The organism is Chryseobacterium sp. X308 (assembly GCF_020733145.1).
GTDB classification, from domain to species: Bacteria; Bacteroidota; Bacteroidia; order Flavobacteriales; family Weeksellaceae; genus Chryseobacterium; species Chryseobacterium cupriresistens.
This window is the reverse complement of sequence record NZ_JAJFZH010000004.1, coordinates 55,853-154,425: the sequence shown is the minus strand read 5'-3', so window position 1 is coordinate 154,425 and position 98,573 is coordinate 55,853. Positions and strand designations below refer to the sequence as shown.

At 35.6% G+C, this 98,573-nt stretch carries 112 protein-coding genes (1 of these 112 cut by a window edge); 78 read left to right on the top strand and 34 right to left on the bottom strand.

What is annotated here, in order from left to right:
- Positions 1 to 192 precede the first annotated feature (192 nt).
- The 4 genes from LIV57_RS07020 to LIV57_RS07005 form a co-directional block, all read right to left on the bottom strand.
- Positions 193 to 1,005 (bottom strand): hypothetical protein, encoded by an 813-nt coding sequence (locus tag LIV57_RS07020; protein WP_227942039.1) that lies wholly within the window; start codon positions 1,003 to 1,005, stop codon positions 193 to 195.
- Positions 1,006 to 1,238: 233 nt separating this feature from the next.
- Positions 1,239 to 3,362, bottom strand: coding sequence for a cation:proton antiporter (locus LIV57_RS07015; RefSeq protein ID WP_227942038.1), 2,124 nt, complete (start codon positions 3,360 to 3,362; stop codon positions 1,239 to 1,241).
- 6 nt (positions 3,363 to 3,368) lie between these two features.
- Positions 3,369 to 3,935 (bottom strand): hypothetical protein, encoded by a 567-nt coding sequence (locus LIV57_RS07010; protein WP_227942037.1) that lies wholly within the window; start codon positions 3,933 to 3,935, stop codon positions 3,369 to 3,371.
- A gap of 142 nt (positions 3,936 to 4,077) precedes the next feature.
- Positions 4,078 to 4,986, bottom strand: coding sequence for a DMT family transporter (locus tag LIV57_RS07005; protein ID WP_227942036.1), 909 nt, complete (start codon positions 4,984 to 4,986; stop codon positions 4,078 to 4,080).
- 255 nt (positions 4,987 to 5,241) lie between these two features.
- On the opposite strand from LIV57_RS07005, the gene purE reads away from it, so the two are divergent.
- A complete protein-coding gene (purE, locus tag LIV57_RS07000) occupies positions 5,242 to 5,745 on the top strand; it encodes a 5-(carboxyamino)imidazole ribonucleotide mutase (protein WP_110011782.1) in 504 nt (167 codons plus the stop codon).
- Between the two features lie 51 nt (positions 5,746 to 5,796).
- Here the strand turns inward: purE and LIV57_RS06995 are convergent, their stop codons facing one another.
- The 5 genes from LIV57_RS06995 to ahcY all read right to left on the bottom strand — a co-directional run bounded on the left by LIV57_RS06995 (position 5,797) and on the right by ahcY (position 12,233).
- Positions 5,797 to 7,356: a BspA family leucine-rich repeat surface protein gene (locus LIV57_RS06995; protein WP_227942035.1), complete on the bottom strand. Its 1,560-nt coding sequence runs from the start codon at positions 7,354 to 7,356 to the stop codon at positions 5,797 to 5,799.
- Positions 7,357 to 7,372: 16 nt separating this feature from the next.
- Positions 7,373 to 8,932: a BspA family leucine-rich repeat surface protein gene (locus LIV57_RS06990; protein ID WP_227942034.1), complete on the bottom strand. Its 1,560-nt coding sequence runs from the start codon at positions 8,930 to 8,932 to the stop codon at positions 7,373 to 7,375.
- A 338-nt stretch (positions 8,933 to 9,270) separates the two neighbouring features.
- Entirely contained in the window at positions 9,271 to 9,663 is a 393-nt protein-coding gene (gene yiaA / locus LIV57_RS06985) for an inner membrane protein YiaA (protein ID WP_089790546.1), read from the bottom strand.
- Between the two features lie 356 nt (positions 9,664 to 10,019).
- On the bottom strand, positions 10,020 to 10,817 hold the full coding sequence (locus LIV57_RS06980; RefSeq protein WP_227942033.1) for a hypothetical protein: 798 nt from the start codon (positions 10,815 to 10,817) through the stop codon (positions 10,020 to 10,022).
- A gap of 102 nt (positions 10,818 to 10,919) precedes the next feature.
- Positions 10,920 to 12,233: an adenosylhomocysteinase gene (gene ahcY / locus LIV57_RS06975; protein ID WP_227942032.1), complete on the bottom strand. Its 1,314-nt coding sequence runs from the start codon at positions 12,231 to 12,233 to the stop codon at positions 10,920 to 10,922.
- Between the two features lie 167 nt (positions 12,234 to 12,400).
- Here ahcY and LIV57_RS06970 point away from each other — a divergent pair, with 167 nt between their 5' ends.
- The 3 genes from LIV57_RS06970 (at position 12,401) to LIV57_RS06960 (ending at position 14,175) form a co-directional block, all read left to right on the top strand.
- Complete coding sequence (locus tag LIV57_RS06970; RefSeq protein WP_227942031.1) at positions 12,401 to 12,919, top strand: pyridoxamine 5'-phosphate oxidase family protein; 519 nt, start codon at positions 12,401 to 12,403, stop codon at positions 12,917 to 12,919.
- Positions 12,920 to 13,008: 89 nt separating this feature from the next.
- The gene (locus LIV57_RS06965; RefSeq protein ID WP_227942030.1) at positions 13,009 to 13,194 is read left to right on the top strand and encodes a hypothetical protein; all 186 of its coding nucleotides are present in this window, start codon (positions 13,009 to 13,011) and stop codon (positions 13,192 to 13,194) included.
- A gap of 366 nt (positions 13,195 to 13,560) precedes the next feature.
- Positions 13,561 to 14,175, top strand: coding sequence for a 4'-phosphopantetheinyl transferase family protein (locus LIV57_RS06960; RefSeq protein WP_227942029.1), 615 nt, complete (start codon positions 13,561 to 13,563; stop codon positions 14,173 to 14,175).
- Here LIV57_RS06960 and LIV57_RS06955 read toward each other — a convergent pair.
- The gene (locus LIV57_RS06955; protein WP_227942028.1) at positions 14,156 to 16,420 is read right to left on the bottom strand and encodes an FUSC family membrane protein; all 2,265 of its coding nucleotides are present in this window, start codon (positions 16,418 to 16,420) and stop codon (positions 14,156 to 14,158) included. The genes LIV57_RS06960 and LIV57_RS06955 overlap by 20 nt on opposite strands.
- Positions 16,421 to 16,650: 230 nt before the next feature.
- Here LIV57_RS06955 and blaCHM point away from each other — a divergent pair, with 230 nt between their 5' ends.
- On the top strand, positions 16,651 to 17,409 hold the full coding sequence (blaCHM, locus tag LIV57_RS06950) for a CHM family subclass B1 metallo-beta-lactamase (protein ID WP_227942027.1): 759 nt from the start codon (positions 16,651 to 16,653) through the stop codon (positions 17,407 to 17,409).
- Between the two features lie 436 nt (positions 17,410 to 17,845).
- Here blaCHM and porV read toward each other — a convergent pair whose 3' ends face one another.
- Together porV and porU are read right to left on the bottom strand one after the other, a co-directional pair.
- The gene (porV, locus tag LIV57_RS06945) at positions 17,846 to 19,009 is read right to left on the bottom strand and encodes a type IX secretion system outer membrane channel protein PorV (protein ID WP_062674515.1); all 1,164 of its coding nucleotides are present in this window, start codon (positions 19,007 to 19,009) and stop codon (positions 17,846 to 17,848) included.
- A 60-nt stretch (positions 19,010 to 19,069) separates the two neighbouring features.
- Entirely contained in the window at positions 19,070 to 22,972 is a 3,903-nt protein-coding gene (gene porU / locus LIV57_RS06940; RefSeq protein WP_227942026.1) for a type IX secretion system sortase PorU, read from the bottom strand.
- 164 nt (positions 22,973 to 23,136) lie between these two features.
- Between porU and gldJ the strand changes: the two genes are divergently transcribed.
- Positions 23,137 to 24,738 (top strand): gliding motility lipoprotein GldJ, encoded by a 1,602-nt coding sequence (gldJ, locus tag LIV57_RS06935; protein WP_227942025.1) that lies wholly within the window; start codon positions 23,137 to 23,139, stop codon positions 24,736 to 24,738.
- Between the two features lie 152 nt (positions 24,739 to 24,890).
- Positions 24,891 to 26,162, top strand: coding sequence for a UDP-N-acetylmuramoyl-tripeptide--D-alanyl-D-alanine ligase (locus LIV57_RS06930; RefSeq protein ID WP_227942024.1), 1,272 nt, complete (start codon positions 24,891 to 24,893; stop codon positions 26,160 to 26,162).
- Between the two features lie 160 nt (positions 26,163 to 26,322).
- Here the strand turns inward: LIV57_RS06930 and LIV57_RS06925 are convergent, their stop codons facing one another.
- The gene (locus LIV57_RS06925) at positions 26,323 to 26,931 is read right to left on the bottom strand and encodes an NUDIX hydrolase (RefSeq protein WP_227942023.1); all 609 of its coding nucleotides are present in this window, start codon (positions 26,929 to 26,931) and stop codon (positions 26,323 to 26,325) included.
- Positions 26,932 to 27,301: 370 nt separating this feature from the next.
- On the opposite strand from LIV57_RS06925, the gene LIV57_RS06920 reads away from it, so the two are divergent.
- The gene (locus tag LIV57_RS06920) at positions 27,302 to 28,084 is read left to right on the top strand and encodes a phage antirepressor KilAC domain-containing protein (RefSeq protein ID WP_227942022.1); all 783 of its coding nucleotides are present in this window, start codon (positions 27,302 to 27,304) and stop codon (positions 28,082 to 28,084) included.
- A gap of 20 nt (positions 28,085 to 28,104) precedes the next feature.
- Here LIV57_RS06920 and LIV57_RS06915 read toward each other — a convergent pair whose 3' ends face one another.
- Positions 28,105 to 28,779, bottom strand: a complete 675-nt coding sequence (locus LIV57_RS06915) for a GDSL-type esterase/lipase family protein (RefSeq protein ID WP_227942021.1) — start codon at positions 28,777 to 28,779, stop codon at positions 28,105 to 28,107.
- Positions 28,780 to 28,999: 220 nt separating this feature from the next.
- Here LIV57_RS06915 and LIV57_RS06910 point away from each other — a divergent pair, with 220 nt between their 5' ends.
- On the top strand, positions 29,000 to 29,290 hold the full coding sequence (locus LIV57_RS06910; protein WP_227942020.1) for a hypothetical protein: 291 nt from the start codon (positions 29,000 to 29,002) through the stop codon (positions 29,288 to 29,290).
- A 691-nt stretch (positions 29,291 to 29,981) separates the two neighbouring features.
- Here the strand turns inward: LIV57_RS06910 and LIV57_RS06905 are convergent.
- Complete coding sequence (locus LIV57_RS06905; RefSeq protein ID WP_227942019.1) at positions 29,982 to 30,440, bottom strand: transcriptional regulator; 459 nt, start codon at positions 30,438 to 30,440, stop codon at positions 29,982 to 29,984.
- A 181-nt stretch (positions 30,441 to 30,621) separates the two neighbouring features.
- Between LIV57_RS06905 and LIV57_RS06900 the strand changes: the two genes are divergently transcribed.
- The 15 genes from LIV57_RS06900 to LIV57_RS06830 all read left to right on the top strand — a co-directional run bounded on the left by LIV57_RS06900 (position 30,622) and on the right by LIV57_RS06830 (position 37,286).
- Positions 30,622 to 30,894, top strand: a complete 273-nt coding sequence (locus LIV57_RS06900) for a hypothetical protein (protein WP_227942018.1) — start codon at positions 30,622 to 30,624, stop codon at positions 30,892 to 30,894.
- The gene (locus LIV57_RS06895; RefSeq protein WP_137906108.1) at positions 30,891 to 31,088 is read left to right on the top strand and encodes a hypothetical protein; all 198 of its coding nucleotides are present in this window, start codon (positions 30,891 to 30,893) and stop codon (positions 31,086 to 31,088) included. The genes LIV57_RS06900 and LIV57_RS06895 overlap by 4 nt, the downstream gene beginning before the upstream one ends.
- Positions 31,089 to 31,147: 59 nt before the next feature.
- Positions 31,148 to 31,540, top strand: coding sequence for a hypothetical protein (locus LIV57_RS06890; RefSeq protein WP_227942017.1), 393 nt, complete (start codon positions 31,148 to 31,150; stop codon positions 31,538 to 31,540).
- 79 nt (positions 31,541 to 31,619) lie between these two features.
- The gene (locus tag LIV57_RS06885; protein WP_227942016.1) at positions 31,620 to 31,889 is read left to right on the top strand and encodes a hypothetical protein; all 270 of its coding nucleotides are present in this window, start codon (positions 31,620 to 31,622) and stop codon (positions 31,887 to 31,889) included.
- Positions 31,886 to 32,125: a hypothetical protein gene (locus LIV57_RS06880; RefSeq protein ID WP_227942015.1), complete on the top strand. Its 240-nt coding sequence runs from the start codon at positions 31,886 to 31,888 to the stop codon at positions 32,123 to 32,125. Before LIV57_RS06885 ends, LIV57_RS06880 begins: the two co-directional genes overlap by 4 nt.
- A 2-nt stretch (positions 32,126 to 32,127) precedes the next feature.
- On the top strand, positions 32,128 to 32,307 hold the full coding sequence (locus tag LIV57_RS06875) for a hypothetical protein (protein ID WP_137906104.1): 180 nt from the start codon (positions 32,128 to 32,130) through the stop codon (positions 32,305 to 32,307).
- Positions 32,304 to 32,444, top strand: a complete 141-nt coding sequence (locus LIV57_RS06870) for a hypothetical protein (RefSeq protein ID WP_227942014.1) — start codon at positions 32,304 to 32,306, stop codon at positions 32,442 to 32,444. The genes LIV57_RS06875 and LIV57_RS06870 overlap by 4 nt, the downstream gene beginning before the upstream one ends.
- Before the next feature lie 2 nt (positions 32,445 to 32,446).
- A complete protein-coding gene (locus LIV57_RS06865; protein ID WP_227942013.1) occupies positions 32,447 to 32,653 on the top strand; it encodes a hypothetical protein in 207 nt (68 codons plus the stop codon).
- Between the two features lie 32 nt (positions 32,654 to 32,685).
- On the top strand, positions 32,686 to 32,961 hold the full coding sequence (locus LIV57_RS06860; protein ID WP_227942012.1) for a hypothetical protein: 276 nt from the start codon (positions 32,686 to 32,688) through the stop codon (positions 32,959 to 32,961).
- A gap of 2 nt (positions 32,962 to 32,963) precedes the next feature.
- Positions 32,964 to 33,833, top strand: coding sequence for a recombinase RecT (locus tag LIV57_RS06855; RefSeq protein ID WP_227942011.1), 870 nt, complete (start codon positions 32,964 to 32,966; stop codon positions 33,831 to 33,833).
- A gap of 2 nt (positions 33,834 to 33,835) precedes the next feature.
- Positions 33,836 to 34,753 carry a hypothetical protein gene (locus tag LIV57_RS06850; protein WP_227942010.1) on the top strand — a complete coding sequence of 306 codons (918 nt, stop codon included), beginning with the start codon at positions 33,836 to 33,838 and terminating at the stop codon, positions 34,751 to 34,753.
- A gap of 102 nt (positions 34,754 to 34,855) precedes the next feature.
- On the top strand, positions 34,856 to 35,284 hold the full coding sequence (locus tag LIV57_RS06845) for a helix-turn-helix domain-containing protein (protein WP_227942008.1): 429 nt from the start codon (positions 34,856 to 34,858) through the stop codon (positions 35,282 to 35,284).
- Between the two features lie 74 nt (positions 35,285 to 35,358).
- On the top strand, positions 35,359 to 36,279 hold the full coding sequence (locus tag LIV57_RS06840) for a DUF6291 domain-containing protein (RefSeq protein ID WP_227942007.1): 921 nt from the start codon (positions 35,359 to 35,361) through the stop codon (positions 36,277 to 36,279).
- The gene (locus LIV57_RS06835; protein WP_227942006.1) at positions 36,254 to 37,030 is read left to right on the top strand and encodes a hypothetical protein; all 777 of its coding nucleotides are present in this window, start codon (positions 36,254 to 36,256) and stop codon (positions 37,028 to 37,030) included. Before LIV57_RS06840 ends, LIV57_RS06835 begins: the two co-directional genes overlap by 26 nt.
- Positions 37,014 to 37,286: a helix-turn-helix domain-containing protein gene (locus LIV57_RS06830; protein WP_227942005.1), complete on the top strand. Its 273-nt coding sequence runs from the start codon at positions 37,014 to 37,016 to the stop codon at positions 37,284 to 37,286. Before LIV57_RS06835 ends, LIV57_RS06830 begins: the two co-directional genes overlap by 17 nt.
- A gap of 71 nt (positions 37,287 to 37,357) precedes the next feature.
- Here the strand turns inward: LIV57_RS06830 and LIV57_RS06825 are convergent, their stop codons facing one another.
- Entirely contained in the window at positions 37,358 to 37,570 is a 213-nt protein-coding gene (locus LIV57_RS06825) for a hypothetical protein (RefSeq protein ID WP_227942004.1), read from the bottom strand.
- A 102-nt stretch (positions 37,571 to 37,672) separates the two neighbouring features.
- On the opposite strand from LIV57_RS06825, the gene LIV57_RS06820 reads away from it, so the two are divergent.
- The 14 genes from LIV57_RS06820 to LIV57_RS06755 all read left to right on the top strand — a co-directional run bounded on the left by LIV57_RS06820 (position 37,673) and on the right by LIV57_RS06755 (position 42,274).
- A complete protein-coding gene (locus LIV57_RS06820) occupies positions 37,673 to 38,098 on the top strand; it encodes a hypothetical protein (protein ID WP_227942003.1) in 426 nt (141 codons plus the stop codon).
- 89 nt (positions 38,099 to 38,187) lie between these two features.
- Positions 38,188 to 38,493: a DUF551 domain-containing protein gene (locus tag LIV57_RS06815; RefSeq protein ID WP_227942002.1), complete on the top strand. Its 306-nt coding sequence runs from the start codon at positions 38,188 to 38,190 to the stop codon at positions 38,491 to 38,493.
- A gap of 10 nt (positions 38,494 to 38,503) precedes the next feature.
- On the top strand, positions 38,504 to 38,893 hold the full coding sequence (locus LIV57_RS06810; protein ID WP_227942001.1) for a YopX family protein: 390 nt from the start codon (positions 38,504 to 38,506) through the stop codon (positions 38,891 to 38,893).
- Positions 38,894 to 38,901: 8 nt separating this feature from the next.
- Positions 38,902 to 39,150 (top strand): hypothetical protein, encoded by a 249-nt coding sequence (locus LIV57_RS06805; protein WP_227942000.1) that lies wholly within the window; start codon positions 38,902 to 38,904, stop codon positions 39,148 to 39,150.
- Between the two features lie 114 nt (positions 39,151 to 39,264).
- Positions 39,265 to 39,519: a hypothetical protein gene (locus LIV57_RS06800; RefSeq protein ID WP_227941999.1), complete on the top strand. Its 255-nt coding sequence runs from the start codon at positions 39,265 to 39,267 to the stop codon at positions 39,517 to 39,519.
- Positions 39,516 to 39,773 carry a hypothetical protein gene (locus LIV57_RS06795; protein ID WP_227941998.1) on the top strand — a complete coding sequence of 86 codons (258 nt, stop codon included), beginning with the start codon at positions 39,516 to 39,518 and terminating at the stop codon, positions 39,771 to 39,773. The genes LIV57_RS06800 and LIV57_RS06795 overlap by 4 nt, the downstream gene beginning before the upstream one ends.
- A complete protein-coding gene (locus tag LIV57_RS06790; protein ID WP_227941997.1) occupies positions 39,770 to 40,018 on the top strand; it encodes a hypothetical protein in 249 nt (82 codons plus the stop codon). Before LIV57_RS06795 ends, LIV57_RS06790 begins: the two co-directional genes overlap by 4 nt.
- Positions 40,015 to 40,326: a hypothetical protein gene (locus LIV57_RS06785; protein ID WP_227941996.1), complete on the top strand. Its 312-nt coding sequence runs from the start codon at positions 40,015 to 40,017 to the stop codon at positions 40,324 to 40,326. The genes LIV57_RS06790 and LIV57_RS06785 overlap by 4 nt, the downstream gene beginning before the upstream one ends.
- Positions 40,327 to 40,345: 19 nt before the next feature.
- A complete protein-coding gene (locus LIV57_RS06780; protein ID WP_227941995.1) occupies positions 40,346 to 40,609 on the top strand; it encodes a hypothetical protein in 264 nt (87 codons plus the stop codon).
- 46 nt (positions 40,610 to 40,655) lie between these two features.
- Positions 40,656 to 41,012, top strand: coding sequence for a hypothetical protein (locus LIV57_RS06775; protein ID WP_227941994.1), 357 nt, complete (start codon positions 40,656 to 40,658; stop codon positions 41,010 to 41,012).
- On the top strand, positions 41,009 to 41,236 hold the full coding sequence (locus LIV57_RS06770; RefSeq protein ID WP_227941993.1) for a hypothetical protein: 228 nt from the start codon (positions 41,009 to 41,011) through the stop codon (positions 41,234 to 41,236). The genes LIV57_RS06775 and LIV57_RS06770 overlap by 4 nt, the downstream gene beginning before the upstream one ends.
- The gene (locus tag LIV57_RS06765) at positions 41,233 to 41,646 is read left to right on the top strand and encodes a hypothetical protein (protein WP_227941992.1); all 414 of its coding nucleotides are present in this window, start codon (positions 41,233 to 41,235) and stop codon (positions 41,644 to 41,646) included. Before LIV57_RS06770 ends, LIV57_RS06765 begins: the two co-directional genes overlap by 4 nt.
- Positions 41,647 to 41,648: 2 nt before the next feature.
- Positions 41,649 to 41,879, top strand: coding sequence for a hypothetical protein (locus LIV57_RS06760; protein ID WP_227941991.1), 231 nt, complete (start codon positions 41,649 to 41,651; stop codon positions 41,877 to 41,879).
- A gap of 185 nt (positions 41,880 to 42,064) precedes the next feature.
- Positions 42,065 to 42,274 (top strand): hypothetical protein, encoded by a 210-nt coding sequence (locus LIV57_RS06755; protein WP_227941990.1) that lies wholly within the window; start codon positions 42,065 to 42,067, stop codon positions 42,272 to 42,274.
- A 231-nt stretch (positions 42,275 to 42,505) separates the two neighbouring features.
- Here LIV57_RS06755 and LIV57_RS06750 read toward each other — a convergent pair whose 3' ends face one another.
- Complete coding sequence (locus LIV57_RS06750; RefSeq protein WP_227941989.1) at positions 42,506 to 42,967, bottom strand: hypothetical protein; 462 nt, start codon at positions 42,965 to 42,967, stop codon at positions 42,506 to 42,508.
- A 202-nt stretch (positions 42,968 to 43,169) separates the two neighbouring features.
- On the opposite strand from LIV57_RS06750, the gene LIV57_RS06745 reads away from it, so the two are divergent.
- The 7 genes from LIV57_RS06745 (at position 43,170) to LIV57_RS06715 (ending at position 47,452) form a co-directional block, all read left to right on the top strand.
- The gene (locus LIV57_RS06745; RefSeq protein ID WP_227941988.1) at positions 43,170 to 43,721 is read left to right on the top strand and encodes a recombination protein NinG; all 552 of its coding nucleotides are present in this window, start codon (positions 43,170 to 43,172) and stop codon (positions 43,719 to 43,721) included.
- A 109-nt stretch (positions 43,722 to 43,830) separates the two neighbouring features.
- Positions 43,831 to 44,070 carry a hypothetical protein gene (locus LIV57_RS06740; protein ID WP_227941987.1) on the top strand — a complete coding sequence of 80 codons (240 nt, stop codon included), beginning with the start codon at positions 43,831 to 43,833 and terminating at the stop codon, positions 44,068 to 44,070.
- 602 nt (positions 44,071 to 44,672) lie between these two features.
- Positions 44,673 to 44,861 (top strand): hypothetical protein, encoded by a 189-nt coding sequence (locus LIV57_RS06735; RefSeq protein ID WP_227941986.1) that lies wholly within the window; start codon positions 44,673 to 44,675, stop codon positions 44,859 to 44,861.
- Between the two features lie 11 nt (positions 44,862 to 44,872).
- Complete coding sequence (locus tag LIV57_RS06730) at positions 44,873 to 45,451, top strand: NUMOD4 domain-containing protein (protein WP_227941985.1); 579 nt, start codon at positions 44,873 to 44,875, stop codon at positions 45,449 to 45,451.
- Position 45,452: 1 nt separating this feature from the next.
- On the top strand, positions 45,453 to 45,635 hold the full coding sequence (locus LIV57_RS06725; protein ID WP_227941984.1) for a hypothetical protein: 183 nt from the start codon (positions 45,453 to 45,455) through the stop codon (positions 45,633 to 45,635).
- Positions 45,619 to 46,188 (top strand): DNA-packaging protein, encoded by a 570-nt coding sequence (locus tag LIV57_RS06720; RefSeq protein ID WP_227941983.1) that lies wholly within the window; start codon positions 45,619 to 45,621, stop codon positions 46,186 to 46,188. Before LIV57_RS06725 ends, LIV57_RS06720 begins: the two co-directional genes overlap by 17 nt.
- Positions 46,163 to 47,452, top strand: a complete 1,290-nt coding sequence (locus LIV57_RS06715) for a hypothetical protein (RefSeq protein WP_227941982.1) — start codon at positions 46,163 to 46,165, stop codon at positions 47,450 to 47,452. The genes LIV57_RS06720 and LIV57_RS06715 overlap by 26 nt, the downstream gene beginning before the upstream one ends.
- Here LIV57_RS06715 and LIV57_RS06710 read toward each other — a convergent pair.
- Complete coding sequence (locus LIV57_RS06710; protein ID WP_227941981.1) at positions 47,449 to 47,970, bottom strand: hypothetical protein; 522 nt, start codon at positions 47,968 to 47,970, stop codon at positions 47,449 to 47,451. The two genes, LIV57_RS06715 and LIV57_RS06710, sit on opposite strands and share 4 nt — an antisense overlap.
- A gap of 119 nt (positions 47,971 to 48,089) precedes the next feature.
- Here LIV57_RS06710 and LIV57_RS06705 point away from each other — a divergent pair, with 119 nt between their 5' ends.
- The 16 genes from LIV57_RS06705 to LIV57_RS06630 all read left to right on the top strand — a co-directional run bounded on the left by LIV57_RS06705 (position 48,090) and on the right by LIV57_RS06630 (position 67,673).
- Positions 48,090 to 49,781: a hypothetical protein gene (locus tag LIV57_RS06705; RefSeq protein ID WP_227941980.1), complete on the top strand. Its 1,692-nt coding sequence runs from the start codon at positions 48,090 to 48,092 to the stop codon at positions 49,779 to 49,781.
- Entirely contained in the window at positions 49,759 to 50,202 is a 444-nt protein-coding gene (locus tag LIV57_RS06700; protein ID WP_227941979.1) for a hypothetical protein, read from the top strand. Before LIV57_RS06705 ends, LIV57_RS06700 begins: the two co-directional genes overlap by 23 nt.
- Before the next feature lie 32 nt (positions 50,203 to 50,234).
- Complete coding sequence (locus LIV57_RS06695) at positions 50,235 to 51,116, top strand: hypothetical protein (RefSeq protein ID WP_227941978.1); 882 nt, start codon at positions 50,235 to 50,237, stop codon at positions 51,114 to 51,116.
- Between the two features lie 254 nt (positions 51,117 to 51,370).
- Positions 51,371 to 52,234 carry a hypothetical protein gene (locus LIV57_RS06690; RefSeq protein ID WP_227941977.1) on the top strand — a complete coding sequence of 288 codons (864 nt, stop codon included), beginning with the start codon at positions 51,371 to 51,373 and terminating at the stop codon, positions 52,232 to 52,234.
- 10 nt (positions 52,235 to 52,244) lie between these two features.
- On the top strand, positions 52,245 to 52,670 hold the full coding sequence (locus tag LIV57_RS06685) for a hypothetical protein (RefSeq protein ID WP_227941976.1): 426 nt from the start codon (positions 52,245 to 52,247) through the stop codon (positions 52,668 to 52,670).
- Positions 52,671 to 52,683: 13 nt separating this feature from the next.
- Positions 52,684 to 53,811 (top strand): hypothetical protein, encoded by a 1,128-nt coding sequence (locus LIV57_RS06680; RefSeq protein WP_227941975.1) that lies wholly within the window; start codon positions 52,684 to 52,686, stop codon positions 53,809 to 53,811.
- A gap of 2 nt (positions 53,812 to 53,813) precedes the next feature.
- Positions 53,814 to 54,341, top strand: a complete 528-nt coding sequence (locus tag LIV57_RS06675) for a hypothetical protein (RefSeq protein ID WP_227941974.1) — start codon at positions 53,814 to 53,816, stop codon at positions 54,339 to 54,341.
- A 22-nt stretch (positions 54,342 to 54,363) separates the two neighbouring features.
- Positions 54,364 to 55,260 carry a hypothetical protein gene (locus tag LIV57_RS06670; protein ID WP_227941973.1) on the top strand — a complete coding sequence of 299 codons (897 nt, stop codon included), beginning with the start codon at positions 54,364 to 54,366 and terminating at the stop codon, positions 55,258 to 55,260.
- Positions 55,260 to 55,520, top strand: a complete 261-nt coding sequence (locus LIV57_RS06665) for a hypothetical protein (RefSeq protein ID WP_227941972.1) — start codon at positions 55,260 to 55,262, stop codon at positions 55,518 to 55,520. Before LIV57_RS06670 ends, LIV57_RS06665 begins: the two co-directional genes overlap by 1 nt.
- A 97-nt stretch (positions 55,521 to 55,617) precedes the next feature.
- Complete coding sequence (locus tag LIV57_RS06660; protein WP_227941971.1) at positions 55,618 to 55,899, top strand: hypothetical protein; 282 nt, start codon at positions 55,618 to 55,620, stop codon at positions 55,897 to 55,899.
- Between the two features lie 231 nt (positions 55,900 to 56,130).
- A complete protein-coding gene (locus LIV57_RS06655; protein WP_227941970.1) occupies positions 56,131 to 56,805 on the top strand; it encodes a hypothetical protein in 675 nt (224 codons plus the stop codon).
- Positions 56,795 to 61,042: a tape measure protein gene (locus LIV57_RS06650; RefSeq protein ID WP_227941969.1), complete on the top strand. Its 4,248-nt coding sequence runs from the start codon at positions 56,795 to 56,797 to the stop codon at positions 61,040 to 61,042. Before LIV57_RS06655 ends, LIV57_RS06650 begins: the two co-directional genes overlap by 11 nt.
- Complete coding sequence (locus LIV57_RS06645; protein WP_227941968.1) at positions 61,039 to 64,257, top strand: hypothetical protein; 3,219 nt, start codon at positions 61,039 to 61,041, stop codon at positions 64,255 to 64,257. Before LIV57_RS06650 ends, LIV57_RS06645 begins: the two co-directional genes overlap by 4 nt.
- Positions 64,258 to 64,324: 67 nt before the next feature.
- Positions 64,325 to 65,197, top strand: a complete 873-nt coding sequence (locus tag LIV57_RS06640; RefSeq protein ID WP_227941967.1) for a hypothetical protein — start codon at positions 64,325 to 64,327, stop codon at positions 65,195 to 65,197.
- Positions 65,197 to 66,603, top strand: a complete 1,407-nt coding sequence (locus LIV57_RS06635) for a hypothetical protein (RefSeq protein WP_227941966.1) — start codon at positions 65,197 to 65,199, stop codon at positions 66,601 to 66,603. Before LIV57_RS06640 ends, LIV57_RS06635 begins: the two co-directional genes overlap by 1 nt.
- Positions 66,603 to 67,673, top strand: a complete 1,071-nt coding sequence (locus tag LIV57_RS06630) for an SGNH/GDSL hydrolase family protein (RefSeq protein ID WP_227941965.1) — start codon at positions 66,603 to 66,605, stop codon at positions 67,671 to 67,673. Before LIV57_RS06635 ends, LIV57_RS06630 begins: the two co-directional genes overlap by 1 nt.
- A gap of 101 nt (positions 67,674 to 67,774) precedes the next feature.
- Here LIV57_RS06630 and LIV57_RS06625 read toward each other — a convergent pair whose 3' ends face one another.
- Positions 67,775 to 68,845, bottom strand: a complete 1,071-nt coding sequence (locus tag LIV57_RS06625) for an acyltransferase family protein (protein WP_227941964.1) — start codon at positions 68,843 to 68,845, stop codon at positions 67,775 to 67,777.
- A gap of 51 nt (positions 68,846 to 68,896) precedes the next feature.
- On the opposite strand from LIV57_RS06625, the gene LIV57_RS06620 reads away from it, so the two are divergent.
- From LIV57_RS06620 to LIV57_RS06610, 3 genes are all read left to right on the top strand, one after another.
- Positions 68,897 to 69,454 (top strand): phage holin family protein, encoded by a 558-nt coding sequence (locus LIV57_RS06620; protein ID WP_227941963.1) that lies wholly within the window; start codon positions 68,897 to 68,899, stop codon positions 69,452 to 69,454.
- On the top strand, positions 69,417 to 69,989 hold the full coding sequence (locus tag LIV57_RS06615; protein ID WP_227941962.1) for a hypothetical protein: 573 nt from the start codon (positions 69,417 to 69,419) through the stop codon (positions 69,987 to 69,989). Before LIV57_RS06620 ends, LIV57_RS06615 begins: the two co-directional genes overlap by 38 nt.
- Positions 69,990 to 70,103: 114 nt before the next feature.
- A complete protein-coding gene (locus LIV57_RS06610; protein ID WP_227941961.1) occupies positions 70,104 to 70,598 on the top strand; it encodes a lysozyme in 495 nt (164 codons plus the stop codon).
- A gap of 41 nt (positions 70,599 to 70,639) precedes the next feature.
- Here the strand turns inward: LIV57_RS06610 and LIV57_RS06605 are convergent, their stop codons facing one another.
- From LIV57_RS06605 to LIV57_RS06595, 3 genes are all read right to left on the bottom strand, one after another.
- Entirely contained in the window at positions 70,640 to 71,230 is a 591-nt protein-coding gene (locus LIV57_RS06605; protein ID WP_227941960.1) for a hypothetical protein, read from the bottom strand.
- Positions 71,231 to 71,389 (bottom strand): hypothetical protein, encoded by a 159-nt coding sequence (locus LIV57_RS06600; RefSeq protein ID WP_227941959.1) that lies wholly within the window; start codon positions 71,387 to 71,389, stop codon positions 71,231 to 71,233.
- A 693-nt stretch (positions 71,390 to 72,082) separates the two neighbouring features.
- Positions 72,083 to 72,319 (bottom strand): hypothetical protein, encoded by a 237-nt coding sequence (locus LIV57_RS06595; RefSeq protein WP_227941958.1) that lies wholly within the window; start codon positions 72,317 to 72,319, stop codon positions 72,083 to 72,085.
- A 105-nt stretch (positions 72,320 to 72,424) separates the two neighbouring features.
- Here LIV57_RS06595 and LIV57_RS06590 point away from each other — a divergent pair, with 105 nt between their 5' ends.
- The 6 genes from LIV57_RS06590 (at position 72,425) to LIV57_RS06565 (ending at position 75,114) form a co-directional block, all read left to right on the top strand.
- On the top strand, positions 72,425 to 72,913 hold the full coding sequence (locus LIV57_RS06590) for a hypothetical protein (RefSeq protein WP_227941957.1): 489 nt from the start codon (positions 72,425 to 72,427) through the stop codon (positions 72,911 to 72,913).
- A gap of 265 nt (positions 72,914 to 73,178) precedes the next feature.
- The gene (locus LIV57_RS06585) at positions 73,179 to 73,382 is read left to right on the top strand and encodes a hypothetical protein (protein WP_227941956.1); all 204 of its coding nucleotides are present in this window, start codon (positions 73,179 to 73,181) and stop codon (positions 73,380 to 73,382) included.
- 94 nt (positions 73,383 to 73,476) lie between these two features.
- Complete coding sequence (locus LIV57_RS06580; RefSeq protein WP_227941955.1) at positions 73,477 to 73,695, top strand: hypothetical protein; 219 nt, start codon at positions 73,477 to 73,479, stop codon at positions 73,693 to 73,695.
- 82 nt (positions 73,696 to 73,777) lie between these two features.
- Positions 73,778 to 74,050 (top strand): hypothetical protein, encoded by a 273-nt coding sequence (locus LIV57_RS06575; RefSeq protein WP_227941954.1) that lies wholly within the window; start codon positions 73,778 to 73,780, stop codon positions 74,048 to 74,050.
- Positions 74,051 to 74,089: 39 nt separating this feature from the next.
- Positions 74,090 to 74,743, top strand: coding sequence for an SOS response-associated peptidase family protein (locus LIV57_RS06570; RefSeq protein ID WP_227941953.1), 654 nt, complete (start codon positions 74,090 to 74,092; stop codon positions 74,741 to 74,743).
- A 2-nt stretch (positions 74,744 to 74,745) separates the two neighbouring features.
- Positions 74,746 to 75,114: a hypothetical protein gene (locus LIV57_RS06565; RefSeq protein WP_227941952.1), complete on the top strand. Its 369-nt coding sequence runs from the start codon at positions 74,746 to 74,748 to the stop codon at positions 75,112 to 75,114.
- Positions 75,115 to 75,128: 14 nt separating this feature from the next.
- On the opposite strand, the gene LIV57_RS06560 is transcribed toward LIV57_RS06565, so the two are convergent.
- Positions 75,129 to 76,271, bottom strand: a complete 1,143-nt coding sequence (locus LIV57_RS06560; RefSeq protein WP_227941951.1) for a tyrosine-type recombinase/integrase — start codon at positions 76,269 to 76,271, stop codon at positions 75,129 to 75,131.
- A gap of 144 nt (positions 76,272 to 76,415) precedes the next feature.
- Between LIV57_RS06560 and LIV57_RS06555 the strand changes: the two genes are divergently transcribed.
- Positions 76,416 to 76,805, top strand: a complete 390-nt coding sequence (locus LIV57_RS06555; protein WP_034699917.1) for a hypothetical protein — start codon at positions 76,416 to 76,418, stop codon at positions 76,803 to 76,805.
- A gap of 326 nt (positions 76,806 to 77,131) precedes the next feature.
- Here the strand turns inward: LIV57_RS06555 and LIV57_RS06550 are convergent, their stop codons facing one another.
- The 7 genes from LIV57_RS06550 to LIV57_RS06520 form a co-directional block, all read right to left on the bottom strand.
- Positions 77,132 to 77,620: a hypothetical protein gene (locus LIV57_RS06550; RefSeq protein WP_227941950.1), complete on the bottom strand. Its 489-nt coding sequence runs from the start codon at positions 77,618 to 77,620 to the stop codon at positions 77,132 to 77,134.
- A 264-nt stretch (positions 77,621 to 77,884) separates the two neighbouring features.
- Complete coding sequence (locus tag LIV57_RS06545) at positions 77,885 to 78,247, bottom strand: hypothetical protein (protein ID WP_227941949.1); 363 nt, start codon at positions 78,245 to 78,247, stop codon at positions 77,885 to 77,887.
- A gap of 1 nt (position 78,248) precedes the next feature.
- Positions 78,249 to 78,686 (bottom strand): hypothetical protein, encoded by a 438-nt coding sequence (locus LIV57_RS06540; protein ID WP_227941948.1) that lies wholly within the window; start codon positions 78,684 to 78,686, stop codon positions 78,249 to 78,251.
- 101 nt (positions 78,687 to 78,787) lie between these two features.
- Positions 78,788 to 79,330 (bottom strand): hypothetical protein, encoded by a 543-nt coding sequence (locus LIV57_RS06535; protein ID WP_227941947.1) that lies wholly within the window; start codon positions 79,328 to 79,330, stop codon positions 78,788 to 78,790.
- Between the two features lie 7 nt (positions 79,331 to 79,337).
- Positions 79,338 to 82,853, bottom strand: a complete 3,516-nt coding sequence (locus tag LIV57_RS06530; RefSeq protein ID WP_227941946.1) for an RHS repeat domain-containing protein — start codon at positions 82,851 to 82,853, stop codon at positions 79,338 to 79,340.
- A 5-nt stretch (positions 82,854 to 82,858) separates the two neighbouring features.
- Positions 82,859 to 85,234, bottom strand: coding sequence for a hypothetical protein (locus LIV57_RS06525; protein ID WP_227941945.1), 2,376 nt, complete (start codon positions 85,232 to 85,234; stop codon positions 82,859 to 82,861).
- Between the two features lie 3 nt (positions 85,235 to 85,237).
- Positions 85,238 to 86,866 (bottom strand): T9SS type A sorting domain-containing protein, encoded by a 1,629-nt coding sequence (locus LIV57_RS06520; RefSeq protein WP_227941944.1) that lies wholly within the window; start codon positions 86,864 to 86,866, stop codon positions 85,238 to 85,240.
- A gap of 218 nt (positions 86,867 to 87,084) precedes the next feature.
- Between LIV57_RS06520 and LIV57_RS06515 the strand changes: the two genes are divergently transcribed.
- Complete coding sequence (locus LIV57_RS06515; protein ID WP_317259035.1) at positions 87,085 to 87,306, top strand: helix-turn-helix transcriptional regulator; 222 nt, start codon at positions 87,085 to 87,087, stop codon at positions 87,304 to 87,306.
- Positions 87,307 to 87,312: 6 nt separating this feature from the next.
- On the opposite strand, the gene LIV57_RS06510 is transcribed toward LIV57_RS06515, so the two are convergent.
- The 3 genes from LIV57_RS06510 to LIV57_RS06500 are packed head-to-tail and all read right to left on the bottom strand — an operon-like array spanning position 87,313 to position 90,273.
- Complete coding sequence (locus LIV57_RS06510; protein WP_227941943.1) at positions 87,313 to 88,356, bottom strand: anhydro-N-acetylmuramic acid kinase; 1,044 nt, start codon at positions 88,354 to 88,356, stop codon at positions 87,313 to 87,315.
- Positions 88,357 to 88,367: 11 nt separating this feature from the next.
- Entirely contained in the window at positions 88,368 to 88,958 is a 591-nt protein-coding gene (lptC, locus tag LIV57_RS06505) for an LPS export ABC transporter periplasmic protein LptC (RefSeq protein WP_110011447.1), read from the bottom strand.
- A gap of 1 nt (position 88,959) precedes the next feature.
- A complete protein-coding gene (locus tag LIV57_RS06500) occupies positions 88,960 to 90,273 on the bottom strand; it encodes a hypothetical protein (protein ID WP_137905272.1) in 1,314 nt (437 codons plus the stop codon).
- Positions 90,274 to 90,583: 310 nt separating this feature from the next.
- On the opposite strand from LIV57_RS06500, the gene LIV57_RS06495 reads away from it, so the two are divergent.
- The 6 genes from LIV57_RS06495 to LIV57_RS06470 all read left to right on the top strand — a co-directional run bounded on the left by LIV57_RS06495 (position 90,584) and on the right by LIV57_RS06470 (position 97,776).
- Positions 90,584 to 91,702: an ATP-binding protein gene (locus tag LIV57_RS06495; protein WP_110011445.1), complete on the top strand. Its 1,119-nt coding sequence runs from the start codon at positions 90,584 to 90,586 to the stop codon at positions 91,700 to 91,702.
- A 303-nt stretch (positions 91,703 to 92,005) separates the two neighbouring features.
- A complete protein-coding gene (locus LIV57_RS06490) occupies positions 92,006 to 92,644 on the top strand; it encodes a TetR/AcrR family transcriptional regulator (protein WP_227941942.1) in 639 nt (212 codons plus the stop codon).
- The gene (locus LIV57_RS06485; RefSeq protein WP_202838981.1) at positions 92,628 to 93,944 is read left to right on the top strand and encodes a TolC family protein; all 1,317 of its coding nucleotides are present in this window, start codon (positions 92,628 to 92,630) and stop codon (positions 93,942 to 93,944) included. The genes LIV57_RS06490 and LIV57_RS06485 overlap by 17 nt, the downstream gene beginning before the upstream one ends.
- Positions 93,945 to 93,960: 16 nt before the next feature.
- On the top strand, positions 93,961 to 95,064 hold the full coding sequence (locus tag LIV57_RS06480; protein ID WP_227941941.1) for an HlyD family secretion protein: 1,104 nt from the start codon (positions 93,961 to 93,963) through the stop codon (positions 95,062 to 95,064).
- Positions 95,065 to 95,205: 141 nt separating this feature from the next.
- On the top strand, positions 95,206 to 96,783 hold the full coding sequence (locus LIV57_RS06475; protein ID WP_062674556.1) for a DHA2 family efflux MFS transporter permease subunit: 1,578 nt from the start codon (positions 95,206 to 95,208) through the stop codon (positions 96,781 to 96,783).
- A 396-nt stretch (positions 96,784 to 97,179) separates the two neighbouring features.
- The gene (locus LIV57_RS06470) at positions 97,180 to 97,776 is read left to right on the top strand and encodes a hypothetical protein (RefSeq protein WP_227941940.1); all 597 of its coding nucleotides are present in this window, start codon (positions 97,180 to 97,182) and stop codon (positions 97,774 to 97,776) included.
- Positions 97,777 to 97,907: 131 nt separating this feature from the next.
- Here the strand turns inward: LIV57_RS06470 and LIV57_RS06465 are convergent, their stop codons facing one another.
- On the bottom strand, positions 97,908 to 98,573 hold the 3' portion of the coding sequence (locus LIV57_RS06465) for a TQO small subunit DoxD (protein ID WP_227941939.1). The gene runs 348 nt beyond the window's last position; only the last 666 of its 1,014 coding nucleotides appear in the window; its start codon lies beyond the right edge, outside the window — the gene reads right to left on this strand; it ends in the stop codon at positions 97,908 to 97,910.

Below are 98,573 nucleotides of genomic sequence, written 5' to 3'. Positions count from 1 at the left end.
CAGATAGATTTTGAAGAAAGTAGGGTAAAAATCAAAGACGTTCACCCTACGCAAGCTAACTCAAGGTCGCTTTTATAAATATAAATGTATAAAAAATATTTGGAAGTTAACACAGAATCTAAAGCCAATTTTATTTCGGTTGTTCACATCGGGCTAAAGCCCGATGCTATTGATGATTTAAATCTTTTATAATCAAGGATTTTTAACCACCTCAATATTATCCTTTTTATAATTGTATTTGATATAACTTCCTAAAGCGGTTGATAAAACAGAAAATTCTTCAAGCGATGTAAGTGGAGCATACAATTTAAAAGTACAAATATCTGTTGCAGAAATAAAAGGATTGGTTACTAAATGGCTGTGGGTAGACATTGTTACCGTTCCTCCATTTTCTAAGGCTGTAGAGGTTGGAATAAGTCTTGAGTGAAATTTTTTATGGGAAATAATATTCCCTTTTTTATCCGAAACAAAAAGATAATCATTTCCGAAAGGAATTATACCGGACTGTGCAGTACCAGGTATCAAATACACCTTATAGTTTTCATTAAACGGAATAATAACCATATTAAGACTATATCCCTGCGGTACTGTTACCGCATATTTTGGATCGGATAACTGCGGAATAATGGCAGAACGGATATTTTTTAAAATACTTTCAGTTTCATTAAGTCCTCTTTCTTTAAAATTTTCTTTGACAGGCTTTGTCTGGTTATTTTTGAAAGACAGTTCTGCAATAATCATATTACCTGCTTTATTAAGAAAGGAGGTTTTGATGGTATCGTTTTTCTGGTATGTGATATAGCTTCCTGTATTTTCAGCAAGTCTTTTATTGCTGCCTACAAGATCTCCCGCATGCCATGATGCATTTTCGTAAGAATAGAGTAGGTTTCCTTCAGTTTTGATAGAATCCAGTTTTTGTTTCAGTTCTTTATCCGAAAGGGTAAGGTTTTGTGCAGAAAGAATGATGAACACAAAAAAGAAGAGAAATCCGATAATTTGTTTCATAGGTTATTTTTTTTGCCAAAATACAAAATTCAATAGGAACGGGCTTTAGCCCGTTTAAAAATAATTGTCATTCAATTGGCTTTAGCCGAAAACTTAATTTTAGGTTTCGGTAAAGCCAATTTTATTCCTATCGATCCTGACGCTATTGATGATTTAATTGTTTAATCATAACGAAGAATTAATTATTCGCAGAGAAGAAACTTCCCGCATCCTTCTTCCTTCTTCCAGCCTTTTTATTTAAAAATCTTCTGAATCACATTTCCAATCTCCACAAAATCTCCGTGATTTCCTACAGAACGTATTTCCGGGCTGTTTTTGTCATACTCCGAGAAAGGGAAAATCAGAAGGTAATTATTGTCTTTCAGATTCCTGTTCAGCAGTTCAGGGATCAGTCTCATTCTTGGAATATATGACTTCATACCGCGCTTGGCCATCAGAATAATCAAGGCTTCATCATCTTTCAGCTGTGCGGCGGTTCTTTCACCATCCTGCCATGTGCTCATGATAATAAATTCAGCTTCTATATTGGCTTTCTTTATGATTTTCTGAAGAATATCAATAATGTTTTCAGGAGCATAAAAAACAACTGTAGCTCCGGAATTTCTGGCAATGTTCCATACTCTCAGCAATGCATGGAAGAATCCCGCTTCCTGATGAGCATTCTCGGGAATCATCACCGCATATTTCTTAATGGTGGAAAGCGGTTGTGCAGCATGGTAAACCAGTACATTCACATCATCATTCTGAAGATAACCGTTATAAAGATTATATACAAAAGAAGGGGAGAATCCTTTTTCGTCTTCCAATCCGATGATAAGATCTGTAATTTTCTGTTCTTTAATCACATTATTGACCCCGTTGATGACATCATTGTCATATCTTTTTAAAGCCTGCAATTTTACATCTGCCGCTGCGGCTGCATCTGCTGCCTGGTGAAGAAGTTTCTCCGCATTCTTTACCGAAGATTCATTTTTGTCTTCGTTGATGACATTCAAAGCAAAAAGATCTTCCGTATTGGAATGTGCTTTGATCAGAATTCCCAGATTCACCATTCTCTCAACAGTGGCTTCGTGGTTGATGGCTAAGAGAATATTTTCTTCTTCGTGGGTATTTCCGGAAACAGTATCTTCGTTATCACTCTCAGCAATTTTCTGAGCGCTCGCCATGGAAATAAATGAAGAGATGGTACATGAAATCAGGATAAGGAGAATACTTCCGTTCAGTACGTGTTCGTTTAATAATCTTACAGGTTCTCCGGTTTCGGTTTCAGAAAGGATGATGTTATATCCAACCATTACGGAAGCCAGTGTTGCTGCTGCCGAAGCAGAGCTTAATCCGAAGATCAGTTTTCCTTCCTCTTTGGTCAGCCTGAATGTTTTCTGAGTGGCAACCGCGGAAAGGTATTTTCCTCCGATAGAGGCAACCAGCATAATTCCGGCAACTTCCAGGGTTTCCCAGCTTTTAAAGAAAACTTTAAAATCAATCAGCATTCCTACACTGATCAAAAAGAACGGGATAAATATGGCATTTCCTACAAACTCAACCCTGTTCATCAAAGAAGAAGTGTGAGGGATAAGTCTGTTTAACGCCAGTCCGGCAAAGAATGCTCCGATGATAGCTTCTACACCAGCCAGTTCAGCCAGCATAGCAGCCAGATAAATCATAACCAGTACAAAAATATACTGCGAAATTTTATCATCCACTCTTTTGAAAAACCATCGTCCTATAATAGGGAATACAATAAGTACAATGAGGGCAAAAACGACAAAAGAGACCGATAATTTAACCCAGAATTCTGTTCCCACATCACCTTGAGACATTCCCACAATCACAGCAAGTACCAATAAAGCAAGAATATCTGTGATCATCGTACCACCAACGGTGATGTTAACTGCTTTGTTTTTCGCAATTCCCAACTTACTCACCAATGGATAAGCGATAAGCGTGTGAGATGAAAAAAGACTGGCAAACAGAATGGAAGTCAGCATAGAGAAGTGTAAAATATAATATCCTCCCAGATATCCCAGTACAAAAGGAACTGTAAAGGTATAGATACCAAAGGTGAGACTTTTCCATTTATTCTTCTTAAAATCCCCCATGTCGATCTCAAGACCTGCCAGAAACATAATGTATAGAAGCCCGGTGGTTCCGGTTACTACAATACTGCTGTCCCTGGATAATACATTGAATCCGTTCGGACCAATAATCGCTCCGGCAATGATAAGTCCCAGGAGATGAGGGACTTTAATTTTATTAAGCAGTAATGGGGCTGCAAGGATGATGACCAGTACCAACAGGAACTTCAGTACCGGATCTTCTATAGGAAGGCTCAGGTTGTGTATACTCAGTAAAATCATAAGTGTTTATTTTGTGGAACGAACTAATTCAACAGAGAACTTGGCGGTACAGCCATCAGAGGTAATGGTTCTGGTTCCTTTGATCTTGTTGTCCGAAATATCATTAAGAAGAACACTCATTTCTACATTCTTTTTGGCTGTAGAATCGGTTTTGAAAGACAGTCTGATCTCATTGTTTTCAAACTTGCCTGTGTAAAGCCTTACCAGATTATTGTTGTTGATGATTTTGGTAATAGGCTGGGTAGAATCATTATCAAACTCCCAGATATCGGTACGCTGGTCACCTACTGCATACTCGCTGCAGTTGGATTCTGTACAGATTACTTTACCGTTCCATGGTCCGGAAATTTCCGCAGGCCATGCAGCGGTGATCACTACAGAATCTTTTTTCGCAAAAATACTGTCTCTCATTTTCAGCAGAGACTGATATTCGGATTCTTTTTTTGCGAATACTTTTTCTTTTTCTAATAATTGTTTTTCCCTGTCTGTCAGGTTCTTTTCCTTCTCTTTGTAATCACAGCTTACCAATAGAAAAGAGGCAGCCAGCAATAAAAAAAATGTGTTTTTCAGCATATTGTATCGGTTGGAGTATACAATATAAGAAAAAATGAAGGAAATAGAAAATCCCCATATAACGGATCTGCTTTTAATTCTATTTAATAAATTAAAAAGCAACGGAATAGGTGGGTTGAAATAATGAATATTATTTTCTGATTTACGACTCGATTCTCTGTTTTTTAAACATAGCCGGATTGTAATTGATCACAAAAACCCCAACAATAATAAGTATGGCAGCAATGATGAATTTGGCAGAAATTTTTTCGTCAAGAATCAGCCAGCTTAAAAAAATGGAAATTACCGTATTGATGTAAGCCAATATAGATACCTGAACCGGAGAAACTTTGGTCAATGCATAATGGAAAGCAAAAAATGCTGCTACAGAGCCGAAGCACGATAAATAAAGCATCGCAGAAATACTTTTCAGACTCCAGTTTCCGAAATTATAATCTTCTGAAAAAAGGAAGGCAAAAATAATCTGGATAATTCCCGCAAAGGCAAACTGGTAAAAGAGGTTCAGTGAGATATTCCCGCTTTGAATGTTCAGTTTTTTGGTGAAAATAGTTCCTGAAGCCCATCCTGCAATGGCAATAAATAGAAATAATATACCAAGCGCATAATCCGGGTTCTTTAAATCATTGATACCATCCCAGAAAATAAAAAGAATGCCGCTGAAACACAGAACAACTCCTGTAAAAGCCCGCCAGCTGAATTTCTGCAGACCTAAAGCCATACTTCCGAAAAACACCAGGATAGGAGAGCAGGCACTTATCAGTGAAGTAAGGCTGCTGGTGACTTCCTCTTCCGCCACTGTAGTCATTCCGTTTGCAATCACAAGCATTAATAAAGAGAAGATAAACTGGTATTTCAGGCTTGTCCAGCCTATCCATTTGAATTCTTTTCTATAGGTAAGAATAAGGAACATGATAATTGCTGCAAGAAATTGACGTATTCCTGCGACAAACCAGGCGGGTATTGTTTCTACCGCAACCCTTATCGATAAAAACGTAGTACCCCAGACAATAGCAACGGTACATACAGCCAGTGTAAGTTTATAATCTTTCAATTTAATGTGGTGTAACAACAAATATATCTATTTTCCCAGGAATTGTTATGGATACAGATGTTGTAATTTATAGGAGTACAGATGAAAAATCTGAGCCAAAAAGATCTTTATTTATTCTTTACATTTTAAATGGAAGATCTATTGAAAGATTAAATTATTTTAGGAATTATAATCATAAATCGTTTCCCGGATTTTTTGTAGTTATTCCTCTTTACATTTTTATTTTTTATCTTTGAACATCTAATAAAATTGAAGATGGTAGGAATTATTATGGGCAGTCAGAGTGATCTGCCGATTATGGAACAGGCTGCAAATTTTCTTAAAAGCCTCGATATCCCTTATGAGTTAACAGTAGTTTCAGCGCACAGAACACCGGAAAGAATGTTTGATTATGCAAAAACTGCTCAGGAAAGAGGTCTGAAGGTAATTGTAGCTGGAGCAGGAGGAGCAGCACATCTTCCGGGAATGGTGGCAAGCTGTACTACACTTCCGGTAATCGGGGTTCCTATTTTGTCCAGTAATTCTATAGACGGATGGGATTCTGTTTTATCTATCCTTCAGATGCCCGGTGGGATTCCGGTAGCTACCGTAGCTTTAAACGGAGCTTTGAATGCCGGGATTTTAGCTGCAAAAATTTTAGGAAGCGGTAATGAAGAAGTCGCTGCAAAACTTCAGAAATATCAGGATTCTTTAAAAGATAAAGTACTGGGAACGGTAGATGATATCAAAGCCCAGCACCCAAATCATTTTGACCAATAATTTATTTCAACTCAAAATAGAAGCCTCACTTTTCAGCGAGGCTTTTTTACTTTATTTTTTAATGAATTTTGAAGAGATGGTCTGATCTTTCAAAATGAGCTGTAAAATATAATTTCCTTTCGGTAATGATCCTACATTGATCATTTCTTTATTAGGATTTCCTTCCAGTACAAGTCTTCCACTTGCATCAAAAATTCTGTACTTTTTAATATCACTTAGTCCTTCAATATGAATATCCTCCACAGCGGGATTAGGATATAATGAAAGTTTTTTATTAAGCTTTACATCTGATGAAGACAGTAAACAGTTTCCTACTGTATCACCCGACATCGTCCAACCTTTACTGATGAGAATATTCCTTTTATCTACTGCATTGGAAGCATAAGTCAAAGGGGTTACAATATCTAAATCAACATTATTGGCAGTATCAGGATTATCTGCCCATGCTGCAAGTGTTTTACTGAAATTTTCACAATCTATTCCTGTCTGCATCAAAGCCTGGGCTCCATTATTAACGCTGGCAAGATTCCAGCTTGCAAGGGAATGATTAAAGTTGGGTGTTTCCTTAAGAATCTGGTCTATTCTGGTAACCTTGGTCATATCCCAGTTTTCAAGGGAATGACTATAGGCCGTGCAGCCATGAATAGCATGGGCCATATTGGTGATTTTAGAAGTGTTCCAATGGTTTAAAGATTGGTTAAAGGCAGAATCAAAATGGAACATAAAACGAATATCTTCAAGGCTTGAGGTATCCCAGTTATCCATTGGTTGATTATAGTTTGGGCAAAGAGCAAACATCCATTTCATATCCGTTACGCTCGAAACGTTCCAGTTGTTTAATGTCTGGTTAAAATGTGCTCTTCCCGCAAACATAAAACTGAGATCAGTTGCAGAGGACATGTCCCAAGTATTAAAATAAGGAGGATTGAACTGATCGGAAACTGAGCTGATAACGGTGTCAAAGATCAGGGCAAACATGAATCTGAAATGCTTAACCTTAGAAGTATCCCAGTTTTGCATGGAGCTTGCGCCTGTAAAGCTTTTTGTACCATAAAACATATAAGAAGCATCTTCAACATTACTTAGGTCGGGAATGTCTGTAGCCGTGATCTGAACAAGTTTACATTGGCTGAAGGCATTGTTCATCGATGTCCACACAATGTTTCCCCATTGTTCTATTTCCAGGATCTTATCAGCGCTTCCGTTAACCTGCCAGATCGGGAAAATCTGATCCGGAAGCTGAGTTTCCTGTACATCTCCGAATTTTATTTGTTGAAAAACGCCATTTCCGTTACTTACTTTTACTCTGTATTTGGCATCATTTTTTTCTGCGATCGACGTACCGAAGTCGATAAGAACCTGTTTTGTGGAGGTTACGTCGAGGAGGGAACCGTTGTGTTGTGGATATCCTACTTCTTCCCAATAGATATCATAGTTTTCACCAATTCCTGGAAACCATATCTGTTGGGAACTTGCCTGATAGGGAGCACTTACAGTAATTGGCTGTGTTATCGTGGAAGCGGGTTTCCAGATCGTGATAAATTCATTCTGGGCTTTTGCTATGAAAATCAGTATCAGAAAAAAGAGTGTTGAGATTTTTTTTGATAGCATATAGGGAAAATTATGGTTATTTTTTAATGAATTTTGAAGAAACCGTTTTTTCTTTCATGACAAGTTGTATCATATAATTTCCTTTTGGCAGAGTGCTTACATTGATGATATCATTATTAGGATTTCCTTCTTTTACAAGTCTTCCGCTGGCATCATAAATTTTATATGCCTTAATATCAGCTATTCCATCAATGTGAATATCATCCACTGCAGGGTTAGGATAAAGCAGAGGCTTTTTGTTCAGCTTTATATCCGATGAAGATAATAAGCAGCTTCCTGGAGTATCACCTACAAATGACCACCCTTTATTGATCAGAATATCTCTTTTGTCTGATACATTGGGGGCATATTTTAGTACTGTTAAGGAACCTAATGAGATATTGTTCGCTGTATTGGGGTTTTCTGCCCATCCCACGAGTGTTTTGCTGTAATTTTCACAATTAAGTCCTGACAGTGTTAAAGAGCCTGCACCATTAATAAGTGAAACCAAATTCCAGTTTCCTAATGGCTGATTATAATTCGTTGCACCATTCAGTATATCATCGATTCTCTTTACTTTGGTCATGTCCCAATTTTCTAAAGACTGATTAAAGGATGTACAGCCATGGAATATATGAGCCATATTGGTCACTTTTGAAGTGTTCCAGTTTAAAGGCTGATTGAAGACAGGAATCATGTGAAGCATAAAGTGCATATCTTCAAGGTTTGAGGTATCCCAGTTATCCAGACGTTGATTAAAACTTAAACACTGCCCGAACATCCAGCTCATATCGGTCACCTTGGAAACGTCCCAGCTATTAAGAGATTGGTTAAAAACTTTTCTGTTTCCAAACATATAGCTGAGGTTGGTAGCAGAAGACATATTCCAGCTGTCAAGATAAGGCGGGTTGAATTGCTCAGTCAGCCCGGCTGCTGGGGGCGTATCAAATAAAAGTGAAAACATAAAGCTGAAATTCTTAATTTTCGATGTATCCCAGTTTTGCATAGAACTGGCACCCTTAAAGCTGGTTGTGCCATAAAACATGAAAGAAGCATCCTCCACATTATTAAGATTGGGAGTATCGGTTGCCGTAAGCTCCATAAGCCTGCACAGACTAAAGGCACCGTTCATCGTAGTCCATGAAATATTACCCCATTGCTCTATTTCCAGTATCTTATCTGAACTTCCGTTGATCTGCCAGATAGGAATGATTTGCTCAGGACCAGGAAATAATTGAGCAGTTCCGAATTTTATCTGCCTGAACATTCCGTTACCATTCGTAACTTTCACCCTGTATTTGGCATCATTTTTTTCTGCGATTGATGTACCAAAGTCGATAAGAACCTGTTTTGTGGAAGTTACATCGAGGAGGGAGCCATTGTGCTGAGGATAGCCCACTTCCTCCCAATAAATATCATAATTATCGCCAATCCCGGGAAACCATATCTGTTGTGTGGTTGCCTGGTACGGAGCGTCTACATTTACCGCCGGTAATACAGTAGATGCCGGCTTCCAGATAGTGATAAATTCATTTTGTGCCTTTGCGAGAAATAGTAACAAAAGAAAAATGAGTGTTGGAATTTTCTTTAGAATCATGGTTATCGTTTTATGGGTATTAGTTGTTGTCTTGGGCTATTGTTTAATAAATAGAAAGGAGAGATCCTCTTATCCGCCAGAACTTGTTGCTGAACGGATATGGAATTTTGATCATGTTCCTATATGACTTTACCGGATGTATTTTTTGCGAAATGAAATGATAATATATGGAGAGAAAAAAGTGAAAGTTTTTGTGCATGTCATTAGTTTGTGAAATAAGCAATGCTAAAATAATAAAAACTTAATATATTTTCAACTTAAATGTAAAATTTATAGTATTTTATAAATTTTAATGAATTTATGTAAATAAAAAAACTCTCCGTTTTGGAGAGTTTGCTTTATTCCTGAATCATATTATCACGGGTGTTTTTCTGTACTGCGATGGCTCCGAAGAGAGCCAGTAAAAAGGCAAAGGCATAAAAACCTTTTTCACTTGGAAGGATGGTGGCATTCCAAAGTCCGATGGCCAGTAGTACAATCGATGATAATGTTGCAAACCAGCAGATTCCATAATAAATATCGGTTACCTGAATGTTTTCTAATCTGTCACGTACCGCTTTCTGTAACGAAACCACAGCAAATAAGCCATAAAGAAGGATGGTAAAATAATATCCTTTCTCATTCAGCAGCATTTCTGCTCTTGCAAGACCGACAATAAAGCCTATCATTCCTGCTCCCAACGCTACCCACGAAGCAGCCACAAATGCATTCGATACTCTTTGTTTTTTCATAGTTTAATGTTTTGTTTAAGAGGGCTAAGATATTCATTTTTTACAAATAGAGCTCTGACAGAGGAAAAATATAGGAAAAATACTGAGTAGAATGATGAAGTAGTTTTATCTTTCGGGCTCCCTTCGTCTAAGCTCAGGATTATAACCCGTTACTATTGAATAATATAAATCTATTCATCACTCATCATTTATCAATTATAATTCATCACCTTCTCCTAGCCCCGATAGCAGCGGTTACCCCGAAGCATGAGTGGGAGAGTTGGTGGGTAAGAGGCTGGGGCAGGTTGGAGCGAGGAGTATGAGCGGATAGCGGGAATCAGCTCATAAAAAAACTCCCCAAACCGGAGAGCTTTATTTTATTGAGTGATATATTCGTAAGTATACTGAACCGAAAGATTTCCGTCACTTCCTATTCCGGTAGCCTGAACAGGCAGTCCTGAACTATTATACTGTAGAGTATACGTAGTAGTTTCACTTGGATACCAATTTCCATCATTACCTTTATAGCTGTCTTTGTTTACGGTATAATTGTTTGCACTTAAGGTATTTGCTCCTCCCATCATGATTCTCAAGTATTTATTTGTATTGGTATGTGGGTTTAATTTACTGTCATAAGTAAATTCGCTTTTGGAAGTAAAGCTAAATGATCCTGGGGTTGTTGAGGTTTCCACTGAAACATTATTTCCATTATAAGTAAATGTTGATATTCCTGGATTTGAGCAATTTTCAGATTGGCAGAGAGTGGAAGAGGCAAGCTGGCCATTTGTATTATATGTATATTGATAAGATCTATTATACCCGGAATTGGTGTAAACAGCTTTGTTACTAAGAAGTTGATCACCTTTATAATAGAAATTTAAATAATATTCTAAAATATTTTTATCATTATAGTAATTTATTTTGGTCGGTTTTCCATCAATGTATTCAAAAGTGCTGGTTCTTCCTTTAGAATTCATTTTTACCAGTTGTCCCTGTTTGTCATATTCTAAGATTTCTACAACAGTTTCTGGTTTAGACGGATTATCATAATAAGTAGTGGTAACCTTACTCAATAATAATTTTGGCGTAGCTGTATTATCACTATCATCATTACTGCTGCAGCTGTTAAAGAAGATTACAGAGCCCGCGAGCCCCAGAAATAAGAATTTTTTCATGTTATTTTTTTAGTCGACAAAAATAAGAAATGCTTTATATGCTGTATAAAAAAATCCCACTATCTTACCAATAGCGGGATCATATCATGTTTTGTTAAGATCTTAGTATCTGTAGTATTCAGGTTTGAATGGCCCTTTTACGTCTACACCGATATACTCAGCCTGCTCAGGAGAAAGAGTTTCAAGCTCCACGCTTAATTTCTTAAGGTGTAAAGCAGCAACTTTTTCATCCAGGTGCTTAGGAAGCATGTATACTTCGTTTTTGTAAGCTGCAGCGTTATTCCATAGTTCGATCTGAGCTAACGTCTGGTTAGAGAAAGAGTTAGACATAACGAAGCTTGGGTGGCCAGTAGCACATCCTAAGTTAACCAATCTACCTTCTGCAAGGATGATTACTTCTTTTCCTTCGATTGTATAGATATCCACCTGAGGCTTCACTTCAGATTTAGTATGACCGTAGTTTTTGTTCAACCATGCCATATCGATTTCATTATCGAAGTGACCGATGTTACAAACGATCGCTTTATCTTTCATTTTAATGAAGTGTTCTCCTCTTACGATATTGAAGTTACCTGTTGTAGTGATGATGATATCAGCATTGTCTACCACAGTATCTAATCTTTTTACTTCGTAACCGTCCATAGCAGCCTGAAGTGCACAGATCGGGTCGATTTCCGTAACAGTAACGATAGAACCAGCTCCTCTGAATGAAGCAGCAGTACCTTTACCTACGTCACCGTATCCGCAAACTACCACTCTTTTTCCAGCTAACATTACGTCTGTAGCTCTTCTTACTGCATCTACAGCAGATTCTTTACATCCGTATTTGTTGTCGAATTTAGATTTAGTAACCGAATCATTTACGTTGATGGCAGGTATTACTAAAGTTCCGTTCTTCATTCTTTCGTAAAGTCTGTGAACACCTGTAGTGGTTTCTTCAGAAAGGCCTTTGATATCTTTTGTGAACTCAGGGTATTTATCAAAAACCATGTTTGTTAAATCTCCACCATCATCCAGGATCATGTTTAATGGCTTTCTGTCTTCACCGAAGAATAAAGTCTGCTCAATACACCAGTCAAATTCCTCTTCATTTAATCCTTTCCACGCATACACCGGAATTCCAGCAGCAGCAATAGCAGCAGCAGCGTGATCCTGTGTGGAGAAAATATTACAAGATGACCATGTAACTTCAGCTCCTAAAGCTACAAGAGTCTCGATAAGCACAGCCGTTTGGATAGTCATGTGAAGACATCCTGCGATTCTTGCTCCTTTCAGCGGCTGAGATGGTCCGTATTCTTCACGGATAGCCATCAAACCTGGCATTTCTGCTTCTGCAAGGGTAATTTCTTTTCTACCCCATTCTGCAAGGGATATATCCTTAACTTTATAAGGAACGTATTGTGTTGTAGTACTCATATGTAATGAATAGTTTTAAAATTCAATTGATAACGAAAGGCAAAATTACGATTTATAATTAAGATATAAAAACGGCAAACCAAGTTCAGTTTTATGAGATTAAACATGGATTAATATTATTTAGTCTTAATATAAATAACTAATTTTATCTGATAAACAAATATATTATGAAGCAAACCCATACAGAAAAGAAAATCAAACCTGTTGCTCCCAAAGTACAGGAACTGATCAATGCTTCAAAAAGTGTAATTCTTGCTACTGTTGATGCCGAAGGGAATCCAAATTCAAGCTATGCACCTTTTGTACAGGTTGATCAGACATTCTATATTCTGGTATCTTTCATGGCAAAACATACTAAAAACCTTGCTGACGGAAGAAAAACATCCATTATGTTTATTGAAGACGAATCGGCAACCAAGCAGATCTATGCCCGCGAACGTTTAACACTTGAAGCCGCTGCTTCTCAGATTGAAAGAGATTCTGAAGTATGGAATGCTGTTGTTGGGAAACTTAGAGAAACTCACGGCAAAGTAGTAGAGGTAATTTCCGAAATGGGAGATTTTATTTTAATTGCATTGCAGCCTCTAAAAGGATCTTATGTAAATGGTTTCGGAAGTGCGTATTTTGTAAATTCGAAACTTGACATTGTAGAGCACAGAAATGATGCGAATCATCAGTCTAAATAATTAAGCTGGAAGCTGGTAGAAGGATGCCGGAAGTTATAAAGATTAAGGAAACAAAGAGTTTGTTTTTTCCTCAACGTAAAATTATTTTTATGACGAATAGTAACTTCCAGCTCCCATCTTCCTTGCCTCATTCCATTTTCCTCAACGGATTCTTCGTTCTGAAAATTATTTTTACGATGAATAGTAACTTCCATCTTCCAGCTCCCATCTTCCTTGCCTCATTCCATTTTCCTCAACGGATTCTTCGTTCTGAAAATTATTTTTATGACAAATAGTAACTTCCATCCTCCAGCTCCCATCTTCCTTGCCTTATCCCTTTTTCATCAACAATTTCTTTTATCCGACCTGCAAATTCTTTTTACGATGAATAGTAACCTCCATCTTCCAGCTCCCAGCTTCCTTTCCTTATCCCTTTTCATCAACAATTTCTTTTATCCGACCTGCAAATTCTTTTTACGACGAATAGTAACTTCCATCTTCCAGCATCCATCTTCCTTTCCTTATCCCTTTTCATCAACCATTTCTTTTATCCGACCTGCAAATTATTTTTACGATGAATAGTAACTTCCATCTTCCAGCGTCCATCTTCCATTCCTTTCAACTTCCGCATCTTTTCACTACTTTTGTCCAATAAAAAAAGAATGCCCCTCTACAGAGATTTTTCAGATGACAATGCCACCATTCTGGTTTGGAAGTATGATGAAAGTGAAGAACTTGATATCAATGAACTTCTTGAACCGGAAAATGCGGAAAAAGTAAAAGATTATCATCCTAAAAAATTGCTGGAAGTTCTGATGGTGCGCAAGCTTCTGAAAGGATTAAAACCCAATTCTAAAATTTTATATAAAGAAAGAGAGCCTTTTCTTTCTCCCTACGATGCGGAAATATCCATTACGCACTCTTTTCCTTTTGCGGCGATTGCTGTTTCTAAAAATAAAATAGGAATTGATATTGAAAAATTCAATCCTAAAATTTTAAGGGTGATTGATAAATTCACTTATGAAAATGAACGTGGATTTATTCCGGAAGACAAAGCGGATACTTTCTATACCATTATTTGGAGTGTGAAGGAAAGTATGTACAAAATCCATCACTCAAAATACTGGTCTTTAAAAAAGAATTATGAAGTAAAGCCTTTTGAGCTGAAGCATCTTCATAAAATAAGCTGCCGGGTATATGATGATGAGTTTTCAGATGAATTCAAAGCCAGGGTAGAATTCTTTGATGATTACTGCTTTACGATTGTGGAGGAGTAGGCTCAGTTTCGTTTTTATATTTTTCGATCACTTTTCTCTGCTCTTTTGCGACATCATAGATCAGCTCCAGAATATCGTGGATATTTTTAAGCTCGGTTAAATGTGAAATTTTATCTGGATCTCTTCGGTCAACAATTTCATTTTCTTCAATCTCTGTTTTTCTTTTCAGGAGCATATCTTCAATGGAGGAATCTTCCGGCTCAAGGCGGCTTTCCATTTTCAACGTTTCGTTGATATCATTTCCGCTGAGAAGGGTAGAGGTCTGCTGCATTTCTGCCTCAATCTTTCTGCTCCAGCTTTCAGCATCTATTTCAGGATACTGCTCATCCCTTTTGGAATATTGAGACAGAGAAGCGGTATAGGCCGTAATCAAATGTGATGTAGCTACAAACTGGTGTACAACTTCCAGCTTTTTCTGTTGATTTTTAGGATCGGAAATCATTCTCTGGAAATTATCAGAAAGATTGGCCAGTGAAATAATGGCATTTTTTCGCTTTACCTTATAATCTTCGAGATCGAAATTTCCCTGTAGGAATTTGGAAATCACACTCTGGAAGTAGATAAGGTTGTCCGCGGCAGATTTCTTCATCAGATCCAGATTTTGGGTGTGTTCCCAAACAGGCAATACGATATAAGACACTGCAAAAGCAATGATTCCCGCAATAGCAGTATCCAGGATTCTGTCTTTAAAAATAATATTAACCTTCCCCGGATTTAAAAAATTAAAGCTGAGGAAAACATAAATCGTCATGAATAATACCGCCCAGAAATACCGTCCTTTCAAAAAGCTGAAACACATGATCATACTAATGAGCAGAATAGCAAATAAAACGCCGTTAATATGTACAAAATAAAGAATGGCATAAGCAATACTTGCTCCAGCAATGGTTCCATAGAGACGGAGAAGGTTTCTCTGTTTAGTGATGGAATAAGCGGGTTTTAAGATCGCTGTAATGGTAATTAATATCCAATACGTGTGTCCCAGTCCCAGAAAATCGAACATAGAGAAAACGTATCCCAATAGCAGAGCTGTTGTAATTCTAATAGCATGGCGGAAATGGGAAGATGATAAGGAAATATTATTTCTCAGAACCTTGGCATTAAGTTTAGGTTCATTAGGCATGAATTTTTTAAGGTCTAGCCCTGTAGATAAACTTTTCGCCAGTTTGATATCCTGTGAAAATACTTTATAGATCTCATTAATTTCTTTCGTAATTTCATAGATACGCATCAGGATCTGGCGCAGGATCATGAAATTTTCCAGATTGTCCGGCGAAAGCTGCTTATTTCTGAGTTCGAAATAATTATAATTTAAGCTTTTTAATTCCTGTTCCAGGTTAAACATTGGCTTTGCTCTGGTACCACTTTGAAGAGCAATTCCGATATTGGTGATCTCCTCAGCCAGAAGATTAAGATAATCATGGATATTCACCAGGATCATACTGTCTTCAAAGCTCTGCTGTAACTTTTGATAGTCACTTTCTGAGGTCATCAGTTTTTCATGAAGGTCCATCGAATTAAGGAACATCAGCATTAATAAACGGCTGGTGGTCGTAGATTCATTGACGATAGTTCTGGTTTTGAAAACTGTTTCTCTGGTATCTTCCTGAAGGTTTTTTATTTCAATCTGCTTGGCAATAACCTGAGTGGTCAGCTTATTAAAATCCGGATTCTTCTGATAATAATTGGCTTTGATCTTTAAAAACTCAGCCAGCTGAAGATAATTTTCGCCAATCATCTGGCTTGCCAGCTTATAAGGACGGATGGTGGTTACAATCAGGAATATTAACAGAAACCATATACAGCCGGAAGCAAATATCAGCAGACTTTTGAAAATATTGCTTCCCGTAAGATGCCCGTCAATAAAGATGGCGAGTACCACAAGGGATAACGAGCCTACAGCAGCTAATCTCTGGCCATACACGCCGATCAGGGAGAAAAACATCCCGAAGACAATGACTTCCAGAATGACCAGTACTTTGATATTCATCACAAGACTGGCGATGAGTGCTACAAAGACAAAACAGCAGATCGCAAAAGTAAGAGCGTTTCTTCTTCGGATAAAAGGACCGGGCTGGTCGGTAAGGGCTACAAAGCTGGTTCCGAGAGGGAAAAGAAAGTATTCTTTCAAAATCCCGAAGTGGGCGAGGACTAAACAAGGCAGAACAGTAGCTAATGTAATTCTGATCGCAGAATATACATACTGACTGGTTACAAATTTTTTTAGTTCCGCCGAATAGTTCATATTACAAAAATAGCTATTGAATTTAAGAAAATCGCCATAAATAAGAGACTTTTATTAACTTAAATATTATATTTTTTTTAATTAAGCTGTAGTATTATTTAAAATAAATTGACAGATGAAACATATGAATGATCCGTCAATCACAATTCGTCATTTTTTAACACAACAGCTAACAAATCCTGTTCCACGAATTCCTATCTTAGCTTATCTCAAGCGTAAATCGTCATTTTATGAAGTTCATCAGTAAAAATATAGTGGCCATTTTGTTTTCTTTGATCATGTTAAGCTGTAACTCACAGGGCAAAAACAGTTTTAAGGCAAAGAAAATATATGAATCAAAAAACCTGATCATTACTCAGATTTCGGAAAACTCTTTTATTCATACCTCCTTTAAACAGACCAATGATTTCGGGAATGTACCCTGTAATGGATTGATTGTAAAAGATCATCACGAAACTATTGTTTTTGATACACCTACCAATGATAAAAGTTCGGAAGAACTGATACAATGGATTAATGAAAAGCTTGATTCGAGAATTATGGCCATTGTTCCAACCCATTTTCATGATGATAGCTTAGGAGGATTAATGGCTTTCCATAAAAAGAATATTCCTTCTTATGCATATGCTAAAACCATCGAATTAGCAAAAGAAAATAATTTTGTTATTCCTGAAAACAGTTTTAATGATTCTGTTATTTTAAAAGTCGGGAATAAAGATGTCATTGCAAAATTTTTTGGTGAAGGGCATACAAAAGATAATGCTGTGGGATATTTTCCAGGCGAGAATATTTTATTTGGAGGCTGTTTATTAAAAGAGCTGGAGGCAGGTAAAGGATATTTGGGTGATGCCAATGTTTCTGCCTGGTCCAATACCGTTGAAAAAGTAAAAAAAGAATATCCGGATGTGAAAATTGTAGTTCCCGGACATGGAGAATATGGCGACGGAAAGCTCCTTGACTATACGATTACATTATTTAAAGGTCAATAGTGAATTTTTGCTTCGCAAAGTGAATAGTGAATGGTTGCAGTATATAAAAAAATTGACAAGCGAAGCGAATTGACGATTGACTATTCACGAATCAATAGTGAATTTTTGCTTCGCAAAGTGAATAGTGAATGGTTGCAGTATATAAAAAAATTGACAGCGAAGCGAATTGACGATTGACTATTCACCAATCAATAGTGAATTTTTGCTTCGCAAAGTGAATGGCGAATGGTTGCAGTATATAAAAAAATTGACAAGCGAAGCGAATTGACGATTGACTATTCACCAATCAATAGTGAATTTTTGCTTCGCAAAGTGAATGGTGAATGCTTGATGAAAAAAAATTGACAAGCGAAGCGAATTCACCATTGACAATTGACATAAAAAAAGCCTCCATACAATAATGTATGAGGCTTTTTTTATAGAGCTGTTGCTTTTATTAACGATCGTTGTTGGATGTTTCTTCTCCGATGTTCCAGGTAAGACCGAAACGAAGCGTATTATCCAAAGCACTGTTGATTTTAGACATGTTGATCAGGTAAGAAAGGTCAAGTCCGAAAGAACGGTATCTTAGTCCAACCCCTGCAGTTGCAAACTGTCTTGCTCCCTGCTCTTCACTTTCATGGAAGTAACCTCCTCTTACAGAAAATGCATTGTCGTAGGAATATTCCAAAGCACCACTGTACATGATACTGTTTTTATTTTTGAAAGATTTTCCGATACCAGCCATTGGCCCTACATTAGGAATCTGATAAATCGGCTGTCTTGTATTCGGGTCAATTCCTGCATACTCAGATCCCGGAACCAACAATTTTGAACCTTCCACAGAAATTCCCACTCTGTTCATATCATCCAGGTACATGTCATATCCAACCCCTAATCTTGCCATGGTAGGAAGATAAGATCTTGATTCTTCATTCCCTGTATAATCCAGTTTCGGACCTAAGTTCTGAATGGCTAAACCTGCATTGATTTTACCATCATATCCGCCAATACTGGAGAATCTTGGAGAGGTATAGTATCCTGAAACGTCTACTGCAAAACTGTTCGCAGCCTTAAGTGTTGTATCTGTGTTGAATCCTCCGGCTAAGTCTGAACGGATAAATCTACCGGTAACAGCTCCGGAGAATGAATCAGAAAGTTTCAAAGCGTAGGCAACGTCAATGGAGAATTCGTTTGGTTTTGATGTACCCATAGAAGCGATTTCCGTACCCACCAGTTGAGTCAGGTCTACCTGTCCCATATTGAAATAATAGATACTCGCAGAAATTGTAGATCTTTCTTCCTGCCCCAAAAACTTATGAAACGAAGCATATAATAAGAATACATCATTGGTAAGTTTTCCCATGTAAGGCGTATAGTTAAGACCTACGGAAGAACTTGTCCTGCTGAAAGGGTATTTAGCCGCATTCCAGAATTGTGAAAATGCATCCGGAGAGGTTACCACCCCTTGATCTCCCATACCTCCCGATCTTGCATCAGGTGCAATTCTTAAGAAAGGAGCTCCGGTAAGAACTGGGTTTACTTTACCTAAATCTTGCGAATAGCCTAAAAAACCAGCACTCAAACCAAATCCTAATAGCAGTTTAGTAGTTAAATTCATATGTTGTCTTTTATATATTATCAGTTTTTTATTAATATTATTGTCTATTGTTCTGTTTTATTATTTCAAAAGTACCATTTTTTCTACAGCTGTAGCACTTCCTTTGCATTTTTCTTGATTTTGACTTTTTGCAAATATCTTAAAAATATACGTACCTTTTGCTACAGTAGCTCCAAAATCATCTCTTCCGTCCCATTCTATGGCCTGGCGAGGGGTTCTGAAGCCCTGTAGGAACGGTTCTGCAACCACCGGCTGCGATAAAGTTCTTACCAATCTTCCGGTTATTGTATAAATTTGTACGTTCACATCCAGAATATCATCACAGTTGTGTTCAAACTGAATATAGGTTTTATTGGTAAATGGATTAGGCCAGTTCAGCGGACGGTTTATGGTCAGATGCTGGTCAGATTCATCTTTAACTTCAAAATTTAACGTAGCAGTTGTAGAATTATTGTTTATATCCCAAACTTTAAATGTTAATTGATGCTGTCCTATTGCAAGATTTCTGAAAGGGTAGGTTACATTTCCTTTCTGGTATTCGGCAAGACTAGGATTTAAACATCCGTTTCCTTCTCCCGGCGCATAAAAATCATTTAAAACAACAGTATTGATAATCTGCCCGTCAAGATATACTGTAATATCATGCCCTACACCAGATCCTGTTGAATTGATTCCTGTATCATCGGTAAGGCAGGCAAGAAGCATTGGGTTCTGATTGGTAATTCCACCATCTGCAAAGTTGGTGTTGTTCATATACAGTTTTACTTTTGGAGGCTGGTTATCATTGATTCCGTTTGGATTAATATCGCCTACCTGTACAGCCTGATTGTTGAATACATCCGTTGATTTATTATCTGCATAGGCTAGTATTCTTCCCTGGCCTACAGCATAGTTAATGTCTTTAGGTACATAGAATTCAGCAGTAAAAACCCCATTTACAGCAGTTCCTGCAGATTTTACAATAGCACTTCCTTCCTCAGTATACTCTAACACCGGAGATAAAACGCCACTGTTATTTAATGTTTTTTTATTTAATCTCTTATCAAAAATATTGATGCTGACCTTTCCGTTGAAAGTATTGTTCAGTGTTCCGTTCGGATTATTGATATGTCCTTTGATTTTTACAAAATCCAGCCCTCTGATCAGTCCCGGAACAGGAGTTTCAATATTATCGATAACCAGGAGTCTTTGTGGTCTGCTTAATTTCATGGCAGGATCACCCAGTAAGTTTACTTTTAAGTGGTTACTGTTTGGTCCTTTTTGTTTTTTGGCAATTAAGTGGGCATTCCCCAGCGTATTAAAGTCGTCATTGGTTAACTTAAAAATATTCTGAGTAAAGGTATTGGTAAAATCACGTCCATAATCAACCCCGATAGCACGGCTGGAAGTAATCATGGTAGAAACACCTCCCTGCTTCATCTTAATAAACTGTTCTCCTACAGAGTTGGTTGAAGGTTCGTCCCATAATGTAAACTCACAGGTAATGGTAGATACAAACGGGAATCTGCTGTATACATTAGAGAAATTGTTGGCATTCTGAACTTCTGTGCTGGTAAGTACTCTTTCCTGCGCCCAGCCGTTGATTCCTCCGTGTCCGAAATAAAACAGGTATAAGCTGTTTCCGATAGCATTGGAAATGGCCTGGTTTACCTGCGGATATCTTCGTCCTCCGGAAGTACTCTGGGCAGTAAAGGAATCCAGGTATAATTTTTTAACATTATATTCTTTAAGTTCCTGCTGACCCGGCTGTTCAAATATGCCGGCAAGGGAGCTGTTCATGACATTGTGGAAAGGACTTCCCCCTTCGTTGTTATCATCCACTACAAAGTCAAGCCGCATACGCCAATCTCCAAACGGGCTCGACTGTCCCTGAAGGGAATTATAGTAAGCCAGTGTTTTATTGATCATATCTCCGGCTTCACTGGCATTGGCTGCCGGAATTCTGCCAACCGGAAGATCCGGAAGGTTGTTTTCAATTAATAATGTATTCTGCGGCTTGGTCATTACGATATAATCATCCGTCACAAAAGAGGATACATAATCGGAAGACTGCTCACTCTGATAGCTGGCAACAACGTTTGAATTATTCGGAACCCTGTTTTTATAATCGTATGAAGCATCCCCAAGGATAAATACATATTGAAGCCTTCCCAGTGGGGTATTGAGTTTGCTTACGAAATCTCTTATCGCGGTAAGATCTTTACTTCCGCTGCCATATTCCTCGTAGATTTTATTGATGTCAACAATTTCTACCTTATAGTTATTCTTGGTTTGATGGTAGTTGGCAATTCTCTGTGCCTGGCCCATCATTTCAGGAACGGTAAGGATAAGATAATCTACGTTTTGTATTGCGGAAAGATTCTGATTGGAGATTCTTCCCACAAACTGTGGACTAAAAGCCGCATCAGCACGGAAAGCTACAAACTCATTATTGAAATTCTGATCAGCAGCAGTGTACGCAAAGCTGAAGGAACCGGCTCCTGCCTTATTCACTCTTCTGTTAGCATTGGTAATATCCGTTACATCCCATACCTGTTCTATCGTTGCAGCATTACTGATACTGAAACCATAGTCTGTATTGCTTCCACTTACAATTGAGTAATCCCTGAAGTTCATTTGTGAACCATTGAATGCAAGATTTTCCTTATACTGAACCTCTACATAATCAAAATAGAAAGTTCCATTCGGATTCTTGGAGATATCCGGATTATAAACTAATGTAAACTGATTTCCGGTAAGATTGGTTAATGTTCCGGTATAAGTTACCGGATAGAAGGTATACTGATAGGAAGAGGTGTCTGTAGGAATTACCTGCAGCGGGTGCGGATTTAAATTGTTGATTTTAAAATCTATCGTATTCTGCTGGGAATTGTACGCTACCACCTGGGTTCTGTATCGTATGACATCATTCGCCTGTATCGGGGAATTGGTAGTAAATGTTACTGTTTTTTCATTGGTGAAAGGAGTATCTTCTACCCATGTTCTTCCTACTTTTAACAGGTTTTTCTGATCCTTGTTGATCACCTGGTAACTGTCATACCTTGTAATCAGCTGGGCAGGAAGGTTTCCGTCTACAGTCGCAACCCTTTTTCCCGCACCTTTATCAAAGTTGATATAATAATAGGAGAAATCCTCATAGATGTTTTTGACATTATTGCTTCTTTCACTAAACCGGGTATCGTGTCTTTTAAAGCCGTTCCCGTTGGAAGTATCATAAAGGTTGTATCCGTCTGGACCCTGTGCATAGAAAAGAGCGTAGTCATTGTCATTCCATACCCCGTCATCTTCACCTACCACCTGAATGGCATTTTCCTGTAAAGCACCGTATCTTGGATCCTGGTTGTATTCGGGAAGCATGACCCCTCCGTTTCCATAAATTCTGAAATTTTTTGGATTTACAGAACCCGGATTGATTCCGTTGTCTTTTAAAAACTGGGAAGTGATTTTGAATACTCCGGACTTGTCTACCTTTATTTTATAAAAATTTCCACTTGATAAAGGATTTCCGGTGGTTCCTATTTTATTAACAGTTCCTGTGGTATTGATAAAAGAAGAAGCTTCCGAAACATTAAACGAAGATAATCTCTGAACACGGCCTTTTACATTTTTAAATAAAGCAATACTAATGCTGGCATAGCTTTCACCCTCTAAAGTATAATAGGAAACATCTGCTACATCATAATCCGGAAGTCTGCCTTTATCCAGCTCAAACAAATCCTGGTTTGAAACGTTTTCCCAGACAAGGTCTGAGATTTTTAATTGCTTTTCTCCGATTTTTTGCTTGCTTACGATAAAAACATTATTTTGGCTGTAAGAAAAACCTTCATTTTTAAAATTGGGAAGATTTAATTTTGTGTCACCAAAATCCTGGATTTTAGAACCATTCCATTCTATGGTGTTTCTTTGAGCGTAAAGTGTTGATGCAAAAGCGATTAAAGATAAAATCGTAATTTTTCGTTTCATGTTTACTATTGAAATTGCTAAATTACAAAATAAATGAAAATTTTAGAATTAAATTGTGATACAATAAAATTAATTTGTTAACGTTTTTCAAAAAAATCAAATGTTTACTTGATTTATTGAATAATTTATTTTTTCTTTGTACTTTGAAAATATTTATATCGACTATGAAAAAACTAAAGTTGTTTTCATTAATAGCATTAAGTTCTACACTTGCATTAACCAGCTGTGGCGGATCAGGAACCAGCAAAGGTGGCGGTACCAAAAAATTTGTCAGCAAAACAGGTTGGAAACCAAACGAAAAACAGGGTTGGTTTTTTGCAGGAAAGCAACAGAAGCAGAAGGGTTGGCCTGGGATGGTATATGTAGAAGGTGGAACTTTTACAATGGGATTAGTGAAAGATGATGTTATGCACGATTGGAATAACACACCTCGCAGAATGCAGGTAAGTTCATTCTTTATCGGAGAAACTGAAATTACTAACTACGAATACCGCGAATACCTTACATGGTTGAAGTATGTATTCCCACCAAGTGACCCGAGTTTTAAGGAGATCTATAACGGTGCTTTACCGGATACCTTATTATGGGACAACAAATTAGCAAGAAACGATTATAACGAAACGTATCTGCGTTCTCCGGAATTTGATTACTATCCGGTAGTAGGAGTTTCCTGGACTCAGGCAAACAGATACTGTGAATGGCTGTCTGACAGAGCCAATGAAAAAGCTTTGATGCAGGCTGGTATTATTGCCAAAGATTTGTATATCAACGAATCCAACAACCAGGGAGGAACTGCTTTCAACATGGATAAATTCAAATCGAATGATCCTGAAATGCAGGGATATATCAATGAGAAAAGAATGCAGCAGAAAACTGGTATGAAAACGACAAACCAGAGATTGCTTGCCGCTAACAGAGCTCCGAATTCTGCAATGGTACAGAAGTTCAGACTTCCTACTGAAGTAGAATGGGAATATGCAGCTCTGGGTATGGCTAAAAACAGAGAATATAACCAATATCTGGGTAAAAAACCTCAAATTGAAAGATTAAGAGGTTCCAAAGGAAGAGACAGAGGAATGTTCCTTGAAAACTTCAAAATGGGTAGAGGTGATTATTCTGGTATCGCAGGTTGGAAAAACGACGGATCAGCTCAGACTTCTGATGTAAGACAATATCCATCTAACGATTTAGGAATCTACGGTATGTACGGAAACGTTTCTGAATGGACGGCTGACGTTTACAGACCTATCATCGATGAAGATTACAACGATTTCAACTACTACAGAGGAAACATGCCTCAGGCGATCGTAAGAAACGGTGATGGAACTTATAAAATGATCGACGAAGGTACCATCAAGTATGATACGTTAGCAGATGGAAGATTAGTTTACAAAGGTCTTCCGGGACAATTCGAAAGACAAACTATTGCTGACTACAGAAACTACAGAGATGGTGACAGACAGTCTTCTTTAGAATATTACAGAGCTTCTGATTCTGCTGCCGGATTCGATATGTACAACGCTCCTAAAACAAGCTTCGTTGTAGATGGAAGCGGTAGAGTGAAACTACAAAAAGATACCAAAGACAGAACTTCTGCAATCTCTAACGAGGTTAGAGTAGTAAAAGGAGGTTCATGGCAGGATACAGCATATTGGTTGGATCCGGGACAAAGAAGATATAAAAATCAAAACAGAGCTTATGGTTGGGTAGGTTTCCGTGTTGCACAGGATGCCAGAACCAGCGATAAGGGTAGAACTAGAAGATAATATTTATCAAAAAATACTTATAAAAAACCTTCCGGACTTTCGGAAGGTTTTTTTATTTTTGAACCATGAAACCGCTTGGGCTGAAAAGCCTGAAATACTCGTGTAGATTTGGCGGTTGCATGTCACTTCTTAAAAAAAATATATATTTCCACATGAATATAGAACAGTTTTATCCTTTATTTCTGCAGGCGGCAAAAGTAACCATTGACAGCAGAAAAATAGCAGAGAATGATATTTTCTTTGCCTTTTCCGGTGAGAATTTCAATGCAGCTACGCTGGCAGAAAAAGCCATTGATGACGGAGCTCTGGCAGTGATTGTTGAACTTCCGGAATTTGAAAACAGGGATAAAAACATTTTCTATGTTCCGTCTACGCTGGAATTTTTACAGCAATTGGCAATCTATCACAGAAGCCAGCTTCATATTCCTTTTATCGGGCTTACGGGAAGTAATGGAAAGACGACTACAAAAGAGCTTATTCATGCTGTTCTTTCGGAAAAATTTAATGTTCAGTATACATCAGGAAATCTGAACAACCATATCGGAGTTCCGTTGACAATCCTTTCCATTAAACCGGAGCATGAGATGGCTGTGATTGAAATGGGAGCGAATCATCAAAAGGAGATTGAATTTCTATGTACCATTTCACAACCTGATTTCGGATATATTACCAACTTTGGGAAAGCTCACCTGGAAGGCTTCGGAGGTTTTGAAGGAGTAATTAAAGGAAAGTCTGAGCTTTATGATTATCTTAAAAATAACAACAGAACGATTGTTGTGAATGAAAACGATCCGATCCAGGCTGAAAAGACTGAAAGCTATTCGCCTAAGATTACTTTTGGGAAAGAAACATCGGATTATAATTTTGAATCTTTTTCCGCTGAACATTTTGTAGGATTGACTTATCAGGGAGTAAAAGCCGTTTCAAAACTGACAGGAGAGTATAACTTTACCAATCTTTGCGCTGCTGCCAGTCTTGGCCTTCATTTCGGAATCAGCTTTGAGAAAATAAAACATGCTCTGGAGCTGTATACACCCACCAATATGAGATCTCAGGTCGTGAAAAAAGAGAGCAGGACTTTGGTACTTGATACTTACAATGCCAATCCAAGCTCTATGACGGCTTCTTTAAATAATTTTATCAGTTTTGAAGGCAGCAAAACCATTATCATCGGAGATATGCTGGAATTGGGTGATGAAAGTGAGAAAGAGCATCAGAACATCTTAAAACTGGCTCAGGACCTTCATTTTAATGAGATCATTACTGTCGGAAAACATTTTAAAGCGGTTAATCATTCGGAACTTGCTTTTGAAAATACAGCCGAATTAACAGAATACCTGAAGCAGAATACCATTCAGTCTGACAATATATTGTTGAAAGGTTCCAGAGGAATTGCTCTGGAGAAAGTAATCGACTTTATTTAGAGTAGGGAAGCCGGAGGCTGGGCGAGGGAAGTTAAGGCAATCGAAGAGTGTTCTCTTTTTTATACCATTTTATAAATTTTCATTGTTAAAATGATCACCGGAAATGAGGGTGCTGGATCGTAACTTCCAGCTTCACTCTTCCAGCTTCCAGCCTTCTTACTTATTTCTTCAGATCCCAGAATTCTTTTACGATCAGTTTGATATTTTTAAAAGTACTCGGGAACACTTCATTTTCAATTTCTGAGGTCGTTTTCCAGGCTACTTCAGTAATACCTTCTTCTATTTGCGGTTTGGAGGTATCTTCTCCATCAAAGTTCATTTCAAACCAATGGGTGCATTTTAAGATTTTCTCCCCGTTTCTTTCTACATAGATATGATAAGTCGTGTTGATGAATTGTACAAGCTCAACATCACTCAACCCTGTTTCTTCCTCTATTTCCCGTACTGCAGACTCTTCTCTGGATTCTCCTTTTTCCATTTTACCCTTGGGAAGATCCCATTTGCCTAATCTTCTGATGAAAAGAATCTTACCTTCAGGGTTATTAACGAGACCTCCTGCCGCCTCTATAATTCTGAAAAGCTTCTGAAACTCCTGCCAGATTTCTTCCAAATTCTCTCCATACACATTAAGTTCCTGCACAGAAGTATTCTCCAGAAGATCCAGGGCGATCTCTAAAGTTGTATAATTTTCGTACCCAAGCTTTTTTTCAAGTTCTTCTGGATGCTTAGATAGTAATAATTTTTTTTCGTTGACAAAAACTTTATACATTTTACTTGAAATTAAATAGGGCTGATAATCAGTAGATTATGATTTTGAAAAACATCAAAAACAGTCGTTTTTACTATGCTTTTTACTATTTTTTTACTACAATTATATTGCAAATATAGAAAAAGAGAAATGAAAACCACATCATATTGATGTGTCAGATTGAGAAATTCCTAACAAAATTGTTGATAAAAATAAATTTTGTTGCATTGTTTTACACACGAATATTCGTAACTTTACTATAGTCGATACTTCATATAACAATAAAAAGTCACTTTTAAAACAATATAAAAAGCCACTTTAAGGGTTACACTTGCGAAATGTATGATGTATCGACACCCCTTATTGTGGCTTTTAACTTAAATAAATTAATATGGCTAATGTAACACATTTTGCTGGAACAAGCAACGAATTGATTAAAATTTCTGAACAGAATGGAAAACAGGCTGTGTCAGCTAGAGAACTGCATTTTTTCCTGGGCTCTAGAAAGGATTTTTCTTCATGGATTAAAGATCGTATTGAGAAGTATGGCTTTATTGAATATCACGACTATGAGGTTTTCACCAAATCAGGTGAAAACTCAAATGGAGGTAGGCCACTTATTGAATATGCTTTATCCCTTGACTGCGCAAAAGAAATTGCGATGGTAGAAGGTAATGAAAAAGGTAAGGAGGCTAGAAGGTATTTTATCGAATGTGAGAAAAAGCTTCGGTCAATTATCCCGACAATTGATTTTAGCAATCCTGACACAATATTATTATTAGCTCAAAATTGGAAGGAGGAACAGACTAAAAGAATTGAAGCTGAAAAAATGATGGAAGAAAATAAACCTAAGGTGCTTTTTACAAACGCTGTAGTTGGTTCTACGTCTTCTTGCTTAATTGGAGAACTGGCTAAAATAATATCCCAAAACGGTATTGAAATTGGGCAAAACAGATTGTTTGTTTGGCTGCGGGACAATGGTTATCTCGGTAAGATTGGTGAAAGAAAAAACATTCCAAATCAGCAGTATGTCGAACAGGGTTTGTTTGAATTAAAAAAGGGTGTTAGATCTGGAAGTGATGGAGTGCTGCATACTACAATTACAACAAAGGTTACAGGGAAAGGCCAAGTATACTTTGTAAATAAGTTCTTAAACCAAAAATTATCTGCATAAAAAAGGCCCCGTTTGGGGCTTTATTTTGTAATATAACAAAGTAGTAACTCTCGCCATTTGTAATATCCCTCCGCTGTTAAATGTATGCCGTCATACGTAAATTTTCTATTCATTTCACCGCCTTTTAAGAAAGGTTTATTAATATCTATAAATGTCAAGTTATTTTTAATGCAATAGACCTTTAGCAGTTTATTATAAGAATTTATTTTAGTATTTAATCCCTTCTTTTCCCCTGCAGTAGGAAGTACTGACTCGATAATCAATTGTGTTTTGGGACTTTCTTTTTTAATCTGACTGCATATTTTGGAAAAATTGTTGTAAGTTGTCATGACATCTTTGTTTTCACTTAAATCATTTAATCCAATTTCCAAAAATATCATTTTAGGATGCCCTGAAGTAATATGGTTGAGTCTCTCCAAAATATCCGAAGTCGTATTGCCTGCAATTCCTCTGTTCTTTATTTTTAAATTATTAAACATCTCTTGTACTGGGAATCCTTCGGTTTTGCTATCGCCAAGGAGAATAATATCATTTTCACTCTTAGGAAAAGAATTCATCAGATCCAGTTTTGCTTTATCTACTGCCTGTTTATCAAATGTTATAGTAACTAATGAACTGTTTACAACTTTTTTATTTGTAAAATCTTCTTTTGTGTTACAGGAAATTGCAAACAAAAGAAGAATAATTTTTTTCATGATTAAAATTTTCACAAATATAAAAATTAAAAAATATTGACATTTTACGGAAACCCGTAATGTACTATCAAGAATAATTATAATATTTGAAAATATTTATAACTCCTTGTTTGGTGTGTTAAATAAAATGTTATATTAGCTGATCATGAAAAAGTGATAAATGATAATAGCGGTCGTTTTATAATTGTTATTTTTGCAATGAATTAAAAAACAGTTATCTATGAAAACGAAACTAATTATTTTGGCTGCAGTTGCTGCAGTAATTCTTTATTCATGTTCTGACCGAGACGAAGAGGCAAGAATGGAAGCGATTGAAAAGGTCAAAAACAGTAACCAAAACTTAAAGTTAAACAAATCTGGAACTGAAAGCCGTGATGGTGATGCAGAAGCTTTGAGCGATACCCTTATCATTCGTGATGGAAACGATGTATTATCAGAAGACCCAGATTCAAATCTAGATCCAATCGATGGAGGAGATCCAAAAGACGTTCCTATCCCGCCTAGGAGGTAAACATAGACTAACGTATTTAAAATTAACAGGCTCGATAATAGTAATAATATCGGGCCTTGTTCCTTTTACTGATAACATATGGTCTTGGATAGACCCAAGTTTTAACGCAATGTTTGATGGAAGAGGGGTAAAACTTAGATCAGACGTATGGATAGAAAGTCTTTATCTGTCAATATTATTATGTAGTATTGGACGTGTTATGAGAGCATATAACTTGTGTTATTACTTCCCTATATACGCAGCCTGTTATTCCCTAGTAATGTATGAATTAATGAGGTTCGGTTATGAAATTGATCCCGATTGGTCTCATCGAATCGGATTTTTAATAATGCTAATTCCTGGGTTTTATATTATTTTCAGACTTAATAAATATATAAGAAAGTTAAAGTTCAGAGATATTGTAATAGTTGATTCAATAGAAGAGTATACAAACGACAATTCAAGCCAATATTAAGTATGATTCACAAAAAAGAAGATACATTAAAACACTTGGAATCTTTGTATGCTCATAACAAACATTTATACAAGGATAGAAAATTAATTTCCAAAAAGGAATATTTATCAAATAGTGTAAAAATAATAAATAGAATGTCTACTTTAATATGTAAAGAGGAGGATATTTCTTTAATGATTGAAGCTATAAAGCATAGCAATGATGTTTCTAAACTACGAAACGCAATATTCGCAATAACTATTGTTCCGAATTAAGCTCGCTTCTAACTTGGTTTTCTATTGCTTCAGTATCTAAAGTTTCCATATCGAAATTTTCGAACAATAGCTCAAACGCTTTAGTAGATATAGAGCTTAAAACCTTTAATTCAAATCTTAATTCTTTTAAATCTTTTGCTTGTTGTTTAATGGCATTTTCTAAAATACTTGAGTTATCTCCATTTTCGTTATTTACGACATTATAATCTTCAATAACCTTTTTGTTATTTTTTATTTTATTTCCTTTTCCAGTCAGTAGCCAATATAGTTCAATACCATATAACTCATGAAGACGAACAGCTACGCTTCCTCCTATTGCTTTCTTGCCGTTTAATATATTACTCACAAACGATTGTGATACTTCTAGATCTTTTTCAATAGTCTTAGGGGATATTCCTAATTCATCAAATCCCTTTTTAAGGTAATGTACTTCTTTTGACATAAATTTTTATTATTGATTACCAAATAGTTATATATAAAATAACAAAAAGGTTATGTTTTATTTTGAAATATAACTAAAAGGTTATATATTTGTCTCAACAAAACAACAACGCAAAGTTAAGTTATTTGACGCACGCGAAAAAACAGGGATAAAACTATTTTTTAATTAAAATAAATAAAGTATGGAAAAATTGAAATACGGTCAACCTATTAGTTTAAGACTTTCCAATTATTTGAGAGACTTTACAACTAAAGAAGATGTAGCAAATGTAAGCACTGAGACTGGTGTAAGTATTTCTACTCTGAACTATGTAAAAAGAAGGGCAAACAATGTTTCTGAAAGTAATGAAAAAGGGATCATCAGTTTAGCAAAGAAAGCTTTAGAAAATGCAGAAGCTAAAAGAAAAGAGGCTTTAAGATGTAAAAAGGAACTTAGTTTAATTCTTCAATCATGAACCTAGACTACCAGATAGCAAAAGATTATTTACTAAAACTTCCTTCTGAATCGAGAGAAGAATTATGTAAGAGTATTTTGAATGGTTTAAAGACTAGAAAGAAGACAAAAAAAGAACTTGAAGAAGAGTACACGAGTTTCTTAAGCAAGTCAAAATCATTCAAAGATTTCAAAGAAAAGTATTTAAAAAAATGAGCCACCTCGGCAAAGGTGACTCGGCAAAAACGAAATAGTAATTAAAAAATCACTACATCATGTCGGCAAATTTAGGAAAAACAATTTTAGGAAAAAAGATCAAGAGCTTTAATTTTTACAAGCAAACTGATTATAAGACTAACAAAGAGAAGATTCATGGGTTTGTGTGGTTGGAAGATGGAGAGAAGATTCATGTAATAAGAGGGCAGTATCACATTTTGAATAAGCTCGGGCAGGTATCGGGAATGGTTTTAAAGTCGAATCCAGGGTACAGACAAATAAAGAGAATGATTGCTAGATGGTTCCAGACTTACAGAAAAGGAGGTAAATCATTTTTCAGAGAAAGAGTTTCAACGCTAAGGGAAGCGTGCCAGCAGGCTCAGTACAGTTTGAACATCAAAATGATCCAGAGAGGTCGAATTTCATTTAACCATTATTTTACAGCATCATGAAAGCTTTATTTCTTATAAAATGCTGGTTTCTACAGCAGTGTGTTTACGCAATGGAATATTTACTTAAAAAACAATAATCATGGAATTTAAAGGAACAAAAGGAAAATGGTTTGTCTGCAGTTACGATAACAATCTAGTAACATTTGGACCCTATTATAACAATGACGCTATTTGTAGAGTGTTTAGTAAAAACGATTCTAAAATTGAACATGCTAATGCAAGGTTAATCTCCAAAGCTCCTGAAATGCTTGAAATGTTAAGTAATGTTTCCAAAAAATTAGAAGGCAATGGATTCCCATCACTAAAATTAGAAGTTGATAAACTAATCAAAGAAGCCACAGAGATATGAACCTAACAGAAATACTAAGTCCAGAATTTCTAATGGATAAGGACTTTACAAAAAAAGTATCTGATGAAGTTTATTACGAATTAGAGATAGCAAGTTCAGAACCTTCAGTAATAATATATGTCTACAATAATTCTGCTTCGATTTGCATCGGTACAGGTAGGGAAAAGGATATTAAAGTCGAAAGTGAGTCTCAGTTCTCACAGTTTTTAGAAACCATTCAAAACACTTTATCATAATTATGGAATTAAAATTAAGAGAAAGATATAAAGGAACCGGATACAGTGGAATGACAGATGGAGTTGAAGTTACCGGATTACTACACTACTATAAAAAAGAACATAACGACGCAGTAATCATCTGCGAAAAAACAGGACTTCATTGTGCAGTAAGTTTTAAATCTTTAAAAAAGCTATCATGAAAGTAACAGTAATAATAGAGAATGTTGGCGGTGTTTTCTACGTAAACCACAAACGCCTTGGGCATGATCCATTATCCGAAATGGAGACAACAGCTTTAAACGAGTTCATCAAAGAGTTTAAACAATCAAATCAATAATCATGACTAAAGAAACATTTGAAAAGGCAAAAAAGATTGATAATAATATTAAAGTGCTTAATGAAAGAAAAGATCTATTAAAAAAAGTGCATAATCAATTATTGATAAATGACATCGACAAAGATGATGCTCATAAATTATTGACCGACTATATGGAGCTTATAAATTTTTCTATTGACAAAGAATCAAAAGAATTTAATGAATTATGACAAATTAAAATAACCAAAGCAAAAATGAAGATATGGATATTCAAGACTACAGCCGGGGGCGGAACAACGCTAATTCAAAGCTGGCATTCCAACAAGTTAAGGTGATAATTCCTAAAATGCAGGACAGGGTTTTAAATGAAGTAGACGGGATTAAATCAACAATAGAGATCGCAACGATACTGGGAGTTCCGATACATACAATTTCCGGACGTTTCAGCGAGCTAAAAGCAAAGCAAAAAATTTATCAAACATCATCAAAAAAGATCGGCAGTAAGTCTTACGCGGTCTATTCAAAAACAATTAATTAATCATGTCATCAACAAATCAAAAATCAGCCTTAACTCTTTTCAATCAAACCAACGTACAGGAAAAGTTTGAAAAGTTATTAGGAAAAAAAGCGCAAGGATTTATTTCTTCTGTACTTCAAATCGTAAACGGAAATAAGTTACTTCAGAACGCGGATCCTATGACGGTTTATAATGCAGCGGCAACAGCAGCAGTTCTTGATCTTCCAATTGATCCGAATTTGGGCTTTGCGTGGATTGTTCCATACAAAGGAAAAGCGCAATTTCAAATGGGATGGAAGGGATTCGTTCAGTTAGCATTAAGAACCGGACAATATAAAGCAATCAATGTAACAGAGGTCTACGAAAACCAGTTCAAATCATTTAACAGGCTTACCGAGGAACTAGATGCAGATTTCAATAAAGATGGAGAAGGCGAAATAGTTGGATATGCTTCATATTTCAAACTGAATAATGGAATGGAGAAACTGACGTACTGGTCCAGAAACGAAATTGAAAAGCACGCAAAAAAATACTCTCAATCATATGGTAGAGGCGCAATGTCTCCATGGAATGATAAAGAACAATTCCACGCTATGGCAAAGAAGACAGTCCTTAAGAATATGATTTCAAAATGGGGTATTATGTCAATCGAAATGCAAACTGCTCACCTGGCAGACCAGAGCGTTCAAAAGGAAGAAGGAACTTACGATTATGTGGATAACTCAAATACGATCGACATTGAGGCTGAAAATGTAAATGAAGAAGAGAATAGGATCAAACTATTCATTGATAAAGCTGATACATTGGAAGCGTTGGAGCAACTGAAAGAAAACGTGCCTGAACAACTAATGTTCTACTACGAGGCCAGAGAAGATGAACTTCAAACCGCATAATTATGAAAGTAGTTGATTTTAATGAGCACTTATTCAGATGCTCTCAATTAGGAAAGTTGATGGTTGGCGTATCACCTGCCTTAACAGTAAATCAAGAAAAAGAACTTTCGGAACTAAGATCAAAAATGCTGACTGGCAAGATAACAGATAAGCAGGTTATTAAAATGGGTGATCTGATCCGGAAAAAGGAAGAAAAGCCTGAACTGTCTAAAAGTGTAGAAACACATCTGGCGGATATTCACAAAGGATTTTTCATGAAGCGTGACCGCCAGATCTCAAATAAGTTTACAGAAAAAGGAATCATCGTTGAAGAAAAGTCGATCACTCTTTACTCTGAAGTTAAAAACACTCTGTTTCTGAAGAATCAAAAGTATTATAAAAACAAATTCATTCACGGTACGCCGGATAATGTTCAGAAGAAAGTTCGTGATATGAAAAACAGCTGGTCTTTAGATTCTTTCCCAATGTATGAAACGGTTATCGGAAACAAGGATTATGAGTGGCAATTACAAGGTTATATGGAGCTAACCGGAATCAAAGAAGCCGAATTGGTTTATGCTCTGGTAGATACTCCAAACAAAATCATTATTGATGAATTAAGACGGTTGGATTGGAAACAGGGAATTTACGACATCAACGGGAACGTGAAAGAAGAACGAATTCCTTTAGTTGTGGAAACCGTAACCAATATGATTTACACCGAACAGGGATTAGATGAATTCTGTCAGGAATCCATGTCAATAGAAAAAAAATGGTTTACAGATTTCTTCGAAATTCCTAAAGAGTTAAGAATAAAAGTCTTTGAGCTTGAATACTCCAAAGAAGCAATTCAGGCTTTGTATGAGCAAATTAAGCTTTGCAGAGAAAGACTTAACAATTTGACCGTTGAGATGTCCTCACAACTTTTTAAAGTAGCATAATGAAAGAAAAAGACGGATACTGGTCAGGCCGTGACTCCAACGGCCTATTTAAGTGGAATGAAAAGAGATTAATCAGATTAGAAACCGACAAAAAGAAAACCAATGAAAAACCCAAAACCAAACCCCGAAATTGAGGCAATTAAATCAAGCATATGTAAAGAATTAGGCTATCTGCCAGGTGATAAAATTCCTAATAGTAGAGTTTCTATAGCATTAGGTAAAATAGACGCAACAGCTACACTTATCTACGCTAAAACACTTAACCGTAAAGCCAGATTTGCAAAACCCGGAGAATGCCAGTACACAATGGAGCTGGAAAAACAGAAAAAAGAGAAAACAGAGCCAATTAATCCACACAACGGATTGCTTTCAACCAGACAGGCTGCGCAGATTTTAGATATAAAGCTCGACAATCTTCAGCAACACCGCAGGACGGGTAAAATAGAAGCCCAGAAAATAGGCAACAGAATGTTTTTCAAACCGGAGGAGGTTGAGAGGTTTAAAATACAAAGAGCTATTGATAAGCTTTAAAAAACTACCATGCATTAGTGATGTTTTAGCATGGTAATTACCGAATTGAATTAACAAAAGTTAAATTATAAGATATGGCTGAAGATAAGAATGGTTTTTTGCTGTATAAAGATCTCATACATTCTGTTCGAAAATTACCAAAGGAAAAAGCCGGAGAATTGTTCATGCATATTTTGAGTTATGTCAATGATGAAAATCCGGAAACAGAAGATTTTATAATTGAATTAGCCTTTGAGCCAGTTAAGCAACATTTGAAAAGAGATCTAAAGAAGTATAAAACGAAATTAGATAAGAAATCAGAATCCGGAAGGATTGGGAATTTAAAAAAGTGGCATCCAGAGATTTACGAAAAATATGAGTCAGGATTGTTATCTCTAGAAGAAGCCGAAAAGATCGCAAAAGATCGCAAAGTATCGCACTGCGATAATTTTATCGCAAACATCGCTGATAATGATACTGATACTGTTAGTGATAATGTAAGTGTTACTGTTAGTGATAATGATATTCTTTTAGGAAAAGAAACAAAAGAAGAAAAATTAAAAAAAGAAAATTCCGAAGAATTGTTTTGTGATGAACCTGATCCAGTAAAATTATCTGAAGACGAAAAAAGAAAAAAAGTTGCGCAAAAAAAAGAAAAGGCAGAACCGCCCGATTTGGACGCTTTCTTAACGTCAGCCAGGGAAATATACCAAAACGAACTTAAACTCGATTTTTCGCTATACGAATTCGCTGTACGGGCAAAGTACAACAGTTGGATTGAATCAGGATGGAAAGATGGTCACAAAAAGCCAATTATTTCTTGGAAAAACAAACTACGGAATGTCATACCTCACTTAAAACCAATTTATGGAAAATCAAATAATCAAACAGGATCCACAGGAAATAATTTTTCTACCGGGCAAGCAAATAACCAAAAAGCAACCTACAATATCCAAGACGCAGCTGAAAGAATTGCCAAAGATTTTGCAAATGGAAATATCCCGGGAGTCTATTAAATATTCTTCCGCCAACACAAAGGAAAAGCTTGTAAATGATATTTTAACCCTTTTTCAGGTTAGAGACAAAAATCAGGAGAAGAAAGAAATGATGGATACATGGTTGCTGTTTGTATTGGATTTTAGATTTACAGCTACCGAAATTTACTACGCTCACAAGATGGCAATTCAACGGACGTTGCTTGATCAGAACGGAAATGAGATTGAGTGTTTGCCAATGTTGTCAACCAATACCACCGGAAAGATTTTGAAAGCTTACGAGCGATACAAACAAAACGATAAGCAACTGGAAGCCGGAAGAGAACAACTGAAGAAAATTTTAAACCCAGAACCGGAAAGATCACCAGAAGAAATCAAAGCTGAAAAGAAAAAGAATTGGGATGCATTGGTGGAAGCTGTGAAAAAAGGTGAAAAATGTGAACATGCTTTTCTGTTTTACGAATTCGCAATCAAGAAAGGAGGATTGTCAAGCTTTGTGAACGACACAGATGGTCAAAAAATCGCAATAAAAGAGAAAATGATACAAATACTCGCCAAAGAAAAATTAAAGCCGAATTCGGTCTTATTTAACGCTTTTGAATTAAAACAGCTTTCAGAGTATTTCGAAGACAAGAAAAAAGCAATGACTAACGATATAGCATTTGCTTTTGATAGACTACATGCAATGGCGATAACTCACGTGAAAAATGACAAGGTTTATGAGTGGGTTTCTGAACAAATAAAATCAAAAGGCCATGAAAACAAAAGTTAACCGAACGCCAACGGATATGCTTGATGATTTGAGAATCTACTGTTTCAGGCTCCGGAAAAAAGGATTGTCCTTACATAGAATTGCTATGAAGATCGGAAGAGATCATACAACAGTTATTTTTCACTTAAAAAAATACAATGATCTTTCCATGTTTGATCGAAAATTTAAAACCAGAATTAAGGAGTTTGAAGAAAATGAATTCATCAAAAAATATGAGGCCTTTAAAAAGAGATTCTGCAGTAATGTCATTTGTTGAATCTCAAAAGCCAAAGAAGCCTGTTAAGACTGTGGGTGAAATGTATAAGGAGTTAAAGAAAGAAGAAAGGCTTACTCAATAGTCAAAGTATTAAGTTCGATTGAAAGTTCTTTTAATACCTCCATTGCCTTAATAGCATCTTTCTTAGAAAAAGATCTTCCATCAGCATTATTTAACTTTCTGCTTAAATATGCAGCAGCGTTCTTATTCGTAGGCCACATTCTACTAGCGATGTACGAAAGGTCAACCTTACAATGATTTTTTAAATAATCTTCAACTGTCATACAGCAAAGATATAAAAAATAATGTACAAAAATATTTGTACTGTACAAAAATAATTGTACATTTGAAAAAGCAAAAACGATAACAATTAAAATTACAACGTCATGGAAGAGATACAGATCGGTAAGGAATATAAAACTAAAGGAGGTTTTAAGTTGATTATTAATCATATTGATATTAAACATAGAAGACCATATTTAGGCTACTTCTATCATGCGCGAGGTCATAGAACAGTTTCGTACTATCATAATCTTACAAATGAAGAATCGGAGCTTGAAATAGTGTCTGAATGGGATGAATCAGAACTTCCAATATACTACAACAAAGAAGTTCCATTTGATGAAGATTACAGAGAAATACCGACAAACATTGATCATATAAAAGGAGCTATTGAAGCGAATAAAGATTTATGGTTTATCGATAAAAATGGCAACAAGTATCAAGGATCTAAAACTTGGGTAGACATTTTAAATTACAGGTTAACTGGCAAATTCCCAGAAAAGAATCTTTTCAACTATGAAAAAGCCTGATTAATCTAAAATTCACATGGTTAGTTTTTCCGGGTGGCGTTTTGATCCATCATGTCGCCCGGGTTTTTCAAACGATTAATTTTTACAAAATGAAAAATAGCAAATACATTAAAGTATCAGTATCGGATCGGCTGCCGGAATCAAATACCGACGTAATAATTTTGGGAGATATGGAAGATGTGTCAAAGGGATATGTATCTGAACATAAAAATTGGTGGCAATATGGAAGCGATACAGTTGATAATATTGAATACTGGCTAGAAGAAAAGCCAGACTATGAGGATGAGATGAAGGAGATGCTTGCAAAGTGCATGTTAGAATTTGGAAGATTTAAAGCTGAATTTGGGCAAGCTAGCAAATTAGAATTGGAAATTAAATCCCTTTTAACCAACTAAAAACATAATCATGAGAGAGAATAAATTCCGCGGACAAAGATCCGACAACAAAGAATGGGTATTTGGAAATTTATTAAAAACATCTGTAGATAAAAAGCCAGATCCTGAATTTACAGATGGTATACAGGTTTTTGAAAATGGAACTTTTAAAGCGGTTCACGCTGTTATTTCCAAAACTGTTGGGCAGTTCTACATGAATCTTCAAACGTATGATAATGAAGTACAATCATTTGATGCTTACGAAGGCGATATTATCGAAGTCGGAAGATATACACCAACTAAATATTATACAGTGATCATAGAAGACATAAGAAAAAAACCTGATAATCTATTTGGCGATAGCGTTGTTTCGCGAAAGCTATTAGGCAACATTCACTCCAATCCGGAGCTACTAAAATAATCACAATCATGAGCAGATTAAAGACACATTATGATCCTTTTGGAAATCCAAATGATGAATATAGTTGGAGTGATTATGGATATTGTGGAACGTATATATCAGATGGGAATTCCTCCGGGTATAGACCTAGTGTTACATGTAAAAAATGTAAAAAGATTTTTGAAAAAGCTGATGCAGAGGTTGCAATTGCGAGACTGAACGAGCTTAAAGACATGCAGAGTTTCGTTGACTTCATGAACGATTCAAAGAAAAAATAAACGGAACCTGGACCGTATTCTTTCCGGGAAATCAAAAACAATTTTAAGTGCAAAAACAGTTCGTAAAAAACAGCGAACGCACCCGTCTTATGTCAAATTTTAAAAAATATAACAATGAAAAATATTAAAAGAGCTTTTATAAATGGTATAACCGTTCCTTATTATTTACACATCGAAGGAGGCACAGGGCATGGTAATAAACAACTAGGGGGCACATTTAATTTTACCGCTGGGTATTTTAATCCAACTGAATTAGATGGCCGTGGGCTTGTTTCACTTGAAAAATGGTGTGAGCAGAAAATCATTCCTTTTGTTCATAGAGAAACTTTTGATGAAATACTGTCTAAACTTGAAAAATTTGAAAGATGAGTCACCAAGAGAAACAAGAGATCTTTGATCAGTATGCAAAAAGTAACGGTTTTGATTGTTGGGCTGGTTTACAAAGCACCTGTGATCCAATAATATTAAAACGACATGTTTTCAGAGCCTGCGATCTCGTACAGGAGGAACAGCAGAAGAGAATAGCAGAGAATGTAAATTCAGAAACTATACAAACGACATTCGGACCATTTGAATGTTATGACAAAGACTCAATCATTAATCCCGAAAATCTTATATCATGAAACTGAAAAAAAACGAATGTAAAAATATTGCAAAGGTATTGATTGCGTATCAAGGAATTTCATTAGATCAATTTGCGTTTGAAGATTGTTATGATATGATTGATGATAAAGATGTAGATAATATTCTTAACGAAATTAGAGAAGAATGTAAAAAATCCATAGCTAGAATTGCTGACAAATTAGGTGTAGACATAGACTATAGATCTACTGAATCTGTAATTGAAACAATGTATTTTGAATCATGAAAGAACTAGAAGAACTAACCCGGGAGATACGTGAGAAGCTGCCAAGGCTGACTAATGTGCAAGAGTACACAATGAATGACGGATCTAAAATACAATGGGGAGAAAATTTTCCTGTATTACTTAACGATGTTCTAGACTGGTTACAAGTAAAAAGCCAATCAGATTTTGAACCGGGAGATAAAAGGTACTTAACCCACTTTTTAGCCTTTAAACTATCTGAGTGGGATCTTTCAAGTCCCTATTTAGGAGACCAATCCCCAGAACTAATAAAATTCCTTCACTCACTTATAAAAACAAAGCAACTTTAACCAATAAATAAATTATACAATGGAAAACAAAATAGAATTAGAAGTTGAGTTCTGGCAAAAAGTAAAATATTCCGGAACTATAAAAGTAACGCCAGAAGAGGCTGAATTATTAAAAGATGCAGATGGCGGAGATATAGAACAGTATTTGAGATCTGATGGAAATATAGACAGCAATCCTCTGTACGAGTTACTTCAGGATTTAGCTAATGATTCTAATGCGAGTGATTGGAATGATGAATTAGAAGATTTTACAATTACTGAAGATTGGGAACACGAAGTTTAACCCCGTGCCATCTTAGGGTGGCACTTTAAAACAATAAAAATAAATCATGATAGAACCGCACGAACTGAGAATAGGAAATTTTGTTGAAGTCGAGAATTATAAAATAATTCAGTTAGAAAATATACATCCTAAAGGGACGACAAAAGGAGACGAAATATATTTAAGTTCTATGTTAAAACCCATTGAACTAAGCGAACACTGGCTTTTGAAGTTTGGATTCAAACATACAGGAGGGGGATTTTACACTCATTTACCAAGTTTAATCCAAGCTTGTAATGTAAGTGATAAATTTTATAACGTTGGATTCAAAGACTCTAATATAGGCCGTTTTTATTATGTCCACCAGCTTCAAAACCTGTATTTCGCCCTTACCGGGGAAGAACTAAAAATTAAAGAATCATGAAAATAGAAATTAAATACCCCTTCATTTGTTTTAATATAATTCAAATTGATGTGGATGATGACAAGGCAGAAGAAATTCTAAATGACTGTCAAGAAAATCAAGCTCAATTCATAATTGATAATATTCCAGTAGATGATTATTTAATGGTGCCAAACGGCAAGAAAGGAATTGTTTCAGCGCTTGATACAGATATTTATGCACATATAAAAGAAGTAAAACCATGAAACAGTTAGAGATAACCACGAATAAAAGACTTCTTATTGTTGAGTTTGACGATATGGATCATTTAGAAAATGTGTTGTCCTGCAATAAGCAAGGTATTAGATTTTGTACGGATAATGATGAGCCAACAAAACTCATCTGCAAAGGTTCGGATCTTACTGAGGATATTGCGAAGGGATTCCAACATAAAAATATGGGAATAGCTCATAATGGAGAATACTTATCAGCTATTGAAGAATTTAAATTTCATATCAGCAATAATGGCTACCATTGGGGAGATAATCCGGTGAAAAAGCCAAATAAAAATGAATTTCACAAAACTGAGGATTTCCTTGAAAAAGAAGACGAATATAATGATTACGAATCCAGAACCTTAAACCCTGAGAAATGTATAATATTTGAAATACTGTAAAGATGAAAGAAAGATATTTTTTTATTTCATATTCAATAAGAACTGATAAAGTTTCAGGATATGGAAACTGGGGATACATAACAAGAGATGGTAAATTTTTTAATAAAAAAATTGTCGGAAAAGCAATAGCAAAAAAAAGTGGATTCAAGGAAGAAGACGTTGTTATTCTAAATTTTAAAGAATTCAATAACGAATCAGATTTAAATAATTTCTTTGATTTAAAAGATGATTAATTACGGAAACCCACAATACAAAACCAAATAACCAAACTAAATTAGAACTATGAAAGAATTTATTAACGAATGTATGCTGTTCAGAAATAAGGATACAGAATTGAGAATAATAGGCGCGCTTGCTTGGTTTTGGATTGGCTGCGTGATATACTTAATTTTATATCTGTTTTAGTATCTTTACTCCCATGGAAGAAATAGAAAGACAATTCTTTGAAGCTTTAGAAGTTGAATTTAAAAAATCAGGTGGTAACAATGGCATAGATCACAATATAATCGATCCTATTTTAAAAATGCCATTAGAAGAAAGAAATGAATACATATCCAAGCTTTTAAAAGAAAAGAAGATAGTCAAAATTAACCACCTTAACGGAACGAGCTACACGCTACCAAAATAAAGCCCCTGAATTAACAGGGGTGTTTTTTTAATTTATTTTAACCTTTGAAATTCTGTACTTATCAATTATAATAAACCTTTCTAATTCGTCTTTGTATTCTGTTTTTGCAGAAGACCATTTATTGCGAACAGTGCTTTCAGTAAAATCATACTTACGAACTAGTTCAGATAGCTTCATAAAGTACTCGCTTTGCAGTGTATGAATATTTAGTATTTGCCAAATCATAGTATATTAACTTAGTCTAGTTGCTGTATATTCGATGTCAGAAATTTCGCCTTCAAATTCATCATAGTAATTAAAATTAAGGCTTTGCCCAATTTTTAAATCTGTCATTTCACTTTTTCTATTAAGGGTGTATCCTTGTATTTTTTCACCAATAACACTCAAAGTATCTGTAAAAGTCTGGCTTTTATTTGTTAGATTATTCTTGATAATTAAAGAATACATTCGATTGTCTATTTCTTGTAATCCCAAGAAATATGGACTATCTTTCTTAAACCGTCCTTGATATTCAACTTTTATAAGCGAATTATCTTTTTTCCAAATATTGCAAGTCCCTATTACATAGTGAAAATCAATTGTTTCAATACTTTTTAAAAATTCAGTAGCAATTTCCGTAGCTAAATTTATATCTGTTGTATTTATCCAAATAGCTTGAAGTCTGCTGTCGTGTCTAATTACTTTAATATCCATGATTGTTATTTTATACAACAAATATACAAAATAAATCTGAATATACTAAAAATAGTATAAAAATATAACTAGTTAAATTTATACTAATTATTGTATTGTTAGATTAATTAATAAAAATTGTTAGTAAAAACTATAAAAAAAGTTAGATTTAGTGTTGTTTTGTAAGTTTAGTATTCGTAAATTTACTGTAAAGCAGTTGGAAATGAAGGAGATAAAGCCTAAGGAGTGCGTAGTGTGTGGGGAGGATTTTATGCCGTTTAAGACAACTGAAAGAGTTTGTTCTTTGACCTGCGCACTTGCTTATGCTAAATCAGATGTCGACAAGAAAAACGCTAAAGCTTGGAGAAAAGAGAAGAAGATCAGGAAGGAGAAATTAAAGACTCAAAGCGACTGGCTACAAGATCTCCAAAAGGTATTCAATGAATTTATCCGGATTTCCCAGAAAGGAAGTAAATGTATAAGCTGTACGAATGATGAGCCAACTGATGCTGGTCATTATAGAAGTGTAGGAGCTCACCCAGAGTTACGCTTTGAAGAAAAGAACGTCAACCTACAGTGCAGAAAATGTAATGGATATTGGGGCGGAAATTTAATTGAGTACCGGAAGGGTCTTGTTAAGAAGTACGGAATTGAAGTTGTGGAGTGGTTAGAAGGCCCACATGAGCCGGTTAAGCTGTCAATTCCAGAGATAAAAGAAAAGATTGAGTATTACCGCGGAAAGATTAGGGAAATGAAGAAGAAAGCGGTTGTGTGATATGATTAATTTTTGTTGTTGAATTACCAAGCACAGATGATGAGTGCAGAGGGGGAGGAGAGTTGGTTTATGAAGGAGGGTGCTTGGTGTTTTTTTAAAGGAATTTAAAATGGAAAATGTTTTCTTAATAACAAATAAAGAGCGAACTAAGTTTTTGTGCAGAAATTCAACTGGGAGGTATTTTGACATACCAAAGAAACGAAAAGACATAATCACTTACCCAAATGAAGGATCAGCTAAAATGATTGTCGGGCATCACAGAGGCGATTATAATTTAGACTCTAATGACAAAAGCGAAATGATGGTAGTTCAATATGAGCTGATTCTAAAAGAAGTTGTAGAAAAATAAACGTGATGCTAGCATATAGGTAATGCGCCAGCGTAAAAGTTGGAAATCCGGTTCGAGTCCGGAGCATCAGCAAAACGGTTCCACAATCTATAAAATAAGAATTGAAATCTAGTGAAGTAGATTCTTTTTTAGGTGATGTTAATATGATCAAGTGTACATAAGTCATATTAAGAGGTTCGATCCCTCAGGAATCACAATAAAGAACAGTGGCGGAAGATAGACGCTAAGTGTGAATGTGAAAACATGAAACCGTGGGTTAACAGATGGGGCGCCAACCATCGTGCAGGTATCGAATCCTGCCTGTTCTTTTTAGATTGATTTAATGCAGTAGGAACTATTTTTTTCATATTAATATTTTGTGATTTGGTGTCCCGCTGCTGTAATAGGTAGCGGGGTTTTTAATTATTAGAATATGATAAGATTTTTAATAGGTTTCGTAAGCGTAATTATAGTTTTCTACTTGGTTGGCGCTTTTATTTCTGGAAGTTTAAACTGTGCTTTATGGCATGTAGTGCTTAAGAGTATTTTAGCGTTTGTAGCCTTAGTACTGGGCGTAATTGCTGGAATAATAAATACAGATAGGAGGTTTTAATTTAGGGAGTATGGGATTATTTAAAAATAACTGGAGTAATTGGGAAACATTGTCTGTGGGGACTATTGATTCTCAGATGTACTTATTGCAAGCTAGAAAGCATAAGAATGGAAAGGTTAGATTTCGGGTAGAAGTTTCTGCTCATGCATATGGAACTAAAATGGATGAAATAGAAGAAAACCTTAAAGGTAAACTATAAACTAATTTTCTATGGCAGAGGGAGTGACAGGGAGTGCGGTGAAGGCGAAATACTCAATGAGTAGAATTAAGGAAGATCTACCTGGTGAGGAGTGGAGAGAGTTAAAAAACTATCCTGATAGATACTTAGTTTCTAATTACGGCAGAGTAAAGAGTACTATAAAAAAAACTCCGGTAATACTTAAAAAGTCTTTTCTAAACAATAGATTTCATGTGGTACTTACTGACAATAGAGGAAGACAAAAAATAGAATTGTGTGGAAGGTTGCTAGCTTCAGAATTCTTAAGGTATCCACAAGAGAACGAAGTTATCAAATACAAGAACGGAGATAAGAAATTAGACGTGCTTGATAATATTGAGTGGACTAGCAAAAGAGAAAGTATAATTGCTGCAGTAAATAGAGGTTGCTACCCAAAGAGTCTAAACAAGAACGAAAATAACGCAATGGCAATTCTTTCAAAAGAAGACGTTAAAAATATTAGACGAATGAGAGCTGAAGGCGTAAAATGTATTGATCTAAAAAACAACTACAATGTGTCGATAGGTTGCATTCAAAAAATAGTAAATAATAAAACCTGGAAAGATATTTAATATGGAAAATCAAACATATACGGAAAAAGACTTGGTAACATTCGGAGAATATTTGCTTTCTAAAGAAAGAGAGAAAAGAATCGAAGGAGATTTGCATGGTAAAAGAACATATCAGCCTATAGACACTAAAAGAAGAGTTTATCATGCTGATTTAGAAAACTGGAAGAATGAAAAAAGGAAATGATATAAATGAAGGTAGGACTTCTGATGGTAAATTTTCAGAGGGTAATCCTTTTGGGCGTCCGGCTAAGTATGAAGATGAAGAGTCTTTAGCGAATAAGCTAATAGAATATTTTGAATGGATTAAAGGTGATTACATCATTGAGCGTAAAATCACGAGTAGAACTACAGGAAAAGGGAAAGACGCTGTTACTACAACTGAAGATGAACCAGTAAAAATATGGGTTCGTCATCCGGAGGAACCTAGTATTACCGGATTAGCTATTTATCTAGGTTTTGAAAGCCGTCAATCTCTTTATGATTACGCAAAAAAAGATCCGTTTTCTTACATGATAAAAAAAGCACTCTTGTTTGTTGAAAATAATTATGAAAAAGGTTTATGGAGTGATAAAGTCGCGGGAGTAGTATTTGCACTTAAAAATATGGGATGGGCAGATAAGCAGGACATAACAACTAACGGCAAGGATCTGAATAATAGAATGGTAGTTGAAGTTAGGAATACCGGAGCTCCAATTGTAAATTCTGAATCAGATGTCAACACTAATAGAGAAGGTTAATTTATTTGCTGAGTCGCCAACATACGACTATAAAACAGGTAAGTTCACAGGAAATGCACAGTGTGGGGTTATTTTCACGGAACTACTAAACTCAGATGCAGATATAGATATTCTGCAAGGGGGAACAGATAGCGGTAAAACATATGGAGTTATACAGTTCTTCTGTTATATTGCTATTAATGAACCACCTCCAAAAGTAGATCCGATTATTACAGTTCTTGGGGCAACAATACCCAATTTGAAAAAGGGTGCGTATCGACATTTTAAAAATATTGTAAACAATTCTCCATCTTTACCTAGCTACATCAAAAGATGGAATGAAACAGATAGGACGGTTGAGTTTACCACAGGATGGATTGTTGAGTTTGTATCTGCAATTGATGAGCAAGATGCAAAACAAGGAAAGAGACAATATCTTTTAGCAAATGAAGCTAATGGTATTGATTGGCTTATATTCTGGCAAATGGCAAAAAGAACCAGAATTAAAACCATTATTGATTATAATCCTACTGCAGAGTTTTGGGCACATCAAAAATTAATCGGAACAGATAAGTATTCAAATGACTTAAGCGCATCGGTAAAATTAATAATTACAGACCATCGCCATAATCCTTTTCTATCTTACCAAGATCATTTCAGAACCGAAAATATACAGGATGATGATCTTTGGAAGGTTTACGCAAGGGGCATGACCGGAGCATTGAAAGATGTTCTTTTCAGAAATATAAATTACATAGATGAATTTCCATCAGACATTGGATATATCTACACCAATGACTTTGGATTTACAACGGATCCAAATGCTACAGTTAAGTATTCAGAAACATCTACAGACATCTTTGCAGAGCTATTAATTTATGAACCTATTGAAACAGCAGAGCTTTTGGACGCTGCGTTTGTTTCAATAGGAGTTGAAAGAGAAGTTGCTTTGATTTGCGATTCTTCAGATAAGTATGTATCAGAATCAAAAGGGACGATAAAGATGGTTAGGGATTTAATGATGTTGGGCTATGAGGCACATAAAGTATCTAAGACAAAGTCAGTAATGTACTGGCTTTTATCAATGAAAGGGAAGCGAATTAACGTGGTAAAGAATCACCTATATAAACATGTTAGAGAAGAAGCGCAAAACTATAGACTAATGGAGATAAATGGCGTGAAAGTTAATCAGCCTATCGACAAGTTCAACCATTTCTGGGACGCTGTAAGATATGGACATATGGCATGGAATCAATCTTATACAGTGGAATCGGAAAGAAATTAATCATTGAAAATTAACCGACCGTTTTTATCTCTTTTAGGCACAAAACCTAATGTGCAAGTGCATCCATGCTCGCATGTGCAATCTTCATGTGGAAGTAATTGGTTATTTAAAGCATACTCAAAATTATACTTTTTGTTATCATCATCTCGACATCGTTTGCAAATTTTATCGTTTTTCTTGCTTATGATAACGATTTCATAATCAATCATGTTGGTAGATTCGTAGGTGGATTTAATCAGAGAATCATAGTATAATGTTTTAATATATTTATCCCTTGTCTTTTCCTTAGGATCAGAAAACATTAACATTTCAAAATAGACCTCAGTTAGTTTTTGATTATTCCCTTGATGTTTATTTACTAGAGAATTTAATTTTCTCCATATATAATTTTTTAATCCATCGATGTTATTATTCAAATTTAGCTGATCTAACTCTTTGTTTAATTGTAGGATGTCAAATCCAATCTTTGACAATCTAAGAAATTGTTTCTCTTTTAATTTATTGAATTTAGTATTCATGTTTCAATATTGTTTAATTCTAAAATAAACAATAATCTTTAAATAAACAAAACAACACTCATCAAGTCATAATTACAGCAGGGTTAAGTTTGTAGTGTATTTAATTAAAACACATTGCATTGGGCCCGGCTGAGTTCATAAAAAAGAAAGTAAACCACGATAATCTCCTTAAGGCTAAACAGCAGCATAAGGATATTTCGTATTTGGTACAATCGGAACTACAGTCTGAAATAACAATAGAATACCTTACTACTTGGGCAAACAGACGATATGCAACTGATAATAAATTTCTAAATTGGGTTAAGTCAGTTTTCAAAACAGATAATTTCCTTTCATTTTATAAATACTTAAGACATCCGCTACCATCAGCAAAGATCGTGAACGAAGATGTGAAGCCTAAACTAAGAAGAGTATTCCATGCCGAAGACTCTATTTTCAAATATACATTACGGGGTAAGGTAGAAACATGTCATTCAGATCTCAATTCTAAAGAATTTGATGAAGAGTTATTCAATGCTATCCTTTTTAATCACAACGGCATAGTTGCCCAGGATGTTAGCACAACGGATTACGAATACCGAGAAGTGATCCCCATTACTTCAATAGTTTCAGTTGACTGTGATAAGGACAAGATCAATAAGATCGCCTATAACTCTTATTTAGATACTGAAAATGGAAAAATATATGGCTACACATATCTGGATAAAGAGCAGTATTTATTCTTTGATAGGGATTTTAACTTAGTCAGTCAGAGTGTGCATGATCTCGGCGAATGCCCGGCGGATTGGATTTCAAGTGAAAATATGTTCACTACAAATAATGTAGTTAAGAAGTCTATTTTCTCATATGTAATTGCTGATCTTGAAGAATATGTTTTTTTAAAGACGCTTCAAAGGATGACTGAGCCTAACGGGGCTATACCTGTAGCGGTACAATTAAACTCCAAAGAAACGAAAGCCGCAGGCGAACTGAAGAAAGGATTGTCAAAAGAGCCAATGTCACCAACTATACTTGGGTCAAATTCAGATAAAGATATTTACCCGGTTCCTTCGTCCGAAAGTCAGCTACAAGCTGGTACAATCATAAAAGTTACACCACCTTCAGATGCTGACGGAAACATAAATATGGATGTAGTTCAGAACTACTTCCAATTTCATTACATGCCAATCGAGGCTCTGGCTTATATAGACGACAGAATAAAGGATATTGAAAATAGAATTAATTCGTCTTTAATCGGAGACTACAAAGAGCAAAATGAAGCCGCCAAAAATGAATTACAGGTAGAAAAAGGCTACAACGGAAAAGAAGACAGGTTAAGATGGATGTCAAACGAATTAAGCAGAATTAAGCAACTTTCTGACTTTAAAACATTGGCTTTATTGCATGGTAGGGATAATATAACTGTTGAAGTTTTTTTTGGAACTGACTTTTTTATTGAAACTCTAGATGACCTTTTTAATTCATTCGATAAAGCGCCGAATGCTATTGAGCGCAGAAAGATTCTCAAAAGAATTTCTCAAAACAGAAATAAACATAATCTCCAGCAGGCTAAAAGAGATGTCATTCTCTATACATTGATTCCTTACATATCAGATAAAGACTTTGAGACAGCGCTAAAAAGGGATATTGATCCAATAACTTTCGAATTCTACACAAGGTTTGAATACTGGATTTCTCTTTTTGAGGCAGAATACGGGCAGATAGAAGAATTCTACGAAGGATTGGGAGAAATGAAGGATAGCGAAAAGATAATCCGCATAAATAATTTAATCAAAAATATAATTCAAAATGAGAGTACAATTAAAGCTTAGGCTATACTACGGTAAGCAGATGTATGACTCTAAGGGAAATGTAGTAACAAGAAACGAAGGGATTTCTATACAATATGATACATTGGAGTACATGAACTTTATGAAGCATCTAATTGCTAACGGCGTGTCTTCAGTTAAGGTTGAAAAAGCTTACAATCTGGATGAAGCAAACGACAATGAATCTGTTCAATCGCCAAATAGATATAAGGAGATTGAAGACGTATCAGAATACGAAAACGACATAAAGAAGTATTTGGAAGTACCAGAGAAAGAGTTGACGCCTGAACAAAAAAGAATTAAAGATCTGGAAGAAAAACTAGAGTCATTATTACAGAATCAGCCAGAGCCAAAAGAGTATAAGCCGGGATTATCTGTTGGAAGAAAAAAAGTTACAGAATCACCAGAACCGAAAGAGGAATAACAGAAGTAAAACATTTTAATTCATAAAAGATTATGGAAATATTATCAGAAGAAGTTATTAAAGAAACTGGGTTGACTCCTGAGCAAGTGTCAGCATTAACTCCGAAACTTACAGACTATTTTTCAGATCAGAAAAAAGAGTGGGATAAAAAAGCCAATGATAACGCAGAGGGAATTCTCTCTGGTGCCGCTAATTATCTTCAAGAAAAAACAGGCGTTAAAGTAGAACGCCAACAAGGCGAAAAGTTCGGTGATTACGTTGCGAGAATATCGTCAACTGCTTTAGAAAGTAAGGCCTCTGAAATTGAGAATTTAAAATCTGAATATCAGCAAAAGATTAAAGAGTTTAAGGGAGATGACGCAACGAAAGCTGAATTGGAAATAGCAAAGCAGAAGCTTGATGCTGCTCAGAAGCAATTAGCCAATTATGAAGAGCTAACGGAAAAGGCTTCTAAATACGAGTCGGCATCGAAAGAGTTGTCTGAATTTAAGGTTATGGCTGCTTTTGGCAATGTTAAACCTGCTTTTTCTAAAGAGGCTAATCAATATGAAGTGAAAGCAAAATGGGATGATTTCCAAAAAAGAGTTCAGGATAAATACAGTATTGAAATAGTTGATGGGGAGTATATTGCTGTAGACAAAGAAAACCATTATAAAAATGTAAAGCTTTCAGACCTGGTCAATAGTGATTCTGAATTGAAAAGTATCACGGGAGAAAGAGTTGTGCCGGGTGTGGGTTCAAAATCATTTAAGATCGAAGGACTTAATGAAGACGTACCAGAGGAAGCTAAAAAAGACACCGCTAAAAGGGCAGCCTTTATTGAGGCCCAATTAGCCAAAGAAGGGTTAACCGTTACGTCTCCGGAATATGCTAGACGATTCGGAGAACTAAATAAAAAAATAAAAGAAAGTTAGACGCGAAAGACCGCAAAACGTATTAAAAATTAATTAAAACAAAAAAAATGAATTTAGATGCTACAATGTGGCTGGATTATCAAGACGTCAATTCGACTAATGAGAAGCGTTTTGCGCAACTTGGCGTTTTAGATCTTGTTAAGGACAGCACACAATTTACAGATTACATCTCGCCAACTGCGAGACAAAGATTAAGCGAATCTTCTTCTTTAAGAAATGTTAAGATTCCAGTGATTAAAGATCAGGAAATCGAAGTGACATCGACTCCTGGGTTTGTTATTCCAGCCAACCAAGAAGTGTCAGATGAATATTCATTTGTTGCTTATGATGTTTTCTCAGGATTTAGACATCATCCAGCATTGTACGGTAATAATACCGTTGATGCTGAATTTGCTCTTAGAGAAAAAATGAAGAACATCAGTTATGAAATGGGTAAGAGAGTTGAATCTATTCTTGTAACCAATTTGGAGGCGAGAAAAACGCAAAAACTTGGTTTTACAACACAGGTAAGCCAGGGAGATGGAACATTCAACTTCAACACTACTACCGATACACTAGAGGTAAGCAAGGCTGCTCAAAAGGAGACCATGTTCTTCAATATCGATGCCCTTATGGAATCCAACGAAGTAGGAGGGGGTTACAGTTATGTAACTTCTAGAGCTGGGTTAACCGTACAAAAGTCAGAATTAGCTAAATACGGAATGGCTAACCAGAAAAACCTGCAGGCTCTTAATTTCCCTACAATGGAAAGACTGTATGAGACAGGTACTATCCTTCCAAATAGTGCTGTTTTCAACGGGTTTGCCGTAAGGGATGGAGCTATGGGTATCATTGAGAATTTCCCTTGGGATTTCAGAAATGGAACTGTCATTGACGGTAAGAAATGGTCTACATCAGGTATTGAGTTACCATTTACAAGAATGGTTGCAAATGTTTATGTAAACAATGCTGCAACGGATGCAACTGCCATGGTTAGTGCTGGTAAAGATTCAAATCTTATTATGACTCACTTCCAAGAGATGGCTATTTGGCATAGATTCTATGTTGTGTACAGATATAACAGTGATCTGGCCAATAGAGTGAATGACATTGTAAAAATCACAGGTTTAACAACTTAAAAAAGGAGAAATGGATTATAATATTTCATATTCAAATGGAGAGGTAGGAGAAAGTGAAAAGGTTTATGCGCTTGTCGTAACAGACAATACAACTCTTACAGCAAATGATTCAGGAAAAATCATTCTTGTAGGAACTGATGCAAAAACCATTACGCTTCCAGCTTCTAAAGCAGGATTAACTTTTACTTTCGTTAATATCGGCGCTGCTGGAAATAACATTCTAAAAGTTTCGCCTGTTTCGACCGAGGGAATTTCTGGAACAATTACACTGGCAAGTACAGTTGTTGTTCTTGATGGTACTGTAAACAAGGCGGCAATTAATACTAAAGCCACATCTGTAACAGGAGATAGTTTGACGATACTTGGAACCGGATTAACAGGAGCAAAAGCTTGGGTAGTACTATCATCAACTGGTATTTGGGCTAGAGAAGCATAAAAAATATAGTATCATGAAGTTAGGATTTGCAGAGGAATACACGAGCAACGTAAAATTAGATGAAGAACTAATACTGAATTCAAAAACAGGAATAGTTCTAAACAGTGGTATTCACCCATATATTACCGTAGATAATCTTCTGCATTTTCTGCCTTCAATTGATATTCAATTTAATCAATATGAATCATGGAAAACGTATAATAACTATTCCGAAAGCAGAAACAGAGCCGATGTCGTAATATTTAACGACATGATGTATCAATGTCTTGTAGATGGAACAACGGGAGTGCAACCTGATGCAAATTCAAACAAATGGTTATTGACTAATAAGGAAAGTTTAGTAATTAAATCATGGATTGAAAAAGTTAAAGATAAGGCTATTTCTGATCTGTATCTATCTAAAAGGCTTATTAATTCTCAATACATATATGAAAATGGAGAAAGTAATGTGAATTTACCAAATAACTATTCAGGGTGGGTTTTTGAATCGAAAGGAAGCGATTATATAACCATTACTCTGAATGAAATATCGGTACAGGCTACTACAACTAATCCAATAAGCTTATATGTCATAAATCAAGGAAAATTAGTTGATACACTTACTTTACATCCTAAAAATGGAGAATTATTTTTTGAGGAAATCAACTATTCTTTTTCAAAACCTGGAAGATGGATTTTTGCAATAGATAGTCGTGAGGTAAAGTCAAACTTTGGATGGGTTGATGAATTGAAGTACGACGGTTTTATCTGTTATCCGGTTACCGGAATAGGAAATAGCCCGGAAAGTTCAAATTTCACTTACAATAATGTTTCTAATGGTTTTGGATTTAATGTGTCTGTGTCATTAAACAGCGAAACTTACATTAAGTATAATTTTCAAAATCTTAATTCTTATGTGAAAGCTTGTTTCGAGTACATGACATTATTGATGTTCTCTGCAAATTCACATCAGCGAAGTAATCGCACAGAGAATGGTATCAACAAAGACATGCTTCTTGTGGAAACTAAAGATCTGGATGCTAATACTTCCGTAAAGAGGTATTTTCACGAGCTTAAAGAAGCAAAAAAGGTGATCCAGAAATCGTTTGACACGCAGATAGGGTATGAAGGAGGATTTGATGTTGAAGTAATATCTGTATAGAAATGATACACGAGAGAATTAATCCAATTGGTCTAGATCATTTAATTCATAAGGTGCAAAAAAAGATTTATGCGATCTTGAATAGCAAATGGGGTATTGATATTGAAGCGTATCCAAGATGCTATGTAATTGAACACGATCAAGAGAAAAGGACAGTCGAACATTATACATCCAACAATGAATACAGCGGTAATTTAATTGTTTCTGAAAGCGATAAGTTTTTCTTCACTGCTGAAGATGATCAGGAAAGATTAAATAACATACAGTTTGAAACAAAAGTAAAACTCTATTTCATTCTTGATCTAAAATTCATTTATCCAGATGAACCTGGCAGATGTGATTCTAAAGTTTTGGCTGATGTTGTAAATGCTGTAGATAGAAGTGGAGGCTTCACAAGTGAATTCGCGATTGTAACTGACTACCAAAGTGTTTTTGAATCGTTTGATTACAACTTCGACAATATGCAGCCTTATTACTGTTTTCGAATTGACCTTAAAACGATTCCTTATTCTATTGATTCAATATGTTAAAAAATAAAATAAAAAAAATAAAATGGCATTAACAATTAAAAAATGTAGCATATCAGATATGGTCGCCAGATTAGGGGGGCTATATTGTGATGAAGAGCAAGTTTCCGGAATTATTTTAGCAGACCGTTCAGTCGCTTTTGATCCGGCAACTTTTACAAAGACAATTCTGGATGGATTTATCCAGCAAGATAAAATCATAGGTACACTTAAATACTTTTCTGCAGAAGATGCGGATGTAGATCCAACTTATACAGATTCTTCTACTGGTGAAAGCACTAAGCAAACGCTTGGAATTAAGAAGTGGAACTTTATGTTTAATAAAGGGAACTGCTTCCAAAACGAAATAAACAAGCTTGATAAGAGCGAAAGATATTCAATTTTCATTGTTTACCAGGATGGTTCTATTCTAGGACAATTAATGAAAGATGGAAGAGTTAAAGGATTCAATGTTAAAACATTTGCAGGAATTAAGAAAGTTAAAACTGCGGCTGAAGGTGGTGGTTCAACTTTAAGAGTAGATCTACTTCCGGATGCAATGAAATACTGGCAGGGGCAATCCGCACTTGTTGAAAGTGATGAAATTGATTTCACGGAATTGAATCCGGTTGCGGGAGTTTCAATTGAAATTACATCTGCATTGGCTGCAGCAGCCACTTCAACAAAAGTGGTTGTTACAAACCAATGTGCAAATAGTAGAATAAATGGACTTACTACTGCTTCAAAGTGGAAAATGAGAAGAAATGGAGTATTGGAGTCGGTAACTGCTGTTTCTGAGGTTAACGGAGAGTACACGTTCACTCATGCAGCATTAGTTGCTACAAACAAAATTTCATTTGAACTTAACGATGCAGGGTATCCTGTTTATGTTCTTGATACGGCATATTATGCAGGAGCATCAGAAACTGAAACAGTAGCATAATGTACAAAGTAGGACTATACACTATTTCACCTGAAGAGCCTTTCTCTTCACTAGAGCAGGCCGTGGAATACATTCAGAAAATTTATCCGGAACTGGATAAAGAAAGCATTGAAAATTATTTAACACCTAAAATAGAAACCAATGGCACGGATAAATCCGGAGACGTTTCTGAAGAGAATTCAGTTAGCAACCAAGATGACTCCGAAACTGGTTCAACAGGCGTTAAAAGAATCAAATCTCCCTCAAATAAACCAGGATAACCTTCTGCGGGGGAAAACGAGTGACGGGGGGCGAATGCCCCCTTACTCTAAAAAATACCGAAGAGGGAATTTATTCTATGCTGATTATAAAAATAGAATGAACCCTTTGAACAATCGCAGGTGGGATTTAAAACACTGGTGGAATAAGGAGTACGACGGTTTGTTTTATAAGAGTATTAAAGTAAAAGTAAATCTTAAAGATGTTCAATTTTCTACAGATTACAATCCGCTTTACATGCGTGGAATTTATGCGATTATAAGCAAATCGCGAATTATAGGTATTACAAAACAGCAAATGAATGATGCTCAGATCAAAAATAAGCCAAAATTGAAAAGACAAGTTTCAAGTATCATTAATGAAGGAAGATTAAAAAAATAATGTGCAATTGTAGCAAACCAATAACCAAAACAGAATGTTATCGTCTTAAAAAGTATGCCGAAGATCCTGAAGGGAGATTCTTTATATATCACATATTTGATGATGAAAGAGGTTTAGATATAGCATTCGTTCCTAAAGGAGAAATACCAAACATAATTGCCTTAGAAAGATATTTTATTGGAAAAGATGGATTGCCGGAGTGGTTTAATGTACGAGAACATCCATGTTTATATGAAGAAACAAATAAAACATAAAATTAGATTTTATCAAGATAGTAAAGATCTCCCATTTTGCAATTATAAAAGAATAGTTCAAACGGGGGATTTTTATTTCATGATTAAAGGTTATGAACCTGGTGATGATGTAAACTATGATGTAAAAAAATTGCAAGAGAAGTTCCAAGAAATAGAAGAGGATTATGCTACTTCTATGAATGTAAAAAATCATGATGTTGTTAATTATGGACAGCACGCAATTTCGACCAATGAATTCAATAAGTATAATATAATTCTTCATCTAATAGAATTGACTATTAGAAGCACTGAGATAAGAAAGTTTCATAAGCTTCCAGAATCTGAAGATTTAAATGCAGGTACAATAAAGGATTTGCTTAAAGATTTTAAAATCCAAAAAAGCGATAATCTTTATAAACAAAGAGAATTTGTTCTAAATAAGATAGAAAAAATTAAAAATGAACTCTTAAAGATTGAGAGTCAAATAAAAAAAGCAGACGCTGAAAGAAAAGATTCAGAATTTGATATAGAAGAACAGTTTGTTAGTGTATGTCTTGGATTAGAAATACCTGTTGATGATACAAAAATATCTCTATACCAATACGGATTAATGGTTAAGGCACTGATAAAAAGGGTTGAGGAAATAAATAAGATGAATAGTCATGCCAGATAAATTAGCAGTAATACAGGCTCAGGAGTCTATAAAAGAATTAAAGCAGATTGAGACTGCTGGAAAGGACGTTAATAAGATGTTCAAAGAAATGGTTACTAATACCAATAAAATTAACCAAGCTTTTAATTCAGGTAGGATTAGAGAGTATTCAGCCGCGATTCGAGAACTTAATCAGTATACTTCTCAGTATACGGCTATGGAAAGACAATTGGCTGATGCATTAGCGAGGACGGCACGATTAGAGCAGCAACAGGCACGTCTTCAGACCGAGCAGGCGAGAACAAGGAGAGAATTAGCCGAAGCCAGCCGATCAGAGAGCCGTGCGAGACAGCAGGCAGCAAGAGAAGCTGCGGCGGAAGCAAGAGCTAACAGAGATGCTTCCAGTGCTCATGCTCAGTTAACCCGCCAAACCCGCCAGACCAGACAAACGGCCCGTGATTACGGAGCAGAAATGATTTTACTTCGTGATAGGTTGAGAAATGGTGAAATTTCCCAGAGAGACTACAGAAGACAAATGGCGCAATTAGGTAGAGATTTTAGAACATCTACGAATGAAGCCATCAGACTTGAAAGAGAATTAAGAAGGTTAAATCAGCAAACGTTACCATCTGAACAAAGAAATGGAGCTTTAGGGGGGCGTGTGACAGATATTCTAAAGGGATTAGGGATTGCGGCCTCAATTGATAATATTGCAAGTTCTTTCTATAAACTCGGTACTGCTTACAAAGACACAGCTGTCAAGCTGGAAACGCTTCATTTAGCCCAAAAATCAATTTTTAAAACGAATGAAGAGGTCGGTAAGCAAAACACTTTTTTAACTGGAATAGCACAAAAATATGGTGTTGAATTAATTTCTTTAAGCCAGGCATATAATAACTTCAGCGCTTCCGCTCAAGGTACCACTTTAGAAGGTGAAAAATCAAAAGTAATATTTGATGCAGTTGCAAAATCAAGTGCTATGCTTGGAGTTACCACCGAAGATACTAACGGGATTCTTAGAGCTTTAGGGCAAATGATGTCGAAAGGAAAAGTTCAGGCAGAAGAATTACGTGGACAGCTGGGTGATCGTATGGCGGGCGCGTTTAGATTGTTTGCTGATGGTATGGGGGTATCAACAGCAGAACTTGATAAAATGCTGAAAAAAGGAGAAGTTATTGCTGAAGATGTGCTTCCGAAATTTGCCGAACAGCTCAATAAAAAGTATAAACTTGGAATTGGTGAAGATATTGATACAGCTCAAGCTTCTATTAATAGAATTACCAACTCCTGGACAATTTTTGTAGATGCAGTCGAAAGTAGATCCGGAAACGTAAATTCTGCTTTCTCTGGAATGTCCCAAGTTATTTCAGGGCTTTTAAAAGAAATAACTCCAAGTCAGTTTATTACCGATATACAAAGACAGCAATTAGAATTTAATAAGCTGGGGCTTTCTTTAAAGGCGAATTGGGAAGATCAAAAAGCAAGAAAGGACATTATTGATCAGATGATCTCTATAAATCCTTATTTCCTTGATGGATTAGATAAAGAAAAAACATCATTGGAACAAATTGAACAAAGATTAAAACTGACTAATCAACAGTACTTACAAAAGATTATCCTGCAAAAAAATATGGATGAACTAAATGAAGTATTGGAAGAACAGGCAGAGAGAATTATTTATATCACAAAAGCGGAGCAGGAAAACGCAGTTGCAATTAACAATTTATCTACAGCTCAAAGAAAAGTATATGACGACCTAATTACAGGTAAAAAAGATATAGGAGATGCATTTGTGGCTTTACGAAAATTAGGTGGAGTAACAGAAGAAACCACTCAATTATTTAACAATATGAGTAATGCTGTATCTTTTGGAGTAATTACCTCTAGTGGTTATATCAGAACAACTAAAAATCTGAATAAGTCAGCTCAAGAACTTACAGATAAGCAAAACGCTCAGTTAAAAACGCTAGACCGATTATTTGGAGCCACAGGAAACATGTTAGGTATAAATACAGACTTAATGAAGTCTAATTATTCCCTTGGAGGATCTTACAATTATTTGGCACAACAACAGGAATTGGCTAAAAGACAGCAGAATCAAGATTATCAAAAATCGATTAAGGCTGCAAGAGAATTAAATCAAGCCTATGCTACATTTAATGGCTATTTCTTTGATTCAAAAACTGCTAGAAATACAGGTAAAAAAGTTGGAGAATATGATGTTGTAAATAACAAATTAGTAAAAAGGCAATCCGCATCTGCTCCAAGTGATCCGGTAAAAATACCAAAGCCAAAGGCTGCAACATTATCACCTGCTCAAAAAGATTTTATAATGATAGCTCAAGGCGAAAGAGATACAGAACTGGCTAATTTGGAAAAAGACAGGTTGGATTTAAAAATTGGGTATGAAGATTATCTTCAAGAAAAACTTAATACTACCATCAGGTACAATAATAAAATTCAAAAATATCTAAAAGGTGCAAATGCTAAAGAAAAACAGATTCAGGGAGCCTCATACAAAAAGGCTATAGATGCAGCCGTACAGTCTAATAAAGAATTGTATGATGAAAGATCCAAGAATTTAAAAGCTTCCTTTGAAAAGCAACAAAACATTATAGAAAGGGAATCAAAGAGTTTGGACCAAGATCAAACACTTAACGATGTAGAGCGTATCAATCGGCAGATCGAACTTGACGGAAAGCTTATTCAAGAGATTACCGACTATTATGATAAACAGGTGGATCTTGCTGCAAAATCCGGACAAAGAGTTATTGAGCTTGAAAATGCCAGGGATGAAGAAATAGGCAAGATAGAAGATAGGAGAATTGAGCGCATGAATTCTCTTCCTGAAGCTGTTTTCAACGAAATAGACAGGCAATCTGCAATTACTCAAAGTAAAGTAGAATCTAATTTTGAAGATCAAAGGTCCTTAATTCTTAAAGATAAGAGTCTTTCTACTGATCAGCGAGCTTACAAACTTTCCCAGCTGGAGAAAGATCTTCAGATTGAAAAAAACAAGGAGGAAATTAAAAGGCTTCAATTATTGCAAGCTCAAATTTTAGCACAGCAGGTTATCAGATCCATGAAAGGACAAGCTGTGATAATTACTCCAGAAGAAGAAAGAGCCCTTAAAGAGTATGAGTCAACTATAAAGAATCTCCAAAATACCAATATCGGACTTGGTATGGATAAAAATTCTGAGGTTGCTCCGGAATGGTTGAAGACTAAGGACATTCTTGTGAAAGGATTCCAGGAGATGGGACTTGGTAATTTTGCAGCTGCTATTGGAGATCAATTTGATGATCTGTATAAAAAAATAATTGAAGGATCATTAACTGCTAAAGATGCTGTAATACTTGCTGCTTCCGGTATTGCTGACGGTCTTTCCTCAATGGTTAATAGCCAGAAAGAAAAAACTATTGCTGCATTAGATGAACAACTTAAATATTCGCAGGAAGCAACAGAGCAGGAATTAGGTTTCATCAATAGCCGTTTAGAAGCTTTAAACAGTCTTGAAGAGCTTACAGCAGAACAGACTGCCGAAAGAAATAGGCTAGAAGATGAAGCAAGAGTTTATCAGGATCAGCAACGCCAACGTGAAAAACTAATTGAAACGCAGAAGGCAAGGGCTGAACAAAAGGCTGCAGCACAACAGGCCCTTATTAATGGTGCTTTGGCAGCAACAATGACACTCGCTCAGATGGGATTCATCGCTGGGGCTATTCCGGCTGCGCTCGCTCTTGGTTTTGGTATCGCTCAATCGGTTGCCATAATGTCCAAAGATCCGGTTCCGAAATATTGGAAAGGTAGAACTGGAGGAAAAGCAGAATTCGCAATTACACAAGATCGGGGACGTGAGATTATTGCAGGTGAAGACGGCCGTATTAAATCTTTAGGTTCTGATTCAGGGGATAAAATGACATGGCTTGATAAAGGTGATACTGTTTACACAGCTGATGAAACGAAGCAAATTTTAAAAACTATGGGACCTTCTGCTAAAATTGGGAATAAGGTTTTCCAAAGAATTGCAAGAGAAAGCATGATAGCCCCGCAAGTTTCCATAGTGAACAATTACAGAGATAATTCAGACGAACTTTCACGAAAGATTGGAGAATATCTAGACAGAAAATTAGAGAAATACTCACATCCAACTACTGAAAGAGTTTTTGGGCAGATACTTAGACATAGGGGCGCTAATAATGCAGAACTTGTTGGAGAATATGATTTAAAAACATTAGAAGAAAAATATTACAGATGATACCAATTAACCATATAATAAACGAAAACGGTGTTAAAAATATTTTCAAATTCATAGTACCCTCTGGACTTTTCCAGGGGGAATATGTAATAAATAAACCTGACGGGTGGGATGATGTAGACTCTATTGTAAATATTGATGATGAATTATTGTTTGTTAAAGATTTTATAATTGGTGAAAATACAAAGCTGAAATTCTACCAGTACAGTAACAAAATAGCTTATGATGTACTTTACAACGTAAAAGAAGAACAAGGTACTGACGGCCGGATTATCTTTAAATGGTTAGCCGTTAAAAATGGTGTAGAGTATGATCTGCTACAAGATAATTTCGAGGTAAATATGAATAAGTACAAAAATACACTCGAAAACAATACTTTCGTTATTGATGTGGACCTGATAAAAAGCGAGTCCCAAAATAAGCTATTTAATCGGGATGATGTTACTATAGATTTGTTCGGGACTAAAGATCTTGACGAAAATACTATTACTCCTGTAGAAACATTTCAATTGGGTTACAAGAAGGGAGCTGCAAAACTTTCAAATTTTTATTCATGGGACATTTCACAAGATATATTAAGCATTAAACCAAGTACATCAGGATTCTTTTCTTTTAGTAGATCAGAAGAATATGAGTTTGGTAGTAATACTAATGAATATTGTGGGATAAAGAATGTTAATTTGGGAAGTATTGGAACTGTTACATTTGAGCAGGGACCATTTGTTTCCACTGATATAACTTTAAAGTCAATTAAAATTGAAGTCAGCAATATGCAGGTTGTATTTGGTAGATTTAATAGTTCTATTACTATTCCTCCAAATGTTGGTTTATACGCCGTTATTTCCGGGTCAGGATTTTTTTATACACAATTATTGAAAAATTTTACATCACAATCTGGAAATAGTGCAGAAATAAAAATTGACAATGAAATTTTCACATTAAATATAAATGATGTTTCCAATATATCTCCTGGGCAAAATTTAAGTTTTTTGTTTTTAACGACAGATGTAAATGATCAATTCATAATGACATCCTTAAAAACTAATACAAGTATTGAAATCACAACAAATATGGAATCTCCTATTGTTAAAACTAGTGGGATACGCTTAGTTGATGCTATAAAACAGGTAGTAAAAAATTATACAGCATCCGGATTAAGTGTCGTTAGTAATTATTTAGGCTTAGGGGGAATTTATTACAACACATCCGTATCTACAGGTGTATATTTAAGAGGATTACCAACTATTTATACTGCAGGTCAAAAAATTAAAACATCTTTCAAATCATTGATTACTGAAGGGGCGGCCAAATTATTGGTTTTAGGATTTGATGTCCTTAATGAAAATGTCATAATAGAAGATTTAGGATATTTTTTTAAAGATATAAAGGTTTTTGATTTATCTGATAAAATATACCTGCAAGAAGGGTTTAGTATAGAACATGATAAAGATGTTGTTTTTAACACCATGCTTTTTGGTTCAAAAAAGTTTTCAAAAAATGTGAAAGATGATATTCAAAACTTTATAACATCTGCGGAATTTACCACCCCAATTAAAAGCATCAAAAATAAATTCGATAAACAAACTGATTTAATTGTTGATGAATATAAGATCCAAGAACTCATAGAAGATAAAAGTTCTTCAACCAATGATAACGATGATGATTTGGTTATGATTGATATGGTTAATGAAACTGATTATTGGGATTCAGGAGTCTTCCCAAATTGTATACATCAAAATAAAGACAATAAATTAGTTTTAACATGTGCTCAATTGGCATTCGATACAACATTCATGGAGGTTGGATCAAGCGTTCAAATTACTGAGGGGTATAATTCTGGTACTTGGACTATTTTAAGCATAAACAAAGCTGAATTAACTTTGAATAAAACATCAGGAATAGAATCTGGCACAAATGATACTCCAATAAGATATAATATACCATCACTGGTAAAAAATAGATCCATAAGAGATGGATTTACAGAAGATCAATATGTAAGAAATCCTGAAACCTCTACAAATTCCCGTCATAATCCAAAATATCACATGGCAAGATGGTTTCAATGGTTTGGAAGTGGATTAAGGAAAAAGCAAAGTTCTGAGTTATTAAAGGTGACAAACTACAAGAATAACGACAAAGCTCAGATGAAAATAAATTCACCGGATCTTGCCAATGAATTACCTGGTTTAATTACTGTAGGAGCGGATGAAAACTTGGGAAGAATGAGATCTTATAAGCAGCCTTTTTTCTCCGGAGAAAAAATTGAAATTTCTTACACCAACGTAACATTCCAAGAGTTCATAGCACTGTATGAAAATTGGAGATACGGAATTGCAAGTAATAGATTGGAAAGCCGTGGATATGTAACGTTGAATACTCCAATAGGTATTTACGATGCATATCCGTTTGGTGATGGTGCGTTTTCACATGATCGAAAAACAAATATTCTTAGCTTCAAAGGTAAAATAAAAGGAAAATCCGTGGCTAATCCAGTTCTTGTATCAGTTGTGCAGGACAACAAAAATACAGTCACTTTACATTGGGATTATGCAGTCGAATATGTAAATCCTATTATTGATGTTCAATATTCACTTGATGGAATTAACTGGATAACGCTTCGTCAATACGGAAGTACAAAAGAAGGAATTATTATAGATGATGTTTTTACTAGTATAATTTCAGGGACAGATGTTTATTTCAGAATCATTGTTAATGCTGATGATTTTTACAATAAAATCTCGAATACATTAACTGTAAACTGGCAGTTTAATCCATACATAATATTAGTAAATAATAAAGCGGAAAATGCTGATTGTGGTTATAGCCGATTAGTTATAGATGTCAGGGGAACGGCTAATTTTGAAATTGAATACAGTTACGAGTTTTCTCCAGGAGGTGGTAAATTATATGTTACGAATTTGGATGGTACCGGAGGCAATGTAATTATAGAAACTGGATATGGACTTCCAGTGTCAGGAACGGAGACTACAACGTTAAATATTAGTGGTAATACAGGACGTTTGTTCATGGAGTTATTAAATTCTGATAAAACGGAAAATTTGCAGCCTTTGAATTGCAAATTTGGAAATGACATTTATACTGTGTTTGCCAACTTACTTGTAAAATTTACCGATACAATAACAAATACAACAAAAGAATTTGATTTAATGACTCTTACGGACAAAAAATATACTAATTATTCTCCATTAGAATGAAATTAAGCATAACCTTCATTTGTACACACTCATCAAGTCATAATGTGCTCATTAATAGATTTGTATCATGCATAAATTCTGGTATCACAGTCCGGTAAGGTTCTACAAGACAATGGAAGAGCTTGAAGACATGACAAACCCGCAAAACGCACAGTATTACGGGCACGTAAAACCATATCCTTTGGAAGTAAATTCTTATCACAGGTATCTTATACCAAATTACCAGAATGAAGTTACAACGCAGGAGTTAAGTTTGTTTTTGGTTGGTGATGATGAAGTTCAAATACCGTGTGAGTTTGGTATAAGTGATGGAAAGCTTTTCCGTATTACCTTTATTTCTTTCGATGAAATTCAGGGGCATTTTGAAATAAGAGATTCTTCCGGAACAGCTATTTTTTATTCAAATTGTGTGAGGTTTGTTGATAGCACAGACTATGATGGAAGAAAATTCATAAGAATTGCAACACAATGCAACTACAACAGAAATCTTTTCTCCTATGCAGATAATCAGCATGACTGGATGATCACAACTCTTCCGGCTTATTGTATGGGTGAATTTGATATTGATGAAGATGTGAAATCAGCCAGATCTGGGACTTTAGGCTCTACCATTATAAATGCAGCATGGACAGAAGAGAATGTTTCGTATAAGATCCGGGCTGAAGGAGATAACAACATTTTATCTTTTATAGCAGTTCACTCCATAAACCAAGATTTATATATTGATGGAACCAAAAGAACCCGGAAGGAAAAACCAGAAATAACCGACAATACCAACGAAATCACAATGAAGTTTGCCAATGTGAAAGATGAAAATGGATTGAACATAATTCTGGATGAAAAGCCAATATTTGCTGATGTATTCAAATATGCGTTAGGAAATAAAGAAAAAACAAAAGTGTATGTATACGATACTAACAAAGCAATAAAAACAAGATAATGGGAAATTTAATTCCAATACCATTCATTGAAGTAGAACCAATTGATGGATTACCAGAAAAAACTTCTCTTGAACCGGGGGGACATATGCTGTATCAAGCTGAAGATGGTAAAGAGTATAGAATAAGTACAGATACATTTTATCAGATTCTGCACAGCATTGCAAAACCTATTTCACCAACGGATGCAGGGCCTTTTATTGCAAACTCATGGTATAAACCTACTACAAGTAGCGTTGATCCTGGGACAAATTATCCAAATGCAGGAAGCTTGAAAGCCCGTGTAGGATATGATACTCTTTTTTGGTATGATGGAACTAACTGGATTAAAACTGAAGTAGGTTTGCCAAAGGCTGATGATTCAGTAAAAGTAACTTTTACTAGTGTTGTAAAATTTGATCAAAAGAAAAAATATTCGACAATTAACCAGGCGGGCACAATCAATTTTACTTATGATACTTCCGGACTAATTAAAGAGGCTATAGATAAGCGTTACATAGTATCTGATGGAGTAAGCGACATTAATTTTTCATCATCTTTTGATGTGATTGGAGAAATTGACAAGACGAAAAATCAAGAAATTTATTTTACACGTCCAGAATTGGTAGAGTTCAAAATCCCCGCTGTTATTGTTAATGTTGCCAAGTCCGGACAAGTAACCCCTGTTGATTTAGATCCAGATGCGCAAATTTACTATGACAAAATTCTTGCTACAGGGGCTACACTTTCGACAGCAGAAACTAATGCAATGAACAACTTCTATTTAGCGGCCAAAGCAAATGGATATTTTTCAAAGTTAAAAGGGCTTTATTTTGTTCTAGGTAGTAATTCTGCTGCAAAATTACTTAATGGTATTTCTGGACGGCCTGATGCGACATTAGTTTCAGGGACAATTACAGCAGACGGAATCGGGGGCGTGTTGGATTCCGGAATGAAACCATCAGATATATTTAGTTTGACTAGTTTTTCTTACGGTTTGCATAACACAACAGCAATATATAGCAATCTACGTAGTATGGGGTGTGGAGTTAGCGCCACAAGTGGAATAACATTCTTGATCACTGGAACATCGCCTTCAGGCCAATCATTAATATCTGGACCAAACAGGGACGTTTTCGGACAGATTGCTAATGCTGACTCTTTAGGGGCCTATGTTGTTTCAAGAACGGGAGCTACGACCGCAAAATTATACAAGAATGGATCTGCAATTTTAACGCATTCAGCATCGCAGGGGTCAGCTACATTGCCAAATATAAATTTTACTATTGGTGGATATAACGACAACGGAACTATTGCTGATGATACAAGAACTACGAAATGGGCATTTTTAGCTGATGGCTTGTCTGATTCAGAAGCTGCGGCAATAACTACTGATTTTAATACATTAATGTCAGCAATTGGAAGATAATGGCAGCAATAGGTACAATTTATAGTAAAAACAGCTTTACAGATCTAACTGAATTTGATCTAAAAGGTAACTGGGATATTTCATCAGGAAAACTAATTTCTTCCGGTGGAAACTCTATTTTGCAGCATAGATACGCATCTGCTTTAGATGATTTTACTTGGAAAATTCGCACAAACTCTGCAGCACTTAATGTTCAATTGTACGGCATTCGTTCCGATAATAACATCAGAACGACTTTTAGTTTAGAATCTGGTAAGGCAAAATGGAGTTATGCTTATAATAATACATCAGGACTATCATCGTCGGCTATTTCAATAGGGTCCAGTGATATTTTAGAATATAAGATTACCAAAAATCAATGGGCTATATTATTCATGGTAAAAAACATTACCACAGGCGCTGAAACAACAGTTACTGCTCCGGTCGCTGTAACTATACATAAGTTGAGATTATGGTCTGCGTCTGCTATTGAAGTAACCAGCTTAATTAAATCATCAGAGCAGGAATTTCAGCCGCTAAATTTATTAGTTGGAGATTCTATAGCATACGGAAGCAGTGCAACGACATCAAGCCTTAGATGGGGAACCATTGCGGGTTTTCAAGTGGAAGGAAGCCCGGGAGATACAAGTTCAGAAGCTTTACAATTACTTTATGAGATTACGAATATTATTAAACCAAAGCGTGTAATTTATGCATTTGGAACCAACGATTTAGATATTGAGGTTTGGAAAACTAATCTGCAAGCATTCAAACAATATGTAAATCAAAGAAATATTGTTTTTATTCCGATAACGCCTTATGCGAATTCTAACAGAGACATGACGGCCTATCAAACCTATATCGCTGCAAATTTCAGTAAGTATTTTGATGTTTTTTCAGTAACTAAACAGGCTGGTAACTCAAATATGAAACCTGAATATAATTCTGGAGATAATGTTCACCCAAATAATGCAGGACATCAAGCAATAGGAAATTATGTGTTGGCTTCGCCATATTATACATTTACTCCCTTAGGTCCGCCAGGTAACAACTCACTAATAGCAAGTATTCTAATGCAATGGCATAATTAAATAATCTTTAAAAAATGAATGGAAAATCTAAACTACAATATCAGCGAGATAATCGCATTAATCATGTCGGTACTGATAGGATCGGGGGCTTACATTTTAAATTAATTGTTTAAAAATCGTCTTTCAACTAGATGGTAAAATAATGCGGATACGGGCAATATAAATGCTATGACAAAAACAAACAAAATAATCTGCCTAACATCATTCGTTAAATCGAAATTATTAAGTAAAATCAAATTTGCAAGTGCTAAAAATGGACCATGTATTAAATAAAGACTATAAGAAATCTTACCTAAAAATTCCATGGGTTTTGACTCTAATAAAAATAGTGTCTTGTTGTGAGTATTTTTATAGACAAAACAAGAATATAAAAAATAGGAAAAGAAAAGCCCCAGTGTAATATTTGCAACAAGTGGACTTGTCTTCCTGAAAATTAGAAATGCAAAAAAAGCACACAATAAAACAGCAGATAAAGGTAGATTGATTTTATTAATTGTTTTTGCTCGAAAAGCATAGTAACAGCAAACTACTCCCATAAAAAATAATATCAAAAACTGAGGTGCAGCGAAAGGAACAATTTTGTAAAGAATAAGGGCTAAGATGGTAATTATAGAAAAGGAAACTATTAGGTTGTATTTCTTCCAAAGGAATAGGATTAGTGGAAAAAACCAGTATATCTGCCATTCTGTAGCTATTGACCAATGAGCACCATTTATTTTATAGATCCAAGAATTATTAAGATTATGAAATAAACCTATATGACTTACGACAGAACCTATAGTTATTGGCAATTTATTATCCCAGGCTGTATTGTGAGGTTCTTGTAAAATTGGAAAGAGAAGTATTAGTAATCCGGAAAGTAATAATGCGATGTAATAAGGAGGAATTAATCTTTTTGCTCTTCTGGATATATATCTTTTGAAGCCTCCTTTTAAATTAAGATCATTGTTAACAATAGGTATAGCTAAACAAAAACCAGATAATACAATGAAAATTGCAACAGCGATATGACCGATAGAAAGTGGTTTCTGCAAAATATTTAAAAATATATTTTCGGACCATTTAATTTTTTCTGTAGCATAACCATTAAACAGCATAGAATGAAAAAGTACTACCCAAAGAGCGGCCAACCCCCTAACCCCATCTAAAAAATCAAACCTCATTTTTACCATAAAAAAAATTTAGACAAGCAAAAATAATAAAATAAAAACATTAAAAATGAAATGGGAAATCCAATAATAAATTTTATCGTTAATAACCTGATTTCGATTCATTCAGGTCCAGCATATAGTAAAGCATTTTCGGCTTTAAAATTGGCTGCTGTTCCAGCTGTTGGATTATCTATTTCAGAAAGATTCACAGGTTGGTATGTTGAGAGCTTTGTTTTTATATGGATGTTGGGCTTTGCCTTGGTTGCTGATTTAATCGTGGGTATTTGGAAACATCTTTTAAACGAGACTTTTTCACCAAAAAAAATGTTGTGGGGATTCGGGCAAAAATTAGGACTTATCATTTTGGTTTACTTTCTAACGGAAGCTTTTATTCAAATCATTTCCGATGCAGATTTAGACAGTGTTTACTTTAAGGTAGCAACCAAATTAATGATTTTTATTTACCCTGCAGGAAATGCTCTGGTAAATGTTGGAATAATAACAAAGGGAAAATTTCCTCCTTTGGGCTTTTTAAAAAAGTTTGAGAAATTCAATAATACACTTGATGTAAATGTATTTAAACAAAAGGAAGATGAAAACAAGAATACTAATAATAATCCTTCTGAGTAGTTTATTACTCGGATGTAGGACGAAGCATAAAACCTCTTTCTATTCCAAGGAAGGGCGCACGGAAATTGAGCGTTTGAAACTGGATTCAGTCAAAGAAAAGACAGCAAAAGAGTCAACCAAGAAAGTGACTGATCAGACAGTAAAAAAGCAGCTGCAGGATTTTTCCGGAGATATTATCATCAAGGGGAAATCCGACACATTAAATCCTTTGATCTTCCACAATGTAGTTTCCGGAGATACCTTGCAAAGTATTGTTATTCGCGGAACCGCTGATTATTATATAAACAATCACTACCGAAAGTCTGAAGAAGATAAAAAAGAAATATCCAGCGAAGAAAAAACAAACATAATCCAGGATCTTGCAAAAACGGCCGTGTCGAAAGAGACTATAAAAAAAGTTGCTGCAGAAGTTGAGGAGAAAACAAATGACATCAAAGCAAAAGGATTTCAGGCAGGAATATGGATTGTCCTGGCTGTTTTGGGGGTCGTGGCAATTGTAATATTTGGGATTTATAAATACTTAAAAAGAAGGTAATGGAGAATTTAGGAATTGTCATGATTTTGGTAGGGACCAATTTAGCATTAGTCGGGATATTGAACGAATTAGTCCTTATTAGAAAAAATATGGAAAACAAAAACAACGAAACAAATGAGAACGTCACAGAAAGGGATTGACCTTATAAAAGAATTTGAAAGTCTTCATGATGGAGATTTGAAAAAGCCTGGACTTCAACCGAAGATGGATCCAGTAGGAATATGGACGGAAGGGTACGGGCGTGCAATGCGAGACGATAATGGAAACTTCTTAAAAGGCACTGGTAATAAAGCAACCGCTGAAAAAAGAGCTACGATTCACACGGAGAAAGAAGCAGAAGAAGCTTTGAGGCAAGATCTGCAGGTTTACGAAAATATTGTTGCTAAGAAAATCAACGTTCCGATTACTCAGAATCAGTTTGATGCCTTGGTTTCCCATACTTACAACACTGGAGGTTCTGACGGTTTATTTAAGCTTGTAAATGATCGCGCCCCAGGTGCTGCAATATGGAACTGGTTTATAACGAAATATATTACCGCTCAGGGGGTAAAATTAAACGGACTCATCCGGAGAAGAAAAGCGGAGGCTGATTTGTTCTTTACGAAGTAGCACAAATGAAGTAATAAATATTTTCTGAAAGTTACATAGAATTATTCATCGTCTTGTATGTGAATTTCATCATAAGATTCTTGAACAATTTTTTTTATTTTCCTAACCCTGTCTACTATATGTTTAGTAGGTGATTGTGTTTTTTGAGGATCAGAGTAAATATCATTTACAAAAACAATTCCAATACCACTAACCTCTGGAAGCTGCATTAAAATAAAGTCTTCGTATTGACTAAACATTTGATAGACCATTTTGTAATACAATCTAAATCTAATCGTATTTTGAGCATCTTCAATAGTGTCACCAAATATAGATCTTGCTCCAACAGCCACAAATGATGCTGTCGGATATTTTTTTTGAAGGATTGGCATAATTTGTATGCAAGATCTAATTATCTTATATGGTTCGTGAGTGTTAGTAGGGATGCTGTATTTCCTTTTTGAATCCCTGTGAATTTTACAATAATATTTTATGGCAAAAAAATCACCTTCATGGTAAATTGCTTCGATGCAATATTTTAGATTAGATTTTGATGACTTAAAGAAGAATTCATACCCTTCTTTAATAGAATGTCCAGCTTTTTCAGCTGGACATCCTCTATAATTATATATTTTATAATAATCTTCGCTCATCTACCAAGAAATTTCTAGAGAATGATTTCTTCCGGTTCTTGGATTAAAAACGATGATTTGACTTGCATCTGAAAGTTTGATAGGTTTGGATTCCTTAATGGTTGGCCAACCCTTTCTAATACCCTTTTGGTTTTGAGTCTTTAATTGCTTAGTTGACATATTTAAGATTTTTATTTTGTTAAATTTAATATTTTAATTAGTGCAAAATACATGCAAATGTTTATTTAGAATCGTTCTAAATTGTCTAATTATGGTGTAAATATATGTATTTTATTGCGTTTAATAACAAATCATTACATAAAATTTATCAATTTATGTTATTTGTAACTGTTCTAAATAATTGTTTAAATCTTTTTTTTCATGTTTATACAGCATTAATAACAGCAAATACTTTATAATTATTTTATTGTTTAATTTAGACGTTTTCACTCATATTTTCTTTTTACAAATCTATGAGTGGGTGACGCCAGAAAACGTCGTATTATTAAATATTTGCGAAACTAATGAAAATGAATATTATCCAGTTACGGTTTCCCGTAGAGTTATTACTACAGCCTGTCCGTATATTTACGGAGTTTTTTTTAAGAGACAAGAACAAGTCAAGTTTTTTTTAAGCCTCCTACGGGAGGTTTTTTTGTGCTGGTAAAGAAAAAATGCCTCCCAAAATTGAGAGGCAGCATGATTAAGTAGTCGTGTCGCACAATAGACTTTAAACAAATATAATGAATTTTTTTACAGCAACATAAAAATTACTTTTTATATCATTAATTGGTGAATAAAATTGTATATTTGAACTTCTTAGTAAAAAATATTGTAATGATATTTTGACCTCCTATAGCCCTGGGAGGTTTTTTATTTGGTGGTATTATCTTTTTTATAGGCTTCGATATTCTTTATGAGCTTATCCAGAACTTCTACTGCGTTTTTGGTATCTTCTTCAGTTATCCTTTGTGATCCTGTCTTTTGCTTAACCTCTCTCAATTTTGCCGAAAGAGTCTGAGGTGCATATTCATCATTAGGGAACATTGCTTTCGCAATCTGCGCCTGATTTAATATCGGATTTCTTTCAATAAGCTCTTTCAAATTCATTTAACAAAAGTACGATAAAAAAATATTATATAAATATAGTATATTTTATTTTTTAATATACTATAAATGTAGTATATTTGCTACAGAAACGTAAATAAAGTAGTCATGAGTTCAAACAGATTGCAAGTGCTTGAGAACAGTTTAATAAAAAAGGAGGCTGAGCTTCAACGTCGATTTGATAATCATTTTAATACTTGGAAACAGACCAACGGACAGCCGATGAATGATAAGCGAGGTGGTGGAGCTTTCTTTAAAAAGATAGAAAAGCAAAATGACTCAATCAGAAATATGCAAGCTAGCATCGAAAAGACAAAAGACGCTATTGAAAGAGAAAAGGGTAAGATTAAAAATGTTGAGGCGGTAAGCTTGCCAATTGAAATTAAAAAGCTGATTGATGAAGGTAAAATTACGCAATGGAGAAAATTCCCAAATAGGTTCTTTGTTGTTGGTGTTGAAAAAGCAAGATTAGTATGGTTGGAAAAAGAGAAGCAATTAGCTCATCAATATTTGAATCAAATTCCTAATCAAGAGCAGTACTCTATTTTCAGAGATGTATATAATTCTTTAAATAGAACATTAAATAAAAAACATTAACCCCTTCCGCTTTAGAGGCTATAGGAATAAAAGACTAGATTATGGAAAATACAGATAAAGAAAAAATTGGTTTGAGTTATTGCATTTTATACTCAGAGTCTAGCAGTGTTTTAGAGTGCCCATGTTGTGGTAGAGATATATGGCACTCCATTCCCTACGAGGGAGAAACGATAGAATGTCAATTTGATGACTGCAATTGGCAAGGTGAGTTTTATGATGACAACGAAGATGACCCCACGGAGTAGTCTCTACAAAATATAAGAATATGGAAAATACGAAAATTGATAAGTTAAACAAGGTTATTGCTGAATGGGAAAATAAGGCAGAAGATTTTTTTAAAGAATCAGCCATTGCACGAAAGCATAATTATCCACTGGAAGCATTGAATCTTGACGAGAAATATAGATTAGTTCGCGACATGCTGATGGATCTAAGAATGAAAGTAGTTGAAGAACTTATCGAAATATAAAAATACAACTCATTAATTTGAGTTTTCATGGTTATTAGTTTTTATCCTCGGAATTTCCGGGGATTTTTGTTTAAATTGGGTGTAAAAATCAACCATGGAAATTGAAGGCACTATTTTAAAAGTAAAGAAACGATATACTAGAATTGAACTCGATGATGGTACTAAGTTAGACCTGATGTACAGGAAAAGCGATAACTACATTGTTTCTGGCCTAAAAAAAGGAGATTACTTACAAGCAACTGTAACAGTAAAGAAATACAGACTTTGGCGAATGCGTGTTGTCGGGTATTATTTAAGTAAAGTGAAAGTATGATGAATCCTTAAAATTTTTAATTTGCTACAATTTGTATCATTTATTGTTTTGATATTGATTCAATTTGTATCAATTTTACTGCATGAAATTAAGAGGAATTGTCAGGGAAGAAACCCAACCTTCTAAAAATACAATGGTAGTTGAGTTTGAAGGTGACAAGAAAAAACAGCATTTTGAAGTTAAGTGCTCGTTTAATCCGCATCAACATAAATTCAGAAAATGGGACGTGATTGATATGTGGATTAAATGGGAGAGTGAAGTTTTTGAAGATCCGAAAACGGGAGAGAAGTCATATTTTACCCATTTAATTTGTGATAAAGCAGTTGAATTCGTTTCAAAGTACGGCGATAAATGATTTGCATAATATTTGTATTTTTAACGAAAAATATTAATCATGTGCAATAGAGTAGATAATGCAGGGCTTTCGATTGAGGAAGTTTCAGCAGCATTGGCAGCGGAAATTGTTGAGGGTAATTACGTTCTTAAGCCGGAAGTAAACGCATTCGATGTTCCAGCTATGCCAATCGTTTTAGATCACCACGGCCGGAAGATCACACACGGAACCTGGCGACTTTATAAAGACTACGATGCGAAGAAAGCAACTAAGGGCATAAACTTGACTGCGGAAAAAACTCATACATTTTACAGGAAATTTGAGCATAATAGGGCGGTGGTTCCGGTTACTGGTTTCTACGATTGGATGCACCTTCATAATCCTGGAAGAAAAACACCTATTACCGTAAAGCACCGTATGAACTGGAAAGATCAGGATCATTTCTACATTGCTGCATTTTATGATGTATGGGATAACGGAGAAATAGGATTCGGTCTTGTTACTACCGTTGCAAATGAATTAATGTCTGTTGTTCACAATTCAAAACAACGAATGCCTATCTGCATGGATGCGAGAATGGCGGATAAATTTCTTAAAGACGAACCTATAGAAGAGTTTGAATTCCCGGTCTATGATCCAGCCTTAGTTGCCGTCAACCTGGAACCACAAAAAATGCCTAAAGAAGATCCACCAATCCAAACATCACTTTTTTAGCCATGGAAGATGACAAATACATATTTCATCTTCTTGCAAACTATATCGAAAATGATCCAAACGACATGGTTAATTTCTACGATGATGCTATGGATTTAATTCGCGGAGCTGCAGCAGATAAAAACATTGAATTTGATGGATACTTTCGGGAACGGTGGGAAATATCAGCAGATACAATATTTGAGTTTGACGAGGAATACTTTGAAGACGAAGACCGTAGGGATCTTTACGTTTTCCTGTCGGCCCTGGTTGATGAAGATATTTTCAATTATTTACATTACGTCTGGCACCATGTATATCACGAGGAATTAACAGAGGATATTGTAGAGAGAAGAATTTTGGAACTAAAAGAAAAAGGCGTATCGTTTTAGACACGCCTTTATTTTTAATATTCCTCTAATACAACATTTTGAGCCTTTTCAAAACGAAGTTCTTTTATATAATCTGCATACAACTCTGTCATTTTTTGTCTCGAGTGCCCGAAAATTGCTGCAATAGTTTCAATATCTATGCCCGCTCTAAGTTTATCACTTGCGCCTTTATGCTTGTTTGAATACAATTTCTTATTAATTTTTAATCCATCTATTATTTCCCTTTTCCATAATTTAGTAGGGTAGGCCCTGTCAAACTGATATTTATTAGGGCAGAAATAGTTTTCTCTCAAAAATGGTAATTTTCCTGGGACAGGATGCCCGAAAAGAAACAAATCAGGATCCGAAAGATCAAATGATTGTATTAGCTTCTTTATTGTTCCTATAATTGGAACTGCTCTTGTTTTTTTTGTTTTAGAGTGTACCGAATTAATTTTAATTATTTTTCTATCAACATCTACATCTTTACATGTTAATCGCAACAATTCACCTGGACGTATTCCCATATAATAAACTATTGAGCAAAAAACGTAGTAATTGAAGTTTAACTTTTTCAGATGGCCAAATGCCTTTTTTTGCTCTTTCTTTGTCATAACTTCATATCCGCCTCTGTTTTCTTCTTTCAATGGTTTAATATCTCTAGCTGGATTTGATGTGATGATTTCCCATTCAATTAACTCGGAGAAAATTGAACTATATCTTCTTAAAGTTTTATTATAGTTCATAGCTGACCAATTCCTGTCGTTTCTGGCTGCATTTAAAACGGCTTTAATATGATAGCGCTCACAATTTTGAATAGAAATTTTATCGAATCCTTCTATTTTCCCATAATGCTTAAAAATATTTACCGCAATAGAATATTCCCCATATGATCCCGAAGCTAAAGACGCCTTCTTTTTTTCAAGCCCAAATTCTAATGCTTGGAATATAGTCATTGAATGGTTCTTCTTTTTAATCTGTGGATTCCATCCATCATTGATTTCTTTCTCAATGATTCTTTTAAGGGTTTCAGCCTTTATCATTCTTTCCTCAAAAGATCTTTCAGAATTGATGCCTTTGTAGATTTTTTTTATAATTTTGCTATTGTGGTAAATGTAGACGTACCATTTTTCATCAAGGTTTTTCGATGAGAATACTCGTACTTCGAAATTTTTCATGTAAATGTATGTTTTGGGTTTTTACTATTTTTTACTATCAAAAAATTATGTAGTAAATAAAACATTGATTATCAGTTACTAGTAAAGATACGCAAAAACTTTATACATTTGTAATAGTTAAGAATTTAAATACAAAAATAAAAAATGAATTTAGAAGGACGAAAGATTATTGTCAATAAATCATCTAAAGAACTTACAGAGTTGCTGAAATCTCCTGAAAATTATAAAGATTTTATGCCGGACGGTCTTCAGAAATTTGAAACAAGAGATAACGGATTTAAATTTGGATTACAGGGGATGCCTGAAATCGCTTTAAAAATAGATGAAGTGGATGATCAGAAAGCTGTTTTAAGATCTGCAAGTTCAAGTCTGGACTTCTCATTAACAGCGACATTGAACCCAATCAGTGAAAACCAGACCGAAGTTCAGATGTTATTTGAAGGGAAATTCAATCCATTCATCAAAATGATGGTAGAAAAGCCTTTACAGAACTTTATCAATACGCTTACCGATAAAATCGAAGCTTATAAATAAAAAAAACCTTCAGAAATGAAGGTTTTTTATTTTACATGAAAGTTGGCGAAAATAAAACAGATAACTAATAATTACCTGTTTTTTAAATTATTAACCTATTTCTGTCAATAATAACGGCTTCGACAGGCTCAGCCTGACAACATTTAAAAATTTCAGTTGGTATGCGACCTGTCACCCTGAGCCTGTCGAAGGTTTCCCAATATGAAAACCGTTGTTAATCACTAATCTTGAGTATAATTAAAGGATAAGTCAATTATTTTATTATAATTTTCTTTGTCACGTTTGGAACATTACCCTCCTATTATCAGCGTATAATTAAGAAGTTATTATATTAAAATATCTTGTTTGAATAAATCAATTAATTTATTTAAATATTTATAAGAAGTTAAATCTTCCCATTTTCCATCTTTTATAAACTTTTCAGCAATACTGATAAAATCAGCTCTATCTTTCCATTTATGCAGATTACGTCTATTCAATGTAATAAAGTTAAATTTATATAGGTCTTCTTCATCATTAGATGTTAATACTCCCATAAATATGTAATCATGAACATCTTCTATAATTTCTTCATCTACAATACATTTTCTATTTTCAGGTTTAACACTATAAAAATATTGTTTAGCTAATTCAATGGCTTTTTTTCCAAAAGAATGTTTATTTAAACAATTAATGTGAAATACAGAATCATTGAATTGATATAAAGGATCTTTAATATTTTGAATTAAAGGTGGAAATGAAAAGATACTCTCCAAATCAGTAATTTTTTCATTACACAGTCCACATTCTGTTTGATTTATAAATGCTATAGCCATAATTATATATTTAAGGTCTAATTAAAGCTTTTTCACCTCCATGAAAAACATATCCCATTCAGGAAAAGAGGATTGCTATTAGTACTGCCAAAATTACTGTTATTATCGCTATTATAAGGGCTGTCATATATACTTTACAGGCACAGTTGTCATAAGCTCTATTACCACTCCCATAGCCGATCTGTATTCAGTCTTTTAAATTAGAGTATTGGTTTTTCAATACTCTAATTTATAGTCAACACATTCGGAATGTTACCAATGCATTTATTTTGTCAAAAAATTATCAAAAGAATTTCCAAATTCTGATTCTATTCCCTTAGCTAATGCTATTCCGCTATTACAAGTCAATTCAAAATTAGCTTTATTATCCTTTATGATATATTCATTTTCAGAATGTTCAGTATCAAAAGAAATACTAACAGATAATTGAGGATTTTTCCAAGAAAACTTTCCTTTTATATATTGACAATTTCCCATTACTAAATAAATGATTTCATCATCTTTTTGTGAAGTAATTTTTAAGGCTATCTTGGTATGGGTTATATCAAATAACCATATTTTAACCATATCGCCCTCATATTTACTTAATACAACATTGATCTTATCTAAACTTGTTAGTAGTTCCATATTATTTTGATATAAATTGTGTTCCATCCCAAATAACTTGATTACCATTTTTTATAAATGTAGTTTTTTGAAGAAGGCCAGGATTACTTAATATGTGATCAAATTCAAAATTTGTCATTTTCGGTTTTGGATAAAAAGGATTAAAACTAGTAACTTCAAACCTAATTCCTGAAGCATTTTCTGCTGCTTCTCTAAATGAAGATCTAAAATGATATTTGTCTATCAGTGCTTTAGCCCAATCAACTTTTGTTAATCCAGCTTTTTGCCATTGTACTTCTTTCCAAGTTATTGCTCCGGTATCCCTGTGTAATGCTAAATCAGCATAAATTCCTAAACCTATTATTTTTCCCTCCGCTTGTATTTCTGCCGTTGCTAGTCCCGGTTTCCCGCTCTCTGAAGTCTCACGACTTTGGAGCATCAAAATCAGGAGACTTTTCACAACTGAGGCATTGAAAATCTAATTTATTACCAACACGTTAGGAACATTACAACATTACCCAAAGTCCGGAGGCTTGGCATAGTTAGTATCTAATATTACCATTATAATCCAGATGGATCGGGAAGTTTTTTTATAAACTCTTTTATTTTAATATCCTTGAGTCCATCATGCTGCATGTAATGTTCAATTTTTAATGCTTTACTATAGTCTTTATAAGATATTTTATATCTTAATATTCCTAAAGAGAATTTTGATAATTCTAATCTTAATTTTTCCATTTCTAAAGGATGAACCTCAGTATCTTTTTCAAGCATTTCTGCAAAATTCACTAACTTTTTGCATATATAATAAATTTCATCCTTAAGAAAAACAGGAGAAAATCCAAGTAAAAAATATATTCGAGAAAGGATAATTTTTCTAAAACCATACTCTTTTATCCCGTAAAAATATTCTAAGTTATTAATATCTATATCAGCATTTAATATTAAAAAATTCACTACATCTTTAGGATTTACCTGATTTAGGTAAAAATTTTTTAATTCTTTGATGCTTGTCCATCCCGCTCTGTGTAATGATAAATCAGCTTGATTTAAATAAGCAAATAAAAATACACACAAGTTATATTCTAATTTTATTTTTTTCATATTCTCATTAAAAAGGCCACCAACGCTTAACATATTTTGGGTTCAAAGTTCTTATATCCAATTGCATACGTCCTTCTACTATAATTCTTCCAGAATTTCCCACGCCACCAATATAAGGGGTAGGCGTAATACCTGATTTAGGGACTGTAAACTCTACATATCCACCACCACGATTACCTCCTGCTGCTTGTCCCAGGTTTACCTTCGATGGCTTTACAAAAGGAGCTACTTCAACATCAACTCCAAATGGTGTAGGCGATGAAACATTGATAGATCCACTTTTTTTTATCGCATTAACCGCTGAATTAGATGTATGATGTCTTACTGTTATAAAGTCCTCTGCCAAACCTGACGCAAGTTTTTTCTCTGCCTGCATTTCAGCAGTTGCCAGTCCTGGCTTCCTTAATGCTAACGCCCCCAATATTCCGGCTCCCATCGCAAGATACCTGTTTTCAGGTTTCCAGTTGCTCATTATCTCCCCACCAATGTCAAAAATGCCGAAGAAGTCACCTGCCCCTCCTATAAACTTTACAGGCCCATCAGAACAATGCCCGCAATATGGAGGTAATGACTGTATCTGTGGTGGCGGAAGGTTAACCTGGTAGCCTCCGCTTGCATAGCACATGGTACAATTCGACGGAAATACAGAGTTATTATTATTGACATTATAATAATTTTCTATCTGCCACCATGTATGATAATTACTGCTGCCACCTGGTGGGGTAAGGATAATTTCTCCAATATCAATAGGATTACTGGATGAAGAACCCGGAGGGTCTTCTCCGTATAATCCCGTTGGATCTACAAAATTAACAGGGTTATTAAAGGCATATCCATAAGGATCTAATGAAAGATCACTCAAAGGGTCATGCTGCATAAACCTTCCCAGATCAGGCATATAGAAACGGGCATTCATATCATACATGCCTGTTTTCTGCAGTTCATTTCCAAGATAACCGTACTTATAACCAGAAGATTCCTCTATCTCATTATACCCCTGATGCTTTAATCCAAAAGGATAATAATTATTTTCTTCAACAATCCCTATTCCGCTGGTTGTATTAAGGTAACTTAGCCTTACATTGCCCAGATGATCTTTATAGTTGTAAATATACCTATTTACCAGAAAATCATAGTATCCTTCCGAAGTGTGTACAAACTGTAATATTCCTTTTTTGTACTGAAATCCATCAAGATAATCTGTTACTGTTGTTTTATTTATTTCAGTTTCATCATGAATCGATCTTAATTTAGTCCCATCAGCTGAATAAAGATACTCAAAATTTTCAACTTGTTTCTCTATTAAACTGGGTAAATTTAAATGATTATATTCAATCTTATTAATAAAATGAGCGGCATCTGCTCTCAGATTTCCATTAACATCGTAGACCATTTCGTCTCCTCCGTCAAGCCCTAAAGAATTACCACTGGAATCCCAAACATCCACAAGCTTGTTCCCGTCATATGTGTATTTGATATCATCAATTTTTACAGCAGAATTACCATCCGAACTTCCAAATCTTAATAAGGTCTGAATATTTCCATTAACATCATAAGTTACTTTTTCGTTATAAGCATTTGTTGCTATGACAGTTGATTTAGGTTTTTGATAAACAGCTGATTCTAACCTATTAAATTGATCATATCCATAACTATATCTTCTCAGCACTCCATCGCTTTGAGTAGCCCAGTCAACCTCGGCAATATTCCCGCTATAGGATGCTGCAGTATTTTGTGGATCAGTATATTTGAGTTGTAATCCAAAAAGCTTATTATTTAGGTTGTTAGGATCATTAATATGAGTTAAGGCTCCACGTGTGTTATATCGGTAAGCAACAGACTGTATACCATTACCCACGTTTTTATTCTGAAGTTGTCCCAGCTCATTGTAAACATATTCAGCAAGGGTTTCTTCGGTCCCGTCATTGATCCGGTGAGTATGTTTTATTAATCTTTCCTGATGATCATACGTAAAGATTTCATTGATCTTTACTTCCGGGCTGTTGCTGTCTTTTTTATGACGGGTTGTCGTATTCAATGGAACTCCGGAAAAGGCAAGTGTGGATTCTATTTTGGTATACCCCCCTAAATGGTTGATAGAATGACCTCCAATTACTCTTCCTTTGTTATTGTAATATGTATACTTTTTTGTCCAATTATCATTTTCAATGTTTTTTACAAAACTCATTACAGGCATCCCTTGGGTACTTCTTCCATCTGCTGTAGGCGAGCCGGAAAGCACAGATTCTCCCTGAATAGCTGAAGGATGTGCTGGATTAAAATTGTAAGCCGGATAAGAATCGTAATAGTTTAACGACAATAAAGTAACCCATTTACTTGCATTGGGATAAGTCGTGTCAGGATTGTCATAATAGACATTCATTCCCTGTCTTTCAAAAAAGGGTGTATTTATTCTATTGACATTGTTAGAACTATATCCACCGGCAATATCCTGTTCCTGATATCTTTCACCTCCGGTGCATATCCCCGTAATAGCAACCCTGCCATATTGATCATACTTAGTGTAAAGCCATTGCCCTTTTTTCTTTAATTCAGCATCCTGGGTTCCTACAAGCCTGTCCTGTTTGTCATAGATCATAAATTCCCAGCCTTTTCCAGGAAGTTTTTTTCCTACCAGTCGGTTCCAGCCATCATAGGAGTACTCATAGAGCAGTCCATCCTGAATTTCAGAAGTAATAACACCATTATTAGCTAAAATCTTCTTGGATGCTAAAGGAGGTATGACAAAAGCCAGCTGATTGTATTCGTTATAAATATAATAGGTATTCAGGGGCTCTGAACCTTCCTTTTTACGGGTCAATATGGTTTGTCCGCTTTCATTTTTGAACTCTGTAACTGTGCGCCCATCTTCATCTGTAACTATGGTTTTATATAAGGCTCCCTGAGGATAGCTTATGGGGCTGGGATTTAAAGCAGAGGAAGTAGCCCCGTATTTCCAACTTGTTGTCGTAGTAAATTTGTAGACTTCCGAATTACTGTTAGTCTGATAATCATAGCTTATCTTCTTACCCAGCCAGTCACTCCCCGGACCCGCATAAGATTGTAAACGGTCTAAAGGAGATTTTTCCAGGGTCTTTTTTTCATATATCAGTGCATCCGCACTACCTGAAGTGGTTTTATAATATTCTGAAGTGGATGGCGGAGTCTGGATATCCCCATTTAAACTGATCATGGGTATGGGAAGCCAGTTTTCCACTTGTCTTCCAAAGCTGTCATAAGGAATATGGGTAACCATATCATAACCCGTTGGAGAGGTATGAATGGCTACATGCTGCCTTGGTTTTCCTAATCCGTCGAAAAAAAGGATACCTTGAATCTGCTTAGCTTGAGCATCACTAAAAGTCTTTGGCTCCAGATAAGTGCGGGTATAAACATAATTCTCATTTACGCTAGAGAGATCAGAATTTTGGCCATTAAAGACAGGAAGCACCGGATTTGATGTGGACTGGCTGTAATGAAGAATACTTACCAGTAACAGTATAGCGGCGTGTAATTTTTTCATAGTTTTTAATCTTTGTAGTTTTTATATCGGTACTGGTAATCCTTGATAATATTTCCGTCTTTATCCTTCACAGATTGTAGCCTTCCTGTATTGTCATAATTATAGTATTCCGTAACGCCAGATGGCGGAGTAACACTTCTTATCCCAACTAAAGGATCATAGGTATAAGTAGTGATCTGAAAATTGGATAGGCCAGGTTTTTTTCTAAAAGTATTCATTGCTGAAAGTAATGCTTCCTCGGAAGCCTGGGTTCCAGCATTGTTGTCTACGTCTGACGCATCAATGAAGTCCTGTGCCAGATTCCAGACCTGATCAAATGCTGCCCCATGCACTTTAGCAATGATGAGCGATTTATTATATCCGTAAATCATGGCCGTTTTTACGCCTGCTGCGTTTAAAAGCTGGATAAGGTTTCCTTTGTAATCGTACAAATCCATCTTTTGAATTTCCTTCGTATTCTCATTTTCAATATTGGTAGCAAGAACAGAGGTAGGTAACAAAGAGCCATTATTAAATAACACTTTTGATCTGGCAAGAAGCTTTCCGTCTTCTTTTTCTTCAACAGACACCGGTACACCAATCATATGGGCGCTTTCCAGATGAGAATATCCGGGTAAATTAATAGGATAAGTAATGAATTTTTCTTTTACTTTCCCATTAACAACTGATTTTATGTAACCGGGTTTAAGATTTATAGCGTTGATGCTAACCTCTGTTTCCTTAGTTATACTTTGATTATTAGCATAAAATTCCTTCTCTGTTTGAATTGTTTTTAAAATATAAGAGCGTTTACTGGAAATGTGCTCTGAAATAAATGCTGAAGATTCCGGGTGAATCTTAAAATCATACTGACTTTCCCAATATTGATCAAAGAAATAATTAGTTTCTTTTTGAGAAAGCAATTTGTTCTGATCATCATATACTTCTTCCTTCGATGGTAAACCCCACCTTGTGAGATCATAATAAGGCCAGACATAATAATAATTAACATATATTTGGTTGGTCAAATATTTTGGATAATCATTAGGCGTTATAAATGTCTTTTGGGTATATCCTTTACCGGTTTCCCATACTTTCACATTTTTATAGAGGATATAGGAAACCTGTTTTTGCTCGTTATACTCATCTATTTCTCCATAATATTTATATCCTGATGATGTTGTTGTGCCAAAAAGACTATAATCATAGTTGATGGTTCTTTCCGGAGTAATATCAATGCTATTTTTATAATAGTTGATTACTTTAACTCTCTTTGCTATATTTCCAGCTGCGGAAGCAGAATTGGTATAAACGTGATCTTCATACTTGTATTCCACAACCCCTCCTGCGGGTGTTGTTATTTTTTCCAGTATTCCTTCCTGATTTCCTGACTGCGCACTATTTTCATAGCCAAAAACAGTCTGCTCTATTTTGAGATTATTTTTATCGTTTTTTCTTATGAAATTTAAGATGCGTTTTCTTCCCCTCACATCAGACGAGGGAAAAGCGGATATATAACTGTTCATTACATAAGAATACTGCATTTCACCTGAAGGATTTTTGAGTGTAATTTCTTTTAGCCAGTAAGGATCATTAACAGTGTTTTCTAAACTCTCATCATAAATAAATGTAAAGTTAACTTCTCCTCTGACTGTTTTTATTGACTTTAGTTTACAGTATTGCTGAGTCATCTGGCTCGGAACGTTTTTATTTTGCAACTGATAATCAAAAGTTGCCACTTCAACTCCTGTGGGAGTAAAAATTTTTGCCAGATAATAAGTAGATGCCACTCCGCTGGGTTTCGGATAATTATTGCATTTAAATTGGTAATTATCAATCTTATTAAAACTATATCTATAACCATTATTTGTTGTTATGGCGAATTCCAACTCAGTTGCCATAATAGAATTATTAATTTCTATTGTGATATTATTATTGGGATTTAAATTGACAATATTATAACCATTGGTATCCTTTTTAACAGTAAACTTTCCGGATAAATCAAGTACATTGTAATAATAAGTGCTTTCGTACGGATCGGACTGATAATTAATTCTATCACACTCTACTTCAGCACTTTGTATATCTCTATAAATAATACTTGTTCCAAATAATGACCATCCCTGGCCAATATCGCTGACCCCCTGGATGTTATTATAATTTCTGACATTATACCGTAAACTGATAGGATAATTGATGTTATTATCTGCCATAGGTATACTGAGTAGGGGAATATTTATATTAGGAATTCCTGAAGCCTCATTTACAGGCATATCAATATAATTGGATAGTGATGCAATAGACTTTTCTAATGCCACTCCATTCTGTGCATATCCCTGCTGTATTCCTAATATAAGAAAGACTAGTAGAACAAAAAAATCTGGATATATTTTCTTCATCATATTTTATTTTTTAATGAGTTTTGCAGATGCTGTTTTATCTGTATCTGTTTTTACAGTCATCAGATAAGCGCCCTGAACCAAAGCCTGGGTATTAATCTTAGTCACTTGGTTTTTAGTTTTTATATTCTGAAGCTGTCTTCCGCTCATGTCATACAACAGAATATCTGCCTCTTTAAAGCCCTGTCCTGAGCCTGTCGAAGAATCAAAACCAACTTCTACGTAAGCATAATCGGAAACAGGATTCGGATAGATCTTGATATCATATTTTTCAATCAGCTGATCAACCTGTTTATCTCCTAACTTGACAATCTTCCAGTTCTCTTTACCTAATTCTTCTGCACTGGTTCCTGCCAATACAATAGAACCGTCTCTGTTCAGCTTTAAATCAGAAAGTCTTTCTTCCTTTTTTCTGGATTCTCCTTTGACGTGCTTTCTCCACTGCTCATTTCCGTTTTGGTCGAGATAAAGCATCCAGAACGTTTCATCATCTGTTTCTATTCTTCCTTCTGCCTGAGTATAACCTCCTAACAGAATGCCTTTAGACTTCCCGCTTCCATCTTCCTGCTTCCCGCTTATTACACTCATTCCCATCAGAATATCCCTGTTTCCAAAGCTGTAAGACTTTTGGAACTGCTCATTCCCATTTTGATCTAATGCAATAACCCAAAGGTCAGTTCCTTCTTCAATTCCTACGGTTTTATTACCTGACCTTTCTGATCTGGATTCGCCACCAACGATAAATCCATTGGACGTTAATGCCAGCGTTCTGATATGATCATCGCCTTTTCCTCCGAAATTCTTTTCCCACTCAACTTTTCCGTTTTTGTCAAGCTTGACAATCCAGTAGTCGCCTTCGCCGAAGTTGCTGCTGACTTTGGAATAAAAGTCGATCTCCACACCACTTCCAGCCTCCAGCTTCCCGCTTCCCGCCTTTACTTCAGAACTCCTCGAATACATTCCCAGCAGTGCTCCACCATCTTTCGTTGGAATCAACTTCTCTACTTCATCCAAACCTTTTCCTCCTAAGATCAATTGTGAAAGTTCTTTTCCGTCTTTGTCCAGTTTTGTGATCAGAACATCTTTGGAGCCATAACCTTTTGATGAGCCCTGTACGTTACCCGCAACAAAAAATCCTAAATCTGTAGCCTGGATAACCGCTCTTGCTTCTTCATTAGAAGAACTGCCTAAGGTTTTCTGCCATAATACATCACCAAATTCATTGATTCTGATCAGCCAGATATCCGAACCTCCTTTTGATTCTTCTTTTTTATCCAATCCTTTTCCTGAATAAGAAGTTCCAGCTAAAAGAAATCCGCCATCTTGGGTAGTAACAGTAGCAGATAAATAATCATGATTGTGTCCTGAGAAATATTTTTCCCAGACTTCTTGCCCCTGCTGGTTGAGTTTTACTAAATGAAAATCGTAACCATTATTTTGCTTACTGCCTGAAGCCTTCTGCCTATCGCCTTGAATAGAGCTTCCTGTAATAAGGTATTGCTGATCGATTGTGGTAGTAATCTGGCTTAAAAAATCCTGGGTAGAGGATTGGATGTTTTTCTGCCACACCACTTCCTGAGCAGATAACCCCAGGATTGTGCATAAAGTGAATGCACCGAGATAGATTTTTTTCATTGGCTCGCGTTGTATTTGATGGTTAAAAGTATTATCTATAATCTACTTTTATATTTCGTAAAAGCCAATATTCTATTAATTTTTCTTAATACATGTTGTTTTTGATAACATAAATTGTTTACTCTTTTCTGACTACGATGATAACTGTATTAGTTTTAATTAAAACCAATAATTCCTTTTGTATAAGTTAAATGTATTGAAGAATATAAAATCTTAGAATTAAGGGAAGAATACATGTCGAATTATGTAATCGAACAACAATATTCTGTGAAAAGAAAAAACTTTCACAAACGGAACTTGCTATGATGATAGGGAAGGATAGACAGTATCTCTATAAAATAGAAAAAGGAAAGGTTACTTCCAGTATTTTCACTATTTCAGTTATAGCCTGTGCACTTGACATTTCTCTGGCTGAGCTGATCGGTGAAATAAAAGTATGAAAATATCTAAGCAATAACTCCCGAACAATGATCCGCTGTACTTCCGGTGGCAGAAGACAATACATTGATCTCGTTATTCATTTTTAAAACGCCCATAAAGGCAAAAATCAGTGCCTCTTTATAATCGATGATCTCTTTTTCAGGGATGATCACTTCGGCTTGTGTTTTTGCTCTTATTTTTTCTATTAAAAAAGTGTTGTAGGCGCCTCCTCCGGTGATAAGGATGTCTTTTATACTATATTCATTGATGACGTTGGCAATCTGCCCGGCAGCATGTTCTGTAAAAGTAGCCAGAGCATCTAAGGCTTCCGTATTTTCAAGAAGTGGAAATATATGTTGATGGCACCATTCTATTCCCAAAGATTTTGGATGCGAAATCTTATAGAAATCCAGACTGTTAAGCTGGTTCAGTAAAGTTTCATCTATCTTTCCTTGTGCGGCCAGTGCTCCGTTTTCATCAAAATTTTTATGCAGCTGCTGGGCCAGATAGTTCAAAACAATATTCACGGGAGCGATATCAAAAGCGATCCTTTTCCCATCCCACTGTAAAGAAATATTGGAAAATCCACCTAAATTCAGGCAGGCGCTGTATCCGGAGAAAAGTAATGCATCACCTATAGGAACCAGAGGAGCTCCGTTTCCTTTCATCAACACATCCTGGCTTCGGAAATCATAGATAACAGGTAATCCGGTTTCCAGCTTTATGGCTCTGCCGTCACCGATCTGCAGGGTGAATTTTCTCTTAGGCTGATGAAAAACCGTATGTCCATGAGAAGCAATCAGGTCGATATTTTCAAGCTGATGCTGATGAATAAATGCTTTAACCTGCTGCCCGAGATAAAAACCATACGCTGAATGCAGTTCCAGCAAATCTTCGGACGAAAGATGAATGGAGTTTCTAAGTTGGGTTTCCCAATCCTCAGAATAGGAGAGTGTTTCGGCTTTCAGGATTTTAAAAGTCCACGTGTCCTGCTTTTCAAATTCAGCAAGACAGATATCCAGACCATCCAGACTTGTCCCGGACATCAGTCCAATAGCCACAGCTTTCATTCTTTTTGGATTTATTTTTTATTTTCAGAAATTCTTTTGGAACTGAAATCTCCGGAATTGTTATAGAATGTGTATTCGGAAAAGTCATCTTTGGCTGTCATTCCATTGGCACCTACCAGTGTAGAGCCGTCTTCCATGGTAACATAAACCGTATCTTTGGTGTAGATTCTGTTTCTTTTCTGATCCCAATAAATACTCTGCATGGCAAATCTCTGTCCTTCATTGGTTTTTATCCTTACATCACCTTTGGCTTCGTAGAATTTTTTATATTCGAAAATACGGGCATATTTAGCGGTAATTCTTCCCGGAACTTTAGGTTTCTTTTTATCAAAAAACTCAATATCAATTCCTTTTCTGGCTACCACATACGGGCTGTCGATCAGTTCGTATTTTTCAATGATGGGGGCTTTGGCTTTTAAAGTCACAAAGCCGGAATCTCGCTGTATAATATTGGCGTTGTTGATAATCTGTGAAGGGAAATTTTTGCTTTGGTTGCCATTTCTTTTGGTAAGATCCTCCTCACAGGATGTCAATATAAAAAATATAGCACAACTAAAAAGGCATGCTATATTTTTATATGATATTTTTTCTGAAAAATTCATCTTAGTTATAAAGAGTCTTTCTGAACCATTTATCAGCGAAATTAAAGCCGATTCTCAGGTTGACGAAGTTCTGGTTGATCAGGTTGTTTTTAAGAGTTCCTCTTTTACCCACTTCCAATCCGATTTCAAGACCACTCATTCTTGTGATACTGCTGTTCTTGAACGGTAGCATTACCCCTGCTGAAATACCGAACTTATTAATGCTGTTTCCTTCCAGTTTAAGATTTCCTCTTTCGTAGAATGCTCCATATCGGTAGATCACCCTTGAGAAGTAGTTTCTGAAGTTATTATAGTTAGGAAGGTACCATCCACCTGCAGAAATTCTGTAAGTGTCCTGGAAATCAAAGGTTTTACCGAAATAAGAGATGTCTTCTCCTTTTTTATAGTCCAGCTGCCCTGATACAAACCAATGGTTTTCACTACCATATCCCACCCCTAATGAAGCCTGTAACGGAAGAAGGTTTTTGGATTTTGTTTCTTTTTGCTCAATAATGGTTTCCGATCCGCTAAGCTTGGTGGTTTCCTGAGCATCAGAATATCTGTAGGTACTGTTGACGTACTGTGTCGTCATATTACTGGTATTCCCAAAAGTAGCAGTAGCTCCCAATGTGAACTTCTTATCAGTACGTGTATTTAAAGTCTGGTAGCTTGTCCCCAGTGTAAAATTAAAGTTTCTGACTCTGTTTTTAGTCTCATAACCATTAACATATTCACCTACATAAGTCCCAAGGTTACTGTTGTAAGCACGGAATTCATTAAGGTCGTTAAGGTCTCCGAAATAAAGGTTGGCTTTTGCTCCTACAGATAATTCCTGATTGATCTTATAAGACACAGCAAGCTGAGCTGTATTTAAAGTTCCGCTTCCTTTAAAGCTGTTTTTGTAAAGAGGAGTTTTATCTTCTGTAAACTGTTCCGTTACGATATCGTAGCTTTTAGAACTGTAAGGCTGATAAGAGATCCCCATTTTCACTTTTGAAGACAATGGAAATGCAATCGAAATATTGGAAAGGTACGTAGAATGCTTTGTAGATTTCATATCGTTATAGTTCGATTTGAAATAATTGTTTTCGTTGGTAGCTTCCAGTCTGATACTCGTAAGTTCAAAATTGGCGTTGTTTGCCGGGTTGGCAAAATTGAAACTACTGGTAAAATCACTTATAAAAGCAGTAGATATACCTCCCATAGAAGCAGTTTCGATCGTATTATCATATTTCACATCTCCAATTCCATAAGTTGCATAAGGGGAGTTGCTTAGACTCTGTGCGTTCAGAAAATATCCAACTGATATGAATGATACTACAAAGATTTTTTTCATTCTTGATTTTTAAAACAATGCGCAAATATCTTAAATATTAATGAATTGTAAAAATTATATGTGGTTAAAGTTTGTTAAGGGCTTTCCTTTAAAAGAAAAATGCAAATTTTCAGCAATAAAAATACACTTTGTAAATGTATTGCCTGACATTAAATTGTAAAATCCAATTTTAAATTTAACTTTCATCATATTATTGATATTACCTATAATACAATCATATATAAAGCCCTTTCATAATTTTAATCTGCATTCATACATTTTAAGCAGACTTAATTTTATGAATTGAAATAAGATTTTTTATCTTTGAAACATGAATTGGGAGAACATCGCCGGACAGACGAATCTGAAAAAACTTCTTAGAGAAAGCATTGCTGAAAACAGAGTGAGCCATGCCCAACTTTTTGTAGGAAAAGAAGGATACGGAACATTGCCTATGGTATTAGCCTATGCACGGGAAATTTTCAGCCAGGAAAATGAACATGCTGCCGCAAAGGTAGAGCACCTCAATCACCTGGATCTGCATTTCAGCTTTCCGGTTTTTACGGATAATAAAAACTCATTAAGCAAAAATAAATTTGACGAGTTCAGAGAAATGATCCTGGCTTCTCCTTATGCAAGCTACGACGACTGGACCGCTTTTTTAGAATCAGAAAATAAACAGTTATTTATTTCTGCCGATGAAGTGGATGATCAAAACCAGAAATTTTCTTTAAAAAGTTTTGAAGGCGGAACCAAAATTCTTATTGTCTGGAGAGCAGATAAAATGAATATCGCGGCTTCCAATAAGTTCTTGAAATTTTTAGAGGAACCACCCGCAAAAACGGTCATTCTGCTTACTGCCGAAAGTACCAATGATATTCTTCCTACCATTCTTTCCAGGACACAGATTGTAGAGATCCCTAGGATTAATGATGAGGATATTGAAAACTACCTTAAAAAGAACTTTTCTGTTTCCGAAGATAAGGTAAGAGAAATTGTTCATGAGGCACAGGGAGACCTCAATGACGCCATTAAGCTTCTGAACTCAGGAGACAAAAGCAATGAGTTTGAAAAGCTTTTTGTACAATGGGTAAGAGATGCATTTATGGTAAAAAAGAAACCGGAATATCTCAGAAGTATTATTTTATGGGCAAGGGAAATTGCAGGATGGAACAGAGAAAAGCAAAAAAACTTCCTCAATTATTGTTCTGAAATCTTCAGACTGGCGCTGCTTCAGAATTATCAGTCCGAAAATCTGGTATATAAAAAGATCAACGCGAACGGTTTCAATTGGGCCGGTTTTTCAAAATTTATCAGCGGAGCCAATATTGAGAGCATTTTAGAAGAAATCAATACTGCTGATCTGCACCTGACCAGAAACGGAAACCCTAAAATCGTCTGGACCGACCTGGGAATAAAATTATCAAGATATATTCATAAAAGCACATAAATAAACTCCGGTAAATGCCGGAGTTTTTGTTTTTGTCCTGAACAGATTATTATTTCAGCTCTATTTTCCTTATATTTTTACGTTTACTTCAATTGAACGCATTCTGAAAATATTAAAATTATCGTTCAGGTTTTCCCGAATATTAATTCAAAATAAACTCTTTTAAATTAAAAACTGCCTTTACAGCGCTTTCAGCATATATTATAGAAACCGTCTTTTCTTTGCAATAAATTAAATCTATATTAAAAAATCAATCAATCGTTTGATTTGAATAAAAACTTGTGTACATTTGCGCCCTGAAAAATGAACACTAACATGATTTCAAAAGAAGAAAATATATTATTCGCTGCCGAGAAGCTCTTTGCAGAACAGGGATTCGAAGGAACTTCCACCCGGGAAATTGCAAAGGCGGCGAATGTAAACATCTCTATGATCTCATATTATTTTGGCTCTAAGGAAAAGCTTTATGAGAAATTAGTGGAATACAGAATGAATGAAGGTCAGTTTTTCTCAGAAGACCTTTTGGGAAGAACAGACATCAACGATTGGCAGAAGATTGAAAGAGTCATCGATCAGTTTTCTCACAAGATCCGGACTCAAAAATGCTTCTACAGGATTATGCAGAGAGAGCAGCTGCATACCAAGAATCCTCAGATTGTTGAATTTTTGAAGCAAACCAAAATGGGATTCCTTTCTATGTATTCACAAATATTGGAAAGTGGTCTTAAAAATGGAATTTTCACCAAAAATCCTCCTATTTATCTCCTTCATTCTACCGTAAGCGGAACCTTGTTTTATGCATTCAATGCAAAAGAAATGTATAAAGAGTTCCTGAATGAAACAGAAGATGAAGAAGCTTTTGATGAAAAATACTACACAGAACTTAATAAACATATTAAATATTTACTAAAAGACCTTTTAGGTTATGAAGAGAATAAATAACTCAGTGATTGCATTATCACTATTCGTAGGAATAGCAAATGCGAATGCTCAGGAGAAAAGAACACTTACTCTTGACGAGGCCGTGCAGCTGGGAATCCAGAACAGCAAGAATCTCAAGATCGATGCAGCCAAGATCGAAGAGGCTACAGCTGATCTTTTGGAGGCTAAAAACAGACAGCTACCGGAATTAAAGGTGTCAGGTAGCTATATGTACCTTCCGATAAAACCGAATGTTGATATCAAACTTCCAGGTCTTGCAGGAGGAGCTGGCGGACCTGAAATACATCAGGTAGTTTACGGTTCTGCTAACCTTAGCGTTCCCATTTACAGCGGTGGAAGAATCAAATACGGAATTCAGTCAGCAAAATATCTGGTAGAAGCTTCTAAATTAAGCACTGAGAATGATAAAATTGCCATTGCTTATAACGTTGCCCAGGCTTATAATAACCTGTTTAAAGCCAACCAGTCCATCAAGGTTTTTGAAGAAAATCTTGCCGCTTCTCAAAAAAGAGATGAAACCTTCCTTAAAATGGAAAACAATGGTTTGATTGCAAGAAATGACAGATTAAAGGCAAATCTTCAGACCTCGAATATTGAACTTCAGCTGTTGGAAGCCAAAAATAACTACAATATTGCCAACATCAATATGGATTTATTGCTTGGTCTTCCAGAAACAACGGAACTGGCAGTAGATGAAAATTATATTGAAGAAGGAACAGATGTAAAACCTGTTGATTATTATGTTAATGAAGCCAGAGAAAACCGTAAAGATTTACAGGCTCTGGCACAACAAAGAAAAGCGGCGGAATTAGGTTCGAAGGCAGCAAAAGCAGAAAATCTTCCTTCCATCGCATTTACAGGAGGGTATGTAGCAGCAGATATCCCTAAGTTTCTTACCGTATACAATGCCATCAATGTAGGAATCGGGGTTTCTTATAACCTGTCCAATCTTTGGAAAGAAAATTCTTCATTAAGACAATCGCAGGCGAGAGAAAAACAGCTTGCCGCTACTGATGAATTACTGAATGATAACATTAAGCTTGATGTCAACAGAGAATATCAGAACACAGACTATTCAAAAAAGAGAATTGCTGTTTTTGAAAAATCGGCGGAACAGGCGAATGAAAATTACAGAATTACCAAAAATAAATACGACAACGGGTTGGCAACCATGACTGAATTGCTGGATGCAGACGCAGCTCAGATTGCTGCCAATGTTGGCGTGATCAATGCTAAGGCAGACGCAGCGCTGGCATACAGAAAACTATTACAGACAACAGGAACTTTAACAATTAAATAATCAGATCGAAACCAAAATGGAAAATAATAATACACAGGCAGCTGAACCTAAAAAGAAAAAAAGTTTAGTTTTTCCTATCATTTTAGCGGCAGTAGTAATCGGAGGAGGAATCTACGGTTACAGAGCCTTTACTTACGGACAGTATCACGAAGAGACTGATGATGCTCAGATTGCTTCCAATATGGCACCGGTAATTTCTAAAATCTCCGGCTATGTAGCTCAGGTAAAAGTAAAAGACAACCAGTTTGTGAAGAAAGGAGATACCTTGGTGATTTTGGATAACAGAGATCAGAAAATGGCTCTGGAACAGGCTCAGGCAGCTTTATCTACAGCCAGAAGCAACATTTCAAATGCAGAAGCGACTACAACGGCTACTTCGAAAAATATAGGTTCTTCAGAAGCAGCAGTAGTAACGGCTAATGCTCAGATTGAAGCGGCAAAAGTAAATGTATGGAAAACTTCTCAGGATCTGAAGAGATATGCTAATCTTGTAAAAGACCACTCTATTACGGAACAGCAGTATGAGCAGGCTTTGGCAGCAAAACAATCTGCAGATAGACAGTTGCAGGTTTTAGTGGATCAGAGAAACCAAATTGCTCAGCAAACTCACATCGCTTCTTCTCAGACGGCTGCCAGCTCACAACAAATCAGTGTAGCAGGATCTGTTGCTAAACAAAGAGAAGTAGATGTAGAAAATGCAAAACTGAATTTGTCATACACGGTAATCCTTGCCCCTGAAGACGGATACGTTGGAAAAGTACCTACACAGGCAGGTCAGTATCTGCAGGCGGGAGCTCAGTTGTTTGCTTTGGTTAAAAACGACCAGAAATGGGTGGTGGCCAACTTTAAAGAAACACAGGTAGACAAAATGGTAGAAGGCCAGAAAGTGAAAATTGAGATTGATGCTTTTCCTGATCAGGAATTTGAAGGAGTGGTAAGCTCATTCTCTCCCGCTACAGGAGCTACTTTCTCTATTCTTCCTCCGGATAATGCGAGTGGTAACTTCGTAAAAGTAGTTCAGAGGCTTCCTGTAAAAATTGATTTTGTAAATCTTGACAAGAGTATTGCCAAAAGATTAAGAACAGGAATGAACGTGAAGGCAGAAGTTGCTTTGAAATAACATTTAAAATTGTTAAAAGTCAATGAATTTCGCTGTCAATAGTGAATCAGCTTTGCTGTCAATTAAAACGATAAGCTTTACAATTCACCATTCACTTGCGAAGCAAAATTCATCATTGATTTTTCACATCAAAAAAAACTTATGCAAGATTCATTAGTAGAATATGGAGCGCGGAGAGTAATCATTACGATTACAGCCATCCTTTGTGCCCTTCTTGAAATTGTAGACTCCACGATTGTCAATGTTGCCTTGAATGAAATGAAGGGGAATCTTGGAGCTACGCTTTCAGAAGTAGGGTGGGTGATTACGGCGTATGCCATCGGGAATGTTATCATTGTTCCGATGACGAGCTGGCTTTCACAGCAGTTTGGGCGTAGAAATTACTTTGCGGCATCCATCATTATATTCACCGTATTTTCATTCTTATGTGGAAATGCGACCAATATCTGGGAACTTGTGTTCTTCAGATTGATGCAGGGAATCGGGGGTGGAGCCTTACTGGTAACCTCACAAACGATTATTACGGAATCTTATCCGATTGAAAAAAGAAGTATGGCTCAGGCTATTTACGGCCTTGGGGTAATTATCGGTCCTACACTAGGTCCGCCTCTTGGAGGATACATCGTTGATAACTTCAGCTGGCCCTATATTTTCTATATTAATATTCCGATTGGAATTGCGGCAACGCTGATGACGCTTCAGTTTGTAAGAAGCCCGAAATATGCAGAAAAACGTAAAGCTTCAGATGTTGACTGGCTTGGAATTGCTCTGCTGGCAGTTACAGTAGGCTCATTACAGTTTATTCTGGAAAGAGGACATGAAGAAGACTGGTTTGAAAGTGGAATGATCGTAGCCTTCACTGTAGCAGCAATTTTAGGATTTATACTATTCCTTTGGCGGGAACTTACCTTTAAGTACCCGATTGTTGAGCTCAGAGTGCTTAAAAACAGCAACCTGAGAATCGGGACTATGATGTCATTCGTTCTTGGATTCGGATTGTATGGTTCTACATTCATCGTTCCTTTGTATACCCAGAGTATTTTGGGATGGACAGCCCTTCAGTCAGGTGCTTTGATGATTCCGGCCGCATTAACGACAGCCTTTATGATGCCTATCATTGGCAGGCTGCTGGCAAAAGGAGCAAAACAGCAGATCCTGGTTTCATTAGGGCTCTTTATTTTCTTTGTTTACAGTTTCTGGGGATACAAAATTCTGACACCGGATACCAGTAAAGATGCCTTTTTCTGGATGCTGATTGTAAGAGGTGCGGGTCTGGGATTATTATTTATTCCGATTACCTCTTTGTCGTTAAGTACCCTGAAAGGGCAGGAGATTGGTCAGGGAGCAGCCTTTACAGGAATGATGAGACAGCTGGGAGGATCTTTCGGGATTGCGGCAATCACGACCTTTATTGCCAATGCAGGACAGAAGTACAGAAATAACTTAATTTCCCACCTGGACGAAAACAGTTTTGATGTTCAGCAAAGGCTGGCAGCATTGAAAGCCAATTTTATAGCAAAAGGGATGACTCCTGATGCTGCAATGAATGCCGCCTATAAAATGCTCGACTTATCTGTAACAAAACAGGCCACTGTTTTATCTTATATGGATGTATTTCTTTATCTCGGAATCGTATTCCTGATATGTATTCCGTTTATCTTACTCGTAAAAGAAAGAAAGAGTAAAGAAAAAATAGATTTGAGTGAAGCCATGCACTAGATTTTAAAAAAGACCTTCGGAGTTTCGAAGGTCTTTTTTTGTTGTATCTGCCTTAACATAATAGGAGACAATACTTTCTGTTTTCATTTTGTTAAATAAAAAATAATATCACTTATTGGAGAGTTTATTTATTTTTTCTAGCTTTACATTACCAAATGAAAAAAATATGAATAAATTCCCTCACCTTTTAATAATCCATTCAAAAGGATTTGCCGGAATGCTGTGTCACACTTTATCTGATTTCCGGTTATTGAACTGACAGACCTGGCTGCCCTTCACTTGCTTTTTATAGTTCATAAAGGCAATTTCCCAATATCCGAAAACGGTATGAAGTATTGTATTACGTTTTATTATTTAGCTAAATCATGATTTCAAGCCACTAATAACTTATTATATATGAATCAAATTCAACTGCCGGAAACTTACGCGGCATTATCAGATTTCAGAAAAAATGATGTCTATCTTCCTGAAATGAATCAGGCTCAGCTTATTGCAGATTTCTTTCCCGGAACTTTCACAGAGCTTACCCAGCGCCTCTCTGATATTACAGGGGCTTTTTACGGAGGCATGCTCAAACAGATTGGAAAACTTTACGGACCCGAAGCTATTGAACAGCTTTCCAGCAGTTTTATGTACGATCTGGGATCAAGAATGACACTGAGGAATCTTGAAGCAAAACCCAATCTGCAGCCTGGAATTCCAGCTGTTGCAAAAATATTGATGGGAGCAGTTTTCACATCCAGTCCCGAATATAATTTTGAATTTAAAGAATTAAATGACTACAAATGCGAATTGCTCATTAAAGGAGTAGACCGTTACCACAAAATCACCCATAGCCTGCAAATTGCAGGTCTGTTGAAATGGCCAGTCATCAAACCTTTTATACAGGGCATTTGCGACACTATGGGACTGGATGTTTTACTTGAGATAAAAGTACTCAGACTCGATCCGGACAGCAAGTGCAGCTATCATGTCATGGTTACAGAAAAATAGCCTCCAACATAAAGTACCTGAAAATTGTACAGGCAGCATTCAATAGGAGCGGACTTTAGTCCGCTTTCTCTATAATAAATCAAGGATAAGTTTTAGTCTAAACATGAACCCGCGTCTCGCACCCCGCATCGCTAATCAATCCTTTCTATCCATTCAATACCACTTACATCAATCAGTTTCAGACTGTGGATATCATTTTTTTGGAAAATATCATCAATATTCAGTGTCACATCAGCTTTTGCTCCTAAGGGAATTACCAGACTGTGCTTTCCCGGTTTCACTTTGGCAACATAATGATTCTGAATATCCTCTTTAGGAATTCCGGCAAGTTCTTTATGATCCAGTTCCTTTAAAATCTTTCCGTTTTTGTCGAGGATATGAATCCCTATCAGAAAAGAGCCATACACATCAGCACCTTCTGTCCTGTAAACTTCAAACGTTAATTTTGAATGCTGATGAGAGATTTTTGAAATTTCCAGCTTCGGTTTTACCGATTTATTGTGCAGTGTTCCCCACACACCTCCGTGAAAATACTGATTGGTAAAAAGTGTTAACCCAAATATGATGAGTGAGCCCGCCAATACAAAAACCTTTGGATCTGACACAGGAAAATTTCCTGAGCCAAGCCATTGAAACCATCTTTTTTGAGTGAATTTTTTGTTGTTTTTCCTGAAATAATGATCCAGAGAATAAGGACCACTTCCTGTGAGAAACATGACAAATCCACCAGCTACACCCAATACACCAATCTGCCACTCATCAAGACAAGTTGTTCCCAGCCAGCCGGAACCTAATAA

Bases quoted from the DNA above. Each gene is read 5' to 3' on its own strand.
- LIV57_RS07020 (WP_227942039.1), bottom strand. From the start codon at position 1,005: ATGAAACAAATTATCGGATTTCTCTTCTTTTTTGTGTTCATCATTCTT.
- LIV57_RS07015 (WP_227942038.1), bottom strand. From the start codon at position 3,362: ATGATTTTACTGAGTATACACAACCTGAGCCTTCCTATAGAAGATCCG.
- LIV57_RS07010 (WP_227942037.1), bottom strand. From the start codon at position 3,935: ATGCTGAAAAACACATTTTTTTTATTGCTGGCTGCCTCTTTTCTATTG.
- purE (WP_110011782.1), top strand. From the start codon at position 5,242: ATGGTAGGAATTATTATGGGCAGTCAGAGTGATCTGCCGATTATGGAA.
- LIV57_RS06995 (WP_227942035.1), bottom strand. From the start codon at position 7,356: ATGCTATCAAAAAAAATCTCAACACTCTTTTTTCTGATACTGATTTTC.
- LIV57_RS06990 (WP_227942034.1), bottom strand. From the start codon at position 8,932: ATGATTCTAAAGAAAATTCCAACACTCATTTTTCTTTTGTTACTATTT.
- yiaA (WP_089790546.1), bottom strand. From the start codon at position 9,663: ATGAAAAAACAAAGAGTATCGAATGCATTTGTGGCTGCTTCGTGGGTA.
- LIV57_RS06980 (WP_227942033.1), bottom strand. From the start codon at position 10,817: ATGAAAAAATTCTTATTTCTGGGGCTCGCGGGCTCTGTAATCTTCTTT.
- ahcY (WP_227942032.1), bottom strand. From the start codon at position 12,233: ATGAGTACTACAACACAATACGTTCCTTATAAAGTTAAGGATATATCC.
- LIV57_RS06970 (WP_227942031.1), top strand. From the start codon at position 12,401: ATGAAGCAAACCCATACAGAAAAGAAAATCAAACCTGTTGCTCCCAAA.
- LIV57_RS06965 (WP_227942030.1), top strand. From the start codon at position 13,009: ATGACGAATAGTAACTTCCAGCTCCCATCTTCCTTGCCTCATTCCATT.
- LIV57_RS06960 (WP_227942029.1), top strand. From the start codon at position 13,561: ATGCCCCTCTACAGAGATTTTTCAGATGACAATGCCACCATTCTGGTT.
- LIV57_RS06955 (WP_227942028.1), bottom strand. From the start codon at position 16,420: ATGAACTATTCGGCGGAACTAAAAAAATTTGTAACCAGTCAGTATGTA.
- blaCHM (WP_227942027.1), top strand. From the start codon at position 16,651: ATGAAGTTCATCAGTAAAAATATAGTGGCCATTTTGTTTTCTTTGATC.
- porV (WP_062674515.1), bottom strand. From the start codon at position 19,009: ATGAATTTAACTACTAAACTGCTATTAGGATTTGGTTTGAGTGCTGGT.
- porU (WP_227942026.1), bottom strand. From the start codon at position 22,972: ATGAAACGAAAAATTACGATTTTATCTTTAATCGCTTTTGCATCAACA.
- gldJ (WP_227942025.1), top strand. From the start codon at position 23,137: ATGAAAAAACTAAAGTTGTTTTCATTAATAGCATTAAGTTCTACACTT.
- LIV57_RS06930 (WP_227942024.1), top strand. From the start codon at position 24,891: ATGAATATAGAACAGTTTTATCCTTTATTTCTGCAGGCGGCAAAAGTA.
- LIV57_RS06925 (WP_227942023.1), bottom strand. From the start codon at position 26,931: ATGTATAAAGTTTTTGTCAACGAAAAAAAATTATTACTATCTAAGCAT.
- LIV57_RS06920 (WP_227942022.1), top strand. From the start codon at position 27,302: ATGGCTAATGTAACACATTTTGCTGGAACAAGCAACGAATTGATTAAA.
- LIV57_RS06915 (WP_227942021.1), bottom strand. From the start codon at position 28,779: ATGAAAAAAATTATTCTTCTTTTGTTTGCAATTTCCTGTAACACAAAA.
- LIV57_RS06910 (WP_227942020.1), top strand. From the start codon at position 29,000: ATGAAAACGAAACTAATTATTTTGGCTGCAGTTGCTGCAGTAATTCTT.
- LIV57_RS06905 (WP_227942019.1), bottom strand. From the start codon at position 30,440: ATGTCAAAAGAAGTACATTACCTTAAAAAGGGATTTGATGAATTAGGA.
- LIV57_RS06900 (WP_227942018.1), top strand. From the start codon at position 30,622: ATGGAAAAATTGAAATACGGTCAACCTATTAGTTTAAGACTTTCCAAT.
- LIV57_RS06895 (WP_137906108.1), top strand. From the start codon at position 30,891: ATGAACCTAGACTACCAGATAGCAAAAGATTATTTACTAAAACTTCCT.
- LIV57_RS06890 (WP_227942017.1), top strand. From the start codon at position 31,148: ATGTCGGCAAATTTAGGAAAAACAATTTTAGGAAAAAAGATCAAGAGC.
- LIV57_RS06885 (WP_227942016.1), top strand. From the start codon at position 31,620: ATGGAATTTAAAGGAACAAAAGGAAAATGGTTTGTCTGCAGTTACGAT.
- LIV57_RS06880 (WP_227942015.1), top strand. From the start codon at position 31,886: ATGAACCTAACAGAAATACTAAGTCCAGAATTTCTAATGGATAAGGAC.
- LIV57_RS06875 (WP_137906104.1), top strand. From the start codon at position 32,128: ATGGAATTAAAATTAAGAGAAAGATATAAAGGAACCGGATACAGTGGA.
- LIV57_RS06870 (WP_227942014.1), top strand. From the start codon at position 32,304: ATGAAAGTAACAGTAATAATAGAGAATGTTGGCGGTGTTTTCTACGTA.
- LIV57_RS06865 (WP_227942013.1), top strand. From the start codon at position 32,447: ATGACTAAAGAAACATTTGAAAAGGCAAAAAAGATTGATAATAATATT.
- LIV57_RS06860 (WP_227942012.1), top strand. From the start codon at position 32,686: ATGGATATTCAAGACTACAGCCGGGGGCGGAACAACGCTAATTCAAAG.
- LIV57_RS06855 (WP_227942011.1), top strand. From the start codon at position 32,964: ATGTCATCAACAAATCAAAAATCAGCCTTAACTCTTTTCAATCAAACC.
- LIV57_RS06850 (WP_227942010.1), top strand. From the start codon at position 33,836: ATGAAAGTAGTTGATTTTAATGAGCACTTATTCAGATGCTCTCAATTA.
- LIV57_RS06845 (WP_227942008.1), top strand. From the start codon at position 34,856: ATGAAAAACCCAAAACCAAACCCCGAAATTGAGGCAATTAAATCAAGC.
- LIV57_RS06840 (WP_227942007.1), top strand. From the start codon at position 35,359: ATGGCTGAAGATAAGAATGGTTTTTTGCTGTATAAAGATCTCATACAT.
- LIV57_RS06835 (WP_227942006.1), top strand. From the start codon at position 36,254: ATGGAAATATCCCGGGAGTCTATTAAATATTCTTCCGCCAACACAAAG.
- LIV57_RS06830 (WP_227942005.1), top strand. From the start codon at position 37,014: ATGAAAACAAAAGTTAACCGAACGCCAACGGATATGCTTGATGATTTG.
- LIV57_RS06825 (WP_227942004.1), bottom strand. From the start codon at position 37,570: ATGACAGTTGAAGATTATTTAAAAAATCATTGTAAGGTTGACCTTTCG.
- LIV57_RS06820 (WP_227942003.1), top strand. From the start codon at position 37,673: ATGGAAGAGATACAGATCGGTAAGGAATATAAAACTAAAGGAGGTTTT.
- LIV57_RS06815 (WP_227942002.1), top strand. From the start codon at position 38,188: ATGAAAAATAGCAAATACATTAAAGTATCAGTATCGGATCGGCTGCCG.
- LIV57_RS06810 (WP_227942001.1), top strand. From the start codon at position 38,504: ATGAGAGAGAATAAATTCCGCGGACAAAGATCCGACAACAAAGAATGG.
- LIV57_RS06805 (WP_227942000.1), top strand. From the start codon at position 38,902: ATGAGCAGATTAAAGACACATTATGATCCTTTTGGAAATCCAAATGAT.
- LIV57_RS06800 (WP_227941999.1), top strand. From the start codon at position 39,265: ATGAAAAATATTAAAAGAGCTTTTATAAATGGTATAACCGTTCCTTAT.
- LIV57_RS06795 (WP_227941998.1), top strand. From the start codon at position 39,516: ATGAGTCACCAAGAGAAACAAGAGATCTTTGATCAGTATGCAAAAAGT.
- LIV57_RS06790 (WP_227941997.1), top strand. From the start codon at position 39,770: ATGAAACTGAAAAAAAACGAATGTAAAAATATTGCAAAGGTATTGATT.
- LIV57_RS06785 (WP_227941996.1), top strand. From the start codon at position 40,015: ATGAAAGAACTAGAAGAACTAACCCGGGAGATACGTGAGAAGCTGCCA.
- LIV57_RS06780 (WP_227941995.1), top strand. From the start codon at position 40,346: ATGGAAAACAAAATAGAATTAGAAGTTGAGTTCTGGCAAAAAGTAAAA.
- LIV57_RS06775 (WP_227941994.1), top strand. From the start codon at position 40,656: ATGATAGAACCGCACGAACTGAGAATAGGAAATTTTGTTGAAGTCGAG.
- LIV57_RS06770 (WP_227941993.1), top strand. From the start codon at position 41,009: ATGAAAATAGAAATTAAATACCCCTTCATTTGTTTTAATATAATTCAA.
- LIV57_RS06765 (WP_227941992.1), top strand. From the start codon at position 41,233: ATGAAACAGTTAGAGATAACCACGAATAAAAGACTTCTTATTGTTGAG.
- LIV57_RS06760 (WP_227941991.1), top strand. From the start codon at position 41,649: ATGAAAGAAAGATATTTTTTTATTTCATATTCAATAAGAACTGATAAA.
- LIV57_RS06755 (WP_227941990.1), top strand. From the start codon at position 42,065: ATGGAAGAAATAGAAAGACAATTCTTTGAAGCTTTAGAAGTTGAATTT.
- LIV57_RS06750 (WP_227941989.1), bottom strand. From the start codon at position 42,967: ATGGATATTAAAGTAATTAGACACGACAGCAGACTTCAAGCTATTTGG.
- LIV57_RS06745 (WP_227941988.1), top strand. From the start codon at position 43,170: ATGAAGGAGATAAAGCCTAAGGAGTGCGTAGTGTGTGGGGAGGATTTT.
- LIV57_RS06740 (WP_227941987.1), top strand. From the start codon at position 43,831: ATGGAAAATGTTTTCTTAATAACAAATAAAGAGCGAACTAAGTTTTTG.
- LIV57_RS06735 (WP_227941986.1), top strand. From the start codon at position 44,673: ATGGGATTATTTAAAAATAACTGGAGTAATTGGGAAACATTGTCTGTG.
- LIV57_RS06730 (WP_227941985.1), top strand. From the start codon at position 44,873: ATGGCAGAGGGAGTGACAGGGAGTGCGGTGAAGGCGAAATACTCAATG.
- LIV57_RS06725 (WP_227941984.1), top strand. From the start codon at position 45,453: ATGGAAAATCAAACATATACGGAAAAAGACTTGGTAACATTCGGAGAA.
- LIV57_RS06720 (WP_227941983.1), top strand. From the start codon at position 45,619: ATGAAAAAAGGAAATGATATAAATGAAGGTAGGACTTCTGATGGTAAA.
- LIV57_RS06715 (WP_227941982.1), top strand. From the start codon at position 46,163: ATGTCAACACTAATAGAGAAGGTTAATTTATTTGCTGAGTCGCCAACA.
- LIV57_RS06710 (WP_227941981.1), bottom strand. From the start codon at position 47,970: ATGAATACTAAATTCAATAAATTAAAAGAGAAACAATTTCTTAGATTG.
- LIV57_RS06700 (WP_227941979.1), top strand. From the start codon at position 49,759: ATGAGAGTACAATTAAAGCTTAGGCTATACTACGGTAAGCAGATGTAT.
- LIV57_RS06695 (WP_227941978.1), top strand. From the start codon at position 50,235: ATGGAAATATTATCAGAAGAAGTTATTAAAGAAACTGGGTTGACTCCT.
- LIV57_RS06685 (WP_227941976.1), top strand. From the start codon at position 52,245: ATGGATTATAATATTTCATATTCAAATGGAGAGGTAGGAGAAAGTGAA.
- LIV57_RS06680 (WP_227941975.1), top strand. From the start codon at position 52,684: ATGAAGTTAGGATTTGCAGAGGAATACACGAGCAACGTAAAATTAGAT.
- LIV57_RS06675 (WP_227941974.1), top strand. From the start codon at position 53,814: ATGATACACGAGAGAATTAATCCAATTGGTCTAGATCATTTAATTCAT.
- LIV57_RS06670 (WP_227941973.1), top strand. From the start codon at position 54,364: ATGGCATTAACAATTAAAAAATGTAGCATATCAGATATGGTCGCCAGA.
- LIV57_RS06665 (WP_227941972.1), top strand. From the start codon at position 55,260: ATGTACAAAGTAGGACTATACACTATTTCACCTGAAGAGCCTTTCTCT.
- LIV57_RS06660 (WP_227941971.1), top strand. From the start codon at position 55,618: ATGAACCCTTTGAACAATCGCAGGTGGGATTTAAAACACTGGTGGAAT.
- LIV57_RS06655 (WP_227941970.1), top strand. From the start codon at position 56,131: ATGAAGAAACAAATAAAACATAAAATTAGATTTTATCAAGATAGTAAA.
- LIV57_RS06650 (WP_227941969.1), top strand. From the start codon at position 56,795: ATGCCAGATAAATTAGCAGTAATACAGGCTCAGGAGTCTATAAAAGAA.
- LIV57_RS06645 (WP_227941968.1), top strand. From the start codon at position 61,039: ATGATACCAATTAACCATATAATAAACGAAAACGGTGTTAAAAATATT.
- LIV57_RS06640 (WP_227941967.1), top strand. From the start codon at position 64,325: ATGCATAAATTCTGGTATCACAGTCCGGTAAGGTTCTACAAGACAATG.
- LIV57_RS06635 (WP_227941966.1), top strand. From the start codon at position 65,197: ATGGGAAATTTAATTCCAATACCATTCATTGAAGTAGAACCAATTGAT.
- LIV57_RS06630 (WP_227941965.1), top strand. From the start codon at position 66,603: ATGGCAGCAATAGGTACAATTTATAGTAAAAACAGCTTTACAGATCTA.
- LIV57_RS06625 (WP_227941964.1), bottom strand. From the start codon at position 68,845: ATGGTAAAAATGAGGTTTGATTTTTTAGATGGGGTTAGGGGGTTGGCC.
- LIV57_RS06620 (WP_227941963.1), top strand. From the start codon at position 68,897: ATGGGAAATCCAATAATAAATTTTATCGTTAATAACCTGATTTCGATT.
- LIV57_RS06615 (WP_227941962.1), top strand. From the start codon at position 69,417: ATGAAAACAAGAATACTAATAATAATCCTTCTGAGTAGTTTATTACTC.
- LIV57_RS06610 (WP_227941961.1), top strand. From the start codon at position 70,104: ATGAGAACGTCACAGAAAGGGATTGACCTTATAAAAGAATTTGAAAGT.
- LIV57_RS06605 (WP_227941960.1), bottom strand. From the start codon at position 71,230: ATGAGCGAAGATTATTATAAAATATATAATTATAGAGGATGTCCAGCT.
- LIV57_RS06600 (WP_227941959.1), bottom strand. From the start codon at position 71,389: ATGTCAACTAAGCAATTAAAGACTCAAAACCAAAAGGGTATTAGAAAG.
- LIV57_RS06595 (WP_227941958.1), bottom strand. From the start codon at position 72,319: ATGAATTTGAAAGAGCTTATTGAAAGAAATCCGATATTAAATCAGGCG.
- LIV57_RS06590 (WP_227941957.1), top strand. From the start codon at position 72,425: ATGAGTTCAAACAGATTGCAAGTGCTTGAGAACAGTTTAATAAAAAAG.
- LIV57_RS06585 (WP_227941956.1), top strand. From the start codon at position 73,179: ATGGAAAATACGAAAATTGATAAGTTAAACAAGGTTATTGCTGAATGG.
- LIV57_RS06580 (WP_227941955.1), top strand. From the start codon at position 73,477: ATGGAAATTGAAGGCACTATTTTAAAAGTAAAGAAACGATATACTAGA.
- LIV57_RS06575 (WP_227941954.1), top strand. From the start codon at position 73,778: ATGAAATTAAGAGGAATTGTCAGGGAAGAAACCCAACCTTCTAAAAAT.
- LIV57_RS06570 (WP_227941953.1), top strand. From the start codon at position 74,090: ATGTGCAATAGAGTAGATAATGCAGGGCTTTCGATTGAGGAAGTTTCA.
- LIV57_RS06565 (WP_227941952.1), top strand. From the start codon at position 74,746: ATGGAAGATGACAAATACATATTTCATCTTCTTGCAAACTATATCGAA.
- LIV57_RS06560 (WP_227941951.1), bottom strand. From the start codon at position 76,271: ATGAAAAATTTCGAAGTACGAGTATTCTCATCGAAAAACCTTGATGAA.
- LIV57_RS06555 (WP_034699917.1), top strand. From the start codon at position 76,416: ATGAATTTAGAAGGACGAAAGATTATTGTCAATAAATCATCTAAAGAA.
- LIV57_RS06550 (WP_227941950.1), bottom strand. From the start codon at position 77,620: ATGGCTATAGCATTTATAAATCAAACAGAATGTGGACTGTGTAATGAA.
- LIV57_RS06545 (WP_227941949.1), bottom strand. From the start codon at position 78,247: ATGGAACTACTAACAAGTTTAGATAAGATCAATGTTGTATTAAGTAAA.
- LIV57_RS06535 (WP_227941947.1), bottom strand. From the start codon at position 79,330: ATGAAAAAAATAAAATTAGAATATAACTTGTGTGTATTTTTATTTGCT.
- LIV57_RS06530 (WP_227941946.1), bottom strand. From the start codon at position 82,853: ATGAAAAAATTACACGCCGCTATACTGTTACTGGTAAGTATTCTTCAT.
- LIV57_RS06525 (WP_227941945.1), bottom strand. From the start codon at position 85,234: ATGATGAAGAAAATATATCCAGATTTTTTTGTTCTACTAGTCTTTCTT.
- LIV57_RS06520 (WP_227941944.1), bottom strand. From the start codon at position 86,866: ATGAAAAAAATCTATCTCGGTGCATTCACTTTATGCACAATCCTGGGG.
- LIV57_RS06510 (WP_227941943.1), bottom strand. From the start codon at position 88,356: ATGAAAGCTGTGGCTATTGGACTGATGTCCGGGACAAGTCTGGATGGT.
- lptC (WP_110011447.1), bottom strand. From the start codon at position 88,958: ATGAATTTTTCAGAAAAAATATCATATAAAAATATAGCATGCCTTTTT.
- LIV57_RS06500 (WP_137905272.1), bottom strand. From the start codon at position 90,273: ATGAAAAAAATCTTTGTAGTATCATTCATATCAGTTGGATATTTTCTG.
- LIV57_RS06495 (WP_110011445.1), top strand. From the start codon at position 90,584: ATGAATTGGGAGAACATCGCCGGACAGACGAATCTGAAAAAACTTCTT.
- LIV57_RS06490 (WP_227941942.1), top strand. From the start codon at position 92,006: ATGAACACTAACATGATTTCAAAAGAAGAAAATATATTATTCGCTGCC.
- LIV57_RS06485 (WP_202838981.1), top strand. From the start codon at position 92,628: ATGAAGAGAATAAATAACTCAGTGATTGCATTATCACTATTCGTAGGA.
- LIV57_RS06480 (WP_227941941.1), top strand. From the start codon at position 93,961: ATGGAAAATAATAATACACAGGCAGCTGAACCTAAAAAGAAAAAAAGT.
- LIV57_RS06475 (WP_062674556.1), top strand. From the start codon at position 95,206: ATGCAAGATTCATTAGTAGAATATGGAGCGCGGAGAGTAATCATTACG.
- LIV57_RS06470 (WP_227941940.1), top strand. From the start codon at position 97,180: ATGAATCAAATTCAACTGCCGGAAACTTACGCGGCATTATCAGATTTC.